This is a genomic window from Streptomyces sp. NPDC104313 (assembly GCF_055583985.1).
On the sequence record NZ_JBVJMW010000002.1, the window covers coordinates 514,944 to 629,100 of the forward strand.

Below are 114,157 nucleotides of genomic sequence, written 5' to 3' on the forward strand. Positions count from 1 at the left end.
CCCTGGTCCTCTCGTCGGGGAGGCCGTCATGACACCCCGACCGCTCCTCATCAGCCCCGACTTCACGCGGCTCTGGATCGGGCAGGCCATCTCGTCCGTCGGGGACATGGTCTTCAGCACCACCCTGATGCTGTGGGTGGCCACCGTGCTGGCGAAGGACGAGAGCTGGGCCCCGGCGGCGGTGAGCGGCGTCCTGGTGGCGGGCGGCACCGCCGTGCTGGTCGTCGGTCCGATCGCGGGCGTCTTCGTCGACCGCTGGGACAAACGCCGCACGATGCTCGGCACCGAAGTGCTGCGCGGCGGTCTGGTGGCCCTGCTGGCCGCCGTCTCCTTCCTGCCGGCCGACGCGCTGCCGGCCGGGGTGTGGCTCACCCTCGTCTACGGCACCGTGCTGCTCCTGCACGCGGCCGCCCGGTTCTTCGCACCGGCCCGCTTCACGATCATCGCGGACCTGGTGACCGGGGAGGCCGACCGCGCCAGGGCGGCCGGCATCACCCAGGCGACCAGTCAGACGGCTCTGATCGTCGGCCCGCCGCTCGCCGCACCGCTGTTCTTCACGCTGGGCGTGCAATGGGCCATGCTCTTCAACGCGCTCTCCTACCTGGTGTCGTACGTCGCCATCCGTTCGGTCCGGGTGGCCCCCGCCGCGAAGGCTCCGGTCGACGGGAGCGGCACGGGGCAGGCCGCCGGTCATCGGTCCGGCGTGCTGCGGGAGTTCGTGGCGGGCCTCCGCTTCTTCGGGCGCAGCAAGTTCCTGGTCGCGCTGCTGGTCTTCGCCGTGATCGGCCAGTTCGGGGTCGGCGCGCTGAACACGCTCAACATCTTCTTCACCACCGAGAACCTGGGCATGTCGGCCCGGCTCTTCGGCTACGTCGGCATGGCCATCGGGGTGGGCGGCATCGTCGGCGCGCTGTGCGCCGGCCGGGTGGTGCAGTGGATCGGGGCACGGCGGACGACCTGGGTCAGCCTGCTGGTGAGCGGCGCCCTGCTGGTCGCCTACTCCCGGCAGACCGGATTCATCGGCGGCATCATCCTGCTCGTCCTGTTCACCATTCCCCTCACCGTGCTGAACACCGCGATGGCCCCGCTGCTGCTCTCGGCGGCGTCCGCCGAGTACCGCGGGCGGGTGGTCTCCGTGTTCCAGCCGATGACACAGCTGGCGGCGATGGTCGCGGCGGCGGTGTCCGGCTGGCTCGCCGGCACCGTGCTGCGGAACTTCGACGGCTCGGTGGCAGGCCTCCGGTTCGGCCCCATCGACACGATCATCGCCGTGGCCGGGCTGTGCATCCTGCTGTCCGGTCTCTACGCCCGCGGCGCCCTGCCCGACACGGAGACCGCCGAGGGCGGCGGGCCCACCGGAGGACCGGCCGGGGAGGAAACGGCCGGGGAGCCCACCGGACCTGCGAAGGAGGCGGCCTCGCGGACCGCCGCTGTCAGAACCCCCGCCCCACCACGACGAGGGAGCACCGAGTGACCTCCGCCGCCCGACCGGCACCGCACACGTACCCCCGCACGGCCCGGCAGGACGTCGTGGACGAGCTGCACGGGGTGCCCGTCCCCGACCCGTACCGCTGGCTGGAGGACGCGAAGACGGACGCGGTGATCGGCTGGGACGCCGAGCAGGAGGCCCTCTACGCGACGGAGCGGGCGGCCTGGGCCGGCCGGGAGCGGTGGGAGGCGGAGGTGGCGGCGCTCACCGCCGTCGATCGCGCGACACCGCCCAGGGTCCGCGGCGGCAAAGTCTTCTGGCTGCGGCAGGACGCGGGCCAGGAGCATCCCGTGCTCATGGTGGCGGAGCCCGGGGCGGATACCGGGGCGGAGCTCGGGGCGGATACCGGGCGGGTGCTGCTGGACCCCCAGGTCCTCGATCCGTCCGGACGCACCGTCCTCGATGCCTGGCAGCCGTCCCTGGAGGGCGATCTGCTGGCCTTTCAGATCTCCCGGGACGGCACCGAGGACTCACGGCTCCAGGTGATCGACGTGGCGACCGGGAAGACCGTCGACGGGCCGGTGGACCGGGTGCGGAGGTCGTCGGTCGCCTGGCTGCCCGGCGGCGAGGCGTTCTTCTACGTCCGGCGGCTGGACCCGCGGCTCAACCCCGGCGAGGAGCAGTACCACCGCCGGGTCTGGCTGCACCGGGTGGGGACCGCGCCCGGCACCGACGCCCTGGTCTTCGGCGAGGGCCGGGACCGGACCCAGTTCTACAGCGTGTCCGTGTCCGCCGACGGCCGCTGGCTCGGGGTCAGGGCCACGCTCGGCACCGGCCGCCGCACCGACCTCTATCTGGCCGACCTGACCGCGGGACCGCTGGAGCGGCCACCGCTGGTGCCGGTCCAGGAGAACACCCCGGCCGCCACCCATCTGCACGTGGCGCCCGGCACCGGTCCGCAGGACCCGGTGTGGCTGCGCACCGACCACGGCGCCGCTCGCGGCCACGTCGTCGCGTGTCCGCCGGACGCGCTCCACCGGGGCCCCGAGGCGTGGCGGGAGGTGGTCGCGGGCCGTCCCGACGCGGTTCTCACCCACTTCGCGGTGGTCTCCGGCCCCGAGCTCGACCACCCGCTCGGCCTGGCCGCCTGGACCCGCCACACGGTGGCGGAAGTGACCGTGCACGACCTGACGGAGGGCAGGCAGGTGGCCTCGGTACCGCTGCCGGGCAGCGGCACCGTCGGAGACTTCGCGGCCGGGCCGGCCGGCGGCCACGAGGCCTGGTTCACGTACACCGACTTCGAGACGCCGACGCGCGTCCTCCGCTTCGACGGGCGGACGTGCCGCGTGACGCGCTGGGAGCACGGCGCCCGGCACGCGCAGGAGGTCGAGGGTGCGGTCACCCGGCAGGTCGCCTTCCCGTCCCGGGACGGGACGACGGTACGGATGTTCGTGATCTCCCCCACCGGCCGCCCGGACGTGCCGCGCCCGGCCCTCCTCACCGGATACGGCGGCTTCGGCCAGATCATGTCGCCCCGGTACCGGCCCCAGATCCTCGCCTGGGTCAGGGCGGGCGGTGTCTTCGCCTGGGCGGGGCTGCGCGGCGGCGGCGAGGAGGGCGAGGAGTGGCACCTCGCCGGCAGCGGGGCGAACAAGCAGAACACGTTCGACGACTTCGCCGCCGCCTCCGACCACCTGCTGGCGGCCGGCTGGGCCGCACCGGGCCGGGTCGCGGTCATGGGCTCCTCCAACGGCGGGCTGCTGGTCGGCGCGGCCCTCACCCAGGAGCCCGAGAAGTACGCCGCCGCGGTGTGCCGGGTCCCGCTCCTGGACATGGTCCGCTTCGAGTCGTCGGGGCTGGGGCCCAGCTGGGTGCCCGAATACGGCAGTGTGCGCGACCCCGCGCAGGCGCGGACGCTGTTGAGCTACTCCCCGTACCACCGCGTCACGCCCGGCGTCAGCTACCCGGCGGTGCTGCTGGCCGCCTCGGACGGCGACACCAGGACCGACCCGCTCCACGCGCGCAAGATGTGCGCCGCCCTTCAGCACGCCACGTCCGGCGCCGGGCCGGTCCTGCTGCGCCTGGAACGCGGCGTCGGGCACGGCGCCCGCGCCGTCTCGCGCGTGGTGACGCTGGAAGCGGAGTGCCTCGCGTTCCTGGCCGGGCAGGTGGGGCTGCGGGCGCCGGGCGGGGTCGCTCCATGAGGAACCGGCCCGGCACGGGCGTCAGCGGCCCTCCTTGGCCATCCGGCTGTGGGAGCGCCCGTACACGAAGTAGATGATCACCCCGAGAGCCATCCAGGCGCCGAAGCGGACCCAGGTCTCCACCGGCAGGTTGAGCATCAGCCAGACCGAGGCGGCCACCGAGACGATCGGGAGCACCGGCACCCACGGGGTACGGAACGCGCGGGGCAGGTCCGGCCGGGTGCGGCGCAGGACCAGGACGCCGAGGGCGACGATGACGAACGCGAAGAGGGTGCCGATGTTCACCAGGGTGGCCAGCTCCTCGATGCTCGTGAACCCGGCGATGATCGCGATCAGCACGCCGAGCAGGATCGTCGGGCGGTAGGGCGTGCGAAAGCGCGGATGCGTCTTGGAGAAGAAGCGCGGAAGCAGGCCGTCGCGGCTCATCGCGAAGAAGACCCGGGTCTGGCCGAGCAGCAGGATCATGCAGACCGTGGTGAGACCGACCGCCGCGCCGAAGCTGATCAGTCCGGCGTAGAAGGGGTGGCCGGTGGCCTTGAAGGCGTCGGCGAGCGGGGCGCTGACGGAGAGTTCGCTGTAGTGCTGCATGCCGGTGACCACGATCGAGACCGCCACGTAGAGCACCGTGCAGATGATGAGCGAGCCGAGGATGCCGCGCGGCATGTCTCGCTGGGGCAGCTTGGTCTCCTCGGCCGCGGTGGCCACCACGTCGAAGCCGATGAAGGCGAAGAAGACGATGGAGGCGGCGGTGAAGATGCCCATCACGCCGAAGTTCGTGGGTTCGTAGCCGAACAGCAGCTGCACGAACGGTGCGTCCCAGCCCGAGCCGGCGGGCTGCTTCTCGGCCGGCGGGATGAACGGCTTGTAGTTCTCGGCCTTGATGAAGAACAGGCCCGCGATGATCACCATGAGGACCACGGCGACCTTGATCGCCACCACGACCGAGGTGACCCGGGCGGACAGCTTCATGCCCACGACGAGGATGACGGTGAGCACGAGCACCAGGGCGAAGGCCAGGATGTCGAAGCCGAAACCTTCCGCCACATCCGTCCCCGAGAGCACTTCGGGCATCGTCCAGCCGGCGTTGTCCATCAGTGAGCGGACGTAGCCGGACCAGCCGACCGCGACCACCGCGGTGCCCAGCGCGAACTCCAGCACCAGGTCCCAGCCGATGATCCAGGCCACCAGCTCGCCCAGCGCGGCGTACGCGAAGGTGTACGCGGAGCCGGCCACCGGGACGGTGGAGGCGAACTCGGCGTAGCAGAGCGCGGCCAGCGCGCACACGACGCCCGCCACGGCGAACGCGATGGCGGTGGCGGGACCCGCCGTCTCCTTGGCGACCTGTCCGGTGAGGACGAAGATGCCGGTGCCGATGATGACGCCGACGCCGAAGACCGTCAGGTCCAGGGCGGAGAGGGACTTCTGGAGCGCGTGTTCCGGCTCCTCGGTGTCAAGGATCGACTGTTCGACGGACTTGGTGCGGAACATGCCGTTCCCGCGGGGTGGTGTGACCTGCGCGCTCACCTGCGATACCTCCACGCATTCGTTGTGAACGCCATGATTGGGAGCGGTTCGGCACGGGATCGCGCCATCTGGCCCGTTTCACGCGAATGGGCCGGGAGAACCACCCGTACAGGGGCGGTTCTCCCGGCCCATCGGCCGTACGGAGGTGAGCGCGTCAGTCGCGGGCGGGCTCCACGGCGCGGCTCTCGAAACGGCCGTCGAGCTTGGCGACCAGGCCGGTGACCTGCCGGGCGATATCCGGCGCGGTCAGTCCGATCTCGGCCATGACCTCGCGGCGCGAGGCGTGGTCGAGGAAGACCGGCGGGATGCCGAAGTCGCGCAGGGGTACGTCGACACCGGCGTCGCGCAGGGCCTGGGCGACGGCGGAGCCGACGCCTCCGGCGCGGCTGTTGTCCTCGACCGTGACGACGACGCGGTGGCGCTCGGCGAGCGGGGCGAGCGCCTCGTCGACGGGCTTGACCCAGCGGGGGTCGACGACGGTGCTGGAGATGCCCTGGGCGTCCAGCAGGCCGGCGATCTCCAGGCACATCGGGGCGAGCGCGCCGACGGAGACGATCAGGACATCCGGGCGTACGGCCTTCGGCTCGAGCAGGATGTCCATTCCGCCGACCCTGCCGACCGCCTTGACCGCGGGGCCGACCGCGCCCTTGGAGAAGCGGACCACGGTGGGCGCGTCGTCGACGGCGACGGCCTCGCGCAGCTGGGCGCGGACCTGGTCGGCGTCGCGCGGGGCGGCGATCCGGAGCGTGGGCACACACTGGAGGATCGACATGTCCCACATGCCGTTGTGCGAGGCGCCGTCCGTGCCGGTGATGCCGGCCCGGTCCAGGACGAAGGTCACGCCGCACTTGTGCAGGGCGACATCCATCAGGACCTGGTCGAAGGCGCGGTTGAGGAAGGTGGCGTAGACCGCGAAGACCGGATGGAGTCCGCCGGTGGCGAGGCCGGCCGCGGAGACGGCACCGTGCTGCTCGGCGATGCCGACGTCGTAGATCCGGTCCGGGAAGGCGGCCTCGAACTTGCCGAGGCCGACGGGCTGGAGCATGGCCGCGGTGATCGCGACGATGTCCTCGCGCTCCTCTCCGAGCTTGACCATCTCCTCGCCGAAGACGGAGGTCCAGTCGAGGCCGGAGGTGGAGATCGGCAGGCCGGTGTCCGGGTGGATCTTGCCCACCGCGTGGAAGCGGTCGGCCTCGTCCTGGAGGGCGGGGGTGTAGCCGCGGCCCTTCTCGGTGAGACAGTGCACGATGACGGGGCCACGGAAGCGTTTGGCGCGCTGGAGCGCGGATTCCAGGGCCTCGATGTCGTGACCGTCGATCGGGCCGACGTACTTCAGGCCGAGGTCCTCGAACATGCCCTGCGGGGCGATGAAGTCCTTGAGGCCCTTCTTGGCGCCGTGCAGGGTCTCGTAGAGCGGGCGGCCGACGACGGGCGTGCGCTCCAGGATGTCCTTGCCGCGGGCCAGGAACCGTTCGTAGCCGTCGGTCGTACGGAGGGTGGCGAGGTGGTTGGCCAGGCCGCCGATGGTCGGGGCGTAGGAGCGCTCGTTGTCGTTGACGACGATGACGAGGGGCCGGTCCTTGGCGGCGGCGATGTTGTTCAGCGCCTCCCAGGCCATACCGCCGGTGAGCGCGCCGTCACCGATGACCGCGACGACGTGGTCGTCCTTCCTCAGGACCTCGTTGGCCTTGGCAAGGCCGTCGGCCCAGCCGAGAACCCCGGAGGCGTGGCTGTTCTCGATGACGTCGTGGTCGGACTCGGCCCGGGAGGGGTAGCCGGAGAGGCCGCCCTTGCTCTTGAGCCGGGAGAAGTCCTGGCGGCCGGTGAGCAGCTTGTGCACGTAGCTCTGGTGGCCGGTGTCCCAGAGGACCTTGTCCCGGGGCGACTCGAAGACCCGGTGCAGGGCGATGGTGAGCTCGACGACGCCCAGGTTGGGGCCGAGGTGTCCGCCGGTCTTGGACACCGCGTCCACGAGGAAGGTGCGGATCTCCTCCGCGAGCTGGTCCAGCTCGCCGAGGCTGAGCCGGTCCAGGTCGCGCGGTCCCTTGATACGGGTCAGCAGATCCACCCGTGCCTCCTTGCGTTTGAGCTGATCGAGCGTGCCGATCCGATGAGTCTAATGTTCCGCTCGCGGCGGCGGGCATCGGGCGGCCCTGTTCGCGGGGGATACCGGACCCACGCGGGCGCCCGACGCCCCTGGGGGCACGGGCGCCCGCACGGTTGTGCGGTCAGGCGCGGCCCGCGGTCTTCTGGGTCTTACGGGTGACGGAGTCGATGACGACCGTGGCGAGAAGCACCGCACCCGTGACCATGTACTGGATCGGGGTGGCGATGCCTTCCAGCGACAGTCCGTACTGGATGGAGACGATCACCATGACGCCGAGCAGCGCGTTCCAGGTGCGGCCGCGACCGCCGAAGAGGCTGGTGCCGCCGATGACGGCTGCCGCGATGACGTTCATCAGGAGGTCGCCGGTGCCGGAGCCCTGGTTGGCCGCCGCGATCTTGGAGGCCCAGAACAGGCCGCCGATCGCCGCGAAGGTCCCCGCGATGGAGAAGACGGAGATCCGGATGGCGGTGACGTTGATGCCGGCACGCCGGGAGGCCTCGACGCTGCCGCCGAGTGCGAAGATCTTCCGCCCGTAGGCCGTACGGCGGAGCAGGAAGTCCGTGCCGACCAGGACGATCAGGAAGAGGACCAGTGCGAGCGGCAGGCCGCGGTACTGGTTGAACATGTACGCGGCGGCGAAGCCGAACACTCCGATGACCGCGGTGCGCACGGCGATGTCGGCGAGCGGGCGGGCCGGGATGCCGGCCGCCTCGCGGCGGCGGGTGTCCAGGAAGGCCGCGGCGAAGTAGCCGATGACGGCGATGGCGGCGAGCCCGTAGGCGGCGGCGACGTCGGTGAAGTAGTACGTGGTCAGCTTGCCGACCACCCCGTCGCCGTCCAGGTTGATCGTGCCGGAGTCGCCGAGCAGCTGGAGCATGAAGCCGAGCCAGAACAGCAGGCCCGCCAGGGTGACGGCGAAGGCGGGCGCACCGATCCGGGCGAAGAAGAAGCCGTGGATCGCGCCCATCACCGCGCCGCCGACGATGGCGACGAGGATCGCCAGCCATTCGTTCATGCCCTGGGTGACGCTGAGCACCGCGACGAGGGCACCGGAGACACCGGAGACAGAGCCGACCGAGAGGTCGATCTCGCCGAGCAGCAGAACGAAGATGATGCCCACGGCCATCATGCCGGTGGCGACCATCGTGGTGGCGATGTCGCTGATGTTCTTCGCGGAGAGGAACTCCGAGTTCATGCTCTGGAAGACGATGGCGATGATCGCGAGGCCGACGATCACCGGGATCGAGCCCAGGTCGCCACCGCTGATCCTGCGCCTGAACTCGGTGACGTAGCCGGCCAGGCCCTGCTCGCGGACGAGCAGGCGGGGGTCGATCACCGTGGCGGCGCCCTCGGCCGCGTCCGGGTTGCCGGCCGGCGGGGCGCCGGCCGTGGCGTCGGCCTTGTCCAGCGAGGTGGTGGATTTGTCGGTGGTCACTGGGAAACCTCCGCGTTGCGCGCCGCACGTCGGGTCACGGCGTTGTCCGTGGCGCCCGTGATGGCGGAGATGATCTCTTCCTGGGAGGTGGTCCTCACATCGAAGACACCGTTGTTCCGGCCCAGCCGGAGCACGGCGACCTTGTCGGCGACGGCCTTCACATCGGCCATGTTGTGGCTGATGAGGATGACCGCGTGGCCGCGCTCGCGCAGCCGCTCGACGAGGTCGAGGACCTGGGCGGTCTGCTCGACGCCGAGGGCCGCGGTCGGCTCGTCGAGGATGACGAGCCGGGGCTCGCCGAGCATCGACCGGGCGATGGCCACGGTCTGGCGCTGGCCGCCGGAGAGCGAGGCGATCGGGATGCGGACGCTCGGGATGCGGATGGAGAGCGTGGACAGCAGCTCGCGGGAGCGGCGCTCCATCTCCACCTCGTCCAGGATGCCGAACCTGCGCAGCTCCCGGCCGAGGTAGAGGTTGCCGACGACATCGATGTTGTCGCACAGCGCGAGGTCTTGGTAGACGGTCGCGACGCCGAGGTTCTGGGCGTCGTGCGGCTTGTTGATCTGCACGGCCCTGCCCTCCCACTCGATGACGCCGTCATCGATGGGGTGCACTCCGGCGATCGTCTTGACCAGCGTTGATTTACCGGCGCCGTTGTCGCCCACCAGGGCGACCACCTCGCCGGCGTGGACCTCAAGCTCTACATCGGTGAGTACCTGGACGGCACCGAAGCGCTTGGAGACCCCTCGCAACGCCAACACGGGCGTAGCGGACACATGAACCATCTCCTTCGCCGCCTGACCGGCGGGGATGCCGCTCCCGGGGGAAGGCGCGGCGGTGTCGAGCACAGCGGGAAAACGGGGGTGAGGCGTTCTGTCCGACGCCCCGCCCGGTAGCGGGGCGGTTGGTGTGCGGGGCGCCGGACAGGCTTCGTGGCGCGCGCGTGGGCCGGGGTCCGGCGGGCGCGGGCGGTTGGGGGCGGTCTGCGCCCCCGCGGGGGCGCGGCGGGCGTCGCGGCGGGCGGGATCCGGCAGCTCGGGGGCGGGCCGGGTCCCGGGGCCTACTTCAGACCGATCTTGTCGCAGGCGGCCTTGTACTTGGCCGAGCAGATCTCGTCCAGCGTCCAGATGCCGTCCTTGATGACGGTGTCCTTGATGTTGTCCTTGGTCAGCGAGACGACCGGGACGAGGACCGTCGGGATGCCCTTCGTGGTGGCGCTGTCGACCTTCGAGGTGGCGATCGGGTCGAGCTTCTCGCCCTTGGCGAGGGCGACGGCCATCTCCGCGGCGATGATGCCCTCGGCGGGGTAGGACTTGTAGACGCTCATGAACTGCTCACCGGAGACGATGCGCTGCACGCCCGCCAGTTCGGCGTCCTGGCCGGTGACCGGCGGGAGCGGCGACAGACCGGCGGCCTTGAGGGCGGTGATGATGCCGCCCGCCATACCGTCGTTGGCGGAGTAGACGCCGTCGATCCTGTCCTTGCCGAGCGCGGTGATCGCCGCTTCCATGTTGGTGTTGGCGTTCTCCGGCTTCCACTCCTTGGTGTCGTACTCCTTGCCGTACTTCACCTTGCCGTCGAGGACCGACTTGGCACCCTTCTTGAAGAGGGCGGCGTTCGGGTCGGTGATCGCGCCGTTCATCATCACGATCGTGCCGCCGTCGGCCTTGTCGCCCAGGGCCTCCAGCAGAGCGGTGCCCTGGGCCCGGCCGACCTCTTCGTTGTCGAAGGAGGTGTAGGCGTCGATGGGACCCTCGGCGAGGCGGTCGAAGGCGACGACCGGGATGCCCTCGTCCTTGGCCTTCTTGATGCTGTTCGCGATCGCCTTGGAGTCCACGGCGCCCACGATGAGCGCGTCGACCTTGTTGGTGATCATCGTGTCGATCTGCTGCGACTGGGTGTTCGCGTCCTGCTTGGCGTTGGCGTAGACGACCTCCGCCTTGCCGTCGGTGAGCTCGCTGATCTTCTTCTCGATGATCGGCCGGTCGAACTTCTCGTAACGGGCCGTCTGGTTCTCGGGGAGGAGCAGACCTATCTTCAGGTCGTCGCCCTTCTTCTCCGAGCTCTGCTCGGCCTTGTCGCCGGACTCCTTGGCGCTCCCGCAAGCGGCCAGCGAGATCGCCATCGTGGCGGCGGCAACGGCAACGGCGGCGCGACGCGTACGCGTGTTCATTCTCGAACCTCCCTGACGAGGCCGCGACGTTGCGGCCGAGGTGGCTGGAAGTCAACTCGGCCCCAGCGTCAGCGTCAAGGAGTAAATCCTTAACGAGATGACAACGGTGCCATTGCTTATCTAAGTGAAGACAGGAGTCGCCGGGGAGAACGTGCTCCCCAAAAGGGTTGAATCCCCCATCTCACTGAGCACCAGGGCAAGTGCGCCCAGCACCTCGGCGCGCGCACCGAGCGCGCCGGGCAGCACCGAGAGCTGCCGGGCCGCGCTGGGGATCGCGTAACGCGACACGGAGTCCCGTATGGGCCCCAGGACCAGCTCCCCGGCCTCCGCCAGCGAGCCGCCGAGCACGACGCGGCTGGGGTTGAGCAGATTGCACAGGTTGGCCACGCCGCTGCCTATGTGGCGGCCCACGTCGCCGATCACCCGGCGGCAGCCCGGATCGCCCTCTCGGGCCAACTGGACCACCCGCTCCATGGTGAGCCCGGGGCCGTGGCTGGGCCGGAGCAGCGGCAGGACGTAGCGGGCGGCGGTGAAGGTCTCCAGGCAGCCGCGGTTGCCGCAACGGCACACCGGGCCCGACTCGTCGAGCGTGATGTGCCCGATCTCGCCGGCCGTGCCGCCGGGACCCCGGTAGATGGTCCCGTCGATCACCAGACCGGCGCCGACGCCGCTGGCCACCTTGATGTACGCGAGGTCCTTGACGCCCCGCCCACTCCCCCAGACCAGCTCGCCCAGCGCCCCGAGATTGGCGTCGTTGTCGACGTACACGGGCACGCCGAGGCGTCCGGAGAGCTCCTCACTGGGGTTGATGCCCGTCCAGCCCGGCAGTATCGAGGTGGAGCCCAGCGTGCCGGACTCGACGTCGATGGGGCCCGGCACGCCGAGACCGATGCCGATCACCTTGTCCGGGCCGATGCCCGTGTCCTCGATCAGCCGCTTGACCAGCGTCTCCGCCCGGTCGAAGCCCTCGGCGGACGAGGCGTCGACGTCCAGCGGCTCGGACTCCTCGGCGAGCACCTGGTGGGCGAGGTTGCCGACGGCGACGCGCAGATGCGTATGGCCGAAGTCGACGCCGATGACGATGCCCGCGTCACCACTGAGCGAGACGCTGCGGGCCCGTCGGCCGCCCGCCGAAGTGGGGGTGACCTCGACCGTTCCGCGGTCCTTCAGCTCCCGGACGATATTGGAGACGGTGGCCGCGGAGAGCCCGGTGCTCCGGGCGATCTCCGCCTGGGTGAGCGATCCCGCCATCCGTACGGCGCGTACGACCCGCTCCAGATTGGCCCTGTGCAGCGATGTCTGCGACCCGGGAGTCTCCATCGGCTCATCCACTCCTGCCCTTGGCGGGCGATCCTGAGGACCGCCCCGGCCGGGGCCGCAGCGATGAGACCCCGGCTTCCTCCAACATGTGAACTCCAAGCTGACCGTTCGGGGGCACCTCCCGTCAAGACCTGAGCACGCGCACACCACTACGGCCCGGTGCCCCGGCGGAGGGATTCCGCCGGGGCACCGGGCCGTGCGCGAGAGGAGAGCTACTTCAGGGCGCCCGCCGTCAGGCCGGAGACGACCTGGCGCTGGAAGATGATGTACGCCGCCAGCACGGGCAGCATCGCGATCACCAGCCCGGCGAAGAGGCCGGAGTAGTCGCCCTTGTAGCCCTGGCTGGAGGCCAGCTCCACCAGGCCCTGGGCCAGTACCCGCTTGTCCGGGTCGGTGTTCAGCACCGTCGGCAGCATGTACTGGTTCCACTGCCCCAGGAAGTTGAAGATGCCGACGCTGATCAGGCCGGGCTTGGCCATCGGCAGCATGACCTGGAAGAACGTGCGGGTGTGCGAGGCCCCGTCGATGATCGACGCCTCCGCCACCGAGGTCGGCAGCGTACGGAAGAACGAGGTCAGGAAGAACACGGTGAACGGCAGCGAGTACGCGATGTACACGAGGATCAGGCCGTGGATCGTGTTCAGCAGCCCCATGTTGTCCAGGACGTAGAACAACGGGACCAGCGCCAGCATGACCGGGAAGCTCATGCCGCCGACGAACAAGAAGTAAATGAACCGGTTGCCCGGGAACTCGAAGCGGGCGAGCACATAGGCGGCCATGGACCCGAGCACCAGGGTGCCGGTGAGCGACCCGCCCACCACGAGGATGGTATTCAGGAAGTACTCGCTCATGTGGGCCTGGCTCCAGGCCCGGCCCCAGCTGTCGAAGTTCAGCGAACTGGGCAGCGACCACGGGGTGTTGAAGATGTCCGCGTCGGTCTTGAACGAGGACATCACCGCCCAGAACAGCGGCAGCACGACCATGATCGCCCACAGGATCAGCATCCCGTGCGAGAAGACGTTGAGGACCTGGCCCTCGCTCTTCTTCGCGGGGGCGGAGGGGCCCTTGTCCACCGGCCCGGTGCGCTGGGCCGGAACCTTCGCCGCTTCGGCGTCGGAGGGGGACCCGGAGGGCCCGGAGGGAGGGGTGTCAGTGGTCTTCATCAGAACTCCAGCCGCTCGCGCCGGCCCACCCGCATGACGATGGCGGCGAACGCCAGCGTCACGATGAGCAGGGCGACACCGATCGTGGTCGCGTAGCCCGCCTGTCCGTCCCGGAACGCCGACTGGTACACGTACAGCGGCAGGACGGTGGTCGAGTAGTCGGGCCCGCCGGGACCGACGCTCATGATGTGGACGATCGCGAAGCCCTCGGCGCCGAGTGCCAGGATGCCCATGTAGACCCATCCGGACTGGACCGTGTCCCACAGGAGAGGCAGCGTGATCCGGAAGAAGGTCGTGAAGCGGCTCGCCCCGTCCAGCAGGGCGGCTTCGTAGAAGTCCTTGGGGATGGAGGCCATGCCCGCGGAGAACAGCACCACGAAGAAGCCGGTCGTACACCAGACGAGGACCGCCATGACGACCCACAGGGCCAGCTGTGGATCGCCCAGCCAGGTCGGCACGTCGTCGAAGCCGACGGCCTTGAGCGTGCCGTTGATCATGCCCTGGGCCGGGTCGAACGCGAACTGGAACAGGATGGCCACGATCGCGATCGAGAGTACCTGCGGGAAGAAGTACGCGATCTTGTAGAAGCCGGAGCCCCGTACGCCGACGATGGCGGCGCCCTTACGGCGCCGCCCGCCCACGTTGAGCATGAAGGCGAAGAAGAGGGCGAGCCCCAGCGTCACCAGCGGCAGCAGAACAGCCAGCGTCACGCTGTGCTGCAGCGATTTCCAGAAGATGTCGTCATTGAGCATCTTGGTGTAGTTGTCGAACCCGACCATCTTGAAGTCGGGACTCAGCCCCGTCCAGTCCGTGAACGAGTAGTAGACGGACTGGATGAAGGGCCAGATGACGAAGATGACGTACAACGCCATCGGGACCACCAAGAACCCGACTATGAACCGGTATTTACCGTGTTGCATCGTTACCGACTCCGACCTTCCCGTGCTGCCCGCCGCTGGTGACGCGTGGTCACTGGTGCTTGAAGTGCTTGATGGACTGGTCCTTGGCGGTCGCGTCGGCGAAGGCCTGGATCTTCTTGATGGTCTCGGCCGGCTTGGCGCGTCCGGCCATCATCTCGCCGATCGCGGCGACACCGATCTGCTCCTTCTGGAGCTTCACGTACCAGTCCTGCATCCGCGGGTTGACCACGTTGGTGCCGGCCTTCTCCAGCGCGGCGACACCGGACTTGAGGCCGTCGGAGAGCTCGATGCCGTCCGTGCCGCCGTTGAAGGCGGAGAGCGACTTGGTGCTCGCGGTGAAGGACTTGGAAGAGGCCTCGCTGAGCATGATGCGCAGCTGCTCCATGCCGCCCTCGGGGTTCTTCGACTTGCTCGGGACGATGAACGGCTCGCCGCCGGACGCCCAGAGGGTGCCGAAGGGGAGCTTGTCCGAGGAGTCGAGGCTGGAGGGAGCGCCCACGGACAGCTTGAAGTCCTTGGGGATGATCGCCGCTTCCTCGTTCTCGACCCAGGAGCCGTTCGGGATGAACAGCGCCTTGCCGCGGGCCCAGGCGCCCTGCGAACCGCGGTGGTCCAGGCCCGGAGTGCCCTCCAGGATGTAGTCCTTGGCGACGAGCTCGTAGTACGCCTCGAAGGCGGCCTTGACCGCGGGGTGCTCCCAGGCCTTCGGCTCCAGGTTGTCGATCGCGTCGAGGACCTCGACGCCGCCGATCTTGCCGATGAAGGGGTACAGCGAGAAGGGGATGTAGTAGGGGTGCTTGCCGGGGTAGGTCCAGCCGGCGATGCCCTCCTTCTTCGCCTTCGCGCAGAGCGCGAGCATGTCGTCCCAGGTCTCCGGGTACGTGGCGTCGAGCTTCTCCAGCGCGGTCTGCGAGTACCAGACGCCGTAGACCGTGTACGCGTAGTACATGATCCAGACCGGGTCGCCGTCGAACTGGCCCATCTCGATGATGCCCGGCCGCAGGGTGTCGCGGACCTTCTTGGCGGGGTCGTCGATGGAGGGGGCGTCGAGCAGCGGGGTCAGGTCGGTGAGCTGCTTCTTGCCGACCAGGACGCCCATGTCCATCTGCTGGGCACCGGAGTTGTCGATCAGGTCCGGCGGGGTACCACCGTTGAACCGCGGCTGAAGAACCGACTGGATCTTCTGCGTCGCGGAGAACTTGACCTTCGACTCGGGATAGGTCTTCTCGTAGACGGTCTTGGCGTCCTCGGCGTACTTGGTGCCGAAGCCACCGTCGAAGATGACGATCTCCAGCGGTGCGCTGCCGTTGACGGCCAGCGGGTTCTTCTCGGTCTTTTCGACCTTTTCGACCTTGTCGTCGCTGCCGCTGTCGCCGCTCGCGCAGGCGGACAGGAAGCTCATCGTCGGAACAGCGATCAGGCCGAGTGCGGCCGAACGCTTGATCAGATCGCGACGGCCAAGGCCCTCATTGTTGTGGGCGGAGGTGGATCCCATGCTCAAGTCCTCGCCTTCTCCAGGACTCAGGCGGTGTACCGGTCACCCGTCGAAAATTCGCCTCATGGGCGAAGGGCCCCGCCACCGCGGTCAGTTGCGCTTGGGTCATGCAGATATGCGGAAATGCAGATGTACCGGACGGACCGGTGCAGTGGGGATGCCGGGAGACCGTACAGCGAGGACACCCCCGGCGTCCTCACAACCGTCCCTGTTTCCCCCGCGTGCACCTCCGCGTGAAGCGGCCGTGCAGATGCCGACAGGTATAGTCCACTTGCCGCCAACTGAGCAAGATCGAACGCAGGTTTGGGCGGCAGTCTTTCCCGAGTTGAGACCTCACGGACACCTCGGCACCCCGCGCCCTCCTCCCGCGGCGGCTATTTCCCCATTCCGGCCGATTCGCCGAGGGGCCTCGCGGCAACACCCTTGACACGTCCCGTCACTGGGATCCCTACTGGACCTTGCATCCCGTTATGACAACGTTGTCCATGTATTTTCCCGGGGAGGAACGGCTCGGCATGCAGCCACCACGCGGCCTCAATCACGGATCAGACCAGGACCCTCACGCTCTCCCCCGCCCGGCCCCCCGCCGGAGACGGACCCCCACAGCAGCCGCCCTGGCGGCGTCACTCGCCCTGGTGGTGATCGCCCCCGCGGTCGCCACCGCCCAACCCTCCTCGCCGGACCGGAAGCCGTCCGGCGACCGCACCTTCAGCACCTCGTTCGAGGCGGATGAGAAGCAGCCCGACTGGCGCGGCACCGTCGAGGAGGGCCCCGACGGCGAGAAACGGTCCTCCGGCGTCGACGGAGGCTTCTCCTCCGGCATACCGGGCAATGTCACCGACCGGGTGACGGAGTTGCGCGCGAGCGCCGAGAACACCGCCGGCGGGGAGGTCAAGGAGAACCTCGTCGACGTCGAGCCGGGCTCCAAGTGGCTGGCGTTCAAGCCCACCGGCTGGGTCGAGTTCGATCTGGACGAACCCATCAAGATCGTGACGTACGCCCTCACTTCGGCCAACGACCACGCCGAGCGCGACCCGAGGGACTGGACGCTCAAGGGCTCGGCGGACGGCAAGGAGTGGACCGACCTCGACACCCGTGCGGGCGAGACCTTCGCCCAACGGCACGAGACGAAGAAGTACGGCTTCTCGGGCGACACCGCCTACCGGCACCTCCGCCTGGAGATCACCGCGAACAACGGCGCGTCGGACGCGCTGCAACTCGCCGACGTTCAGTTCTCGAACGGTGACACCTCCGCGCCGGTGCCCGACGAGATGCGCAGCCAGCCCGACCGCGGTCCCTCCGGATCCCCCACCGCGAAGTCCGGCGCCGGATTCACCGGAAAGAAGGCACTGCGCTACGCGGGCACCCACACCCCCGACGGACGCGCCTACTCGTACAACAAGATCTTCGACGTGAACACGGCCGTCACCAAGGACACCGAGCTGTCCTACCTCGTCTACCCGCAGATGGGCGAGACCGACCTGAACTATCCCGCCACGCACGTCGCGGTGGACCTGGCCTTCACCGACGGCACCTATCTGAGCGAGCTGAAGGCCACCGACAGCCACGGCGGGCCGCTGACCCCGCAGGGCCAGGCGGACGCCAAGCGCCTCTACGTCAACCAGTGGAACAAGGTCGCCGCCCGCCTCGGCGCGGTCGCCGCGGGCAAGACCGTCGACCGGATCCTGGTGGCGTACGACTCCCCCAAGGGGCCGGCGAAGTTCCAGGGCTGGATCGACGACATCACGATCGCCCCGAAGAAGCCCGAGAAGCGCAAGGCACATCTGTCGGACTACGCGCTGACGACCCGCGGCACCAACTCCAGTGGCGGCTTCTCCCGCGGCAACAACATTCCGGCCACGGCCGTACCGCATGGTTTCAACTTCTGGACGCCGGTGACCAACGCCGGTTCGCTGAGCTGGCTGTACGACTACCACCGGGGCAACAACGCGGACAACCTCCCCACACTCCAGGCCTTCGGCGCCAGCCATGAGCCGAGCCCCTGGATGGGCGACCGGCAGACCTTCCAGCTGATGCCGTCGGCCGCGAGCGGTACCCCGGACGCGTCCCGGACGGTCCGCGCGCTGCCGTTCCGGCACGAGAACGAGACGGCGAAGCCGCACTACTACGGCGTCACGTTCGAGAACGGCCTCAAGGCCGAGATGACACCGACCGACCACGCGGCCCGGATGCGGTTCACCTACCCCGGCAAGGACGCGAGTCTGGTCTTCGACAACGTCTCGAACGACGGCGGCATCACGCTGGACCCGAAGACCCGCTCGTTCTCCGGCTACTCGGATGTCAGGAGCGGCCTGTCCACCGGTGCCACCCGGATGTTCGTGTACGGCGTCTTCGACGCGCCGGTCACCGACAGCGGCAGGCTGAAGGGCGGCGGGGGCGACGACGTCACCGGGTTCTTCCGCTTCGACGCGGGCAAGGACCGCACGGTCAACCTGCGCCTGGCCACCTCGCTGATCGGCGTCGACCAGGCGAAGAAGAACCTGGCCATGGAGATCCCGGAGTCCGCCTCCTTCGACCGGGTGCAGCGCAAGGCGCGGGGCGCCTGGGACGACGTCCTCGGGACGGTCGAGGTCGAGGGCGCGAGCGCGGACCAGCTGACGACGCTCTACTCCAGCCTGTACCGGCTCTACCTCTACCCGAACTCCGGCCACGAGAAGGTGAAGGGCAAGAACAGGTACGCCAGCCCCTTCTCCAAGGCGGTTGGCGAGTCCACCCCGACACGGACCGGCGCGAAGATCGTCGACGGCGAGGTGTACGTCAACAACGGATTCTGGGACACCTACCGCACGACGTGGCCCGCCTACTCCTTCTTCTCCCCGAAGAAGGCCGGCGAGCTGGTGGACGGCTTCGTCCAGCACTACAAGGACGGCGGCTGGACCTCACGCTGGTCCTCCCCCGGCGCCGCGGACCTGATGACCGGCACCAGCTCGGACGTGGCGTTCGCGGACGCGTACGTCAAGGGCGTGAGGTTCGACGCCGAGGCGGCGTACGACGCGGCGCTCAAGAACGCCACCGTGGCCCCGCCGTCCCCGGGCGTCGGCCGCAAGGGCCTGGAGACCTCCGTCTTCACCGGCTACGCGGACACCGCCACCCACGAGGGACTGTCCTGGTCGCTGGAGGGTTACGTCAACGACTACGGCATCGCCCGGATGGGCCAGGAGCTGTACGAGAAGACGAGGAAGGCCCGGTACAGGGAAGAGTCCGAGTACTTCATGAACCGGGCGCAGAAGTACGTCAAGCTCTTCGACGACAAGGTCGGCTTCTTCCAGGGCAGGAAGCCGAACGGCGACTGGCGTCTGCCCTCCGGCGCGTACGACCCCCGTGTCTGGGGCTACGACTACACGGAGACCAACGGCTGGGGCTACGCCTTCACCGCCCCGCAGGACAGCCGGGGCCTGGCCAACCTGTACGGCGGCCGGGCGGGCCTGGCCGAGAAGCTGGACACGTACTTCTCGACGCCGGAGACGGCGGGCCCGGAGTTCGTCGGCAGCTACGGCGGCGTCATCCACGAGATGACCGAGGCGCGTGACGTGCGGATGGGCCAGTACGGGCACAGCAACCAGGTGGCCCACCACGCCACGTACATGTACAACGCGGCCTCGCAGCCGTACAAGACGCAGGAGAAGGTCCGCGAGGTGCTGGGCCGGCTGTACGTCGGCAGCGAGATCGGGCAGGGCATCCACGGCGACGAGGACAACGGTGAGCAGTCCGCCTGGTTCCTCTTCTCCTCGCTCGGCTTCTACCCGCTGGTCATGGGCAGCGGGGAGTACGCGATCGGCTCGCCGCTCTTCAGAGAGGTCACCGTCCGCATGGACAACGGCCGCAAGCTGGTCGTGAAGGCCCCGAAGAACAGCGACAGGAACATCTATGTGCAGGGCGTGAAGGTCAACGGAAAGAAGTGGACCTCCACGGCGCTCCCGCACGACGTGCTGGCCAAGGGCGGCACGCTGGAGTTCGACATGGGCCCGAAGCCGTCGGCGTGGGGCACGGGCAAGGACGCGGCCCCGGTCTCCGTGCAGAAGGACGACAAGGTCCCGACGCCCAAGGGCGACGCGCTCCAGGGTGACGGCGCGCTCTTCGACGACACCTCGGCCACCTCGGCGACGGTCGACTCGGTGGAGCTCCCGGTGTCCTCGGCGAGGAAGGGGATCCAGTACACGCTGACGTCGGCGGCGGCCGACAAGGCCCCGAAGGGCTGGACGCTCCAGGGCTCGGCCGACGGCAGGAAGTGGACGGACATCGACCGCCGCTCCGGCCAGTCGTTCGCCTGGGACAAGCAGACCCGGGTGTTCTCGGTGGACCGGCCCGGCGTTTACGCGAAGTACCGGCTGGTGCTGACGGGTTCGGCGACGCTCGCGGAGGTGGAGCTGCTCTCGTGAGCCGTACGCGAGGAACACGGGCGGCCGGCACCCGAGGACGGGGTGCCGGCCGTCGGCGTTCACGTCCGCCGGCGGCTCTCGGGCAGGTCGGGGTTCACTCCGGCTGGAGGCTCTCGGGCAACGCGAGGTTCAGGGCGGCGACGACCGGCCGGCCGTGTTCGGTGCCGAGCCGGGAGAGGGCGCCGGTGGCGAGCTGGAAGAGCCGCCCCTCGGCCGGGGTCAGGCCGAGATAGCGGGCGGTGAGGACACGCAGGAAGTGCGAGTGCGCGACGAGCGCGATGTCCGCGCTCCCGATTCCCTCGGCGGCGGACCGGACGCCCGCGAGGACCTGGTCGGCCCGCTGCCCGATCTGGGCGGGGCTCTCGCCGGGGTGCTCATCGGACCCGGGGTCGACGCCGTCGGTCCACAGGTTCCAGAAGGGCCGGGTACGGCGGATCGCCGGGGTGGTGACGCCCTCGTAGCCGCCGTAGTCCCACTCCCGCAGCTCGGGGGTGACCCGGGGGTCGGGGAGTCCGGCCAGTTCGGCGGTACGGCGGGCCCGGATCATCGGGCTGACGAGGGTGAGCCCGATGTTCCGGTCGACCAGCAGCGGGACGAGCGCGCGGGCCTGGCGCTCCCCGACCTCGGTGAGGGGGAGGTCGGTGTAGCTCGTGTGCTGTCCGGAACGGGACCACTCGGTCTCGCCGTGCCGGATAAGGATCAGCTCGCCCATGGTGGTCCCGTCGCTTTCTCTACAGGTGGTGCCGGTGGGGCGGGTGGTGCCGGTGGGGCGGGTGGGGCGGGTAGTGCTGGTGGGATGGGTGGGGCCACGTACCGTAAGTCCCTCACCTGTTCCTTTTCCCCTGGGGGACCGCATGTCCGACTACTTTCCGCCACCGCCGCCCGAACAGCCGCAGCCGGAGCACCAGGCGCCGGGGGGTACGCCGCGGCCTTCACCGTGGGCCGCCCCCGAGGCGCCGCCGCACAAACAGCGCACGGGGCTGATCGTGACGCTCGCCGTGGGCGGCGGGCTCGTCGTGGTCGGGGTGGTGGTGGCGCTCGTCTACGCGCTGATGAACTCGGTCTCGGACTCCATCGCGCTGCCCCAGCGGTCGGAAGCGCCCTACTCCGACTCCTACGACGAGGAGCCGATGGAGCCCGTCACGCCCGAGCCGGCCGCCGAGGGGGACGTCACGATCACGAAGTGCACGCGCGACTCCCTCATCAGCTGGCCGCACGCCGATCTGAGGATCGTGAACAGGACCGGGGCCCCGGTGGCCTACATCGTCTCCGTCACGTTCGTGGACGGAGACGGCGCCGTGGTGGCCGACGGCATCGCGACCACGGAGGAGGTCGCTCCCGGCGCGTCGGTCGACGTGAGGGCCCAGGGGGCCGGCGAGGTGGCCGCCGGCACGAAGTGCCGGATCGGCGAAGTCGATCGGCACGCGCTGTGACGATCCGGTAGGACGATGCGACGCGGAAGGGCCGCACCCCGGGACTTCCCGGGGCATATATCCGAGTTTCCTCAACGTTGACGCAGCACCTCAACACGCGTGGCACGGGTGAGCCAACGTGCTCCGTTGGCGGTTGTTCCGTGTTCCGCCCGGTGCTACGGCGGCGGGCGCCGAAGCATCTGCCGGCGAGAGGTCGGGGATCGGCGATGAAGGGGCATGACCGACTCCGGCGACCCGATCCGCTTCACACGTCCGTACGTCCTCCTCGACTACGGCGGTCCCGTACGGGCGGGCCGCCGTCGGCAGTTGGCTCCGCAGCTACCGTGCCGGCATGGGCAGTGGTGCTCCGGCGGTGTTGTCGGGGTGTGGTCACCGTGGGGTGGGCCGGGCCTGGACCGGGCGCCAGATCGGCCAGATCGAGGGCCCGTCGGGCAGGCGGATCCCGGGCCCGTGGCGATGGTGGCCCAGCCGTTCGTACAGGGCGAGGTTGCGCGGGGAGCTCGCCTCCTTGTACGTGCCGGCCCCGCTCGCGTCGGCGAGCGCGAAAACGGCCTTCTGCAAGCGGGTCCCCAGGCCACGGCTCTGATGCCCGGGGAGGGCGGCGAGGAAGGTGACGTAGTAGTGCGCGGGCAGGTCGTGGGGGTGATGGGCCTCCAGCAGCGCCATCACAGCCAGCGCCCGACCGGCCTGGTCGCCCAGGCTCCTGGCCAGCCGGTCCCGGAACTCCTGCTGGCCGGACTCAGTGGGCGTCGGCGCGTCGGGCGGGTAGAACATGCTGACCGCGGCGAAGTCGTCGGTCTGCAGCGCGGATCCGCCGCCGGCGAAGGTGGCGGCGGCCACCGTGCCGAAGAACGCCCGCAGCCCCTCCACTCGGCGCGACGGGTCGGGGAAGACCCAGCAGAACACCGGGTCGTCGAAGAACGCCGGGACGTAGACATCGACCAGGGTGTCCAGGTCGCCTGCGTCGGCCGGCTCGCAGCCAGTCACGGAAGCGGTCACTCGAGGAGCCTCTCATCACGAAACGCATCACCAGGTCCGCCGACAGCGGACCCAAGGGATTGACTCATGCCCCGTTCCGCTTCTCCTGACGCCCCTGTCCTGTGTGCCCGCCACGCCAGCCGACCGGAACCCGGCCCAGCAGGAAGCGAACGGGCCCAACCAACGACCAAGCAGGACTGGGGCACGTATCGGGTCGTGATCAATCTGTGGGATTCGCTCTCGTGGCGGGGCCCGATCGGGTGAGTCGTTGTCCGTGACGCGAGTGCAACTGACTGACGTGGAGTGGGAATTCATCGAGCCGTACCTGCCGATCGGGGAGTACGGCCCGCATCCCGAGCGACTGCGGCAGCAGTTCGAGGGCGTGATATGGCGGTTCAAGACGGGCGGGCAATGGCGGGAGATGCCGACGGAGTTCGGCGCCTGGTCGACCCTCTACAACCGCCGCCGTCTTCCGCTCCGAGGGGGCGTATCGGTCTGGCGTGGACGCTCCGCCCATGGCGGGAAGTCGACGATGGCTGGAGTGCCTCGGTGACCACGTGGCTGGAAGCCGTGAGCAGATGGCATCGCCGGCGGCGGACGTCCAGCACTTCCTCACCACGGAATCGGGGCAAGTGAATTGACGTCTCGTCAGGAGTGGGCTCGGAGATGCCCGGAATCTTCAATAAAAATTGAGACACCGTCAGCCATCAGTCGCTGACGGCACGTCCGGCCTCGATACGGGTCGGAAATTGCTGAATCGGGCTCGCCGGCGGGCCGCCCGCCGCGTCCGCGACCTGCCCCCGGGCACCTGGAGCAGGGAAATGCGCGGTTGGCATGCCCATGCGGCCAGTCGCCCGCACAGGGCCACCCCCGGCGGGATTTGCCGATGGGAATGAGTCGTCGATAGCGAATTCATCGAGAACAAGACAAGATCAACATCCTGCTGACCAGGCACTTTACTTGCCTTTGACCCGATGGCAAGCTGACGATCACTTCGGCCCCCGCGGCAACACCCCCAGTTCATCCCACCCTTCTCGACGGGCGGTTGGCGCTGGGCCGATTCCGGACATGTGAGTTCCCAGAAGCGGAGTAGAGAATGAAGCGTCGCGTACGCAGTGCGGGGTTTGCGGTTCTGGTGGCGACGGGTATCGCCCTGACGATGTCGAGCGGCACCGCGCACGCTCAGGAACAGCAGCCGCGCTCCGGCATTCTGTCCGGCGGCCTGATCAACATCAACGGACCGCTGATCTACAACACCGGTGACATCGACCTGGTCGAGGATGTCTTCGAGCACATCAGCATCCCGATCCTGGGCCAGGCCGTGCACCAGATGTACGACCGGGCCACGTTCGACGGCAAGCTCTTCAAGTAGGCAGCGCGCGCGAGCACCTCGCCGCCTGATCACGGGCCTGCCCGGCCGGCCGTACTCCCGTGCGGCCCCCGGCGCCGGGCGGGCCCGGTTCCCGTGCCCCGGCCCGGACGGGCCGGGGCACGCTCAGCGTTCGAGCCGATCGACCCGACCCCGGCGAAACCCGTCCACGCCGTCCGCGCTGGCGGCGACCTTCCCGTTCGTGCCCTTGGAGTTCTTGTCCAGATCCCACCACGGCTCGACGGCGAAGGTGAGCGTGCGGGTGACCTTCGTGCCGGTGCCGCACTTGGCCTCGTCCTCCTCGGCGAAGACGAAGCCGTCTTCCTTGCCGGCCGAACCGTGCCAGAAGTAGGCGTCGGCTGTGGCGAAGCGGATCTCGTACTCGATCTTCTTCGGAGGGTGAGGAACCAGCTCGCCTTTCCTGGCGGCCGCCACGGCTACGGACGCTCCGCGGCCTCATCGTCGTCGAGCCACTACAGACCAGGACTGCCGCTGCTGAGCCCGGCCGTGACAGCGGTGGCCGTCTCCTTCCAGGAGGTCAGCTCCGCGATCGCGAAGTGCGGCCGGCCGGTGGAGAACGACACACGCGCCGCATCGACGAGGTCCTGCGCGCAGGACTCCCGGTCGGCCGACGACAGCGCGAGCATCCAAGGGAAGGCCTTGGACATCCGCTCGGCGAACGAGCCGCGGTCGTCGAGGGTGACCGGTGATGAGCTGCGCGGCAAGGTCCAGCAAGCGGGCACGGCCCTCGGCCTCGCGCTGCGACATCAGGACCAGAGCCTCGCCGTCGCGCCGGTCACCGTCACGGGGTGTTCCTCGGCCTCCGCGAAGACCTCGGCGGAATGCTTGCTCAGCTCCGAGGAGCGCCGAGTCGCCACAGGGAGGCCTGCTGCGATGGTCATGGACCAGAGCATTCGGAACGTATGCGGAAGTGCCAGTGGAGGCCGCGGAGTGCGTGCGCCGGACTCGACCTCCGGATGCCGGGACGACTGGCACGTCCGGTTCCGAGGGGGCCGGGTCACGGCATCGCGACCACGGAGGAGGTCGCTCCCGGCGCGTCGGTCGACGTGAGGGCCCAGGGGTCCGGCGAGGTGGCCGCCGGCACGAAGTGCCGGATCGGCGAAGTCGATCGGCACGCGCTGTGACGATCCGGTAGGACGGTGCGACGCGGAAGGGCCGCACCCCGGGACTTCCCGGGGCGCGGCCCTTACCGCTCTCGCCGGTCCGCCTACTTGCGGATCAGGCTGCGGAGCACGTACTGCAGGATGCCGCCGTTGCGGTAGTAGTCCGCCTCGCCGGGGGTGTCGATGCGAACGACGCCGTCGAACTCCACACCGGTGTCGGTGGTGACCTTGACCGTGCGCGGGGTGGTGCCGTTGTTCAGCTCGGTGACGCCGGTGAAGGAGAAGGTCTCCTCGCCGGTGAGGCCGAGGGTCTCGGCGGTCTGGCCCTCGGGGAACTGGAGCGGAAGGACGCCCATGCCGATGAGGTTCGAGCGGTGGATGCGCTCGTAGGACTCGGCGATGACGGCCTTGACGCCGAGGAGCGCGGTGCCCTTGGCGGCCCAGTCGCGGGACGAACCGGAGCCGTACTCCTTGCCCGCGAGGATCGCGAGAGGGGTGCCGGCGGCCTGGTAGTTCTGCGAGGCGTCGTAGATGAACGACACCGGGCCGTCATCCTTGGTGAAGTCGCGGGTGTAGCCGCCCTCGGTGCCCGGCGCGATCTGGTTGCGCAGGCGGATGTTGGCGAACGTGCCGCGGATCATGACCTCGTGGTTGCCACGGCGCGAGCCATAGGAGTTGAAGTCTCGGCGCTCGATGCTGTGCTCGGTGAGGTACTTGCCGGCCGGGGTGTCCGCCTTGATGGCGCCGGCCGGGGAGATGTGGTCGGTGGTGACCGAGTCGCCGAGCTTGGCGAGCACCCGGGCGCCGGTGATGTCCTCGACCGGGGTCGTCTCCATCGTCATGCCCTCGAAGTACGGGGGCTTGCGCACGTAGGTGGACTCGGAGTCCCACTCGAAGGTGTTGCCGGTCGGGATCGGCAGCGCCTGCCACTGGGCGTCGCCCGCGAAGACGTCCTGGTAGGACTTGTTGAACATGTCCTCGCCGATGGAGTTCGCCACGACGTCGTTGACCTCGGCCTCGGAGGGCCAGATGTCGGTCAGGTAGACCGGCTTGCCGTCCTGGTCGACGCCGAGGGCGTCCTTGGTGATGTCGACCTTCATCGAACCGGCGATGGCGTACGCGACGACCAGCGGCGGGGACGCCAGGTAGTTCATCTTGACGTCGGGGTTGATCCGGCCCTCGAAGTTACGGTTGCCGGAGAGCACCGAGGTGACCGCGAGGTCGTTCTCGTTGACCGCCTTGGAGACCTCCTCCGGCAGCGGGCCGGAGTTGCCGATGCAGGTGGTGCAGCCGTAGCCGACGAGGTTGAAGCCGACCTTGTCGAGGTACGGGGTCAGGCCCGCCTTGTCGAAGTAGTCCGTGACGACCTTCGAGCCCGGGGCGAGGGTGGTCTTGACCCACGGCTTGCGGGTCAGGCCCTTCTCGACCGCCTTCTTCGCCACGAGCGCGGCGGCCACCATGACGTAGGGGTTCGAGGTGTTGGTGCAGGAGGTGATCGCGGCGACGGTGACGGCGCCGTGGTCGATCTCGTACGTCGAGCCGTCGGGGGCCGTGACGGTGGTCGGCTTCGTCGGTACGCCGTTGGAGGCGGCCGGGGAGTCGGAGGCCGGGAAGGACTCCTTGCCCGCCTCCTCGTCGTCGGAGACGTAGTTACGGACGTCGCGGGCGAACTGCTCCTTGGCGTTCGCGAGGACGATGCGGTCCTGCGGGCGCTTCGGGCCGGCGATGGAGGGGACGACCGTGGAGAGGTCGAGCTCCAGCTTCTCGGAGAAGTCCGGCTCGGCCGCCGGGTCCAGCCAGAGGCCCTGCTCCTTGGCGTACGCCTCGACGAGGGCGACCTGCTGCTCGTCGCGGCCGGTCAGACGCAGGTACTTCAGCGTCTCGTCGTCGATCGGGAAGATCGCGGCGGTGGAGCCGAACTCCGGCGACATGTTGCCGATGGTGGCGCGGTTGGCGAGCGAGGTGGCGGCGACGCCCTCACCGTAGAACTCGACGAACTTGCCGACGACGCCGTGCTTGCGGAGCATCTCGGTGATGGTCAGCACGAGGTCGGTGGCGGTGGTGCCGGCCGGAAGCTCGCCGGTCAGCTTGAAGCCGACGACGCGCGGGATGAGCATGGAGACCGGCTGGCCGAGCATCGCGGCCTCGGCCTCGATGCCGCCGACGCCCCAGCCCAGCACACCGAGGCCGTTGACCATGGTGGTGTGCGAGTCGGTGCCGACGAGGGTGTCGGGGTACGCCTGGCCGCCCCGGACCATGACCGTGCGGGCCAGGTGCTCGATGTTCACCTGGTGGACGATGCCGGTGCCCGGGGGGACGACCTTGAACTCGTCGAAGGCGGTCTGGCCCCAGCGCAGGAACTGGTAGCGCTCCCTGTTGCGGCCGTACTCCAGCTCGACGTTCTGGCCGAAGGCTTCCTTGGTGCCGAACTTGTCGGCGATGACGGAGTGGTCGATGACCAGCTCGGCCGGGGCCAGCGGGTTGATCTTCGCCGGGTCTCCGCCGAGCTCCTTGACGGCCTCACGCATGGTGGCGAGGTCCACGACACACGGCACGCCGGTGAAGTCCTGCATGATCACGCGGGCCGGCGTGAACTGGATCTCCTGGCTGGGCTGCGCCTGGGAGTCCCAGCCGCCGATGGCCCGGATGTGGTCGGCGGTGATGTTCGCGCCGTCCTCGGTACGGAGCAGGTTCTCCAGCAGGACCTTCAGGCTGTACGGGAGGCGCGCGGAGCCCTCTACCTTGTCCAGCTTGAAGATCTCGTACGACTCGTCGCCCACGCGCAGCGTGCTGCGGGCGTCGAAGCTGTTCGCCGACACGACAGTCTCCTTCTTCAATGTGCGCGTATCTCCGCGCCGCGCCTCATTGGCAGTCGGCGCCGCGTTTTGCCGTCTACCGCCCCGACCATCCGCTAAGGTAAGGATTAGTTAGGTAACCCTTACCGGGCGGCGGGTGCGGTGCGCCTCGGCAGATATCTCGATGTCGAGATAACTCTAGTACATAGCCGCCGCTCGGTCATGCCCAGGTGCTCCCGACCGCTGTCATCCACGACACCGAGCGCCCTCCTCGCGGCGTTCCGGCGGCCTTCGCCGCGAGCACCCCGATGAAGAACGACACGCCGGGCTCGGACCTCGGTCCCGGGCGAGGCCAGCAGCTCGATGAGTGCCCCACGCCCCCTGCTGATCACCTTCCCCGGCCGGGAACAGCGGGCAGGAGGCTCAGCCCGCGACCCGCACCGGACTGCGACTCCAGGGAACCCGGCCGGTGCTCCCACCGACTTCTTGGAGACGGGGTCGCAGAGAGCGATCCGGACGAGCGAGAGGGCCGAGCAATGAGTGGTGCACACGGACAGGACCGCCGCGGCGTGCTGCGAACGGCGGCGGGGGTGACGCTGGGTGCGGGAATCGCGGCCACCACGGCAGCGGGCCCGGCGGCAGCGGTGGGTGCCGACGTGGGCCGGGACAGGAATCCGGTGGAGGTGGCGGTGCTGCTGTACGAGGGGTTCACGGCCCTGGACGCAGTGGGTCCGTACGAGGCACTCTGCCGGGTGCCCGGGGTGCGGGTGACCATGGTGGCGGCCAGGGCCGGGCTGATCCGGACGGACACCGGTGAGCTGGCGATCGCCGCGACGAAGTCCCTGCGCCAGGTCGTTCGGCCCGACGTGTTGTTGGTGCCGGGGGGTGGCGAGCGCGGCACGACCGCCACCATGGCGGACACCCGGGTGCTCGACTGGATCCGCCGGGTCCACCAGCACACCACCTGGACCACCTCCGTCTGCACCGGTTCACTGATCCTCGGCTCGGCCGGACTGCTGCGCGGCCTCCCTGCCACCACGTACTGGGCTTCCCGCCCCTACCTGAAGGAAGTCGGGGCGATCTACACGCGGGGACGCTTCGTCGAGACCGGCAAGATCATCACTGCGGCCGGAGTCTCCGCCGGAATCGACATGGGCCTGCACCTCGCCGCCCGGCTCTCGGACGAACAGGTCGGCCGGGCCATGGAGCTGGCGATCGAATACCACCCCGAGCCCCCTTTCGGCACCGGTGACCCGGACACGGCGGACGCGGAGACCAGGGCACGGGCGCTGAAACTGCTCGCCGACTCGGCGACCTGACCCTCGGGCCGGGCTCCCGACAGGATCGTGGTCGCCGCCTTCCGGAGCGACCACGACCTCGGCCGCGCCCCGGCCGCGTACGGTGGCGGCTTCGTGCACGGGACACGTTTCGGCGCGGATCTGTGCAGCGCGGCTCGCCGTGCCCCGGGAGGACGCCCGGTGGCCGCCGTCGACCCGCCGGGGCACGGGGAGCGCTCGGCCCGGCCCACGCCGGATCACCGGCGAACAGGTCACCGAAGTCGATCACGCCCGAGAGCGTCCCGTCCGACACGACGACAGGCGCGGGGTGGAGATCGCGACCTCTGGTACCGGAGGATCAGTCGAGGCAGAACTCGTTGCCCTCGACGTCCCGCATCACCAGGCAGGACTCGTTCTCCTCATCGGCGAGCAGCAGTTCTACGCGCACCGCGCCGTGCGGGAGCAGCCGCGCGCATTCGGCCTCCAGCGCGGCGACACGCTCCTCGCCCACAAGGCCGGTGCCGACCCGCACGTCGAGATGCACACGGTTCTTGACGACCTTGCCTTCGGGAACGCGCTGGAAGTACAGCCGCGGGCCCACACCCGAAGGGTCCTGGCAGACGGCTCCCGCATCCCGCTTCTCGGAAGGCAACGAGAGGTCGTACTCGCCCCACGTGGCGAACCCTTCCGGCGCCGGCGGTACGACGTACCCCAACGCCTCGCACCAGAACTGGGCGACGCGCGAGGGCGACGCGCAGTCGAAGGTGATCTGGACCTTCTTGATCGTTGGCATCGGGACACCATAGAGGGCGAGCCGCTCACCGGTCATCCGGATTTCGCCTCCTCCCCGCCGCGACGTGCCTGTTCCGGAAAGCCGGAGGTGCCTCCGTCCCGGCGCGTCCGCAGCCGCCGGCGGGCACCCGAACCGCTGACGCACTTCGCGACGTACTGTCCCGACCCCCGCGAACCGGCCGGGCCGCTTCGGGCGCGCGCCGCCGGAAGGCAGCGGGAGCGGGGCGATGGCCGGGTGGCGGACCGGCCGGGAAAATAGGGAAGCGGGACGCGAGGCGCGCTGGAAGGATGAGTACTTCCAGAGCCGACCCCAGCACCAGGAGACGCACTCACCGTGACCCGCACCACCGCCGTTTCGCTGATCCGTTCCCGCTCCCTGTCCGACGTGGCCGAGTACGCCTACGCGGCCACCGCGCCCGCCGAATCCCGGCTGATCTTCCTCGCCGGTTCGTGTCCGCTCGACGAGCACGGCAATACCGTGGCCGTGGGGGACTACGCGGGCCAGGCGGCGAAGGCTGTGGAGAACCTGCGGACGGCGCTCGCCGACGCGGGCGCTTCGGTCGAGGACGTCATCAGCACCCGGGTCCTCGTGGCATCGGCCCGACAGGAGGATCTCGTGGCCGCCTGGGAAGTGGTCCGGGACTCCTTCGGCGACCACGACGCACCCAGCACCCTGATGGGCGTCACCGTGCTCGGCTACACGGACCAGCTCGTCGAGATCGAAGCCGTGGCCGCCGTCCTCGACGCCCCGGCGACCGGCGGCCCGGCCCGTCCCCCGTCGGCGTAGTGGCGTAGTGAAGCACCATGCCCCCTCACGCCGGGGCGTGTGAGGGGGCGGCAGCGACGGGTATGGCTCCACGCCCCGTACGGACGCGCGGACCGCGCCCTTCGCTCCCTCACAGGCGACGATGGAGGAGAGGCGCATACGCGGAGCCGGGTGCACTCCCGTCACTCGAACGGCACCCCCCCCATCACCCTCATCTCATATCTGAGATAACCTGCCGTCATGTCAGACGACTATCTCGTACGCATCGGTAAGCTCATCCGTGACGCCCGTCAGCACCGGGGCTGGACACAGACGCAGCTGGCCGAGGCGCTCGCCACCAGCCAGAGCGCCGTCAACCGCATCGAGCGCGGCAACCAGAACATCAGCCTTGAGATGATCGCCCGCATCGGTGAGGCCCTCGACAGCGAGATCGTGTCGCTCGGTTACGCCGGGCCCATGCATCTACGGGTCGTCGGCGGCCGCCGGCTCTCCGGGGCCATCGACGTCAAGACCAGCAAGAACGCCTGCGTCGCGCTGCTGTGCGCCTCGCTCCTCAACAAGGGGCGCACGGTCCTTCGCCGGGTGGCCAGGATCGAGGAGGTGTTCCGCCTCCTGGAGGTGCTGAACTCCATCGGGGTGCGCACCCGCTGGGTCAACGACGGCGTGGACCTGGAGATCGTGCCGCCCGCACAGCTGGACCTGGAGGCGATCGACGCCGACGCCGCGCGCCGCACCCGCTCGATCATCATGTTCCTGGGGCCGCTGCTGCACCGGACGGAGCAGTTCACCCTGCCGTACGCGGGCGGCTGCGACCTCGGCACCCGGACCATCGAGCCGCACATGATCGCGCTGCGCCGGTTCGGCCTGGAGATCGCCGCCACGGAGGGCCTGTACCACGCGCAGGTGGACCGCTCCGTCTCCCCCGACCGGCCCATCGTGCTGACCGAGCGCGGCGATACCGTGACCGAGAACGCCCTGCTGGCGGCCGCCCGCCACGACGGTACGACCGTCATCCGCAACGCCTCGTCGAACTACATGGTGCAGGACCTGTGCTTCTTCCTGGAGGCCCTGGGCGTACGGGTCGACGGTGTCGGCACGACGACGCTCACCGTGCACGGGGTTCCGCGGATCGACGTGGACGTGGACTACTCCCCCTCCGAGGACCCGGTCGAGGCGATGAGTCTGCTGGCCGCCGCGGTGGTGACCGAGTCCGAACTCACCATCCGCCGGGTGCCGATCGAGTTCCTGGAGATCGAGCTCGCGGTCCTGGAGGAGATGGGCGTCGACTGCGACCGCACCCCGGAGTACGCGGCCGACAACGCGCGCACCCGCCTGGTGGACCTGACGGTGCGGCCCTCCAAGCTGGAGGCCCCGATCGACAAGATCCACCCGATGCCGTTCCCCGGCCTCAACATCGACAACGTCCCGTTCTTCGCGGCGATCGCCGCCGCCGCGCACGGCCAGACCCTGATCCACGACTGGGTGTACGACAACCGCGCGATCTACCTCACCGACCTCAACCGCCTCGGCGGCCGTCTCCAACTCCTGGACCCCCACCGGGTCCTGGTCGAAGGCCCGACCCGCTGGCGCGCCGCCGAAATGATGTGCCCGCCCGCCCTGCGGCCCGCCGTGGTGGTGCTGCTGGCGATGATGGCGGCGGAAGGCACCTCCGTACTCCGCAACGTCTATGTGATCAACCGCGGTTACGAGGAGCTGGCCGAGCGGCTCAACTCGGTGGGCGCGCAGATCGAGATCTTCCGCGACATTTGATAGGCGGATGCCGCCGCACCCCACCTGAACTGCTGCTTAGCGGGTCAGATCGGGGTGCGGCGGCACCTGTGGGTCTTCTCTGGGACTTTGGGCCCGGGAGCGCTCCCGGGTGCCGAGACATGCCAGAATCGGCAGATGGTGCTTGTAGGAGAGTTCTTCCTTGCTGGAGACGACGAGTCAGCAGTGCGGGTAGGACCGCGCAAGAGTCATGATTTTCCTGCCGTGCCGTGTGACGGCATCTATCCGGATGACGCGGTTCCAAGGTGGGAAGCTCTGTTGACGGGGGCGGAGAGTCCGCTCCGGCACGTGGTGCCCATGGCCAACGACGGCTTCACTGTCTTCGCTGTTCCGCAGAGGCTCTCGACGGCCTTGGCCAGTGCAGAAACGGATCAGCTCAGAACTACCGCTCTCACGTGGGCCGAGACCGTCCCCGCGATGGGCGATGAGATGGGGCCGGGCAGCGCCGTCGACCTCCTTGAGCGTCTGTCAGCCCTGGCCGTGAGTCGTGCGGAGAGAGGCTTGAGCCTGTACTGCTGGTACTTCGCGCCCTGACCTCACCCCGCCGGCATTCCCGTAGTCGTGATCCCAGCCCTCGCTGGGACAGTGCGAGCGGCTTCTCGCGCCGGCGCGCCTGGAGTGATCGGACGGACAGGTCCTAGCCGAAGAGGGCGTCGATGGCGGCGGTGCCGCGGGCACCCGCACGGGGCAGGAAGTGCGCGTACTTCCGCAGGGTGAATCCAGGGTCGGAGCGTTCCGGCCACTGGGCTGGCGAGACGACCGACTTCGCCGGCCTCCAGCTGCTCCGAGGCGTAGACGTGGCGCAGCATGTGGAAGCCGTGTTCGCGGGAGGGTTCCCAGACGCGCTGTCCGTCGGCGCGCTGCTCCAGGACGCCGATCACACCGGCCTTGGTCGGCGCGGGTTTCCAGATGCAGGAGTTGAGGTAGTCCCGGTTGATCGCCTTGCGCTCGCGGCCGGTCACGAGCAGGCCTTATGTCCAGGTCTGCAATGCTTCGCCTCCACCGGTGTCTCCGGTGGGCGGGGTCGTCCCAGGCCATGGTGACCGGCGCGGGCGGGAACGCAGCCGCGTATTGTCGTGCCGCTTCCGCCACGCTGGAGGACAGGGCGCATCCCGGACCTTGCGCCCCTTGGGGAGCGCGAAGCACAGGCTCGCCCGCGCCATCGTGCCCTGACGCCGGATGTGGACGACACCCTCGTCGGACAGCGTGGCCCACACCAGGCGGATGGAGGTGGGGCCGAGGTCCTGCTCCAGCCGCTTCTTCCACCCCTTGCCCGCCATCCGGTAACCCCCGTCGGGGATCTGTGGCCAAGAAGACGGGCAGCCCGGAGACGGGGCGGAGCGGAGAGGGCACTCTGCTGTCCGTCCGACCGCTGGGGCAAGGGGTGTTCGCCGGCGGACAACGAGCATGCACAGGGACGGGCCCGGTGGCCCTCCCCGGTGCGCGGAACCGGTCACCGGGACAACCGAGTGGTCCACCCTGGCTCGGCCCCGTTCCCCTTGAGCCGTTCGGACGGTGCCACGGCCCGGACCCCGGGGACTGGCCGGACGGCCCACGAGGGAGCGACCCGCCACTTGGGTCGGTCAGTCCGTTCGGGGATCCTGAAGATCTGGTGGCAGATGACGCGCTCGAGTCTCCGCAGCCCGGCCCGGAGGCCGGCAGGGGCGGAGAAGATCAGGGCTTTGAGCTGGTTGATCGCGCTGGTGGAGGGGGCGTGGACCGCGCCGTGGCGGGTGGCGGGAAGGGGCACGCGGCGCCTCGCGCTCTCCGCCGGAGGCCGGGGCTGGACGAAGTGCTCGGTGGCCAGGGCTTCCTTCGCGGCCTGGATGGCGTCGAGCGTGCCGGTTCTGCGTCCGCCTCGGTGGGTGGCCCGCTTGGGCCGGCAGACCACGATGACCGGGCGGGTATCGGTGGCAAGCACGAAAACCCAGGTCACAGCTCACAACCACCATGTGAGATCGCTCCGGAATCCGGAACGGTTCACCGTGACCGGCTCATTTTTGTTTGGTCACGGAACGGTCACATGGGAGTGCTTGCATGGTGTGACGTTCTCGAACTCAAGGAGATCAACGAATGGGCAAGCAGATCGCGTCCGTGTGCGCACTGGCTGTACTGGCGACGGGCTTCACTCTGCAGCCGGCGGTGGCGGCCTCGGGCCCGGCGGGGTCCGGGGCGGGCTACGACGTGAGCGGTTACGACGTCAACGTCGCGTACGAACCGAAGACCGAGATGCTGACCGGCGACACGACGGTGAAACTCACCTCCAGGAAGGCTTTGGATGAGCTAACCCTGGACCTGGCGCTCCCTGCCAGCGCGGTGAAGATCAACGGCGAAGCCGCCAAGTCGTTCAGCGCCTCCAACGGGAAGCTGCGTGTGACTCCCGCGCAGCACATCGGCAAGGGGAAGAACGTCAAGGTGCGTATCCACTACGCGGGACAGCCGGGCAAGGACAATCCCGCATGGGCCAAGACCGAGGACGGCGGCGCAGTCACCGTCACCGACACCGCGAGCAGTTGGTTTCCCACCAGTACCGATAAGACCGCCCGCGCACAGTTGGACGTCACCGCCACCGTGCCCGCCGACTGGGTGGCGATCTCGAACGGCCTCGAACTCCCCGCCAAGGACCGGGCCGGGCAGGACTCCTTCCGCTGGCGTACCGCCGCACCCCTGAGGCCGGCGAACGCGACGCTCGGTGTCGGGCCCTGGAAGCTGGAACGCTCCGAACTCGACGACGGCACCCCGGTCGTCAACGCTTTCGGCAAAGGTGCGGAAGACAAGGCCAAGCCCGCCGCGGATCAGTTGCCCACGATGATGAAGCACCTCACCAAGAGCTACGGCACCTACCCCTTCGACTCGGTCGGCGGCATTTTCGTGAACCCGGTCGACCGCGATATGCCCTACTACGCGGGCCAGGGCCGTGCGGTCATGTCAGGGACCGGTATCGACGGATTCGACCCCAGCATCCTGCTGCACGAGTTGGCACACTCGTGGTTCGGCAACTCGGTGGCCCCGGCCACCGGCGACGACGCCGCCATCAGCGAAGGACTGGCCTCGTACGCACAATGGCGATGGGCAGAGGCGGCCGGTGGAACCGACCTGGACGCCAAGTACCGCAAGGAGATCGAGGCGCTGGCAGACGACGCCGACTGGTGGCGGCAGACCATCGTCCCCCCCAGCATGGGCATGTACAACAAGTCGCCGTACGCCCTGCACGCCCTGCGCAAGTCCATCGGAGACACGGTCTTCGACCGGTTGCTCAGGGAATGGACGACGCGTTACGCGAACTCCCACCGCACCTGGAAGGAGTTCGAGCAGCTCGCGGCCGAGATCGCCGGAAGGGATCTCACCGGCTTCTTCGACGCGTGGGCCCGCGGCACCACCATCCCCGAGGACGGCTATCTGTGGCCCTCCGGGATGAAGAAGTGACAGCCCTCGCCCACCCCCTTCGCGCGCGCAGGGGGTGGGTACACGCCAAGGGTTCAGGCAGCTCGTGAGGTTGATCCCCGGTGCCCGCTCCCGGGGATCAACCTCAAGGTGTCGCAACGGCCACTGGAACCCGAGCACGCTCAACGCCCAAGGTCCTGGCACCGGAAGGGGGCCGGTTTCACCCCTGCGCGGGGCGGGCAGAGCCGAGCCGCGTGAGCGGCTGGACGTGGCACAGCGGGAGGTCGTACCAGAGCGCCGTCCTCTGTCCGGCGATGAGCCGGCCGGGCCGTGATCGGACTACTTGAGGCCGACCACGGCCGGCCACGGCAGACGCCCCCTGCCGGAACAGGCATTTGTTCAGCGCGTGCTCACCTGGAACGTGCTGAGTACGGCCTTGTGGTCGGTCGGCCAGGTCCAGGTGGGCTCCCAGAACGTGTCCCTGCCCGATTCCTCCACCCGCTCGTTGCGCACGATGGTGCGGGACGGCCCGACGATAACGCTGTCGAGCAGTCGGATCCGACGGTCGGGGTGGTAGAAGACGAAGTCGATCCGGTCCCGCTCGTCGGCCTTCGGCGCCCAGGTGAGCTCTCCGACGTCGGCGCCCGGGTTGTCACTGGGCCAGGTGAAGCCCGGCGTGCGGACCGGGTCCGGGTTGATCACACGGTAGCTGTCACGGAAACCGGCGTCCTCGATCGCTTGCGTCGTCGACCACTTGACGACGGTGCCGTTGTGGTCGAAGAGGTTCCGGGTCCGGCGGTTCCAGTCGCGGTGCGAGGGCTCGTTGAAGTCGCCGGCCAGCAGCGTGAGCCGCCCCTTGGCCCGCTCCTTCGCAGCGTCCCTGAGTACCGTCCTCGTCACCTTCGTGCGCCCCGAAGCCTCGTTGAGGCGCGTGATCAGGCCGACATCGGTGATCGGGCCGGTCGGTATCTCGTTCCAGCCGTACTCGGAGGTCTCCAGGGGCGCTGGTGTGCCGCCGCCGTAGCCGCGCGGGAGGTAGTTGACGTAATAGCGGTACTCCAGATGCCCGGAGTAGGCCGCGACTTCGGTGCCGTCGACCGAGACGACCGCCTTGGACCAGGAGGGGAAGGACGCGTGCTCGATAATCGGGTAGCGCGAGATCACCCCGGGGTCCGTCGGATTCTCGTTGTCGAAGTACGTCAGTCCCCGTGCTGCGAGATCAGCCAGGAGGTCGGCCACCCGCTTGGGATCCGACTCGCTGAGCATCACCACGTCCGGCTCCACCGCGGCGACGGTGTCGGCGATACCCGCCCGGCCGCCCTCCACTCGGCTGCCACCGAGCCAGATGTTGAACTGCATCACCTTGAGCGTCCGCTTCGAGGGGCGGCGACGGCGGTGCCTATCGTGCGGCTTGGCCTCAGCCGCGCCCACTCCCAGCACTCCGGCTCCGACGGTCGCACCGACTATCCCGAGCAGCTCACGACGCTTGACCATCCATGACCTCCAGTAGTTGCCATACGCCCATGACGCGCACAATTCTGCATGAGCAGGACAAAGTGTCCAGTGTGCTCATGCACGCCGCGTGAATCCGGGGCGAACTCTGGACGTTGAATGCTTAACAGCGTTCGTGGCCCTGCCCGCCCAACCGGGCCCGGCCGCCGCCGGGTCCTCACCGCGCTCGTACCATCTGGAGCGCCGAGCGCCGCCGCCTGCTGTCGACCCGGTGCACGGTGCACTTCGTTCTCGCTTCATGCATGCTCCCGCGGGTCGATCACTCGCAAGCCCGAGGTCCAGCGGCTCTTCCCCGAGGGCGGGTGTCCCGCTCTCGTCGGGACTGTCAAGTCGGCACACCGTACGACCTCTTGAGTAGTTTCGCCACGCCTCGGCCACCCCTTCCCCAGCGCCGAAGCACTGGTCGGACGGGGTGCGCGCGAGCTTGCCCAGCCCCGCCGGGCGGGCTCAAGATCCGTTACTTTGTGCTCACTTGTGAGCGACGTCCGTTCGTATCTGTGCGGTCGTGGCGCAGATTTTTCACGGATTCACCCATCCGTAGGCGCGCACTACGGCATAGGATCATGCCGCGCGGCCCTGGGGCCTCTTCTGCCCCACCAGCATCGTTCCCCCACCAGCACGCCCTCACCGACGCCCCCCACCATCCGTTAACAGGTACAGGTATCTGCGTGTCACCGATACTCGAGCCCGGTTCCGGCGACGGAGCCGCGCAGTGAAAATCAATCGTCGTCTCGTACTCCTCGTCACCGCACCGCTCACCGTGGCCGTCGCCTTCTCGGTCCTGGCACTCGCACCCGCGGCCAACCAGGCACTCCAGGCCGACCGGCTGGCCTCGATGGTCGAAGCCGCCGACGGAGCAGCTGAGTTGACCAACCGACTACAGCGCGAGCGGGCGGCGGCCACCGCCCTGATCTCCGAACAGGGAGACGCGGAAGCGTTCCGGTTGCGCGCGAAGGCGACCGACGAGAGCATCGCCGGATTCCTCAGCCGGACCGAGGGACTCTCCGCCGTACCCGGCAGCGCGCGGGGCGCTCTGGACCGTATCGAGCGCTTCGTCGAGGAGATGCCCGGCCTGCGCGCCCAGGTTCGCTCGGGAAGCAGTACCGTCTCCGCCCTCGCCTTCGGCTACCGGATCGTGATCGCCGACCTGAACAGCTACCGCGACGGCATCGCGCAGGCCGACGGCGTGGACGCCGACATCGCCGACCGGATCCGTGCCGCCGCCGCCCTGTCCGAGGCCGCCGAGCACACGGCCCAGCAGCAGGTCACCGTCATGAGGGCGCAGGCCGCGGGCGGCTTCACCATCGCTTCGCAGCGGACCTTCGACGCCGGCAGGATGGGCTACACCGAGTCGACCGGTGCCATGTTCGACCTGGGGCCGGGCGAATGGCGGACCTGGCTGGAGCGCACCCTCTCCGGAGCGAAGGCGCTGGAGGCCCGACGGCTCGAGGACGAGATCGGGCGGACGGACACCGGCAAGGACATCACGGTCACGCCGAAGGGCTGGCAGAAGGCCGCCAACGACCGCCAGGAGCTCCTGCGTTCGGTGGAGAAGCGGGTCGACTCGGCCGTCCTCGCCCAGGTCTCCGACGTACGCACCACCCTCATCTGGACGGCCGGCGCGCAAGTCGCGCTGGTGGTGCTGACCCTGGTCGGCGTCATCGTCGTCGCGATCCGCCTGGGCCGCGTCATGATCCGGCGACTGCGCGATCTGCGTAACGCCGCGCACGAGGTCGCCCACTCCGGGCTGCCCACCGTGATGAGCGAGCTGTCCCAGCCCGGCGCACTGCGCGGCGCGACGCCCGAGGAGGTGGCCCGGCGGACCGGTGACCCGGTCAGGACCACGGGCGAGGACGAGATCGGCGAGGTCGGTGAGGCGTTCAACGCAGTCCACCACGAGGCCGTCCGCCTTGCCGCCCAACAGGCCTATGTGCACGAGCAGTTGGCTGAGACGCTGGTCGGTGTCGCACGCCGGGGAGCACGGTTGACCGCTGTCATGGTGTCCGAGCTGGACACGGTGCAGCGCGACGAGGCCGACCCCGTGCGGATGAAGACGCTCTTCGCTCTCGACCATCTCGCCGTCCGCATGGAGCGCAACACCAACAACCTCCTGGTGCTGGGCGGTTACGGGAACGCCCGGGTGCGCTCGGCCGATGTGGGCTGCTCCACCGTCATCGTGGCCGCCGCCCAGCAGATCGAGCGGTTCGACCGCGTCTCCCTCGGCGTGATCGAGTCGGGGATCGGGGTCACCGCCCGCGCCGTGCACGACGTGGCGCACATCCTGGCCGAGCTGCTCGACAACGCGACCCGGTACTCGCCCCCGGACAAGCAGGTCGGGGTCGCCGTCTGGCGGCTGTGGGACCGGGCGGTCGTGCAGATCGTCGACGAGGGCGTGGGCATCACGGCGGAACGCCGCACAATCCACAACGCCGCGCTGCTCGAACCGCAGGCCGGCATCGGCGACGTACGGTCCATGGGGCTGCATGTGGTGGCACGGCTCGCCGCGCGCCACGGCATCGTCGTCGAACTGCGCGACTCCTCCGGCCCCGGCACCATAGCCGAGGTCACCCTGCCCGCGAAGGTGCTGGCACTGGACCTGAAGGAAGCCCAGGCGCCGACGCCGGGCACGTTCGGCAACGATGTCGGCTACGAGGCGCCCCGGCCGATCACACCGCCAGGGCCGGGTGGGCGCCGGCAGTCGGCCACGTCGAACGTGCGGCCCGGCCACGGCGGTGCCCCGGTCGGGGCGGACGTCGGGGCGGACGTCGGGGCGGGCGTCGGGGCGGGCGTCGGGGCGGGCGTAGGCGCCGCCGCCGGGGCCGGTACTCCCGTCGGCGGCGAACGGGAAACCCCGCCCGGCCACGAGGGGACCCGCCGCGGCGCGCCGGGCGGCGGCACTCGTGAGCGGGAACACCGCACCACGCCCGCGCCGCACCCCGCACACGACGAGCCGGTGTCACGTGTCGCCGGCGTCAGTTCCTCGGGGCTGCCCCTGCGGCAGCGCAGAGCGCCTCAGCAGTGGCCCGCCACGGGGAAGCGGGAGGGCGCCGACCAGCGCCCCGGAGCCGGCGCTCCGCGGCCGTCGCCCCGCCGCCGGGACTCCCGACAGGTCTCCGACGTGCTGGCGGCCTATGCCCAGGGGATCAACAGGAGCACGAACCACCGGGGGCGTTCCGCCCCGGACGACACCGAACGGACCGAGAAATGACCACCTCCTCCGACCTGAGCTGGATCCTGAGCGATTTCGCCGGGCGTCTCCCGGAAGTCACCCAGGCGGTGGCCGTGTCCGTGGACGGACTCGCGCTGGCGTACACCGGTGTGGAACGCGACGACGCGGAGCGGCTTGCCGCCATCGCGTCCGGCGTCGTCAACCTGCTCTCCGCGGCTGCCCAGTTGACCAACACCGATCCCGTGGAGCACAGCCTCACCGCGATGGAGGGCGGCTACATGTTCTCGATGGCCGTCTCCAGCGGCGCCTCGCTCCTCGTCACCACCACCAGGGACGCGGACATCGGTGAGGTCAGCTACATGATGTCCGAACTGATCAACCAGGTCGGCGACTCGCTGTCTCCCCAGGTCCGCGATCCGGGCCTCCCGCACCTTCGCTGATCGCCGGTCCGGCCGCCTCCCGCCCGCGCACCGCTCGCCGGTCCGGGTTCCCCACGAGCGGCGGCCGACCGCCGCACCCGCCCTGACCGGCACTCCCGACACTCCCGCCCCCGAGACTGTGATGTGAGCCCCCATGTTCCTCTTCGCCCCTTCCCGTCCACACCGCCGCAGATTCCGGCCGGCCGGCGCTGCCGCCCTCGCCCTCGGCCTGGCGGCCGTCACCGGTTGCAGCGGCGACAGCGGCACCGACGACGACACCGTGAAGGTCGGCCTGGTGGCCTCCCTGTCGGGCATCTACGAGCCGGTCGGCACGGAACTGCGGGACGGCTTCAAGCTGTATCTGGAGACCCATGGCAACAAGCTGGGCGGCCGAAAGGTCGAACTGATCGTGGCGGACGAGGGCGACGGCCCGCCGACCGCCGTGCCCGCGGCCACCAAGCTCGTCAAGAAGGACAAGGTCGACGTCCTGACGGGCCTCGTCGGCGGCGGTTCGGTCAACGCGGTCCTGCCGCTGATCCAGCAGGCCAAGATCCCCTTCCTGGGATCGAACGCGCGGCCTCCGGTCAAGGACATCGAGTACGTGTGGACGACCAGCTTCCTGTCCGACGAGCCGGGCCGGGCCATCGCCCCGTACATCAAGGACAAGGTCGACGGACCGGTCTACGCGATCGGCCCCGACTACCAGGGCGGCCACGACGAACTGCGGGGCTTCACCGATGAGTTCAAGCGGGTGAAGGGGAAGCTCGCCAACCCGGACGGCAAGACCACCTGGACTCCGTTCCCGAAGACGACCAACTTCATGCCGTACTTCGCTGAGATCGCCAAGACGGACGCCAAGGCGGTGTACTGCTTCTACGCGGGCAAGGCCGCGATCGACTTCGCGAAGCAGTACGCCCAGTCGGACATCGCCGATCTGCCGCTGTACACGGCCTTCGTGACCGAGGGCAGCGTGCTCCAGGCGCAGGGCGCGGCGGCGAAGGACATCTACTCCGTCCTGAACTACGCGGCCGACCTCGACAACGATGCCAACCGCACGTTCGCCGCCGACTGGACCGCGGAGCACGACACGCAGCCCACCACCTACGCGATGGCGTCCTACGACGCGGCCGCCGTGCTGGACAAGGCGATCGCCGACGCGGCGAAGGACGGCGAGGTGACTCCGGGGACCATCAACAAGGCCATCACGGACCTGGGCCAGATCGACAGTCCGCGCGGCGCCTGGGAGTTCGGCGACAAGGCCCACTCGCCGGTGCAGACGTGGTACCTGCGCCAGGTGAGGCCGGACGGCGCCCAGTTGGCCAACGTCATGGTCCAGGACCTGGCGACGCTCGGCAGCTGACATGGATCTCCTCGATGCCCACCTCATACCGGCGGTGGACGGAGTGGCCTTCGGGCTGCTGCTGTTCGTGGTCGCCGCCGGCCTGAGCCTCGCCTTCGGCACGGCGGGTGTGCTGAATCTGTCGCACGGCACGCTGTACGCGATCGGCGCCTACACGGGGGCCGAGCTGAGCGACGGGACCTGGGGCGGTCTCGCCCTCGGTCTGGCCGCCGGAACCGCCGCGGCGTGCGTCGCCGGGGCGGCGCTGTCCGCCGCGACGGCTCCGCTCGCCCGGCGTGGGCATCTCGCACAGGCACTGCTGACGTTCGGGCTCGCCCTGATCGGCGGTGATCTGCTCATCCAGCTCTTCGGGGCGGACGAACTCCCCGTGCGCGTCCCCGAGGCGCTCGACTCCTCGGTGACGCTGCTGGGGCACCGCTACCCCGCCTACCGGCTCTGCTTCATCGTGATGGCCGTGCTGCTCGCGGCGTTCGGGACCTGGGTGCTGGCCCGGACCCGTATGGGCGCCGCGGTACGGGCCGCCGCCGACGATCCGCAGATGCTCGCGGCCACCGGTCGCAACCCCCGGGCGGTGCACACCGGCGTCCTCGCGGCGGCGGGTGCGCTGGCCGGGGCGGCGGGCGTGCTGGGGGCGCCGATCATCGGCCCCGGCCCCGGTACGTCCGAGACCGTGCTGATGCTCTCCCTCGTGGTGGTCGTACTCGGCGGGCTGCGCTCACTGTGGGCGACCTTCTTCGCGGCGATCGCGGTGGGCGAGGTGCAGACGCTGGGCGTCTCGCTGGCCCCCGATCTGGCGCCGTATCTGCTCTTCGCCGCGATGGCGGCGGTGCTGGTCCTGCGCTCCCGCTTCGCGGAACCGGCCCAGGGGCACGAGGCCGAGGGTCCCGCCCCGGACCCGGTCTCCCGGCTCCGGCGGCACCTGGCCGGCCGTCCGCGACGACGGCCGCGCGGGACGCCGGGCACACCAGGGACGCCAGGTGCCGCGGAGACGCCAGGTGCCGCAGAGATGTCGGGGACTCCGGGAGCAGCGGAAGGGCCGGGGACAACAGAGGCGTCGGGAGTGGGCCGGGCCGCGGAGGGGGCCGGGCCGGACCGGGCCGGGGCATCGCCCCGCGGGTACGGGGGTAGCGTGCCGGCGTGGATCGGCCGGCTGCCGGGCGGGGCCGCGTGGCGGCAGGCGGCCCCGCTGCTCGTCCTGCTCGTGGTGCTGATCTCCCTGCCGGCCCTGCTCGACGCGTACAGCATCTCGCTGGCCGGTTCCGCCCTGGCCCTGGGGTTGCTCGCGGTCAGCGTCACCATCCTCACCGGCTACGCCGGACTGCCCACCCTCGGACAGACCGCGCCGTTCGCCGTGGGCGCGTACGCCACGGCGAACCTCGCCGACGCGGGGTGGACCGTGGGCCCCGTCCAGATCGTCCTCTCGGCGCTCGCCGCCGCCGTCTTCTCCGCGGTGGTGGGGCCGGCGGTGATCCGGGCCCGCGGCACCACCGTCCTGATGATCACGCTCGCCATCGGCGAGCTGACCGGCGCGGTCGTCAACCAGCTCAAGTCCGTCACCGGCGGCGCCGACGGTCTCGTCGGTTTCCCGGCCACGCGGGCGCTGTGGGGCGGGGAGGAGATGCTGAAGGAGAGTCAGCTGTACACCTACGCACTCGTCGTCGCCGTCGTCGCCGTCTCCGTCACCCTGCTCGTCCTGCGCTCCCCGGCGGGGAAGCTGCTGACCGGCACCCGGGGCGCCGAGGCCCGGATGCGTGCCTCCGGGCACCCCGTGGGGCGCTACCTGCTGGTAGCCCATATCTGCGCGGGCGCCCTGGCCGGGGTGGGCGGTTCGCTGATGGTGACCGTCCAGCAGTATCTCGCCCCGGCCGACGTCGGGTTCGAGATCGCCGCGTTCGCCCTGCTGGCGGTGGTCATCGGCGGTACGACGTCCGTGATCGGCGCCCTGCTGGGCGCCGGGCTCATCGTCGCCACCCGGGACTGGGTCGCCGGTTCCTGGCCCGGCCACGGGCCGCTGCTGCTCGGCGTGCTCTTCGTCGCCACCGTGTACCTGCTGCCGCGCGGACTGGCGGGACTGCGCGGCGGCTCCGGCGGCGGGAGCGGGCCACCGTCCGATCCTCCCGGGGACCAGCCCCCGTCAGCGCCCGCTCCGAACCCCGCCGGGAAGGTCTCCTCATGACCCCAGCACCGACCTCGGCGGCGGCTCCGGTCCTCGTCCTCGACCGGCTCACCCGCAGGTACGGCACGCTCACCGCCGTCGACGACGTCAGCCTGGGGCTCCCACCGGGCGCGCGGCACGCCGTCATCGGTCCCAACGGCGCGGGCAAGACCACCCTGCTCAACCTCATCGCGGGCACGGACCGGCCCGACCGCGGCACGATCGCCCTGGACGGCACCGACATCACCCGGACGCCGACGGCCGGGCGCAGCCGTCTCGGCGTCGCCCGCAGCTTTCAACAGCCCTCGGTGATGGCGGAGTTGTCGGTCCTGGACAACATCGTCCTGGCAGGCTGGCGGCACCACCCGGAGCGCCGCGGGGCCTGGCGCAGACCGTCCCGCTACCGGCTGCACAAGGAGTCCGCGGGCCGCCGCCTGGAGACGGTCGGTCTCGCGGACCTCGCCCACCGGCCGGCGTCCACGCTCTCGCACGGGCAGCGCCGCATGCTCGACCTCGCCGCCGCGCTGGCGGGCGACCCCCGGCTGCTGCTCCTGGACGAGCCGGCGGCCGGACTGACCGACGGCGATATCGGCCGGCTGCTCGGCATCCTCGACGGTCTGCCTTCGAGCGTCGCGGTCATCCTGGTCGAGCACCACGTCGAGGTGGTCGCCCAGGTCTGCTCCACCGTCACGGTGCTGGCTGCCGGGAAGGTGCTCGTCACCGGCCCGACCCAGGAGGCTCTGGCGCATCCCGAGGTCCGCGACGCGTACCACGGCAGCGGCGCGACGGCGGGCCCGGCCGCCGCCCCGGGCCGGGAGGCCGGGACCGCCGACCCGTCCGCCGCACCAGCGAGAGGATGACCGACGCCCGATGCTCGAACTCACCGGCCTGACCGCGGGCTACCACGGCGGCACCGTCCTCCACGGGCTCGACCTGTCGGTGCCCGCCGGCACGGTCCACGCCGTCGTCGGCCACAACGGCGCGGGCAAGACCACGCTCGTCCACACCGTCGCCGGACTGATGCGCCCGAGCGCCGGAACCGTACGCCTCGACGGCCGCGAGATGACGGGGCAGCCCGCACACCGGATCGCCCGTGCCGGGATCGGGCTCGTACCGCAGGGCCGCCGGGTGTTCGCCGGGCTCACCGTCGACGAGCACCTGCGGCTGTCGTACCGTCCGCCGCGCCGGGGCGACACGGAGCGGCCCGGCGTGTGGACCCCCGCGCGCGTTCTGGAGTTGCTGCCCCGGCTGGGCGAGCGCCGGGGCAACCGGGGCGCGGACCTGTCCGGCGGCGAACAGCAGATGCTGGCGCTGGCCCGCGCCCTGCTCGGCTCGCCGCGGGTGCTGCTCCTCGACGAGCCGACCGAGGGCCTCGCCCCGGTGCTCGTCCGGCAGGTCCACGAGCTGGTGGCCACACTGGCGGCCGAGGGCATCGCCGTACTGCTGGTGTCCCCCAGCCCCGCCCGGGCCGTCGAGTCCGCGGGGGCGCTCACGGTCCTCACCTCGGGGCGGACGACGCTGCGCATGGACGGTGCGGACGCCCGCGCCGACGGCACCGCACTGCACGCGGCGCTGGAGCTGGCCCCGGCGGCGGGCTGATACGCGAGCGGGAGGGGCGCGGCGCGGGGCCGCCCCCTTCCCGCACCGTAAGGCCTATCCGGCCTTCATGCTGTGGCCGCCGAAGCCGCTGCGCCGGTCGGAGCCCTTGTTCTGGTCCTGCCACCACGCGTCGAACCCGGTCCGGCCCATGGCGGACCAGTCGGGCGTGTTCTCGACCTGCGCGGCGCCCATCCGGCGGGCGAGCGCGACCATGGCCGACCCGACGGACCCGCGAGCGGCGTCGTAGCTCTCCAGTACCTCCTTCCAACTGCCTCCGGCCGTCCAGGCGGCCTCCAGGGCGGTGGCGTCCTGGAGCGCCTTCACGCTGCCGCCGCCGATGTGCGGCCGGGCGACGCTGGCGGCGTCACCGACGAGGACCATCCGTCCCGAGGTGTAGTGCGGCACCTCCAGGTCGTAGATGGGCTGGATGAAAGTGGTCTCGGCGGGGGTGCGGAGCACCCTGGCCGCCCAGTACGGAGGGAAGTTGTCGGCGACCAGGGCCCTCAGGCGCGCGGTGAGCTCGGAGTTGAGCCGGCCCGGCGGCAGGGAGGTGGGGGCCCGCAGATCGGGGTGGAGGCCGTCGGCCTCGGGGGGCGTGGTGTAGAGCACCCAGTTGAGCCGGTGCCCGCCGACGCCGTCCGGGATGCGGTAGATCACGCAGTGACCGCCGGGGAAGACGATGGTGTGCGCGTCGAGGCCGTCCGACGGAAGGTCCGCGACGTCCGGCGACGTCCCGCGCCATCCGAAGTATCCGGCGTACGTGGCCTCCACGCCGGGGAACATGGCCTCGCGGACGACGGAGCGGTATCCGTCCGCCCCGATCACGACGTCGAAGTGCTCCCGGTGCCCGTCCGCGAGCCGCAACGTCACCCCGTCGGCATCCGGTTCCACCCGGGTGACCACCGCGCCGGACCGGTAGGACACCTCCTCGGGTACCCGGCGGCGCAGTTCGCTCCACAGGGAGCCCCAGCTGTAGGCGCGGAAGGGGAACGACTGCTCAGCGACGACCCGGCCGTGGTCGGCCTCGCCGTCCCGCACACTCCACACCCGCCGGGTCAGCGGCGCCCAGGGCATCTCCGGAGCGACGTACCCGGCCTCCCTCAACTCGTCGTACCGTTCGCTGTGGAGGGCAACTCCCACCCCTCGGTCGCGGAGCCGGGCATCGGCGCGTTCCAGGACGGTGATCCGCTCCGCTCCCCCGCGCGACGCGGCCAGGGCCGCGGCACACCCCGCTATGCTGCCGCCGACCACGGCGACGCTGCCTCCACGCATGTCTGGCACTCCACTCACTCGACTCACTCGACGTTCCGGCCTTCCGGTCTGCCCACCCGACGCGATGCCCGTTCAGCGCTTCCGGTAAGCCGCGTCCAGGGTGGGGATCTCGACGGAGGAGTGCAGGGTAACGCCGTCGACCGGCCTGACCCGGGCGGCGATCAGGGCGAGCACGGCGTCCGCGAGACGGATCTTCGTCGCGTCGGTGCGGCCGTGGAGCAGGCCGATCTCGATGTGCAGGACGGCGTGGCCTTCGGTCTGATCGCCGATGACGAAGTCCTCGACCCGGCGGAAGCGGGCCTTGCAGGCCTCCTGGCGGGCATCGGCGGTGGCGGCTACGAGCGGGTGCAGGGCGAGCGCGAAGGCCTGACGGTCGAAGGCCGCGGCGAGCGTGCCGGAGTAGTCGACGGTGATCTGCGGCATGGGGCACCACTCCTCGGAGAACAGCGTGGGCTGGGGGCCTTCGCCCGTACGGATGGATGGATGGATGGAGGGAACGGTAGCCGAACATGCGTCCAGGTCGAGGGCTCATCTGCCGTCCAGGTCAGGGCTCTTCCGCCGCCCAGGGGGCTCGTCCGCCCCTGATGGCGGTCTTCCTGCTCGCGGGGCAGGACTGCTCCGCCGGGGCGCGGCTCCTCGTGCAGGACGAGCCGCACGACCGGTTCACCGACGAGCTGGTGGCGCGGGCCCGCCGGATCAGGCTCGGCGGACCGTTCGACGAGGACGAGCGCGGCGGTCCGCCGATCTCCGCCGCACACCGCGACAAGGGCGAGGCGTACGTGGCCGGGCCGGGCCCCGCGGAGCGAGCCCGGCCCCGGGGGTCACGGCTTGCGGGGTTCGGCCTCCCGTACCTCGTGGAGGTGGATCAGGATGTCGTAGGCGCGGCCGAGCGCCTGATCGTGGAGAGGGTAGTCGTCGCCGAAGAGCGTGCCGATGGAGCGGGTGGGGCGGGCGGTCTCCAGCCAGGTGCGGGCGGCGGGAGCGGCGGCGCGCAGGTCGGCGTAGAAGTCACGGTGGCGGACCTGGTCGAGGGTGTTCTCATTGGAGCCTGCGGGGGCGGCGCCGACGGTGAACTTCTTCCAGTCGCCACCGATGGCGGTGTCCTTGGAGAGGAAGGAACCCTGGTGGAAGGTCATGCCGATGGGGAGGTAGTCGCGGCCCAGTGCGTCGCGGAGGAAGGATCCCTGGGTCTTGGGGTAGGAATCGGGTTCCGAGGCGATGAGGCCGAGGTGCTCGTTGTGCGCGGAGACCAGCATCCTGTGGCCGGTGCGCTTCTGCCACCACAGGATGTTCTGGGCCATGATCCGGTCGCGCAGGAGCATGAAGTCGGGCAGGGTGGCGGGGTTGTCCGGGTCGGCGGTCAGGAATTCGGTGGTGTCCGCGATGGAGCGGGCGTTCTGGACGGCCCAGTCGTGGGCTTCCCGGTCCTCGCCGCCCGCCGCCCTGATCAGGTCGAGGACCTGCCGGGCCTGACCGGCGAAGTGCTGCCGCTCGGCGAGCGGTTTCCTCCAGTAGGCGTATACGTCGTCGACGGGGCGCAGTCCGGTGTAGAGCTCGTCCACGCGGGGCGCCAGCATGGGGTGGTGCCGGTGGACATAGCGGGTGATCCGGCCGAAGAGGTCGTCGGTGATGGCGGGTGCGGAGATGTCGTTGCCGACGAAGTGGACGGTGCGGGTGGGGTTGCGCCGGTTGTGGTCGCGCATCCACTGGATGAGGTGTACGAACTCCTCGCGGTCCCACGGCGAGTTGGCGAGGGTCTCCTTGGCGATCTGCCGGGCGTCGCCCTGGCCTGTCTGGAGGTAGTCGTTGATGCGCAGGCCGGCGGCCCAGCTGAACTCCAGGGAGAAGGCGCGGAATCCCTTCTTCTCGACGAGGTGGCTGAAGACCCGCTCCTTCATGGCGAAGAACTCGTGGGAGCCGTGGGTGGCCTCGCCCAGGCCGACGACCTTGGCGCTGCCGATCATCGCGTCCAGGGCCCGCAGGTCGGAGCTCTTCCCGCCGGGTTCGGTGGAGCGCAGCGGGTGGGCGATCCGGTCCAGCGCGCGGACGACCGGGTCCTGGGCCGAGGCGGCGGCCGACGCCTGCCGGGCGGCCGGGGCCGCCTGCGCCACCACCGGGGTGAGGACCGCTCCCGTCGCGATCACCGCCGTGACGAACAGGGCCCTGCGGCTGAAGCGCTGTCGGTGATGCCTGGTCATACCCGTGGACTCCCTCAGTCGTGCTTCCGGTGACATGAAGAGATCCTCGCCTTTGATGCGCCGGCAGCGCGCTGGGTCTGACCTCCCTGTTCTCAGGGGGATATCCCCCCTGAAGGAGGTGCCGGCAGCCCCTCGAAGGAACGTCCGACACCTGAGCCGCCGCTGCCGTCGTCGGCGGCTCAGAGCCCGGTGGCACATGGCGGAGCGACGGTTTCCCCCCGTCCGCCCCCGCCGTGCCAACGGCCGCCGTCGACCCCGGTCCTCCGGCCCGTATCCGCGCGTCTGCGGGCAGGGACCGGGTGGATTCCGGGGGCATGAACCGAGCCGGTGTCGCGCCGTGAGCGCGGCGGACGACGAGGGCGGGCGCGGACTCTTCATCGCGGCGCAGCCCGTCCAGCGGTGGGGCGCGCGGTACGCCCCGACCGGGAAGACCATCCGGACCGAGCAGGCCGTGCCGTCGACCGGAGCCCTCCGCCCCGTACCGCCCGTGGGCAGCGCCCGCAGGCCGCACCGTTGTTGACAACCCAACGGACTTGGACTTAGGTATGCCTTACCTAAGTCGACTGGGTGTCCGTGGTTCTGGTTACCGATGCCGAGAAAGGTGCTCATCTCATGAGTGCTGTTCCCTCCACCCGTACCATCGCCCGCGCGGGCCTCGCCGCGTTCGCCGCCGCCGCGCTGGCCCTGACCCTCGCCTCCCCCGCCGCCGCGACCGGCACCCGTACGGTCACCGACGGGGGCGCCACCTACAACCTGTCGCTCTCCGGACCCAACACCGCGGCTGCCGCGGGCGCCAACATCACTGTCACCGGCAGCGGTTACAACACCGGCCAGGGCGTCTACGTGAGCCTGTGCGTGGTGAACGGGGCCCAGGGCGCCAACAAGCCCTCTCCGTGTCTCGGCGGCCAGGACCAGTCCGGCACCACCGGCGCCTCGCACTGGGTGTCCGGCCTGGGCGGCGGCCTCCCCAACACCTCGCCCTTCGGCGCGGGCGGGACCTTCAGCGTCCGGATACACGTCAAGGCCGACCTCGGCGGCGGCAACGTCTGCGGCGACACCGTCGAGTGCGCCATCGTGACCCGCGCCGACCACACCGACACCAACGACCGCAAGTACGACGTCCACGCCCCGATCAGCTTCGTGTAGCACCGACCAACCCCGGTCGACGCCCGCCCACTTCGAGCGGCACCACTCACCTCGGCGCATGACAGCTCAACTTCGTATGCACCGCTCAACTCCCATGAGTCATACAGCCATTTGCCCGGTCCCGGCCGCTCGCGCCGGGGCCGGGCTCCCACGCGTCGTGACGAGGAATGACATGACATCCACTCCAGGCACCGCTCCCCGCACCCCTCCGAGCACTCGCCGCGGACTCGGACGCCGGGCGGGTACGGCCGTCGTCGCCGCCCTGCTGCTCGCGGCGATCCCCACGGGCGCGGCGGTCAGTGCCGACGCCGGGACCCCCAAGACCGCCACCGGCCCCCAGGGGCAGAAGCTGACCGTCTCGGCCACCACCGGACTCGATCCGGCCGGCGAGAAGGTCCGGGTCATCGGCGCCGGGTACGGTCCGAGATCCGGCATCTACGTCGCCCTGTGCAAGGACAACGGCGACAACCGGGTGCCCTCCCCCTGTCTCGGCGGCGCGGACATGAGCGGCGGCTCGAAGACCTCGCAGTGGATCGTGCCCCCGGGCGACCCGTACGAGGGTGATCTCGCCCGCGCCTTCGGGCCCGGCGGAACCTTCGACGTGGAGATCGAGATCACGGCGAAGGGCGACGGCCTCGACTGCGCCGAGGTGGCCTGCTCCGTCGTCACCCGGGCCGACCACCGCTCCGGTGGCGACCGGTCGCAGGACGTCCGCATCCCTGTCGCCTTCGCGGGCCAGGCGCCCGGCGAACCGGGCGGCGAGGGCGTCGACGTGCCCGCGGGAACCGTCTCCTACAAGGCCGCCGCCGCATTCACCTCGGCCGGCAAGCCGCTGGACCTGCTGCTGCACCCCGATTCGAAGAAGCTGTACGTCGGCGCGGACAACCTCCCCGACACCGCCGACCTCGACGAGCGCGGGCTGCATGTGCTGAACCCCGAGGACGGGAAGGCCGAGAGCTGGATCAGCCAGGCTCCCGGACCCAACGGGGAGGTGCGCACCTCGGCGGCCGCCCGCATCGCGGGAGCCCTGCCGGGCGACGGCGTCGTCTACAACTACCCGCTCCGGGGCGTCGGGAGCGCCGAGGCAGGTGACGAGGCGGCCTCGGGCGTCTGGCTCACCGGGTCCACCATCACCGACATCGCCCCCGGCACGACTCCGGGCACGGTGCTGGTCGCCCAGGGCGCGAAGCTCTCCGAGATCGAGCGGGCCACCGGCACGGCGACCCGGAGCCTCACCCTCCCGGGCGGCGAGCAGTTCGCCGCGGATCCCGCCCGGGGCGCGCTCTGGTTCAGCGACTTCGCCGCCGGGCGGCTGCACCGGGTGGACCTCGCTTCGTTCGCGGTCACCGCCTCCTTCGCCCTGCCCGGCGCGCAGGGCGTGGCCGGATTCACCGAGACGGACCCGGCCACCGGCGCGGTGTGGGTCGGAGTCAACCGGTCCGTGCTGGTCTTCGACGCCGCGGGCAAGCCGCTCACGACGCTCGTCGGCAAGGACCTGGCCCGCGACGCCGCCTTCGACCTGGCGACGGGCCGGGCCTACGTCGCCTGGCAGGACGGCGGGGACCTCTCCGATCCGGCCGACGACAACAACGGCACGCTGACCGTGTACGACACCGAGGACTTCGCCGTGGCCGCGAAGGACCTGTCGCTGCCCGGCAACCACTCCCAGTCCGGCGCGGCCTCGCTCGCGGTCGGGCCTGGCGGCGCCACCGTCTTCGTGACGAGCCCCGCCGAGGGAAAGATCACCAAGCTGGTCCGGCAGGTCTCGCCCCTGGTGACCCGCGCGCCCGCCGACCTGGCGGCCGAGGACGGGAAGGAAGTCACCCTCACCGCGGAGGCGGAGGGCTCCCCGGCACCCACGGTCCGCTGGCAGGTCAGCACCGACGGCGCGCAGACCTGGAAGGACGTCGAGGGCGCGACCGGGGCGGCCCTCACATTCACCGCGCGGGCGGCGCAGGACGGCTACCGCTACCGCGCCGAGTTCCGCAACGACGTCGGCACCACCCGCACCTCCGCCGTGACGCTCACCGTCACGGCGGCCACCGGCGGCGGGGAGACGGGCGGCGACAGCGGCGGCGGTGACACCTCGAACGGGGCCGGCAGCACAGGTGGTGACGGTTCGGCAGGCGGTGACGGCGGTACGCGGTCGGGCGGCGGCTCCACCACCGGGGGCTCCGGCTCCACCGGTACGGCCGGCGCGTCCGGCTCCACCGGCTCCACGGTCGGCGGTGGCGCCGGTGGCGGCACCGGGGCCGCCACCACGTCCGGCGGCGGGAGCCTGGCCGCCACCGGCATCACTGTGATGTCGGCAACTCTCGCGGCAGCGGCACTCGTTGGCGCCGGGCTGCTGATCCACCGGCGCGCCAGGAGGCGCACGGACGGCGCACTCTGACCCCGTAGTGGCGCCCATCCCTTCGGGGTGGGCGCGCGAATCCGTGAACCCCCCGGCCGGGCACGCCGTCTGCCAGGGGGTTCACGCGTTCCCGCCGGAACGCACCGGAGTCGGAGCCTCCGCCGGCCGCTCCCCGGCGTCGCCCGGCACAAGCGCTTACCCGTCCGTCGCCCCATCAACATCCTTGGGCACCAGGCGACATCAGATGGTTCCAGCCGATCGGAGGTGTCTGGACCGAGCCGTCTGAACTTCACGAGAACTCCAGCGAAATGGCACGTGTGTGGATATCGTGCACCGAGCGAGGGCGCATCCGTCAGTCCATGGGATCGACGGATGCGTCCCGTTTGTGGGGGTGCGACTGTGACTGGGGGGTCCATGGGGCATGTCGAAATACCCGATACCGACCTATCCGGACCGGTGGGGCTCCGGGGCGCGCCGCGCCCCCGCACCGCCGCGTCCCGGAACCGCGCGGCCGCCCTGGAACAGCTGTGGAGGGCCCCGACAGCACAGCGCGACCCGGCCGGCCGGGCGCCGGCCCGGCGGAAGCCGGCGCCCGGCCCCGCCCTGGCCGCGCTGACCGACCTGCTGGGCCTGGCCGGTCCGGCCTGGCTGCTGCTGAGCGCGGGCGACCAGCCTCGGCCGATGGCGGCCGCCGCGGTGGCGGGGCTGGTCTGGGCCGGGCTGCGCACCGCCCGGGGACGCTACACGGACCGGCCGGGGACCGGGCCCGGCGGTGCGCTCGGCCCGGTCGGGGACTGGCTCGTCCTCATCGGCCTGCTGGCCGTCCTGCACACGGCTGCGGGAAGCCCGGTGGACCCGGCCACGGCCGTCATGGCCGTGACGCCGGGGCTGCTGATCACCGCGGCGGTGGCGGGGCTGCGTCGGTGGCAGCGCTCGGGGCGGCGCGGCCGTCGGGTCCGCAGGGTGCTGCTGGTCGGCGAGGCCTCGGGCGTGGTCCGGGCAGCCGAGCTGCTCAACTCCCGTACGGATCACGACTACCGTCCGGTCGCCGCCATTCCGGTGGGCACCGACCGGCTGGAGCTGGACGGTGTGCAGGTGCCGGGGCGCCTCGCGTCCTGCCCGGCCGACGACGACGTGACCACGGTGCTCGGCGGGGTCTACGCCCACGCGGCGGACCTGGTGCTGGTGGCCCCCGGGCCCCAGCTGACCGGCGACCGGCTGCGCCGGCTCGGCTGGGGGCTGCACGACGGGGGCGTCGCCCTGTCCGTGGTCTCGGAGCTGTCCGGGGTGGCTGCCGAGCGGGTGCGGCCCGTCACCGCGGCCGGGCTCACCCTGCTGCACATCGCGCCGCCGCTGCGCGGGGGGCCGCAGGCGATGGCGAAGAACGTGCTGGACCGTACGGGGGCGTTGTTCGGGCTGCTGGCCCTGACACCCTTGCTCCTGACGGTGGCGCTGAGCGTCCGGCTGTCCTCGCGGGGGCCGGTCTTCCACCGGCAGGTCCGGCAGGGGCAGCACAACCGGCCGTTCACCATGTGGAAGTTCCGCACGATGGTGGCCGACGCGGAGAACCTCAAGGCCCGGCTGGCCGCGAACAACGAGGCGGACGGGCCGTTGTTCAAAATGCGCGGCGACCCTCGGGTGACGTCGATCGGGCGGATACTGCGGCGGACGTCGGTGGATGAACTCCCGCAACTGCTCAATGTGTTGTTGGGTCATATGTCACTGGTGGGTCCGAGGCCGCCGCTGCCGGAGGAGGCCTCGCGGTACGACGAGCGGGAGCACCGCCGGCTCGCCGTGAAGCCGGGACTGACGGGGCTGTGGCAGGTGAGCGGCCGTTCCGATCTGACCTGGCAGGAGACCGTCTCGCTCGACCTCTGGTACGTCGACAACTGGTCGGTGGCCGCCGATATGGGACTTCTCGTTCGCACCGTGCGCGCCGTCACCGACGGCCGCGGGGCGTACTGAGGCGGTGGGCGGGCGGATGCGAGGAGCACAGCCGGTACGCCGCCGCGGGGCACCCCCCGGCGGCGGCGAACGGTCACTGTCCGGGCTGGAGTTGCCCGAGCCACCAGGCGTAGGTGCGGGCAATGCCGTCGCGCAGCGGGATCCGCGGCGTGAAGCCGAGGGAGGAGAGGCGGGTGACGTCGAGCAGCTTGCGGGGGGTCCCGTCGGGCTTCGACGTGTCCCAGCCGATGCGCCCCTCGTATCCCGTCACCTCCCGTACGGTCTCGGCGAGTTCGCGGATGGTGAGGTCGTCGCCGCAGCCGATGTTGACGGGTTCGTCGCCGTCGTATGCCTCCAGCAGGGTGACGCAGGCGGCGGCGAGGTCGTCGACGTGGAGGAACTCACGGCGCGGGGAGCCGGAGCCCCAGAGGGTCACCTCGGCCGCCCCGTCCCGCCGCGCCTCGTGGAAGCGGCGGATCAGCGCGGGCAGCACGTGCGAGGTCTCCAGGTCGAAGTTGTCGCCGGATCCGTAGAGATTGGTGGGCATGGCGCTGATGTAGGAGGCGCCGTACTGCCGCCGGTAGGACTGGATCTGGACGATTCCGGCGATCTTGGCGAGGGCGTAGGCCTCGTTGGTGGGCTCCAGCTCCCCGGTGAGCAGCGCCTCCTCGCGGATCGGCTGGGGCGCGAGCCGGGGGTAGATGCACGACGAGCCGAGGAAGAGCAGCCGCTCGGTCCCGGCCGCGTGCGCACCGGCGATCACGCTGAGCTGGATGCGCAGGTTGTCCTCCAGGAACTGCACGGGGTACGTGCTGTTGGCCATGATCCCGCCGACCTTGGCGGCGGCCAGCACCACGGCGTCCGGGCGGATCTCCTTCAGATACGCCCCGGTCCGCGCGGCGTCGCGCAGGTCGAGGAGGTCGCGGCCACGGGTGAGCACCTCATGGCCGTCGTCGGCGAGGCGGCGGGCCACCGCCGAGCCGACCAGGCCGCGGTGTCCCGCGACGAATATGCGGGAGGCGGGCCGCAGGAGGGAGCGGGCGGATTCCTGGGAAGGGGAGGGGAGTTCGGTCGTCATGGCTCGGATTGTGCCAGCAGAAAGGGACTGCGGTGACACTTTGCCGCAGAACGCTTCAATTCCGATATATCGGTGAACGTCGCCGCCGAGGCGATCAGCAGAGAAGGGGGAATCGTGGCGAAGACCGCGCTCATCACCGGAGTGACCGGCCAGGACGGTTCGTATCTGGCCGAGTTGTTGCTCGACAAGGGGTACACGGTGCACGGCCTCATACGCCGCTCCTCGAGCTTCAACACCGAGCGGATCGACCACATCTACCAGGGTCCCGAGGAGCCGGAGCGCTCCTTCGTCCTGCACCACGCGGACCTGTCCGACGGTGTGGCCCTGGTGAACCTGCTGCGCGACATCCAGCCCGACGAGGTCTACAACCTGGGCGCGCAGTCGCATGTGCGGGTGTCCTTCGACGCCCCGCTCTACACCGGTGACGTCACGGGGCTCGGCACCATCCGGCTCCTGGAGGCGGTCCGGGCCAGCGGCATCGAGACCCGGATCTACCAGGCCTCGTCCTCCGAGATGTTCGGAGCCAGTCCGCCCCCGCAGAACGAGAACACCTCGTTCCACCCGCGCAGCCCGTACAGCGTGGCGAAGGTCTACGCGTACTGGGCCACGGTCAACTACCGCGAGGCGTACGGCATGTTCGCGGTGAACGGGATCCTCTTCAACCACGAGTCGCCGCGCCGGGGCGAGACCTTCGTGACCCGGAAGATCACCCGGGGTGTCGCCCGGATCAAGGCCGGTCTCCAGGACCGTCTGCACCTGGGCAATCTGGACGCGGTCCGGGACTGGGGATACGCGCCGGAGTACGTGGACGCCATGTGGCGGATGCTCCAGTGCGAGGCCCCCGACGACTATGTGGTCGCCACCGGTGAGGGCGTCAGCGTCCGGCAGTTCGTCGAGTTCGCCTTCGAGCACGCGGGGCTGGACTGGCGCGAGCACGTGCGTTACGACCCGAAGTACGAACGCCCCAGCGAGGTGGACGCGTTGATCGGGGACGCGTCGAAGGCCGAGGAACTGCTGGGCTGGAAGCCCGAGGTGACGTCGCGCGAGCTGGCCCGCATCATGGTCGACGCCGATATCCGCCGGCTGGACGACCAGCTGACCGGGGCCGCCGTCCGGGTGGACAGGTGAACGGGCCGGGCGGCCCGTTCCCGCACGTCCGCCCGGCGCACCCGATCGGCCCGATCGGCGACACGCTCCCCAGGGGCGGCTCCACCGACAGCCACCACGTGGTTCCGGTCGCCGTCGCCCGGACCGCGTCGTCGCTCACCCACAACTCCCGGCCGGCGCCAGCCGCGCCCGTGCCCGGGACGATCACCGGCGCGACCGCCGTCTCCACCGACTCCTCGGTGGAGCCCTCCGCGCCGGCACCGGGCGGGGCCCTCGGCTCCGCCTACTCACTCGAACCGGCCGGCAGCGGAACGAACAACCCGCGCGCCCGGTCGGGCGAGGCAGGACACGCGGCCTCCCGGCCGCAGCTCGAATCTCACCTTCGGAGCAGAATGATGAACGGAAGTACAGGGCAGAGAACCGGAGGACGCGGCCGTGTGCGGGCCGCTTCCGCCGTTCTCGGCCTGCTGGCCGGAGCCCTGACCGCGACCGCGGCCGGGACCTCTCCGGCGGCGGCGCTGACACCACCGGTCGCCATCACCGCGGACGACCTCACCACCTGGCAGACCAACGGCATCGTCTGGTCGATGGCCGCCGGCGACGGCGTCGTCTACGCGGGCGGCACCTTCTCCACCCTGCGGCCCCCCACCGCCGCTCTCACAACGGACGACCGGCCCGCGGTGAACTTCGCCGCGTTCGACGCGGCGACCGGGGCGCCCACCGACTGCTCGCTGTCCTTCACCATCTCCTCCGGGACCGCGACCGTCCGGGCCCTGGCCCTGTCCCCGGACGGCGGCACCCTCTACGCGGGCGGCCAGTTCGGGGCGGTGAACGGAGTCGGGGTGAGCAACATCGCGGCGATCGACACCGAGACCTGCACCCCCCGCAACGACTTCAAGATCTCCGTGACAGCGACCGTGCGGGCGCTCGCCGTCACGGCCGACACGGTCTATCTGGGCGGGGACTTCAACAGCGTCGGAGGTCAGACGAGGAACAAGTTCGCCGCCGTCACCGCCGCCGGGGCGTCCCTGCTGCCCTTCACGGCCAACGCCGACGAGGTGGCCCGGGCCGTCGAACTGACCCCGGACGGGCGGAACGTGCTGCTGGGCGGCGACTTCTTCCGCGTCAACGGCACCACCAGCCACGCCCTGGCCGTGGTCGACGCGACCACCGGACGACTCACCAAGTCCTACCCGGGGTTCATCCACAACAACTCCACCGTGCAGGACATCACCACCGACGCCACCGGCTTCTACACCGGCAACGAGGGCACCGGCGGCGGAGTGTTCGACGGGCGTATCGCGCTGGATCTCGACGACTTCGACCAGCGCTGGCGGGACACCTGCCTGGGCGCGACCCAGGCGGTGCTGGCGTACTCGGGTGTGCTGTACAGCGGCAGCCACGCCCACGACTGTTCCAGCATGGGGTCCTTCCCCGACCAGCCGCGCAAGCATCTGCTGGCCCAGTCGGTCGACGACCCGAAGCTGCTCCCCTGGTTCCCGGACACCAACGACGGCATCGGCGAACCGGTCGGACCGCGCGTGATGACCCGGGCGAGCAGCGGCGGGAGCCAGTACCTGTGGGTGGGCGGCGAGTTCACCTCCGTCAACAGCAAGCCGCAACAGGGCCTCACCCGGTTCGCGAACGGCCCGGACACGGGCGCGCCCTGGGTGCCCAACGTCAGCCTGTCCACGCTGACCCCGGGGCGGATCGACGTGAACTGGCAGACCAGCTTCGACACCGATGACGGGGAGCTGACCTACCGGATCTACAAGGACGACTCGAGCACCCCGGTCCACACGACGACCGGCTACTCGGTCTTCTGGGACCGGCCCCAGCTGACCTGGACGGACAGCGACGTCGCGCCGGGAGAGACCCACTCGTACCGGATCACCGCGAGCGACGGGACCAACACCAGTTCCAAGTCCCCGGCCCAGAAGGCGACCGTGGCGAGCACGACGGAGGCGTATCCGGCCCGGGTGAGATCCGACGGAGCGAGCCTCTACTGGCGCTACGACGAGGGCGCGTCCACGTTCGCCCATGACAGCAGCGGCAACCTGGACAACGGCTTCCTGCGCAACGGCCCCGCCCACCGCCAGAGCCCGGCGGCGGTCGCCGGGCCCTCGACGGCGATCGGTTTCGACGGCGTCGACGCCTACGCGTACAGCAATCGGCAGGTCGCCGCACCGGCCCGCTTCTCGGTGGAGACCTGGATCAGGACCACCACCACCCGGGGCGGAAAGATCATCGGCTTCGGGAACATGACGCAGCAGAACAGCACCCGCCACGACAAACAGATCTACATGCGCAACGACGGACGGCTCACCTTCGGCGTCCAGAGCGGCGGCATGCGCACCGTGACCACCTCGGGTGCGTACAACGACGGTCAGTGGCACCACGTCGTCGCGACCCAGGGTCCCCTGGGCCGGGGCATGACGCTCTACGTCGACGGGCAGTCGCGCGCGTCGAACATCCTGGTCTCCGGCAACGACACCAATCCGGGGTACTGGCGAATCGGCGGGGACAACCTCGCCAACTGGCCGAACCGTCCGACGAGCGACTTCTTCGCCGGGCAGATCGACGAGACCGCCGTCTACCCGAGCACCCTGAGCGCTTCGCAGGTCAGCGCGCACTACGCACTGAGGAATGGCTGATCCGCATGAGGAACCCGTTCCTGGCCGGCGCCGTCGTGGTCATGACGGCGGCGCTGGCCGCCTGCGGCTCGTCCGCCGACGGGAACGGTCCGGAGGCCGCGGGCGCCCAGCGCCCCGCGGCCTCCGGGCCCGCCGCCCCCGGCCCGTCCTCCGGCCCGCCCGCACCGACCAGCACGTCCTCCGCCGGGAAGCCCGAGGAGCCGGCCGCCGGCCCTTCGGTACCCGCCACCGGCCCGAAGACGCCGTCCGACGAGATCACCCCGGCCACCGGGACCTTCACGAAGGGGCAGAGGGAGTATCTGGAGGACCGGGTGCCGAAGGGCATGGACCCGGCCGCCGTGCTCCAGACCGGCCAGGAGGCGTGCGACAAGCTCCGCTATCTGGTCAAGGCCGACCGGGACACCGCCGTCGGCGCCATCGCGACGGACGAGATCCCGGACGCGGCGGACGCGGTCGCCGGGCTCTGCCCCCAGCACCAGGACCTGGCGGACGAGGCCGCGGACGCCTACCCGGACGGCACACACACCGGGAAGAGGCTCCGGCCGGGCGTCTACAGGTCCGCCTCTCCCTCCACGGCCTGCTCCTGGCAGATCACCGGTGCCGGGGGCGAGGAACTGTCCTCCGGCACCTCCGACACGGGCGTCTCCCGGAAGATCACGATCCCGACGTCCGCCCGCACGTTCACCTCCACAGGCTGCTACGCCTGGCTGCTCGAAGGAGCCAAGGGATGACCGCAGAGACGCCCCCGGGAAGGACCCGGCTGCCGATAGCCGTGGCGATCCCCACGAAGAACGAGGGCCTGAACATCGCGGAGGCGGTGAAATCGGTGCTCGGCCACTTCGAGGCGGTCGTGGTGGTGGACTCCCACAGCACCGACGACACCGTCAAGATCGCCGAGGAGTGCGGGGCCGAGGTGGTCACGTACACCTGGGACGGGGCCCACCCACGGAAGAAGCAGTGGTGCCTGGAGAACGTCCGCACCGATCTGGACTGGATCCTGCTCCTGGACGGCGACGAGCGGCTCAGCCCCGGGCTGCTGGCCGAACTGCGGGAGACCTTCCGGGATCCGACGGCCCCGAAGCCTGCCGCGTACGACATTCCGCTCGGCTACTGGTTCTCGGGGAAGCGGCTGCGCCATGGATACACCATCCGCAAGCGGTCGTTGACCGACCGGACCCGCTCCCACTACCCGGAGGTCGGGGATCTCGACGCCCCGGGAATCGGTGAGGTGGAGGGCCACTACCAGCCGGTCGCGGCGACGGTGGGGACGCTCACCCACCCCATCGAGCACCAGGACCTCGACCCGGTGACCGCCTGGTTCGAGCGGCACAACCGCTACTCGGACTGGGAGGCGTGGCTGGAGAACCACCCCGAGGTGAAGGAACAGGTACGCCAGGTCAAGTCCCGCCAGGGGCAGTTGTTCCACAAGGCGCCGTTCAAGCCGGTGGTGTCGTTCGCGTACATGTATCTCTACCGGCGTGGCTTCCTGGACGGCCGGGCGGGCTTCGACTTCGCGCTGGCGATGAGCTTCTACCGCTGGCAGATCGCCCTGAAGTCCCGTGAGAAGCCGACCCGTTGACCAACCGGCCGGCACCCTGACCAGCCGGCTGACCCGTCGCCCGGCTCGCCGGGCCGGCCGGTCACCCTCGCCTCCGGCGGACCACGTCCTCATAGGTCCGCCGGAGGGTGGTGGTGACGGCCTCGATGGTGAACTGCTCGTTCACCAGCTCCCAGGCGGCCTTGCCCGCCTGTTCGGCGGCCTCCGGCTCCAGCAGTTCCAGGATCGCGTCCGCGACCTTGCGCGCGTTGGCCGCGTCCTCGCCGACCCGACTGTCGATCACCCGGCCCGCCCCCGCCCCCGCGACGTCGGGGGCCTGCCCGCAGGTGCGGGTGATGACGACCGGGGTGCCGACCGACATCGCCTCCAGCACCGAGACCGGGAACGGTTCCTCGATCGCCGGCAGCACATACACATCGGCCTCGCGGTCGGCGGCGAGGACCTGTTCGTGCTCCAACGGGCCCCGATGGTCCAGGGAGTCGGCCACACCCAGCCTCCGTGCGAGTGCGAGGGTGCCGGCCAGCGCGCCGGTGTCCGGCCCGGCCAGCACGAAGCGGGCGTCCGGGTGGCGGGCGAGGACGTGCGGCATCGCGGCGACGAAGTCCTCGGGCCGCTTGCGCTCCTGGATCCGGGCGAGGAAGAGCACGGTGGGCGGCCGGCCGGGGTCGCGGACGGGCTTGCGCTCCTGCGGGCGGACCCCGTTGACCAGCCGTACGGTGCGGGTGAGCGGGACCGGGGCGGCCACGGCGTTCACATCGACCCGCTCCATCTCGGTGAGGTGCAGGACGGCATCGGCCTCACGGAGCACCTTGCGGACCCCGAGCAGGTCGGTGAGCTGGGCGACCTTCTTCTCGGTGGGGTCGATCATGCCGTGGGTCTGGACGACCAGCGGCGTCCGGGACGCGAGCGCGAGGAGCGCTGCGGGCAGGGTCACCAGGTCCCGCATCAGATGGACGTGTACGAGGTCGGCGCCGCGCATCATGCCGCGTGCGGTGCGCAGCAGCGCGGCGGAGGTGATCCCGCTGACCTCGAACATCGGGAGCAGGTGCCGCGCCTGGAAGAGGTGGACCGGAACTCCCTCCACCTGGCGCGGCAGTTCACCGCCGGGGAAGCCGTCGCCGAGGGCCATGACGCGGGCGTCGTCCCCGATGGCCCGCTGGACCTTGGACAGGTTGAACGCCACCCGGGTCGGACCGCCGAAGGCGTGGTCCGGAGTGTGGAGCGTGACAACATGCAGGATTTTCACGAGAGTTCCCCTCGACCTCGGCCAACTGTTCACAGCCTAGTCATCGTGCCACCGCAAGTGGGTTGATTCGTTAGAGTGTTCAGCGGTTCACTGATCGGGGGGAGCATGACGTCGGTGCACACGTCGGCGCGCACGCCGAACCGCGGGAAGCCCTCCGACGCGCCCGCGCGGCCGATCGCCTGGGCCATGCTGTCGCGGGCCCTGTCCGTGCCGCTCATCCTGGGACTGGTCTGCTTCCTGCCCGCGGTGATCGCCGCCCAGCCCGGCAGCGGGGTCCGGGACGCGGCGTACTGGCTCCAGCTCGTGCTGACCTGCTATGCGGGGGCCCGGCTGGCGACGATGATCCTCTCGACCCGGCGGCGGTTGCTCCAGGGCGTCTTCTGGATGTTCGTGTACATCGCGATGGGCGTGGCGCCGTTCGCCCAGGTGGTCATCGGGCAGACGCCGACGCCGATGGTGGGGCCGCGCCAGGATCTGGTGACCGCGATCGCGATGATCCTGGTGGGGTGTGCCGCCTACGATCTGGGGGCACTGCTGGCCTCGCGGCGCCCGCTGCGCCCCCGGACTCCCTCCGCTCGGGGCTCGGGTGGAGGACCGGCCGTGGCGCATCCGCTGCGGCTGCGGCTGCTGGTGCTCCTGGCCTTCGCGGCGAGCGCGTTCTACGTGATGAAGCTGGGCGGGCCCGCGGTCTTCTTCTCCAGTCGGCAGGAGATCAACGAGACCGTCGCGGCGAGCGGGGTCGTGACCGAGGGGTCCAACGTCGGCTCGGCGTTCATCAAGGGCTTCGGCCAGGTCCCGGCGCTGCTGGCGCTGCTCTTCTACACCCGTCGTCTGGCGACCTCCCGGCGGGCCCGGCGCACCCCGTCGACGGTGCTGGTGTGGGTGGCGCTGGCGGCGCTGAACCTGGTGGTGAACAATCCGGTCTCCAACGCCCGTTACTGGTTCCTCACCGTACTGATGGCGTTCGTGTTCACCGCGTTCCCGAGCAGTGCGGCGTTCTACCGCACGGTGCTGACGACGGGGGTGATCGGGGCGCTGGTGGTGTTCCCGTACGCGGACAGATTCCGGTACGAGGAGGGGGGACAGCGGCCCGTGCAGTCGGCGTCCGTCTTCGAGCCGCTGGTGACCAAGGACTACGACCAGATGGTGATGTTCGCCAACACCATCTCGTGGGTCGAGACCCGGGGGCACACCTACGGACGTCAACTGGCCGGCTCCGGACTGTTCTTCGTGCCGCGCGCGGTGTGGAGCGGGAAGCCGGAGGACACCGGTGTCCGGGTCGGGCAGTGGATGGGGCTGCGGATGACCAACCTCTCCGCCCCGCTGTGGACCGAGTTCTGGGTCGACCTCGGTCCGGCCGGTATGGTCGGCGGGCTGGCGCTGATCGGCTACGCGGCGGCCCGCACCGACCGCAGATACGCTCTCGCGGTCACCCGGGCGGGTCCCGGTTCCGGCAGTGTGCTGGCGATCGCGGCGCCGCTGATCGCCGGATACACCTTCATCCTGCTGCGCGGTCCACTGCTCCAGGCGGTGGGGAAGCTCGCCATCGCGGCCCTGTGCCTGGTGCTGATCACCACGTTCAGGGAGCAGCAGGCAGCGCGTCGGCGCTGACGGGCTCCTTGGGCACGGCGGGTCCCCGGCCGCGCAGCAGGGCCACTCGGGTCCAGGTCGCGACGGCCTTGCAGAGCGACCCCAGGGCCAGCCCCCAGGCTGCACCCGGGACGCCCCCGATGGCGTAACCGCCCGCGAGGAACGCCACGGCGGTGAGCGAGAAGACGACCTGGACGCTGAGCGTGGTGCGCGGGTCGAGCATGCGCAGGGCGAGCAGCCCGCAGGTGCCGATGGCCATCGCCGCGTACTGGCTGCCCGTCGCGGGGAGCAGCGCGGCGGCCGTGGGCCAGGTGTCGCCGAGCAGTTCGCGTCCGGCGCGCTCGGGCAGCAGGGCGAGCACGGTGGCCCACAGGACGGCGGTCGCCGCGAGGACGGCGGCGAGGGCGGCGGTGGCCCGGACCCGGCGGCGCTCGTCGCCGATACGGCCGAGCAGTGGGGGACCGAAGGAAGTGGCCGAGGTGTAGAGCACGTTGAGCGGTCCGAACAGGGTGGTCGCCCCGCGCAGCGCGCCGACGAGGAGTGGGTTGCCGACCGCGCCGAGGCCGAGCACGGACAGCTGGCCGGTCGCGTTGCCCACACCGAACTCGACGGTGAAGCGCTGCCCGAGATGGCCGCGCCGCAGCAGCGGGCGCAGTCGCACCGGGGCCCCCGCGGTGGCCCGGTGCAGGAGGGCGAAGGACAGGAGCAGGGCGGGCAGGGCCGACAGGCCCCAGACGGCTGTCAGGCGCGCCGGGGACGCCCCGTAGTCCTGCGCGGAGAGCGCCCCCAGCACGCAGCCGAGCCGCAGCAGGTCCGCGGTCAGCGCGAGATGGGGACGCTGGAGGGTGGCGAAGGCATACCGCCCGGCGTCCTGTCCCAGCACCACGGGGAGCACGAGGCCGAGCATCATCAGGGCGCGGGCGGTGTCGCCGGGGACGAGGGCGCAGACGGCCGCGAGCAGCGCGCCGAGGGCGGCCGACGCGAGGACGGTGAAGGCTACGGCGGAGCGGCAGGCTCCCCGGGTCTCCTGGCCCGCGCCGCGCTTGAGGACCAGCGGCTGCCCGGTGTACGCGCCCGAGACGCCGAGGAGCACCGTGAAGACCAGGTAGACCGCGGAGAAGCGGGCGAAGTCGGTGACGGTGGAGAGCCGGGCGGCGGCCAGAAGCACCAGGATGTTGGTGAGCGCGGCCACGCCCTGGTCCGCGACCGAGCAGAGGACGGCGGTGCGTGCTCTCATCGGCGCGCGGCCGGCAGGGTGAAGGCGCGCAGGCCGAGGGTCTCGGTGGGGTCGCCGGTGATCTCCGGAGCGTCCGGCTCGGCGGTGGGGGCGGGCCCCCCGCCACCGCCCCGGCGTCGGGTCGGTTTCGCCCGTCGCTCCGCGCGGCGCAGCCGCCCCCGGCCCGGGTGGAGCAGCGCGCCGAGTACGGAGCCTCCGGAGGCACCGATGATCTCGCGGATGCGCTCCAGGTCGCTGCGGTGCACCTCGCGCGGGTCGCAGACGATCATGACGCCGTCCACCCGGTCGACCAGGGCGACCGCGTCCGCGTAGGACAGGACGGGCGGGGCGAGGACGATGACGACGTTGCCGGTCCGGTCGGCCTCGGCGACGATGCGGCCGACGGGCGGTGAGGTCAGGGCGCGCGGGACGTTGTCGACGGCGGTTCCGGGGATCAGGGCGAAGGCCCCGGATCCGGGCACGTCCACATTGGTGCGGCCGCCGGCGGGCCAGCCACCGCCGCCCTCCTCGGCGGCCCAGCGTGGCGGGCGCACCTCGTGGGCGGCGGAGCCCAGGTCGCGGGCGAGCGAGGGGGTGCGCAGGTCGGCTTCGACGAGCAGGACGTCGCGGCCCATCTCGGCGAAGGCGGCGGCCAGGTTGGCGGCAGCGGCGGCGGCTGCCGTGTTGTCACCGCGCGGGGCGGTGACCAGCAGCCGGCGGCTCCCGGCGAACGACGGGTCGTAGGCGAGCCGGAAGGCGACGGCGCGGTACTCCTCGGCCAGCCGGGAGTTGCCGCGCCCGATGGCGAGCAGGCGGCCCGCTGCGGCGCGTTCCCGGGGCAGGGTGCCGAGCAGGGGTGCGCCGAGCGAGTGGACGAGCTCGCGGGTGGACCGTACGGCGGGGTCGAAGACGAGGCGCACCCAGGAGAGGAGCAGTCCCAGTGCGAGACCGACGACGCCGCCGAGCCCGAGGAGCAGCGGCAGTCCCGGGCCGGTCGGCGACGTGGGGGCGACGGGCTTCTTGTTGAGGTAGCCGGGGGTGGTGTCCAGGGCCTTCAGCTCGGAGATCTTCCGGCTCAGCTCGGAGATGGAGACGATGATGTTGGCGCGGGCGCTGCTGACGTCGTCCTCCGCGCCCGCGCCTATCTGGTCCTCCAGCAGGTCGCGCTTCTCCTCCAGTGGGCGGAGCTGGGCCCGGTAGCCGTCGGACATGTTCCGGATGCTCTCCTCGGTGCGCGCCCTGCGGTGGGCCAGGTAGGCGTTCGCGAGGGCTTCTGCACGGGCGCGGGCCTGCTCGGGGGCGGTGGCCGTGTAGGAGAAGCGGAGGGCGAGGGTGTTGGGCGGGTTGGTGACCTGGAGCCCGGTGAGCAGCGTGCGGGCGGTGACGTCGTCGCCGGCCTTGAGCAGGGTCCCGGCGGCCAGGGTGCCCACCGTGTCGCTGACGGCGGTCTGGCGCTCGGAGCCGATGTTGATGCCCTTGTCCGCGGTGGCTCCGGCGGCGAAGGGGTCGGAGATCGCGGAGCGGACGAGCACCTCGCCGTTGGCGGTGTAGGTGTCCTCGCCGCCGAGGGCGAGATAGCCGCCGCCGAGCAGGCCGACGACGACTCCGGACGCCAGCAGGGAGCGGTAGCGCAGGAGTTGGCGGAACTGGTCGCGCAGGAGAGCCGGCTCGTCCTGGTCGTCCGGGGCGCGGTGGTGCGGCGTCATCGGCGGGGGCTCCCTTGTGCGTCCGGCAGGACCTCGGCGAGCAGGTCGTCGAAGCGGGCGAGGCCCGCCTCCCGGCTCAGGTGGCGGGCGACGTAGCGCGGGCCCTCGGCCCCGAGGGCGTCGGCGGCGGCCGGGTCGGCGGCCAGCTTCCGCAACGCGTCGATCAGGGCCGCCGGCTCCTCGGGAGCGACGAGGACCCCGGCTCCCGAGCGGCGGACCTCGTCGGCGGTGCCGCCCTCGTCGGCGACGGAGGCGATCACGGGGCGTCCGGAGGTGAAGTAGGAGGTGAGCTTGGAGGGGACGCTCATGTCGAGGACCGAGGCGCGCTGGGTGACCGCGAGGACGTCGGCGGCGGCGAGGACGTCGGTGAACTCCTCGGCCGCCGCGGGCTCGGGGAAGTCCACGTTGGCCAGTCCTGCGGCGCGGGCGCGCAGGGCGTCGCGTTGGTTGCCGTCGCCCATCAGGACGACGCGGACGTCGGGGGCGAGGCGGGCGGCGTCCACCAGGACGTCCAGGCCCTGCTTGAGCCCCATGTTGCCGGAGTGCAGGAGGACCGGGGTGCCCTCGGGCCAGCCGAGCCGGGCGCGGGTGGCGGCCCGGTCGGCGGTGGGGCCCTGCACATGGGTCCAGTTGGGGACGAGGCGGATGCGGCCGGGGTCGACGCCGAGAGCGGTGACGCCGGGGACGAAGCTCTCGTGGATGACGCCGACGAGGGCGGCCCCGCGCAGTGCGTACCGCTCGGCGGCGGCGGCGACGGTGGCGGCCCTGCCCCCGCCCCGTATTCCGCTCTGCGCGGCGGCGGCGCCCATCAGGTCCTGGACGACGGGCAGGTGGGGGACGCGATGGCGTCGGGCGAGGCGGGCTCCGATGACACCGCCCGCGAGGCTGGGCATCTGGGAGATCACGGCGTCGGGGCGTCCCGGCGGTGGGGCGAACAGTCCGGTCGCGAGGACGCTCGCCTCGAACGCGGCACGTCGCAGGGCGCTCTGACGGGGTGGCACGTAGTGCCTGCGCCGGTGCACGCCGACGCCGCCGCGTATCTCCACCGTCCGCCAGACGTCCCGGTACCCCTCCTCCAGCCGCCAGGAGGGGTAGTGCGGCATACCGGTGAGCGCCCGGACCCGGGCGCCGGACGCGGCCCAGTGCTCGGCCAGCTGGGTGGCGTACGGGCCTATGCCCGTGAGTTCCGGTGCGTAGTTGGTCGAAACCACCAGAAGTCGGCGGCCTCGGATCGAACCGGACCTTGACGTTTCGGACATCGGACGATCGCCTTCCCCCCACGACAGCCGCTGCCCCCCACCAGGGAACAGCCCCTGTCGAGCTTATCCGTTCACGGCTTGCACAAGTGTTCTTCACAGTAAGCTCGTTGGAACATCATCGGATCACGTTCACCGTGGGGGGAGAGATACGGATGGTGCAGCACAGGGTGGGTTACGCACCCGGGGTGTACGACCTGTTCCACGTCGGGCACCTCAACATCCTGCGGCACGCCCGCAGCCAGTGCGACTACCTGGTCGCGGGGGTCGTGTCGGACGAGATGGCCGCCCTGGCCAAGGGTCACACGCCGATGATCCCGCTCCGCGAACGACTGGAGATCGTCCGCAGCGTGCGCTTCGTGGACGCCGCGTTCGTGGAGACCGTGCCGGACAAGGTCGAGACCTGGCAGCAGGTCCGGTTCGACGTGATCTTCAAGGGAGACGACTGGCGGGGCACGGACAAGGGGAAGAAGCTGGAACGCGACTTCGCCGAAGTGGGTGTGGAGGTCGTCTACTTCCCGTACACCGTGCACACGTCCAGCACCCAGCTGCGGCGGGCGCTGGACGTGCTCGTCAGCCGGCCCGGAGCGCTTTCAGCTCCCTGAACCACTTGGTGAGGAAGGCCGCCAGAAACAGCGTGTGCACCACCGCGAGCACGGCGTACCCGGCGCGGAAGGCCCCGGGTGCGCCGAGCAGCAGGAACACCAGGCAGAACACCCCGTAGTCGGCGGGCAGCAGCGCCACGGCCCGCACCCGGGAGACGGGCGCCGCGTCCGATGCCGCCCAGGACGGGCCCCGGGCGCTCACCGCCGCCTTGCCGAGATGTTCGCGCAGCAGCCCCGCGCAGAAGGTACCCACAGCCGCCACCTGGAATCCCAGGGGAAGCAACAGCCAGGCTTCCGAGGGTAGTTCGTTGAAGCGGTAGAAGGAGATCAGGACGGCGAGGTGGACGAGCAGCAGCTTCCCGCAGTCCACGACATGGTCCAGCCACTCCCCGTCGGGTCCTCCCCGGCCGGTGAGCCGGGCGAGCTGTCCGTCGGCGGAGTCGAAGGCGAAGCCGACCGCGAGGGCCGCCCAGACCAGGACGCCGAGCGTCCAGGACGGTTCGACGAGCGCGACCGAAGCCACCGCACCGTAGGTGAACAACGCGCTGGTCAGTGTGACGTGATTGGGCGTCATGCCCGCCCGATACGCCCCGGCCGCGAGCACCCGGCCGGCGGGCCTGTTCACGTACCGCGAATAGAGCGAGACGCCCTTGGCGCTCTTCTGTGCGCCGCGCAATTCGCGCAGCACTGTGCCCGTGCTTCCCATACGCCCCCCAGCGTCCGGCATGTGCCCGCATCATGGCATGCGGACACCGGCCCGTGGGCGCTCATGCCGACACCGGTCCGTGGGCACTTCGGCGGGGGCGGGACGGAGTGGGGATCACACGCGTTCCAGCGGGCGGTGCGGGCCCCCGGGGAGTTCGGCGGCGACCGTGTCGCCGGGACGGATCACACCGCCCCGGCGGACCGCGCTCATGGCACCCGCCTTGCGCACGACCCGCTCGACATGCGCGACGCGCGATCTCCCGCGACCCTACGCCCGGCGTCGGAGCGGCACGCGGAGCCCTCTTACCTCCCGGGTAATCGACGCCGCCGGGGCCCCCGGGTCAAGGTGGGGTCACCGCCCCGGACCGCCGGGACGGCCGAGGAGAGGGCACATCATGACCGCGTACGAAGAAGCCGTCCAGCGCTACTTCGCCGCCTGGAACACCACCGGGTCCCAGGAGCGGGCGAGCGCCGTGGCCGCCGCGTTCACCGCCGACGCCCGCTACACCGACCCGCTGGCCGAGGTGCACGGGCACGAGGGACTGGCGGCCGTGATCGGCGGCGTGCACGAGCAGTTCCCCGGCTTCCGGTTCCGGCCCTCCGGGACGCCCGACGGGCACCACGACCTGGTCCGCTTCGCCTGGGAGTTGGTCTCCCCGGCGGACGGCTCCGCACCGGTGGCCGGGTTCGACGTGGTCCGGCTCGCCGAGGACGGCCGGATCAGTTCGGTGAGCGGGTTCCTGGACCGCGTACCGGGGGCGTGAACCCGCCGCCGCGGACGCTCACTTGCCGTCGGTGAGCTGCTCGTCGAGTTCGTCGAAGAGCAGCTCGCCGTGATCGACCTGGCCCGTACGGTACGCGGAACGGGCCACCAGGTGCGAGGCCACCGGGCCGGTGAGCATCTGGAAGAAGGCGATGAGACCGAGGGTCGCGAGGTCCATGCCGCTGCGCAGCCTCAGCGCGACCCCGGCCAGCACCAGGATCATGCCGAGCGTCTGCGGCTTGGTCGCCGCGTGGCTGCGGGAGAGGACGTCGGGCAGCCGGATCATGCCGATCACCCCGAGCAGAGAGATCGCGGCGCCGATGAGGAGCAGCGCGGCGCCGGCCGTATCGACGATCTGGAGCCAGAGACTCACCGCGGGCCCTCCTGGGCGTCGTCGGGGTGCGGGGGACGGGGCCGGTCGCGTACGGCGATGAAGCGGGCGATGCCCACCGACCCGGTGAACCCGAGGAACGCCAGTACCAGCATGATCGGGAAGTAGAACGGGTCCCGGGCGAAAGCCGATTTGGCGGCGAGTCCGGCGATGATCAGGGCGGCGCAGACGTCCAGCGAGATCGCCCGGTCCAGCATGGAGGGGCCCCGCCAGATCCGGGCCAGCAACAGGGCACCGGCGATCAGGAGCAGGACGACGGCGGCGGTCAGCAGGACGCGGTCGACCTGTTCGGGCGCGGTCATGGTGCGGGCCTTTCGGCGGCGGGCCGGTGCGGTGGCGGGGGTTCGGCGACCCGGGCGATCTCGTCGGGGGTGCCGAAGGCCCGTACGGTCAGTTCCTCGATCCGCCACACCTGGCGCCGGGCGGCTTCGAGCTCCTCGGGGCGGTCGGCCTCCAGGACGTGCACGAAGACGGTGGCGGTGGCCCGGCGCACCTCGATGATGGAGCCGCCGGGGACGTTGGAGACGGCGACGGCGGTGGCCGCGAGCATCAGGTCGCTGCGGCAGCGCAGGGGCACCCCGATCACGGCGGCCCGATGCGGCAGGCCGATGAAGATCTGCCGGGTGACCCTCACCCCGGAGGTGTACATGTCGTAGAGGAGATAACCGACCAGGCGCAGGATGCCCCAGAGGTGGAGCCGCAGCCCGAGGTCGACCCGGGGCAGCGGGAAGGCGAGGCAGACGGCGACCGAGACGACCAGACCGGTGATGACGTTGGCCCAGGTCAGCGTCGACCACAGCAGCACCCAGATGAGGGTGAGCCAGGCGATCAGCGGCAGGTCCAGCACTCGTCGGCGCCGGGTGCCGAACTCGCAGCTCAGCGGCGGCAGATCGGCGTTGCGGAAGGAGAAGCGCAGGATGTGTCTCACCGGCCCAGCACCTCCTGGATGTAGGGGGTCCGCTGGAGGAGTTCGACGGCCGTACGGTCGGTGTAGGCGGTGAGCGGGTCGGCGAGCACCGTGAAGGCGAGACCGATCGCGATGGTCGCCGCGGTGGCCGCGACCATCGGGCCGGGCAGCCGGCCGGTGGTGGTGACGGCCCGTCCGTGCAGGGTCGCGGCGACGGCCCCTGCCGCCGGGGGGCGGGCCGGTGCGACGCTCTCGTCGCCGGTGCCGTGGATCCGGTCGGGGCCGGCGTCCGCGTCCTCGTCGCTGTCGTCGCCGGACTCCAGGACCGTTCCGGCGGCGGCCTGGCCGGGCGGGGCGGCCCGCCAGAAGGCCAGGTTCCAGACCTTGGCGACCACGTACAGCGTCAGCAGGCTGGTGGCCGCCGAGCCCGCGACCAGCAGCCAGGCCCAGCCGCCGCCGTCGGCGACACCGGCGCGCATCAGCCCGAGCTTGCCGATGAAGCCGGACAGCGGGGGGATCCCGGCGAGGTTCATCGCCGGGACGAAGAACAGCACGGCGAGCATCGGCGCGGCCCTGGCCAGACCGCCGAGCCGGGTCAGCTCCGTGGTGCCGCCCCGGCGTTCGATGAGCCCGGCGACGAGGAACAGGGTCGTCTGGACGGTGATGTGGTGGGCGACGTACACGATGGCCCCGCCGTACGCCTCCCGGGTGGCGAGGCCGATCCCGAAGACCATGTAGCCGATGTGGCTGATCAGGGTGAAGGAGAGCAGCCGCTTCAGGTCGGTCTGGGCGACCGCGCCGAGGATGCCGACGACCATCGAGGCCAGCGCGATGGCCATCAGGAGGTCGCCGAGGCGGTTGCCGGGGAAGAGCAGGGTCTCGGTGCGCAGCATGCAGTAGACGCCGACCTTGGTGAGCAGCCCGGCGAAGACCGCGGTCACGGGGGCCGGGGCGGTCGGGTAGGAGTCGGGGAGCCAGGCGGCGAGCGGGAAGGCGGCGGCCTTGATCGCGAAGACGGTCAGCAGCAGCGCCTGGATCAGGGTCACTACGCCGACGGGGAGGTCGGCCAGCCGCCCCGAGAGCTGGGCGAAGTTCGCGGTACCGGTGGCCGCGTACGTCATGGCGATGGCGGTGAGGAAGAGCATCGAGGAGAACAGCGAGATGATCACGTAGGTGGAGCCCGCCCGCATCCGGGGTCCGGTGCCGCCGAGGGTGAGCAGGACGAAGCTGGCGACCAGCATGATCTCGAAGCCGACGTAGAGGTTGACGAGGTCGCCGGCGAGGAAGGTGCAGGAGACCCCGGCGACGAGGATCAGATAGGCGGGGTGGAAGACGGCGAGCGGGGTCTCCTTGTCCCGGTCGGTCATGCCCTGGCCGAGGGAGTAGACGAGCACGCAGAGCGTGACGGCCGAGGAGACCGTGAGCATCAGCCCGGACAGCCGGTCGGCGACCAGGGTGACGCCGAGCGGCGGGGCGAAGTCGCCGAGGTGGACGGAGAGCGGGCCCTGCCGGTCGGCGGCGATCATGAGGGTCACCGAGAGCGCGGTGACGGCGGCGAGCACGGCGACGCTGATGAAGCGCTGGAAACGCCCCAGGCGGGTGCCGAAGGCGAGGCTGAGTCCGGTGGCGCACAGGGGCAGCAGCACCGGCAGGGGGACGAGCGCGTTCATCCGTCGGCTCCTCGGTCGCGGGGGTAGCGGTCGTCCGCCTTGGCGTCGCCGTCGTGTGCGTAGTCCTCCGGGTCCGCGCCCAGCACGTCGTTCCACAGGTTGCCGGAGGCGTCGCGGCCCCGGGCCTGGCGGGCGCGGTCGGCGCGGAGCCGGTCGCGGAGCCGGCGGCGCTCCTCCCGGTAGCGTTCGCGCTCCTCGGCGGTGGGTTCGGCTCCCGACCGGAACTGCTCGCGCAACTGGGCGCGTTCGCCGAGCACTTCGGCGCGCAGTGCGATACGGCGGTCCTCCAGGTCGTCGTGGACCTCGTCGGTGCCGGTGATCTGGTGGCTGCGGTAGGCCATGGCCAGCAGGAAGGCGGTGGTGGCCAGGGTGATGACGATGGCGGTCAGCGCGATGGCCTGGGGCAGCGGGTCGGTGACCCGGCTCAGGGACACCCCGTAGAGCAGGGGTGCGGCGCCGGCCCGGCCGGTGGAGGAGAGGACCAGCAGATTGATGCCGTTGCCGAGGATGACGGCGCCGAGCAGGATGCGGGTCAGCGGGCGGGTGAGCATGAGGATGCCGCCGACGGCGCAGAGCACGACGGCGGTGGCGAGGAGCGAGGCGCTGACGGTCATCGGCGGGACCCTCCCGCCTCGGGGCCGCCTTCGGGGGTGAGGACGCCCGCCGCCCGTTCGATCTGCCGGTCGATCTTGGCGCCGAGGGCCCGCACGATGTCCAGGACGACGCCGAGGACCAGCAGGTAGACGCCGAAGTCGAAGAGGACCGAGGTGCTCAGGTGGTACGTGCCGAAGACCGGCAGATCTCCGTAGTACGTGAAGGCGTGCAGGACGGTGCCGTCGGCGAGTCCGACGAGGCCCACTCCGGTGGAGATGAAGAGGCCGAGGCCGGTGAAGAGCCCTGGTTGCAGGGGGGCGGCCTCGGCGAGTTCGAAGCGGCCGCCAGCCAGGTAGCGGGTGATCAGGGCCAGTCCGGCGACGAGTCCGGCGACGAAGCCGCCGCCGGGCAGGCTCTCGGCGCAGAACAGCAGATAGACCGAGAGCACGAGGATCGGGTGGAACAGCAGCCGGGCCACCACCTCGAAGACGATCGAGCGGTGTTCGGGGGCGAGCGTAGCTCCGGCGGCCAGCCAGCCGCGTTCGGGGGCCGCGTCGTGGTCCTGCGGCAGCCTGGAGGAGTGGTGCGCCGACAGGGACCAGGCGGTGCGGCCTCGCAACTCCTCCTGGGCCATGGTGCCCTCGCTGCGGCGGTGCAGGTAGATGAGGCTGGTGACGCCGATCGCGGCGGCGGCGAGCACGGCGGACTCCCCCATCGTGTCCCAGGCCCGCAGGTCGACGAGGATGGCGGCCACGACGTCCTTGAGCCCGTGGTCGGCGACCTCCTGGACCATGGCGGCGCCGGCCGGTTCGGCTGTACGCGCGGCGGCGGCGACCCACATGCCGACGCCGACGGTGGCCGCCGCCGCGAGGGCCATCGGGATGCGGGCGGCCCGCCGCCAGGTGCTGACGGTCTCCTGGAAGTGGACGGGCATCCGGCGCAGCACCAGCACGAAGACGATCATCGAGACGGTCTCGACGCAGAACTGGGTGAGCGCCAGGTCGGGCGCTCCCTGGACGACGAAGAGCAGGGCGGCGCCGTATCCGGTGAGGCCGGCCAGGACGACGGCCTTCATGCGCCGTCGCACCGTCAGGCACAGCAGGGCGGCGGCGCAGGTCAGGGCGGCGACCGCGCCCTGGAGCGGATTGTCCCAGAGCCGGGGGCGCACCGCCCCGTCCCAGGGGGTGTCGACGATGAGGACGGCGAGCTGCCCGCCGAGCATGACGAGGAGGGTGGTGGCGAGGTACACGGAGAGGGAGCCGCGCTGGATGAAACCGGTGACCTGGAGGGCGAGACGTTCCTGCCCGAGCAGCAGGTGGCCGAAGACGCTGTCGGCGGTGGGCCAGGCGATGCGGCGGGAGAGGCGGGTGACGCGTGCGCGGCCGAGGAAGAGCAGGGCGCCCGCGGCCCAGGCGAGGGCCGACAGGAGCAGGACCGTGCCCCATCCGTGCCAGAGGGCGAGGTGGTACGGCTTCCCGTCGGCCGGGAACGTGTCGGCGTAGGCGCCCAGCAGCCGGTCGGTCCAGCCGACGCCGGGGCCGAGGACGAGGCCGAGGACGGCGAGCAGGGCGGGCGGGGCGAGGAAGGCCCACCCGACGCGGTGGACGGGGGTGTCGGGCACACCGGGCTTGCGGGCGAACGCGCCCCAGACGAACCGCAGGCTGTACGCGGTGGTCAGCGCGGACCCCGCGACGACGACGGCCAGCGCCCACCGGTCGGCGGCGGAGCCGTGCAGCAGCGCCTCGAACGCGGCCTCCTTCGCGGCGAAGCCGAGCAGCGGCGGGAGGGCGGCCATGGAGGCGGCGGCGAGTACGGCGACACCGGCGACGTACGGCAGGGAGCGGCCGACCCCGGACAGTTCGCGCAGGTCGCGGGTGCCGGCGGCGTGGTCGACGATGCCGGTGACGAGGAACAGCGGGGCCTTGAAGAGGGCGTGCCCGAGGATCATCGCGGCGGCGGCGAGGGCGGCGTTCCGGTTGCCGGTCCCGGCGAGCAGGGTGAGGAAGCCGAGCTGGCTGACGGTCCCGTAGGCGAGGACGAGCTTGAGGTCGTTCAGGCGCAGCGCCCGCCAGCCGCCGAGCAGCATGGTCGCGCCGCCGAGGACGAGCACGACGGGTTTCCAGACGGGGACGTCGGCGAAGGCGGGGGCGAGCCGGGCGACCAGGTACACACCGGCCTTGACCATCGCGGCGGCGTGCAGATAGGCGCTGACAGGGGTGGGTGCGGCCATGGCGTTCGGCAGCCACATGGAGAACGGCCAGATCGCGGACTTCGACAGGGCCCCGCACAGCACGAGGACGACGGCGACGGACACGGCGAGGGTCGCCTCGGGCGGATCGGCGACGATCGCGGAGATCCGGTAGGTGCCCGCGGCCTGACCGAGGATCAGGAAGCCGACGAGCATGGCGAGGCCGCCGAACGTGGTGACGACGAGGGCCTGGAGGGCGGAGCGGCGGCTGTGCCGGTTCTCGCTGCCGTGGCCGATCAGCAGGTAGGAGAAGACCGTGGTCAGCTCCCAGAACACATAGAGCGTGATCAGGTCGTCGGCGAGGACGAGAGCGAGCATCGCGCCCGCGAAGGCGAGCAGATTCCCGGCGAAGCGGCCCAGTTGCGGGGTGTCGTCGGTGAAGTAGGAGGCGCAGTAGAGCAGGACGAGCGCGCCGACCCCGGCGGCGAGCAGCACCATCAGTTCGGCCAGCGCGTCCAGGCGCAGGTCGAGGGCGACGCCGTAGTCCGGGATCCACTGCCAGGACCAGGTGTCCGCGCCTCCGGAGGCGGCGGTGTTCCAGCGGGTGAAGGCCCAGACGGTGGTGGCCGCCGGGGGCAGGGCCAGTACGACGAAGGCCCGTCGGCCGAGCCGGTGCACCAGCGGGCCCGCACAGGCGGCCAGGGCGAAGTGGGCGGCGATGAGCGCGATCACAGCGGGGTGTCCGGTTCGGGCGGTGGGGCATCCGGAATAAAGGGCACTAAATACAGATATATCCCTCAGACCGATTCACCCGACCGGCGCGCCGCGCACCTCCCGGCCCACCGCGTTCCAGCCCCGGGGCGCCGCGTTCCAGCCCCGGGGCACGGCGGTCCCCGCCGTTTCCGGCGCAGGGGTCGCGGCCCTCACGGCAGGACCGCGACCCCGTCGATCTCGACCATCGCCCGCTCGTCCCAGAGCCGGGCGACACCGATGACGGCCATCGCCGGATAGTCGCGTCCCGCGAGCCGGCGCCAGATCCGGCCCAGCTCGGCGGCGTGGGACCGGTAGTCGGCGATGTCCGTGGCGTGGACGGTGACCCGGGCGAGGTCGGCGGGGGCTCCGCCGGCCGCGTCGAGGGCGGTGAGCAGATTGCCCAGCGCGACGGCGAACTGGACGGGAAGGGTGGCCCCGACGACCTTTCCGTCCGGGTCGAGCGCGGTCTGCCCAGCGAGGAAGACCAGGCGCCCGCCGGTGGCGACGACCGCGTGGCTGAAGCCGGTGGGCGGGGAGAGTTCGGCCGGATTGATCCGGTGGGACGGACTCACGAGGGCGGCTCCTGGGTGAGGCCCGCGGGTTCCACGGACTCCTGGGCGGCGGGCTGTTGGTCACGGCGCTGCTGGTCATGGCGCTGCTGGTCGGGGGGCGGCTGGGCGAGGGGCTCGGACCGCTGGGAGCCGTTCGCGTACAGCTCCTTGGCGATGATGGTGCGCTGCACCTCGCTCGCACCCTCGTAGATCCGCGGCGCGCGGACCTCGCGGTAGAGGTGTTCGAGCAGATGCCCCCGGCGCAGGGCGCGAGCGCCGTGCAGCTGGACGGCGGCGTCGACGACGTACTGCGCGGTCTCAGTGGCGTACAGCTTGGCCATCGCCGCCCGGCGCGGCACCCCGCTCTCCCCCGCGTCGTACGCGGCCGCCGCCGCGTACACCAGGAGGCGGGCGGCCTCGGTGCGGGTGGCCATCTCCGCGACCTGGTGCGAGACGGTCTGGAGGTCGCTCAGCGGGCCGCCGAACGCGGTGCGCCGGGCCGTGTGCTCCAGGGTCGCGTCGAGGGCGGCGCGGGCCATCCCGACGGCGAACGCCCCGACGCTGGGCCGGAAGAGGTTGAGGGTGTTCATCGCGACGCGGAAGCCCCGGTCGGGCTCGCCGAGGACATCGTCGGCGGTGACCGGTACTCCGTCGAACTCCAGGGTGCCGATGGGGTGCGGGGAGAGCATGTCGAGGGGGGAGCCGGTGAGTCCGGGGCGGTCGGACGGGACCAGGAAGGCGGTGATGCCGCGGGATCCCGCGCCGGGGGTCGTCCGGGCGAAGACCACGGCGAAGTCGGCCTCGGGGGCGTTGGAGATCCAGCACTTCTCGCCGGTGAGCGCCCAGCCGGCCGGGGTGTGCTCGGCGGCCAGGCTCAGGGCCGCCGCGTCGGAGCCCGCGCCCGGCTCGCTCAGGGCGAACGCCGCGACGGCCCGCCCCGCCCGGACCTCGGGGAGCCAGCGCTCGCGGTGGGCGGCGGTGCCCGCCTGGACGATCGGGGTGGTGCCGAGGCCCTGGAGGGCAAGGGCGGTCTCGGCCTCGGTGCAGCCCCGGGCCAGGGACTCACGCAGCAGGCACAGGTCCAGCGCCCCGGAGCCCAGCATCCGGGCGAGGAGGCCCCGCTCTCCGAGAGCGGCCAGCAGCGGGCGGTTGACGCGCCCGGGCTCTCCCTTCTCCGCCAGCGGGCGCAGCTCCTGTGCGGCGAGGGTGCGGAGCTCCTCGCACCAGGCGGTTTGTTCCGGTTCGAGGGAGAATGCCGTCATGGCGGCGCCTCTCTTGTCGCGTCGTTTCGCGTGCTCTGTCGCGTGCCCTCTCGCGCCGCTCGGCATCTCCTCGCATCGCATCGCACGCCATGTCTTATCGCGGACCGTTGACTACCGTCACCCAAACGATACGCTCCAGAGGCGACAAGGGGGCGATCCTTCATGGAGCCGAATTCCTCGCCGAACACGCCCACAACCGCCGCCGACGCGTCCGTACGCGTCCCCGGCGCGCATCCCGAGCGGTCCGCAGGCACCGCCGGAGCCCACGCCGACACCTTCACGCGCGACCACCTCCCGCCGCCGGAGCAGTGGCCAAAGCTCCTCCTGGACGATCCCGCGCCGCGTTACCCCGACCGGCTGAACTGCGGGTACGAACTGCTGGACCGCACCGTCGAGGAACGGGGCGCGGACCGCCCGGCGCTGCTTTCCGGCGACGGGAGCGTCTGGAGCTACGGCGAGCTGCGGGAGACGGTGGACCGCATCGCCCAGGTGCTGACGGAGGACCTGGGTGTCGTGCCGGGCAACCGGGTGCTGCTGCGCGGGCCGACGACGCCCTGGCTGGCCGCCTGCTGGCTCGCCGTCATGAAGGCGGGCGCGGTCGCCGTCACCGTACTCGCGCAGGCGCGCGCGGCGGAGCTGGCAGCCATCTGCTCGCTGGCGCGGATCGGCCACGCCCTGTGCGACGCCCGGTCGGTGCGGGACCTGGCGGAGGCGGACGTGGACGGCCTGCGGGTCACCTTGTTCGGCGGGGACGCGCCCGGGGACCTGACCCGGCTGGCCGAGGCCAGGACCGGCCCGTACCGGGCGGTGGACACGGCCGCCGACGAGGTCGCGCTCATCGCGTTCACCTCGGGGACCACCGGGCGGCCCAAGGGCTGCATGCACCTGCACCGGGACCTCCTGGCCATCGCCGACACCTTCTCCCGGCACGTGCTGCGCCCCTCGGCCGACGACGTGTTCGCGGGCAGTCCGCCGCTGGGCTTCACGTTCGGCCTGGGCGGGCTGCTGGTCTTCCCGCTGCGGGCCGGGGCCTCGACACTGCTGCTGGAACAGGCGGGCCCGCGGCAGCTGCTGCCCGCGCTGGCCCGGCACCGGGTCTCGGTACTGTTCACCGCCCCGACGGCCTACCGCGCGATGCTCGGGCAGGTGGGCGGGCACGATCTCTCGGCGCTGCGGCGTTGTGTGTCGGCCGGGGAGAACCTGCCGGCGGCGACCTGGCGGGCCTGGTACGAGGCGACGGGGCTGCGCATCATCAACGGCATCGGGGCCACCGAACTGCTGCACATCTTCATCTCCGCCGCCGACGACGCGATCCGGCCGGGCACGACGGGGGTGCCCGTGCCGGGCTGGCAGGCCCGGGTGGTCGACGAACACGGGGACGAACTGCCCGACGGTGAGGCGGGGCTGCTCGCCGTGCGCGGCCCGGTCGGCTGCCGCTATCTCGCCGACCCCCGGCAGACGGAGTACGTCCAGCACGGCTGGAACATGACCGGCGACACCTTCGTCCGCGAACCGGACGGCTACTTCCGCTACGTGGCCCGCGCCGACGACATGATCATCTCCTCCGGCCACAACATCGCGGGCCCCGAGGTGGAGGACGCCCTGCTGCGCCATCCGGAGGTCGCGGAGGCCGCCGTGGTGGGCCGGGCGGACGAACTGCGCGGCGAGATCGTGGTGGCGCACGTGGTGCTGCGGGAGGGCTCGGAGCAGACCGCGGACGCGCTACGCGCCCATATGAAGGCCAACCTGGCCCCGCACAAGTGCCCGCGGGTCTTCGTGTTCCACGCCTCTCTCCCCCGTACGGCGACCGGCAAGCTCCAGCGTTTCCTGCTCCGGGACCACCGGCTCTAGAGTGATCACGTGGCCGAGCTGCGCACCCCCCGATCCCTGATCATCACGCTCTACGGCGCCTACGGCCGCCCGCCGGACGGCGCCCCGTTCGCGGTGTCGGAGCTGATCCGTCTGCTGCACGCCGTGGGCGTCGACGCCCCCTCGGTACGCTCCTGCGTCTCGCGGCTGAAGCGGCGCGGGCTGCTGGTGGCCGCCCGTGCGGCGGACGGTTCGGCGGGGTACGCGCTGTCGCCGGACGCCCGGCAACTGCTGGACGACGGGGACCGGCGGATCTACGGGCGGCCCGCACCGCGGCTCGCCGACGGCTGGGTGCTCGCGGTGTTCTCCGTGCCCGAGGCCGAGCGCAACAAGCGCCATCTGCTGCGCTCCCGGCTGGCCCGGCTCGGCTTCGGCACGGCCGCGCCCGGGGTGTGGATCGCGCCGGCCGCGCTGTACGAGGAGACCCGGCACACCCTGGAGCGGCTCGGACTCGCCCCGTACGTGGACCTGTTCCGCGGCGAGCACCTCGGTTTCGCCGGCACCCGCGAGGCGGTGGCCCGATGGTGGGACCTGTCGGCGGTGGCGCGTCTGCACCACGAGTTCCTGGAACTGCACGAGCCGGTGCTGCGGGACTGGGAGGCGTCCGGGGACGCCGACGAAGCACCCCGCTCGCAGACCGCCTACCGGGACTACCTGCTGGCCCTGGACTCGTGGCGGCAACTCCCCTACGCCGACCCGGGGCTGCCGTCGGAGCTGCTGCCCGGGGGCTGGCCGGGCGGCCGGTCGGCGGAGGTGTTCGGCCGGCTGCACGAGCGGCTGCGGGACGCCGGGGAGCGCTACGTGCGGCCGTGACCCCCGCCGGGGTGAAATCCAGGTGCCGCCGGCTCCGGCCCACGGGCAGGATGAGGCATGACCTGGACCTTCACGCATGACGCCGGAACGTTCCTCGCCGTGGCCGGCGCCTCGCTCGCCGCGCGGCCCGTCGAGCACACGGTGGCGCTGACGGTCACCGAGCGGCTGAGGCGTGCGGGCCCGCATCACTACGGCGGGGGTGATCCGGTGCTCGGCTGGTGGCGCGGGGCGGACGGGGCGGTGGCGGGGACCCTGGTGCGCACTCCGCCGCATCCGGCGCTGCTGAACGCCGTCCCCGCGGAGGCGGTGGGACCGCTGGCGGAAGCCCTGGGAGCGAGCCCGGATCTGACCGCCGTCAACGCGGACCGGGACACCGCGGCGCTGCTGGCCGCCCGGCTCCCCAGCTACCGGACCGAGCAGGAGCAGCGGCTGTACCGACTGGGCCCGCCGCGGCCGCCCTCCCCCGCGCCGGAGGGCCGGGCCAGGGCGGCGGCGCGGGCGGACAGGGCGCTGCTCGTGGAGTGGGTGCACGGGTTCGCCGACACGACCGGGCAGTCGAAGTCCTCGGCCGAGTGGCTGGTGGACGAGGGCACGGAACGCGGGTCGCTCACCCTCTGGGAGAGCGGAGGGGCCCCAGTGGCTCTCGCGGGGCGCTCCCGGCTGCTGGCGGACACGGTGCGGGTGACGTTGGTGTACACCCCGCCGGAGCTTCGCGGCCGGGGGTACGCGGCCGCCGTGACGGACGAGGCCGGCCGGGCGGCACGGGAGGCGGGAGCTTCGGAGGTCGTGCTGTTCACCGACCTCGCCAACCCGACGAGCAACGGTGTGTATCTGCGCATCGGCTACGAACCGGTGGCGGACCGGCTGCTGTTGAGGAGGAACCCGTGACGGCGGAGCCCGCGACCGAGGGGCCCACGGCCGATGAGGCCGTGACCGATGAGCCCGTGACCGCGGATTCCTCGACCGCGGCGTCCGTGACGGCGGAGCCGCTGTGGCTCGTCGCCGCGAACGTGGTGCGGTGGCGGCGGTACGGGGACGGCGGGCAGGAACTGCGGCCCGGGACCAAGTCGTACCGGGGCGGGTCGAAGGTGCATGTCGTCGACACCTGCCCGGGCATGGGGCACGAGCAGTTGACCATCGTCGGACGCGGCCGGCACACCGGTGCGTACACCACCATCGACATGGCGACCCGCAACCTCCACACCTTCCGGCCCGTCGCGGTGTACAGCCCGGCGGTACTGCGCCGCGTGAGGGCGGTGGGCGTCGACGGTTCATGGGCCACGCGGGAGCACGCCGAGGAGCTGGCCGCCCTGCTCGGGCGCCTGGCGCCGCGGTACCGCGAGGAGCACTGGGGCGGAGCTCCGCACCCGGTCCCCTGCCGGTGCCACGGCTGCCTCAGCCCGGCGTGAGCCGGGGCTTCGGTCCGTCGGTGCGGCCGGTGGGCGGGGGGCGACTGCCCGCGCCGTACGGAAGGGGCCAGGGAGCGCCGGGCCCGCTGTAGCCCTGTTCGGCCGCCGCGTGCAGGGTCCAGTGCGGGTCGTACAGATGGGGGCGGGCCAGGGCACAGAGGTCGGCGCGGCCCGCCAGGAGCAGGGAGTTGACATCGTCCCAGGAGGAGATCGCGCCGACCGCGATGACGGGGACGCCGACGGTGTTGCGGATTCGGTCGGCGTACGGGGTCTGGTAGGAGCGGCCGTACTCGGGGCGCTCCTCGGTCACGACCTGGCCGGTGGAGACGTCGATGGCGTCGGCCCCGTGGTCGGCGAAGGCGCGGGCGATTCTGACGGCGTCCTCGGCTCCGGTGCCACCCTCGGTCCAGTCGGTGGCGGAGATCCGCACGGTCATCGGCCTTCCTCGCGGCCAGACTTCGCGTACGGCGTCGAAGACCTCCAGGGGGAAGCGGAGCCGCCCGGCGAGTGCTCCGCCGTAGGCGTCGGTGCGGCGGTTGGTGAGCGGGGAGAGGAATCCGGAGAGCAGGTAGCCGTGGGCGCAGTGGAGTTCCAGGAGGTCGAAGCCGCAGTCGGCGGCGCGCCGGGCGGCTGCCACGAACTCCTCGCGCACGGCGAGCATTCCGGTCCGGTCCAGCTCCGCCGGGACCTGGCTGACGCCGGGCTCGTACGGGAGCGGAGAGGCAGCCCTCAGCGGCCAGTTTCCGCTGTCCAGGGGCTGGTCGATGCCTTCCCACATCAGCTTCGTGGAGCCCTTGCGGCCGGAGTGGCCAAGCTGCACGCCGATGGCGGCGCCGGGGGCGCAGGTGTGGACGAAGTCGGTGATCCGCCGCCAGGCGGTGGACTGTTCGTCGTTCCACAGGCCGGTGCAGCCGGGGGTGATGCGGCCCTCGGGGCTGACGCAGACCATCTCGGTCATGGTGAGTCCGGCTCCGCCGAGCGCACGGGCCCCGAGGTGGACGAGGTGGAAGTCGGCGGGGAGTCCGTCGACCGCCGAGTACATGTCCATGGGGGAGACGACGACGCGGTTGCGCAGTTCGAGGCCGCGCAGGCGCAGCGGGGTGAACATCGGCGGGGTGTCCGGTGGGCAGCCGAACTCCTCCTCGACCGCGGCGGTGAACGTGGCGTCGCGCAGTCGGAGGTTGCCGTGGGTGACCCGGCGGCTGCGGGTGAGCAGGTTGAACGCGAAGCGCCGGGGCGGCTGGTCGACGTAGGTGGCCAGCTCCTCGAACCAGTGCAGGCTGGCGGCGGCGGCCCGCTGGGCGGAGGCGACGACCGGGCGGCGCTCGGCCTCGTACGCCGCCAGCGCCGCGGGCAGGTTCGGCTGTTCCTCGACGCGGGCGGCCAGTGCCAGGGCGTCCTCGACGGCGAGCTTGGTGCCGGAGCCGATGGAGAAGTGGGCGGTGTGGGCCGCGTCGCCGATGAGCACCGTGTTCCCGTGGGACCAACGGGAGTTGACTACCGTGCGAAAGGCGAGCCAGGAGGACCCGTTGCCGCGCAGGGGGCGGCTGTCCAGCGCCTCGGCGAAGAACGCGGCGCAGCGGTCGGCGGATTCGGCCGCGTCACAGGTGTCGAGCCCGGCGGCGCGCCAGACCTCCTCCCGCATCTCGACGATGACGGTGGAGGCGTCCGCCGCGTACGGGTATCCGTGCAACTGCATGACACCGTGCGGGGTTTCGGCGATCTCGAAGCGGAAGGCGTCGAGCGCGAAGCCGGCGGCGAGCCAGATGTAGCGGTTGCGGTGTTCGGTGACGCTGGGGCCGAAGGTGTCGGCATGGGCCGCGCGGGTGGTGCTGTGCACCCCGTCGGCGGCGATGACCAGGTCGTGCTGGGCGGCGAGCTCGGCGGCGGGCGGGGCCCCGGCACGGAAGCGGAGGTCGACGCCGAGGCCGGCGCAGCGCCCGTGCAGGATCTCCAGGAGCCGGCGGCGGCCGAGGGCGGCGAAGCCGTGGCCGGCGGAGGTGTGCGTCCGGCCGCGATGGACGATGTCGATGGTGTCCCAGCGGACGAACTCGGCTCTCAGCGCCCGGTACACCTCGGGGTCGGCGTGTTCGATGCCGCCCAGGGTTTCGTCGGAGAGGACGACCCCGAAACCGAAGGTGTCGTCGGGGGCGTTGCGCTCGAAGACGGTGACGGCGCGGTCCGGGTCGAGCCGCTTGAGGAGGGCAGCGGCGTAGAGCCCGCCAGGGCCGCCGCCGACGACCGCGACCCGGCGCACGGCCGAGGGGCACCGGCGGGCAGTGGTCGCGGCGTCCGGGCGCGTGGTGGTTCCGGTGGCCGGCGCAGCGGCGCCCGGGCGCCGGGTCGCTCCGGCGGCCGGCACGGCTACCTCCCCCGCCACGTCGGCGGGCGCTTCTCGGTGAAGGCCGCGTGGAACTCGGCGTAGTCCTCGCCGTGCATCAGGAGGGCCTGGGTGTTGGCGTCCAGCTCGACGGAGGCGGCGAGCGGCATATCGAGCTCGGCGGTGAGCAGGGCCTTGGTCTGGGCGAGCGCGAGGGCCGGGCCGTCCGCGAGGCGACGGGCCAGCTCGGCGGCGCGCTCGTCGGCCTTCCCCTCCTCGGCCAGTTCGCTGATCAGCCCGATCCGCTCCGCCTCGGGGGCGCGGACGGCGTCCCCGAGCATCAGGAGCCGGGTGGCGTGGCCGAGGCCGACGATCCGGGGCAGCAGGTAGGCCGCGCCCATGTCGCCGCCGGAGAGGCCGACCCGGGTGAAGAGAAAGGAGAAGCGGGCCGACGCGTCGGCGATCCGGAAGTCCGCCGCCAGGGCCAGCACGGCGCCTGCGCCGGCGGCGACGCCGTGGACGGCGGCGACGACGGGGAAGGGGCACTCCCGCAGGGCCCGGACGACCTGTCCGGTCATCCGGTTGAAGTCGAGGAGTTGCGCGGTGTCCATCGCCAGGGTGGCGCCGATGATCTCGTCGACGTCACCGCCGGAGCAGAAGCCGCGCCCCTCACCGGCCAGGACGAGGGCGCGGACGGAACGTTCCCGGGAGAGCTCGGCGAGGAGGTCGCGCAGATCCGCGTAGGCGCCGAAGGTGAGCGCGTTGAGCTTCTCGGGGCGGGCGAATGTGACGGTGGCCACACCGTCGTCCCGGGTCAGCCGCAGATGACGCCATTCCTCGGCGCTCGGGGCCGAGCTGGGAAACGGGCTCATGGAGGGGTCCCCTTCAGCGATCGGGCTGGTGCCGGCCGTGCGCGGGTCGCGTTCCGCCTCCGAAGTTATCACTCTTACGTGACTTCCGTCACGAGATCGCTATACAGCATCCATGAGACTGTTGTGGCGAAAGTCCCCTTTGCTCCGGCCGACCGCCTCTATGGCCGGAGCGGAGCGGTTCGTAAAGTTGAAACCAGGAAGTCCCGACACGAGTACCGCGTGAACCCCAGAAGTCGAGACCTCCCGCTTCGAGGAAGACCCGCTCCCGAACGGAAACCCCGCCGTGCCGCCCGATGTCCCCCTCCCCCTCCCCCCTTCCTGGCGCATCGCCCTGCCGCACTCCACCGCGGCCGTGCCGATCGCCCGCGCTCTCATCCGTACGGCACTGTCGGACATCGACACCCCGGCCGACAGCGACACCGCCGAGCTGCTGACCGCCGAGCTGGTGGCCAACGCGGTCGAGCACACCCTGGGCGGCGAGCCCATCGAGCTGGTCGTGGAGCTACTGCCCACCGGTTGCCAGGTCGAGGTGCACGACCGCGACCCCGCCCCGCCGGGCGACCTGTCCCGGCCGCAGCCGGGCTATGAGGTCGATCCCTGGCAGGAGCACGGGCGCGGCCTGCTGCTGATCCGGACCCTCAGCTCCGCCTGCGGCCACCGCACCACCGAACAGGGCAAGGCCGTCTGGTTCACGCTTCCGGCGATACCGGCGCAGCCGGGTCCGTCTCCGGGGAGCTGACCAGCCGGGAGCGCCCCCGCCCGTAGCCGACGTACAGCAGCGAGCCGACGGCGAGGAAGACCACGAACTGGACCCAGGTCGTCCAGCCGGTCCCGTACATCAGATACAGGCAGAACACGACGCCCAGCAGCGGGCTCACGGGGTGGAGCGGCACCCGGAACGTCCGCTTCAGCCCGGGGGCGGTCCGCCGGAGCACCACCACCGCGACATTGACGGCGACCATCGTGGCGAGCGTGCCGATGGTCGTCAGGTTCACGACGACGTCGAGCGGGACGAACGCGGCCGGGACCGCGAAGACGCAGGCCACGATCCAGGTGTTGGCCACCGGGGTGTGGGTCCTGGGCGAGACCCGCTCGAAGACGCGCGGGATGAGCCCGTCGCGGGACATCGACATGAGGATGCGGGTCTGCCCGTACATCACGGCGAGCACCACCGAGGCGATGGCGACGACCGCGCCGAAGGCGACGATTCCGCCGCCGACCGTGGAGTCGGTGACCTGGTTGACGGCGATCGAGAGGGCCGCGCTCTTGTTCGCGACGGCGTCCGAGCCGATCGCTCCGATGGCCGAGAGCGCCACCGCGCAGTAGAGCAGGGTGACGAGACCGATGCAGATCAGGATGGCGAGCGGGATGTTCCGCCGGGGGTTCTTGACCTCTTCGCCGGCGGTGGTGATGGCGTCGAAGCCGATGTAGGAGAAGAACGCCAGCGAGGCGCCCGCGGTGATCCCGCCGGGCCCGTGGGTGGCGAACGGCATGAGGTTGTCGTCCTGGAACGCGCTGAACGCCACGGCGCAGAACGCGATGAGGATGCCGATCTTGAGGACGGCCATGGTGGCGGTGGCGGTGGCGCTCTCCCGGACGCCGCGCACCAGCAGGGTGGCGGCCATGGCGATCACGACGACCGCGGGCAGATTGACCACACCGCCGTCGACGGGTCCGGAAGACAGGGCCGCGGGCAGTTCCCAGCCGAACAGGCTGTTCAGCAGTTCGTTGACGTACTGGCTCCAGCCGACCGCGACGGCGGAGACCGACACGCCGTACTCCAGCAGCAGGCACCAGCCGACGAGGAAGGCGGTGCGCTCGCCGAGCGCCGCGTACGCGAAGGAGTACGAGCTTCCGGAGACCGGGATGGCGCTGCCCAGCTCCGCGAAGGCCAGGGCGGTGAGGATGCAGGTGATCGCCGCGAGGACGAACGAGATCACGACGGCGGGGCCGGCCTTGGCGACGCTGTCGGAGAGCCCGACGAAGATGCCGGTGCCGACGATCGCGCCGACCCCGAAGCAGACGAGCTGGAAGAGGCCCATGGTGCGCTTGAGGCCGTGGCCCTCCAGGTCGCCGCCGGACTCGGCGATGAGCTGATCGGGGCTCTTGCGGCGCAGGTCCGGCTTCGAGGGGCCGGGGCCGGCGCGCTGCGGGGTGCCGGAACACGGCAGACCGGTGCTCATGCGGGACGTTCTCATCTCTGGTGGTGCGGTGGGGGGACGTTTCCCGGTGTGCGCGGCGGCCGTGGGGACCGCGGGCGGCACAGGGGAAGGGGGCCGGGCATCGCGGAGCCCGAACCCCACAAGAGGCGACATCGTAGCCACCACCATGCATGTTCACCCAATCGGGCGCATAGGCATGCAAACCCCCCTGCCCTGCGGCCCGTACGCGCCTCCCTCCGTACGACTACCCGGGCTACCCCACCCGGGGCTTCCGGGGCTTCCGGGCTACTTCCCGGCGAGCGTCGCCACCAGTACGGCCTTGATCGTGTGCATCCGGTTCTCCGCCTGGTCGAAGACGACCGAGTGCGGGGACTCGAAGACCTCGTCGCTGACCTCCAGCTCGGTCAGCCCGTACCGGGCGTGGATGTCCCGGCCGACCCGGGTGCCGAGGTCGTGGAAGGCGGGCAGGCAGTGCAGGAACTTCACGTCCGGGTTGCCGGTGGCCCGCAGGACGTCCATCGTCACGGCGTAGGGACCGAGGGCGGCGATGCGCTCGGCCCACACCTCCTTGGGCTCCCCCATCGAGACCCAGACGTCGGTGGCGACGAAGTCGGCGCCCCGGACGCCCTCGGCGACGTCGTCGGTGAGGGTGATCGTCGCGCCGCTGACCTCGGCGAGCGCCCGGGCCCGCGCCACGACGGCCACATCCGGCCAGTACGCCTCGGGGGCGACGATCCTGACGTCCAGGCCGAGCAGGGCGCCGGTGATCAGGTAGGAGTTGCCCATGTTGAAGCGGGCGTCGCCGAGGTAGGCGAAGGCCGTCTCCGCGACGGGCCCCTCGTGGCACTCGGCCATGGTGAGCACGTCGGCGAGCATCTGGGTGGGGTGCCAGTCGTCCGTGAGCCCGTTGAAGACCGGCACCCCACCGTACGCGGCCAGCTCCTCGACGGCCTGCTGGCTGTCGCCCCGGTACTCGATCCCGTCGAACATCCGGCCGAGCACCCGGGCGGTGTCCTTCACCGACTCCTTGTGGCCCATCTGGGAGCCCGACGGGTCGAGGTAGGTGGTGGAGGCGCCCTGGTCGGCGGCGGCGACCTCGAACGCGCAGCGCGTACGGGTGGAGGTCTTCTCGAAGATCAGCGCGATATTCTTCCCGCGCAGCCGCTGGACCTCGACCCCGGCCTTCTTGGCCGCCTTGAGCTCGGCGGCCAGGGAGACCAGGCCGAGGAACTCCTCGGAGGTGAAGTCCAGCTCCTTGAGGAAGTGGCGGCCGGTGAGGTCTATGGCCATGATGACTGCTCCTGGGTCGGACGGGGATCGGCGCACTGCGCGCGGGCAGAATGCGCGCGGACAGAACTGGAAGTCTATACGATCCCTCGCATCTCTATACAGGTTCGGGGTCGCGGTCCGACGCTTCTCACACCACGGGGTCCCGCTCCACCGGGCAGCTCATACAGCGCGGCCCGCCACGTCCCCGGCCCAGCTCGCTGCCCCGGATCTCGATCACCTCGATGCCCTGTGTGCGCAGGTAGGCGTTGGTCGTGGCGTTGCGCTCGTACGCGACGACGACCCCGGGCTCGACGGCGAGCACGTTGCAGCCGTCGTCCCACTGCTCGCGCTCGGCCGCGTGCACGTCCTGGGTGGCGGTGAGCACCCGGATCGAGTCGAGGCCGAGGGCGGCGGCGATGGCGCGGTGCATGTGCTCGGGCGGATGGTCGGTGACCTTCAGCTCGCGGGGGCCGCTGCCGGGCTCGATCGTGTACGAGCGGAGCATGCCGAGACCGGCGTACTGGGTGAACGTGTCACCGTCGATCATCGTCATCACCGTGTCCAGGTGCATGAACGCCCGGGCCTTGGGCATGTCGAGCGCCACGATCATCCGCGCCGAACCGGCGTCGAAGAGGCCCCGGGCCAGCATCTCCACCGCCTGTGGCGTGGTGCGTTCGCTCATCCCGATGAGGACCGCGCCCTGCCCGATGACCAGGACGTCACCGCCCTCGATGGTGGAGGGGTAGTCGTCCTGACCCTCCGACCAGTGGTGGAAGGCGCCGGCCTGCGGGCCGGTGAAGAGGGGATGGTGCCCGTAGATCGCCTCGAAGTGGACGGTCTCGCGCTGCCGCGCGGGCCAGCGCATCGCGTTGATGGACACCCCGTCGTAGATCCATGCCGAGGTGTCCCGGGTGAAGAGGTGGTTCGGCAGCGGGCCGAGCAGGAAGTCGTCCAGGTCCATCACATGGAAACGGACGGAGGTCGGCTCGCTGTGCCGCTCCAGGAACTCCCGCTTGGTCATGCCGCCGACCAGCGCCTCCGCCAGCTCCTGTGAGGACAACTCCTCGAAGGCGGACCGCAGATGCTCGGTGGCGAGCGGCCCGTACTCCTTCTCGTCGAAGACCCGGTCGAGCACGATCCGCCGGGCGACCGGAATGTCGAGGGACTCGCGCAGGAGGTCGCCGAAGAGGTGCACGGCGACCCCCCGCTCGCGCAACACGTCGGCGAACCCGTCGTGCTCCTCCCGGGCACGGCGCACCCACAGGACGTCGTCGAACAGGAGCGAGTCCTTGTTCCTGGGGGTGAGCCGCTTCAGCTCCAGATCGGGGCGGTGCAGTATGACGCGGCGCAGCCGCCCGGCTTCGGAGTCGACCTGGAATCCCATGCCTTCATCCTCACCGCGCGGAGCTCCGTTCACCCGGCGAACCGCCCACCGGTTCGTCAGGGTTGTCCGCGCCCCGGAATCCCGCCGCTCAGTGGCGGGGGTCCCGTCGGTCAGTGGCGGGGGTCCCGTCGGTCAGTGGCGGGGGTCCCGTCGGTCAGAGGCGGGGGTCCACCGGCTCCGACTCCAGGGCCAGCACGGCGAACACCGCCTCATGGACCCGCCAGAGCGGCTCCCCCTCCGCCAGCCGGTCCAGTGCCTCCAGGCCGAGCGCGTACTCCCGCAGCGCCAGCGAGCGCTTGTGGCCGAGGAACCGGGAGCGCAGGCGCTCCAGATTCTCCGGACGGGTGTACTCGGGGCCGTAGATGATGCGGAGATACTCCCGGCCGCGCACCTTGATGCCGGGCTGGACGAGCCGGCCCTTGGCGTCCCGGACAAGGGCGCCGAGCGGCTTGACGACCATGCCCTCGCCACCCCGCCCGGTCATCTCCAGCCACCAGTCCACACCCGCGCGCACGGAGGCCTCGTCCCCGGTGTCGACGACGAGCCGGCGGGTGACCTGGAGCAGCCCGGTCGGGTCGTGTTCCACGAGCCGGTCGAGCCAGGCAAGCTGCTCGTCGTGCGGCACGGCGGCCAGGGAGCGGCCCTGGACGGCGAGGATCTGGAACGGCGCGAGCCGCACCCCTTCCAGCCCGTCGGTGGGCCAGCAGTAGCGCCGGTACGCCTCGGTGAACGCGGCCGCGTCCCGCGCGCGGGCCCGCTGGTGCCCGGCGAGGCCCGCCACCTCGACGCCCCGGGCGACCGCCTGCTCCAGGGCGGCGACGGCCGGCGGGAAGACCGCGCCGGCCGCGGCGCCGACAGCGGCGTACTGCGAGCGCAGCAGTCCGCCGGCCTTGAGCGACCACGGCATCAGTTCGGCGTCCAGGAGCACCCAGTCGGTGTCCCACTCCTGCCAGAGCCCGGCGGCGGCGACAGCGAGGCGGAGCCGGTCCAAAATCGCCTCGGTCATGGCGGTGTCGTCCAGGAAGGGGCGCCCGGTGCGGGTGTACAGCGCACCGGTGGGGCCCGCCGTGCCGAAGCGCGCGGTCGCGGTCGCGGCGTCCTTGCAGACCAGGGCGACGGCCCGGGAGCCCATGTGCTTCTCCTCGCACACGACCCGCTCGACGCCGTCGCCCGCGTACTGCGCGAAGGCCTCGGCCGGGTGCTCCAGGAAGCCGTCCTCGCGGGAGGTGGCGGTGGGCGCCATGGTGGGCGGGAGGTAGGCGAGGAGCTGCGGGTCGACGGCGAACCGGCTCATGACCTCGAGCGCGGCCGCGGCGTTCTCCTCCCGTACGGCGACGCGGCCCGCATGCCGGGTCTCCACGATCCGGCGGCCCTGGACGTCGGCGATGTCCAGCGGCCGGCCCTCCCGGCCCCCGGGTGCCTCGGTGGTCAGCGGCTTGACGGGCTCGTACCAGACCTTCTCGGCGGGTACGTCGACGAGTTCGCGCTCCGGCCAGCGCAGCGCGGTCATCCTCCCGCCGAAGACGGCCCCGGTGTCCAGGCAGATGGTGTTGTTGATCCAGGAGGTGGTGGGCACCGGGGTGTGGCCGTAGACCACGGTGGCGCGGCCCCGGTACTCCTCGGCCCACGGGTAGCGCACGGGCAGGCCGAACTCGTCGGTCTCTCCGTTCGTCTCCCCGTACAGCGCGTGCGAGCGGACCCGGCCGGAGGTGCGGCCGTGGTACTTCTCGGGCAGCCCGGCGTGAGCGACCACCAGCTTGCCGTCGTCCAGGACGTAGTGGCTGACCAGCCCGTCGATGAACTTCCGCACCTCTCCCCGGAACTCGGGGTGTTCGGCGTCCTCGCGCTCCAGCTGCTCGACGGTCTCGGCGAGCCCGTGGGTGAGCTGGACCTTGCGGCCCGCGAGGTAGCGGCCGAGCTTGTTCTCGTGGTTGCCGGGGACACACAGCGCGGTGCCCGCCGACACCATGGACATGACGCGGCGCAGCACGCCGGGGCTGTCGGGGCCCCGGTCGACGAGGTCGCCGACGAACACGGCCGTACGTCCTTCGGGGTGGGCGCCGTCGACATAGCCGAGCTTGCCGAGCAGCGTGTCCAGCTCGGAGCGGCAGCCGTGGATGTCCCCGATGATGTCGAACGGGCCGGTGAGGTGGCGAAGGTCGTTGTAGCGGCGCTCCAGGACCACTTCGGCGCTCTCGGCCTCCGCCTCGGTGCGCAGGACGTGCACCTTGCGGAAGCCCTCGCGCTCCAGGCCGCGCAGGGAGCGCCGCAGCTCGCGGCGGTGCCGCTGGATGACATGGCGCGGCATGGAGGCGCGCTCCGGTCGGGCCGCGTTGCGGGCGGCGCAGACCTCTTCGGGGAGGTCGAGGACGATGGCGATGGGCAGGACGTCGTGCGTGCGGGCCAGCTGGACGAGCTGTTTGCGGCTCTCGGACTGGACGCTGGTGGCGTCGATCACGGTGAGCCGGCCGGCTTCCAGGCGCTTGCCGGCGATGTAGTGCAGCACGTCGAAAGCGTCGCGGCTGGCGCTCTGGTCGTTCTCGTCATCGGCGACCAGGCCCCGGCAGAAGTCCGAGGAGAGGACCTCCGTCGGCTTGAAGTGCCGGTGGGCGAAGGTGGACTTGCCCGATCCGCTGGCGCCGATGAGGACGACGAGGGAGAGGTCGGTCACCGGCAGCTTGCGCGCGGCGTCGCGGTCGTCCGCAGGGGTGGTGCTGATGATGTCGGCGCTTCCCGCGCCGGCGTCGGTGCTGTTCATGCGGCTTCCGCCTCCTTCGTCTTCCCGGTCGTCTTCCCGGTCGTTCCGGTGGTCGTGGTGGCGTCGCTCCGGGTGAACACGGCCATCTGGGTCGGCGGCCCCACCTCGGAGTCGTCCGGCCCGACCGGCACGTACCGCACGGTGTATCCGTGCCGTTCGGCGACCTGCGCGGCCCAGTCCCGGAATTCGGCGCGGGTCCACTCGAAACGGTGGTCCCCGTGCCGGACGTGCCCGGCCGGGAGCGTCTCCCAGCGGACGTTGTACTCGACGTTCGGCGTGGTCACGAGCACCGTCCCCGGCCGCGCCGCGCCGAACACCGCGTACTCCAGGGCGGGCAGCCGGGGCAGGTCCAGGTGCTCGATCACCTCGCTGAGCACGGCGGCGTCGTATCCCGCCAGCCGCTTGTCGGTATAGGTCAGCGACCCCTGTCGCAGGGTGACCCGGTCGGCCTGACGCTCCCCCATCCGGTCCAGCTTCAGCCGCCGCGAGGCGATGGTGAGGGCGCGCATCGAGACGTCGACGCCGACGATCTCGGTGAAGCGCACGTCCTTGAGGAGCGCCTGCACCAACTGGCCCTGGCCGCAGCCGAGGTCGAGCACCCGGCTCGCCCCGGCGGCGCGCAGCGCGTCGAGGATCGCGGTGCGCCGCTGTTCCGCGAGCGGGACCGGCTTCTCCTCGGTGTCGGTGCTCTCGTCCACCGCGTTGTCGACGCATCCGACGTCGAGGTCGTCCGACTCGGCGAGCCGCACCAACTCCAGTGCCTGGTCGGCCTGGCGGGTGAGCCCCCAGCGGTGGGACAGATAGCGCCGGGTGATCAGCGGCCGCTCGGGGTGGTCGGCCAGCCAGCCCTCCCCCGCGCGCAGCAACTTGTCCACCTCGTCGGGCGCGACCCAGTAGTGCTTGGCATCGTCGAGCACCGGGAGCAGGACGTAGAGCTGGCGCAGCGCGTCGGCGAGCCGCAACTCGCCCTCCAGCACCAGGCGTACGTAGCGCGAGTCACCCCACGCGGGGAACTCCTCGTCCAGCGGTACACCCGTGACGTCGACCCGCGACCAGCCGAGCGGCGCGAACAGCTGGTGCACCAGCTCGGCGCCGCCCCTGGCGGGCAGGGCGGGCACCTCGATCCGCAGCGGCAACGGGCTCCCTGCCCGCTCGGGCATGGCCCGGCAGACACCGCCGAGCGCGGACTTGAACACGGCGGCGAGCGCGACCGACAACAGCGAGGACGCCGCGTAGGGGCGGTCGTTGACGTACTGCGCGAGCGCGGCGTCGGGCGCGCCGCCCCGGCCCTTGCCCTTGCCGCGCCGCACCAGCGCCACCGGATCCACCTCCAGCAGGAGTGCGGCCGTGCAGCGCTCGGCGGACGCCTCGGGGTAGAAGACGTGCACGGAGCCGTGCGAGGTGGAGAACGCCTGCGCCTTGGCGGGATGCTTGTGCAGCAGAAAGCCCAGGTCAGTGGCAGGGCGCTCATGGGTGCCGGTCGTACCGATTGTCAGGAACACCTGTCCGAGTATGGTCGCCGCCCCCTGCCCCCACCAGGCATTTTCTCCATGCCCCGAGACTCCCCTAGAGCCTGTCAAGCTCCGTGATGAGGTCCGGCCCCACCCGGCAGCAGCCTCCGACGAGCCTGGCCCCGGCCCGCGTCCAGGCTCGCACCCGCCCCGGGTCGAAGGTGCCGCGCCCGGTCCACCCCCGCGCTCCCGCGTCCCATCCCTCCCCGCTGTTCGGGTAGACCACGGCGGGCCTGCCCGTGACCGCCACCGCCTGCTCCACCGCCCCCTGTGCCTCCTCCGGATCACAGCAGTTGACCCCGACCGCGAGGACGGAGTCCTGCCCCGCCGCCACCGCGAACGCCTCCTCCAGCGGCTGGCCGGCCCTGGTCCGGCCGCCCGCCACGCTGTACGAGAGCCAGTACGGCAGTCCGGTCTCCTCGGCCACCCGGACCAGGGCTTCGGCCTCGTCCAGGTCCGGCACCGTCTCCAGCGCCAGGGCGTCGGGCCCGGCAGCGGCCAGCGCCGCCACCCGGGGGCGGTGGAAGCGTTCCAGCTCCCGGACGCTCAGCCCGTAGCGGCCCCGGTACTCGCTGCCGTCCGCGAGCATCGCCCCGTACGGTCCGACCGATGCGGCGACCCAGGTCTCCCGCCCGGGGTCGGCCCGGCGCGCCGCGTCGGCGGCGCTCCGGGCCAGCTCCACGCTGCGGGCGAGCAGGACCCCGGCCCCGGCCCGGTCCAGCCCGTACCGCCCGAACCCTTCGAAGGTGGCCTGGTAACTGGCCGTGATGAGCACGCGCGCACCCGCCCGGAGATAGGCGAGATGAGCGGCCTCGATCTGTTCCGGCGCGTCGGCCAGCAACCGGGCCGACCACAGCGCGTCGGACAGATCGCAGCCCTGCGCCTCCAGCTGGATGGAGAGCCCGCCGTCCAGCAGGACGGGTCCGGCGTCCAGCGCTTCGGCAAGCGTGCGGACGGTACTCACAGCCGCCTCCTCGTCAGGTCAGGTCAGGTCAGGTCAGACCCTGTTTCCCAGCCCAGGCCGTGCCGATCTCTCCCTCGAGTAACGTTCAGTAAGGGTCGTCAGGTTCCCAGCGGTCGTTTACGACATCGGCAGCCACCGAGGCAATCGCGCCGATCGCAGAGAGCACCATGCCGACGGCTTCCGACACGGACAAAGGGCTGCTTCTGCCGGCGGAGGCCGGCGACGGGGGCGGGCGTCACGGCGACAGCAGGAGCCGCGCGTCTTGATCAATCCATGCCTGTGGATCGCCACCTTGTACGCGGCGCCTCCTGCGGACAGAGGCCCACCAGCCCGCGCAGGAGATGTACTCGTGAACAAAGCCAACATGGGTATGGCTACTCATGTGGTGGGTCCCGGTGGACGGCAATGTTCAGGTTGTCAGCAGATCAGTCACCGCACCGGGCATTCCGACATTTCCAGGAGATCCGACATGGACAAGACTTCCCGTTCGCTGCCCCAGACCTTTCGTCACTACCTGGTCAACCCGCTGGCTCTGGGGTATCTGGGCGTCGTGCTCGCGGTGTGTCTGTGGGTCGCTGTGGACGCCTTCTCCGTTTCCTCCTCCGGAGACGCAAGCTTCGCCGGGGTGTGGGCCCTCGTGTTGACCGCCCCGACCTCGATGCTGGTCCTCTTCGACGGCCCCGCAGGCCTGATAGGGATCCCCATCGGTGCCATCGTCCAGGCCTTCGCGCTCGGCGCCCTGTACCGCTACGTCACCGAGCGGCGCGCCCACGGCACCGAGAGCGGCGTCAGCAACGCCTGAACCCCGGACGGTTCCTCAATTCGGGTGGGTGTGGATCTCGGTCCTGCCCCCGGCCCGCGCACCGCAGCGGGAACGCTCCCGTCCCACTCGTCCCACAGCGCTCTTCCCTGCACCCCTGTCACGGCGTGAAGCTCACGTGCGCATGCCGCCCTCACCACCGCAGAGGGTGAATCGGCGGCCAGGAAGGCTGACGCTTCGCACGACACGCCGCTCCCCCGGGGAGCGGCGTGCCCGCAGTCGGAGCAATTCGCAGTCGATCACGGTCAAGGGGCCAGGGTGAACCCGGTGAGTAACGGCAGCTCTTCACCAGCACGCCCCGACCGTCTGATCACCCTGTCCGATGGCATCTTCGCGATCGCCATGACGCTCCTCTCGCTCGAAGTCCGGGTCGCACCCGACCTGGACTCCGCGCAGTTCCACGACGCACTGCGCGAGACCGTTCCCCAGCTCGCCGCCTACGCGTTGAGCTTCCTCATCCTGGGGATCTTCTGGCGCGACCAGCGTCAGATCCTGCTGATGTCCGCGAAGACGGGCGGTCTCCCCCAGCATCTGGCCCTCGCGGTGCTCGGGATGATCGCGCTGGTTCCGTTCCCCACGTCGATCCTCGCCCAGTACGGGGCCACCGAGCCCTTGGCGGTGGCGATGTACGCCGCGACCATCTGCCTCATCGACCTGTTGCAGCTCGCCATGTTCGCGACGCTGAGAGGCCGGCACGGGGTGCACGCCGTGGGCGAGTGGCGGGACACCGCTGCGGATCTGAGCACGACGATCGCCGTGTTCGGGGCATCCGTACCCATCGCCTTCTTCGCCCCGCAGGCGGCCATGTGGTGCTGGCTCGCCCTCTTCCCCGCGAAGAGATTCCTCGGCAGAAGGGAGCGGCACCGCAGCACCCGCCAGGATGGCTGAACCCATGCGCCTCCCGCACGATTCCCGTACGCGGCTTCGTCGACCGCAAGTGGCTCTGGTTCACCTTTCCGTGGAGGGCTGACTGCCCGTGATGCCGACCTCCTACGACCAGCGGTGAGAGGCTGCGCGAGCCAGTACTACGACTTGGGCGACCGAACCCTGGGGAACCCGTCCAACGGTGCGTCCCGGCTGTTCATGAGCCAGGTCACCGTCTATCGAGCCGAAGTAGGGGCTGCCATCCGGCATCGGCCCCATGGAAGCTGAGGAGTGTCGGATCGACCCCATCGCCTGCGCAGCGGTCGGCGATAGCCGCCCGGTCGAGGTACGGGGTGACGGGGATGCCGGAGACCTATCGCAACGGACCGGCCGAAAGACCGGAACCGCGCTCCGGGCCGACTTCACTCCTCGGAACTGGGGGACTCCGGCTTGGGCCTTGACCCCATGCCGCAACTGCCCGCGACCCTCGGCGCAGGAATCCATGCGGCCCCCGCGCCGCGCCGGCTCCCGGCAACGTCTCACCGACTCTGCGGGCGTGCGATTTCGCCTTCGCGTGCGCCCTGACGCACGGACAGCGGGCGGGCTACGGTGGAAACAGCCACGATCCCCCCGGGATTGGCCGGGACGGTCGCCCGCCGCCGAACCCGATGTCCTCGGGAGAGACCCATGCCACAGGACCGTACCCTCGAGCTCAACGGCGCTGAGCTCGTCTGCGACATCCTCGCCGACGAGGGCGTGACCCACGTTTTCGGCAATCCGGGCACCACCGAGATCCCCTTGGTGCAGGCCCTGGCCCGGCGCGACGACATCGAATACATTCTGGGCCTGCAAGAGGCGACCGTGGTAGCGATGGCTGACGGCATGGCCCGCGTGACCGGACGCCCGGCGTTCGTCAGCCTCCACGCCGCGGCCGGACTCGGCAACGGCATAGGCGCCCTGACCAACGCGGCGGCCGCCCACGTCCCCATGGTGGTCACCGCCGGCCAGCAGGATCTGCGCCATCTGCTGAGCGGTCCGGTCCTGGCCGGGGATCTCGTGGGCCTGGCCGGGGCCACCGTCAAATGGACGCACGAGGTCCAGACACGCGCAGAGCTGGGCGATTCCCTCCGCCGCGCGTTCCGGCTCGCGCTGAGCCCCCCGACCGGCCCGGTATTCCTGTCCCTGCCGATGAACATCTTGGACGAACAGGGCCCCGCCGCCCCCGAACGCACTCCCGCCGGCGTACGCGGCGCGGCCCCGGTCGAAGCCCTGGTTCGCCTCCTCTCCGAAACACCCGCCAACGAGATCACCCTCGTCTACGGCGACGAGGTCGCCCGCCTGGCCCCGGAAGAGGGCGTCGCCCTCGCCGATGCCCTCCAGGCCCCGGTATGGGGGGCGAGTTGGCCGTCCGCCAACCCCTTTCCCACCGTCCACCCGCTGTGGCGCGGATACCTGCCCCCCACCGCACCGGGGATCCGCGACGCCCTGTCGGAGAGCCGACTGGTCCTGGTGCTCGGTGCACGCGCCTTCCTGGTCTACTTCCCCTACGCTCCGGGGCCTGTGACCGATGCGAGCACCCGTGTCGTCCAGATCAGTGATGAGCCCGACGACCCCGGTCGCACCACCCCCGTGGAACTGGTCCTGCACGGGGATCTCCGCGCCACGATCGGGATGCTGCTGACCGCCCTCACCCACCGACCGCAGCCCCCGGCCCAGGCCGCGCCCCCCGCCGCGGAAACGACCGTGCCCGATGCCGTGGACCAGATACTCGACGCGCGCTCCATCGCCCTCGTCCTGGCCGCCACGCTGCCTGACGACGCGATGGTCCTCGACGAGGCTCCTGTGACAAGCCGAGAACTGCGCCACGCCTTGGGCCTGCTCCGGCCCAACCGCTACCACTGGGTCGCCGGCGGTCTGGGCTGGGCCATGCCCGCCGCCGTCGGCGCGGCCATCGCCCACGCCCCCGGCGGGGGCCGCGTGTTATGTGTCGTGGGCGACGGGTCCACCCTGTATTCGCCGCAGGCGCTGTGGACCGCTGCCCGGCACCGACTGCCGATCACCTACGTGGTCGTCAACAACCGTGAATACCGTGTCCTGAAGGACAACTGGCAGATCCATACCCCCGGCGACCACAACTACCTCGCCATGGACCTCGATCACCCCCGCGTAGACTTCGTCACCCTCGCCCGATCCATGGGTATGCGGGCCTCGTCCGTCACCGTCGGCGAGGAACTGCGGCGCGCGCTGACCGACAGCTATGCGCAGGAGGGCCCTTTCCTCCTTGAGATACAGCTCGCGGACCCGCCCGAGGGTCCGCGAAGTTAACCGCTCTGCCTCACATCCGATGATGCCGTGGTGTCGTGCGAGCTGGGCGTAGGTATCACGCACCGCAGGTGGGCCAGGGCCGGCAGTGCCTGCCGTGCTGCGGGAAGCCGCCGCCACCGCGTGCCGGTCTCCTTCCTCCTGGCTGTGAGTTGCCCGGTCAGGAACCGCAGAGTGCGGGTGGACAGACCGATCGACGACGACGGACAAACACGCGAAGCTCTTGGCGGACACGAGTGATCCTGGTCGAGAACCCGTCCACCAGGAGCTTCGTCGTTCCGCAGGGCTGTCCGACTCGCGGCCGGCACCGCCGGCTCGGAAGGAGCTCACTGGCGCGGAAGGCGTTCGGGCCTTGACCGGTCGAGGCCCCTGTTTCAATTTCCCCTGAGCCGGAAGCCCGCATCACTCGCAATGGGGCACGGAAAGACGTGTGGCAAAGGCATGGATCAGGCGCATGCCGAACTGGACGCGTCACGGGCAGGCGTGGGGCTCCGCAGCGGAAGAGGCGGGACCGGACCGCGGCACGCACCATCACGGTGGCTCGCCGGCCACCGATCCGGTTCAGGGGTGAGTGGCTGTGTGGCTGTCGGGGTGAAGGGGGAAGACCTGGTCGAGGCCGACCGTGCGCAGGACACGCAGGGTAGGGGCGGGTACGGCGGCGAGCGCGATGTCGGCGTGGGCGGCGTGGGCGTGATTGCGGGCGACGATCAGAGCGGTGAGGCCGCTGGAGTCACAGAACTCCATGCCTCCGAGGTCCAGGACGAGGCGCTGGCCCGGCTGAAGAGTCAGCGCGGTGAGCACCTCACGTACCTGGGGGGCGGTGGCGTGGTCGAGTTCGCCGATGATCTCCAGGACGGGGCCCGTCGTGGCGTTGCGGGTGGTGATCTTCAGTGGGCTCATGTGGTGGTTCTGGTAGTGGTGCCCGTGTGAGGGACGCCCAGGGCGAGGAGTGCGGTGTCGTCGTCGAGGCCGTCGCCGAAGCTGTCCAGCAGTCCGGTCAAGGCGTCGATGACGGCGTGCGGAGGCTTGCCGCCGTAGTCGGTGCTGAAGGTACGTAGCGCCTCGTCTCCGTACAGGGTGGCGCGGTCCTGTCCGGTGCGGGCTTCGGTGAGGCCGTCGGTGTAGAGGAGCAGGGTGTCGCCGGGGCCGAGGGTGGTGGCGGCGGCGGTGAAGTGGGCTGAGGGCAGAATGCCGATGAGGACCCCGCCGGGGGTGGGCAGGAAGTCTGCTGTGCCGTCCGCGCGCAGGATCAGGGCCGGAGGGTGGCCGCCCGATGCGAGTCGGACGGCGATCCGTCCGGTTGCGGGGTCGGGTTCGAGGATGCCGAAGACGGCGGTGCAGTAGCGCGGGTCTCCGCTGGTGTAGCGCTCGTGGAGCACGGTGTTGAGGGTGGACAGGGCGGAGATGGGGTCGGGGTTGTGCAGGGCGGCCGCGCGCAGGGTGTAGCGGGTCAGGGAGGTGACCGCAGCTGCCTGGGGGCCTTTGCCGCACACGTCGCCGAGGAAGAAGGCGAAGCGTGTGCCGTCGATGGGGAACAGGTCGTAGAAATCGCCGCCGAGCTGGTCGGGTGAGGCGGCGCGGTAGTGAGCGGCGGATTCCACTCCGGGCATCCGGGGAAGGGTGGCGGGCAGCAGCGACTGCTGCAGTACGGCCAGGGCGTCCTGCAGCCGGGCGCGATCCCTCTCGGCCTGTTCGCGAGCTTCCTCGGCCGCTTTCCGTTCCCGGAGGAGCTCCTTCTCGTAGGCGCGCCGGTCCCGGGCGTCGAAGACCGTCGTACGGATCAGCTGCGGCTCACCCGTACTGGCGTTCTTGACGGTGGACGAAGCCAGCACAGGTATCCGGTCCCCATCGGCCTGTTTGATCTCCAGGGCGACGCCGTTGATCTCGCCCCGCATCCTGAGCAGTGGAGCGAAGTGTGTCTCGTGGTACAGCTTGCCGCCCATGGTCAGCAGATCGGCGAACCGCATCCGCCCCACCACGGCCTCCCGCTCCATACCGATCCATCCCAGCAGGGTGCTGTTGATCTTCGCGATGGTGCCGTCCATCAGCGTGGACAGATATCCGCACGGCGCGTTCTCGTAGAGTTCTTCCGCGCTGTCCTCCAGCAGGGAGGCGAACATCGCCGTCGATGTCGTCTCGTCACCCGGCTCCTGCCCGGTGCGGCACATCACCGCAAGCCGGCCAGGAAATCGGTGATCGCCCGGTTCGTGGCTTCGGGCGCGGACAGGTGCGGGCAGTGACCGGTGGCATCGAGAGTCACCAGCCTGGATCCGGGGATCGCCCGGTGGACGAACGCGCCCACCTCACGCGGCGCGATGGTGTCCTGGGTGCAATCCAGCACCAGCGTCGGTACGGTCACGCTCTTCAGATCGTCCCGTGAATCCGACTGGAACGTGGTCCGGGCGAAGACACGGGCCATGTCCGGGTCGGTGGCACAGAAACTGTTCGTCAGTTCGCCCCCGAGCTCGGGCCGGTCCGCGTTCCCCATGATCACAGGGGCTATCGCCGCCGACCAGCCCAGATAGTTCGAATCCAGGGACTCCAGCAGCTCGTCGATGTCCTGGACGCTGAACCCACCCCGGTAGCCCTCGTCGTCGAGGTATCGCGGAGAGGGCGCGAGCATCACCAGCGCCCCGACGCGCTCGGGAGCCATGCCGGCGGCGAGCACGCCGATCATCGCGCTGACCGAGTGCCCGACGAACACCGCATCACGCAGGTCGAGTGCCTCGCACACCTCCACCGCATCACGGGCGTAGCCGTCCAGCGAGGCATAGCGGGCATCTGAGAACGCGGACAGATCCGAACGGCCCGAACCCACGTAGTCGAACAGCACCACCCGGTACTTCTCCGCCAGGGCAGGTACCGTCAGCCGCCACATGTTCTGATCACAGCCGAACCCATGTGCCAGCACCACGGTGGGGCCCTGCGGGTTCCCGGTCACGGTGACGTTGTTTCTACGTTCAATATCCATATGCCCATGCTCCTACCCTCTGAGGCTCCCTTCACCAGCAAAGTGCGTGGGAGGAGCTCAGGTCAGGTCAGGTCAGGTCAGGTCAGCTGGGACTGGATCTGCGAGGAGATCAGTTCCAGATGGTCCAGGTCGTCCAGATCGAGGACCTGGAGGTAGATCCTGGACGAGCCGATCGCCTGGAAGCCGCCGATCTTGTCGACCACCTCGGCGGGCGACCCCGCCAGCCCGTTCGCCTTGAGCTCCTCCACGTCCCGGCCGATGGCCGCCGCGCGTCGGGCGACCTCGGCATCGTCCTTGCCCGTGCAGACGATCAGCGCGTTGGAGTACACGAGGTCGTCCGGAGAGCGCCCGTGCGCCTGCGCGGCGGCCCGGACCCGGCCGAACTGCTTCTCGCTGTCCTCCAGCGAGGCGAACGGGATGTTGAACTCGTCCGCGTACTGCGCGGCGAGCCGCGGGGTGCGCGTCGCACCGTGGCCGCCGATCAGGACGGGCACCTTGGCCTGGGTCGGCTTGGGCAGCGCGGGCGAGTCGGTGAGCTGGTAGTAGGTGCCGTCGTAGCTGAAGGTCCCGCCGACCTCCGTCGCCCACAGGCCCGTGATGATCGCGAGCTGCTCCTCCAGGCGACCGAACTTCTCCTTCGGGAACGGAATACCGTAGGCCTTGTGCTCCTCCTCGAACCAGCCTGCCCCCAGGCCCAGTTCGACCCGGCCGCCGGACATCTGGTCGACCTGGGCCACCTGGATGGCCAGCACTCCCGGCAGCCGGAACGTGCCGGCGGTCATCAGCGTGCCGAGCCGGATCCGCCGGGTCTCGCGCGCCAGTCCGGCCAGGGTGATCCAGGCGTCCGTCGGTCCGGGCAGACCGTCGCCTGAGCCCATGCGGAGATAGTGGTCGGATCGGTAGAAAGCGTCAAAGCCGAGGTCCTCGGCGGCCCTGGCGACGGTGAGCAAGGTGTCGTAGTCGGCCCCTTGCTGGGGCTCGGTGAAGATGCGAAGATCCATGCCCTCCATCCTGCCCCTCCGGCACCCGGTCCCGCCCCATCAGCCAGGCCGGACCTCCCCCCACGCCTCCCTCCCCTCATCTCCCCTCGCCTTCCCCTGCCCACCCTCTCGGGACGGGGCGCCTCCCCTCAGGAATCGGCGTCCCCTCTCGGCGCTCCGCCGATTTTCCCTCAGGGCCCCGCCGCCGATGCCGCAGGACCGCGTATGCCGCCGTAGGGGCCGTCGTGCTCCCTCTCCGCCAGCCGCCTCAGCATCCCGTGCACGCGTTCCAGTGATTCGTCGGCCGCGTCCATGGCCTCGATGCACTGCCAGTACAGACCGTCCTCCCCCGTGTCGCAGGCCACCCCGACCAGGGCGATCCCGGCCTCGCCGAGCAACAGCGCGAGCCCTGCCAGGGCCGCCCGCACATCGGCGATCCCTGACAACTGGGCCGCCCTGGCACCGCCGGAGAGCACCGTCGGGTGATCCAGCGCCGAGCATCCGGCGCCGATCTCCCCCAGCGCCCGCGCCTCGCTCCGTAATTCCACCGGGCCGTACAGCGCCAGCCGACTGCCGACCGCCCGGGCCAACGCCTGTGCCTGCCAGGCCTCCGCCATGACATCCAGCGCACCCCGGCTGCCCGCCAGAGCCCGCCGCCCCGCCTCGATGAGTCGCTCCGCTTCCATGAGTCTCCCCCGTCCGTACGAAAAACCGCTCACCTCATTCATTACCCACAGTGAGGTAGACAGCACCGTAAAGCCAGAGGAAAACGGAAATCTGTGGACAGGAAGTCGACTGTGGATATCTCGCTCACTCCGAAGAGTGACGATCGCGCGGTTCCAGAGCGCCCGGCAGGGGAAAGCGCTTCTCGTTCCGTTCCAACTTGGCCGCCAGCGCCGCCAGCGGATCGATGCCCACGACCTCGCAGAACTGCAGGAGATAGGCGAGCACGTCCGCCACCTCGTCGGCGACCCGGTGGGCCGATTCGGGGCTCTCCATGATCCCCGCCGACTGTTCGGGCGTCAGCCACTGGAAGATCTCCAGCAGTTCGGAGGCCTCGACGCTGAGCGCGGCCGTCAGGTTCTTCGGGGTGTGGTACTGCCCCCAGTCACGCGCCGCCGCGAACGCGGCCAGCCGCCGCTGGAGTTCTGCCACATCGATGTCTGTCACGGCCTCAGGTCTATCATCGGCCACCGACAGCGCCTCTCCGCGCGCCACCCGGCACCGGGGGCGGACCGGCGCGGCGGCGGGGACGGCGCGGCCGGGGGCGGCGGTCCGGTCCGGCTGCCGCCCCGACCGCCTCTTCCTACGACTGGGCGAGACCCGCGGGCGTGACCCCCTCGACCTCCATGCCGACCGGCGCGAGCAGGAAGACATTGCGGTCGACGCGGTGCATGCCGCTGCCGAGGCCGAAGACCACACCACTGCTGAAGTCGAGAATCCGCTTCGCCACGTCCGTCTCCGCCGCCGTCAGGTCGAGCAGCACCGGAACCTGGGCGACCAGGTACTCGGCGACCTCGCGCGCGTCCGCGAAGACCTGCACCCGCAGCACCACGAGGCGCCGCTGTTCCGCCGCACGCTCGTCCGGGACGGTGCGGTGATCGATCCGGGACGGCCACTCGTCACGGCCGCGCAGCGGTACGACCTGTGCGAGCCCCTCCCACTGTTCATCGGTGGCGTCATATCTGTCATACCTGTCGTACCTGCTCACAGGGCCACCCCGTCGTCGAGCCGGTCGGGTTCCCGCCGGCTGCACTCACTGTTCATCGGGCAATCCTCTCGCCCCTCACCCGTTCGGCGTACCAGCGACACGGCGAAGGCTCCGTCCGTATCGCATCCGGTACCCGACGGGCATCGGTTCATGACGACCCGCACCCCTAGGGCGGCGATGAACCCGGCCGCGCCGATCGGACCACGTCGATCAGACCGCGTCGATCAGACCGTGACGACCTGGACCCCCGCCTCGCCGAACCGGTCCTTCGCCTCGGCACTGATATGGGAGTCGGTGACCAGAACGTCGACCAGTCCGAGGTCGCAGACCCGGGCGAACGCCCGCTTGCCGATCTTCGACGAGTCGGCCGCCACCACGACCCGCTGGGCCCGCTCCGCGAGCAACCGGTTGACGCTGGCCTCGCCCTCGTGATGGACGTACGCACCGCGTTCGATGTCGATGGCGTTCACTCCGAGGACGGCGACGTCCAGCGTGATCTCGTTCATCACACCGACGGCGAGCGGGCCCGTCAGCTCGTACGACTGAGGCCTCGCGACCCCGCCCGTCACGACCATCTTGATCTGCGGCCGGATCGCCAGCTCGCTCGCGATGTTGAGGGCGTTGGTCACCACGGTCAGCGTCGGCTGCCCGCCCGCCACCGCCGTCTCGCCCACGATGTCCGGACGTACCGCCAGCGCCCTGGCGACTTCGGTCACGGTCGTCCCACCGGTCAGGCCGACGACCTCACCGACGGCGACCAAGCCGGACACGGCGCGGCCGATGGCCTGCTTCTCCGGCGCGTGACGGCCCGTCTTGTAGCGGAGCGCCAGTTCGTAGGAGACCCCGTGCGCGACCGCGCCGCCCCTGGTACGGGTGAGCAAATGCTGTTCGGCCAGCTGATCCAGGTCGCGGCGGATGGTGGCGGCCGAGACATCGAGCGTCGTGGCCGCCTCCTCGACGTCCACCCTGCCGTGCTTGCCGACCAGCTCCAGCAGCGCGTCCCACCGGGCATCCCTGGACAAGAGCGTCTCCTCCCCGTCCGGCGCGGGCACCGCGTTTCGCGGGAACGCGGTCGCCGGTGGCCGGACCGCCGCAAGCGTCGCACAGGGACCGCCGGAAGCCCTTCACCCACCTACGTCTTGCTTGTTTTTGCTCGATAACTGCATGTAACGTGCAGAATTCTACATGCGGGCTGATCAGTCCCGCTCAGCCCCGTTCCCGTGGTCCACCTCGTTTCCCGTGGAGTGCAGACGTGTCGTATGCCGAGACCGAGACAGCCAGTCAGCCCGCCTGCTGGCGGCGCGCCGCCGCCCTGGCCGGCGGCCCCGAGACCGCCGCCCTGCCCGTCGCGGGCGAGCGGATCGCGGTCGTCGGCTGCGGTACCTCCTTCTACATGGCTCAGGCCTACGCCGGGCTCCGCGAGGGCTCCGGCCAGGGCGAGTCGGACGCCTTCGCCGCCTCCGAGTTCCCCTTCGGCCGCGGCTACGACCGCGTCGTCGCACTGACCCGCTCGGGGACCACCACCGAGGTGCTGGAGCTGCTGGAGCGGCTGCGCGGCACCTCCCGCACGGTGGCCGTCACAGCGGATCCAAAGACCCCGGTCAGGGCGGCGGCCGACGATCTCGTCGTCCTGGACTTCGCCGACGAACGGTCCGTCGTCCAGACGCGCTTCGCCACGACCGCCCTCACCCTGCTGCGCGCCCACCTCGGCCTGCACTCCGAGGCCGTGGTCGCGGACGCGGAGACCGCGCTCGCCGAGCCACTGCCCGACGGGCTGCTGCAGAGCACCCAGTTCTCCTTCCTCGGCCGGGGGTGGACGGTCGGGCTGGCCCATGAGGCGGCGCTGAAGATGAAGGAGGCGTCGCTGTCCTGGACGGAGTCCTATCCCGCGATGGAGTACCGCCACGGCCCCATCAGCATCTCCACCGCGTCCACCGCGACCTGGATGTTCGGCGAGGCCCCCGAGGGCCTGGCGGAGCAGGTGCGCGCGACGGGCGCCCAGTGGGTGGACGGCGCGCTCGACCCGCTGGCCGATCTCGTACGCGTACAGCGCCTCGCCCTCGCCCGTGCGGCCGCGCGGGGACTCGACCCGGACCTGCCGCGCCACCTGAGCCGTTCGGTGGTGCTCGACGGGGCCTGAGGGACGATGGACATATGCACCTGCCCCTGTCAGCCGCCCCGGAACTGCTCGCCGCCTCGGAGCCGCCGGGGGGCATCGTCGGCTGGGCCACCGGGCTGGTCGAGACCTTCGGTGGTCCCGGCGCGGGTGCGGCCATCGCGCTGGAGAACCTGTTCCCGCCGCTGCCCAGCGAGGTCATCCTGCCGCTGACCGGGTTCGCCGCCTCGCAGGGGGTGCTCAGCATCGCCTCGGCCCTGTTCTGGACGACGCTCGGCTCGGTCGTCGGCGCGGTGGTGCTGTACGGGGTCGGAGCCGTTTTCGGTCGGGAGCGGATGCACGCCTGGTGGGCGAAGCTCCCCCTGGTCAAGGCCTCCGACCTGGTGCGGACGGAGGAGTGGTTCGCCCGGCACGGCACCAAGGCGGTGCTGCTGGGCCGCATGGTGCCGGTGTTCCGGAGCCTGATCTCGGTGCCCGCGGGAGTGGAGCGCATGCCGGTGCTGCTGTTCGTCACGCTGACGACAGCGGGCAGCCTGGTATGGAACACCGTGCTCGTGATGGCCGGATACTGGCTCGGCGACCAGTGGGACGTGGTCGGGGCGTACGTCGGCGTCGTGTCCACGATCGTGCTGGCGCTGGCCGTCGTCGCCCTGGTCGGTTACGTCGTGATGCGCGTCCGGAGCCGCAACCGCGAGCGGCCGTGACCGCGGGGACGTCAGGACGCGTCACGAAGCGACGCGGCGCGGTGCCCGCACGGCAGGACACGGCACGGTGCCACGCGGCAGGACGCGGCACCGCACGGCCCAGCCCCGCGCGGCCCGGCCGGAACCGCGCCGTCCGGCCCCCGGCCTCCTCGGCGAAACATCCGTGAGACACCCCGGCGGGGTGTCTCACGGATGTCTTCACGGGTGTCTCACGGCAGGCGGCTCAGGACTCCTCGAAGTAGGCGTCCAGGACGGTGTCCAGCTCGGCCGGCCAGCCCTTGAGCTCGGCGCGGCTCGCCGCCTCGACCTCGGCGTTGAACCAGCGGCGGCTCGACAGATGGACGGTCACCGTGAACCGGCGGCCGAAGCGCGCCGGGGTGGTCTCCACCGCGCCGATCTCGTCCCAGTGGAACTCGGCCTCCTGGTCGTCGAGCGTGAAGCGGACACCCTCCCGGGACACCCGGATCGAACCGCGTCGGTCGCTGACCTCGAAGACGGGGCCCTCCTCGACGGCATCGCCCTCGGCACCGGCCTCGTTCTTCGCATCGGCGTCGCCCGCCGCCGATTCCGGTTCCAGGTCGGCGTCGGCCTCCGCAGCGGCCGCCACGGCCTCGTCGTCGCGTTCCGACTCCGTCTCCGTCTCCGGAGCAGCGTCCTTCGGACCGGCCTCCGATTCCGGTTCGGGTTTCCGGGTCGCGACGGGCGCCGCCAGTCCGGGCAGGGGGATGAACGCCGGGTCGGTACCTGCGGCGAACTCGGGCTTCTTGTTCGAATCTATGCTCTGCTCCACGGCGGGCAGTATGGTCGACGAACCTGTACGTGACCAGTCGTCACCGCCCCGGCTCCGCCCCTTGGCCCCGCTCGACAGGCGAACGCCCTTCCCCGGAACGGCCCGGAGCCCTTTAGGGTGACAGGGAGACCCCGGCCGCTCAGAGCACGCCTTTGCGCCATTCCCGTACCAGCAGATAGCCGAGGTACGCACCGCCGATCGCCATGGTGTAGATCCCGACCGGCAGGTCGTCGAAGAGGGCCAGCTGCTGGGAGCAGAGATCCGCGAGAACCAGCAGCAGGCCGCCGGTGAGGGCGGAGAGCAGCAGGTGCGGGCCGGAGCCGCGGGTGAGACGTTTGGCGATCTGGGGCGCGGTCAGGGCGATGAAGGCGATGGGGCCCGAGACGCTGACCGCGGCGGCCGAGAGGGCGATGGCCAGGACCACGGCGAGGGTCTTGGCCTTCTTCGGCCCGGAGCCGAGCCCCTCGGCGATGTCGTCGCCCATCTCGCCGATGTCGAGCCGCCGGGAGATCAGCGCGGTCAGCGGGGCGGTGGCGAGCAGGACCAGCCAGATGGTGGTGGCGTCGGTCCAGGAGCGGGCCGTCAGGCTGCCGTTGACGTAGGCGGTGAGGACGGAGGCCTTGTCCCGTTCCAGGGCGTAGACGACGTACTGGGTGGCGGCCGCGCCCATCGCGGCGACGCCGATCCCGGCGATGACGAGCCGGGCGGGGTTGCGGAAGCCGGTGCCGGTGGAGACGTACACGAGGGCCATCGCGAGGACCGCGCCGAGGAGCGCTCCCATGGCGACCGGGACCGTGTCGGGGAACATCAGGGCGCAGATCGCGGCGCCCGCGCCGGCTCCGGCGGAGAGCCCGATGACGTCCGGGCTGCCGAGCGGGTTGCGGGTGACGGACTGGAACAGCGCGCCGGAGACGCCGAGCGCCGCACCGACCCCGATGGCGACGGTGAGACGGGGACCGCGCAGCCGGTTGAAGACGAACCGATCCTTGCCCTCGGCGTCCCCGACGAGTGCGGCGGGCAGGTCGGCGAGGTCGATGCCGAGGCGCCCCCAGGCCAGGGTCGTGACGGCGGCCACGAGGAGGAGGACGAAGAGCCCGGCGCCCGCGAGCACGGAGGCCCGGCGCATGGGTATCGCCACGGTGCGGCCGACGACCAGATAGCCCCGGGGGGCCTTGGGAGCCTTGCGTACGGATGTGGTCGGTCGGGTGACGGTCATGAGGTGCCCCGCATCCTGCGTACGGCGATGAGCAGCGCGGGTGCACCGATGAAGGCGGTGACGACGCCGACCATGAGTTCGGTGGGGCGCATGACGACCCGGCCCACCACGTCCGCCAGGAGCAGGAGGGTGGGGCCGAGCAGGGCGGAGAAGAGGATCTGGGCGCGGAAGTCGACGCCGACCAGGGCCCGTACGACGTGCGGGACGGCGAGACCGACGAAGGCGATCGGGCCGACGGCGGCGGTCGCGGCGGCGCTGAGCAGCGTGGCGGCGAGGAGCCCGCCGCCCCGGGTGCGTCCGGGGTGCGAGCCGAGGGCGATGGCGGTGGCGTCGCCCAGGGCCAGGGCGTTGAGGCCGGGTCCGAGGGCGAGGGCGAGCAGGAAGCCGGCGGCGGCGAAGGGCAGGACGGACCAGAAGACGTCGAAGTCGCGGCCTCCGAGCGCTCCGACGACCCAGTAGCGGTAGCTGTCGAAGACCTGCGGTTTGCTGAGGGTCACCGCCTGGATGAACGCCATGAGCACCGCGGTGAGCACGGCTCCGGCGAGCACCAGGCGCACCACGCTCGTTCCCGTACCGGCGGAGCCGATGACATGGACGAGGACACCGGCGACCAGCGCTCCGGGCAGCGCCCACCACATGGTGCCGGTGGCGCCGGAGGCCCCGAACCAGGCGGTCGCGGCGACAATGCTCGCGGAGGCACCGGCGTTGATGCCCAACAGGCCCGGTTCGGCCAGCGGATTGCGCGAGACGCCCTGCATGAGGGTGCCCGCGACCGCGAGGCAGAGTCCGGCGAGGACGCCGAGGACGGTCCGGGGGTAGCGGCTCTCGATGATGACGGTGATGTTGGGGTCGGCGGTGCCGCTGAGGACGTCGACGACATCACCGAGCGAGGTGCTGCGACTGCCGAACATGACGCTCGCGCTGAGCGCGAGGGCCAGCGCGGCCAGGCCGAGGAGCAGGAGGAACGCCAGCCGAGCGGCACCGGTACGGGAGGTACCGGCGCCGCTCGGCGGTGCGACCGTGGTGGTTGCCATGGGAGTGGAGTGTGCCTTGTGGGCTCGGTGGTTCGGATACCGGACCGGGATTACTTGCCGGCGGTCTTGATGGCCTTGTCGATGATCGGCAGGTAGCGCTCGATCGTCCAGGGCACGGTCAGCGGGTTGATGATCGAGGAGGCGGTGACGAAGGAGTTGTCGTTGCTCGCGACGACGGCGCCCTTCTTGATCGCGGGGATCGCGCCGTACAGCTTCTGGCCCTCGATCTCCTTGCGGTTCTTCTCGTCCGTGTAGAACGTGAAGACGAGGTCGCTGTCCTTGAGCTTCTCGGCGTTCTCCAGGCCGATGAGGGCCGAGTCGGTGCCGGGGGTCTCCTTGAAGCCGTTGACGACCGGGTCGACCTTCAGGCCGAGCGAGGAGACCATCTTGACGCGCTGCTCCTCGGGCTTGAAGACGCCGAGGGTGCCGGGGCCGGAGTTGTAGACGTACGAGAAGGTGACGTCCTTGTAGTTCGGCCGGGTGGCCGCGGCGTCGGCGAGCTGCTTCTCGATCGTCGTCTTGAGACCGCTCGTGTCCTCGGTCCGGCCGAGCGCCTTGCCGATGATGTCGATCTGCTCGTCCCAGTCGGTGCTCCACGCCTGGTCGGGGTAGGCGACGGTGGGGGCGATGTCCTTGAGGACGTCGTACTGCTTCTGCGTGATGCCCGACCAGGGGGCGAGGATGACGTCCGGCTCCAGCTCGGTAATCGCCTCGAAGTCGATCTCCTCGCCGCCCGTGAACTGCTTGGGGAGCTTGTCGCCGGACTTCTTGACGGCCTCGTTGATCCACGGGAGGTAGCCGGACTTGTCGCTGCCCCACGGGTAGCTCTCGATGCCGACCGGGGTCTGGCCGAGGGCTATCGCGGTCTCGGCGGAGCCCTGTCCGAGGGTGACGATGCGCTCGGGCTTCTCCTCGATCTTCGCGGTGCCGAGCGAGCTCTTGACAGAGACGGGGAAGGCGCCGCCGCCCTTCGCCGAGTCCTTCGCCCCGTCCTTGTCGCCGTCGCCGTCGGACGAGCAGCCGACCAGGGCGACGGCGAGGGCGACGGTGGTGGCCGTCGCGGCGAGGGTGTGGCGGCGCACGCGGGTGAAGCCGAGCATGAAGGGTCCTCAGGTTGGCCGAGCAGGTGAAGTTAGGTAAGCCTAAGCCAGAGCCGCCCAAGCCTCAACAAGCCCCCCTCACGCGCCACCGGGCACAGGGGCCGCACAGGAGGACGGTCACCCCGGCGGAAGCCGCCGCCGGACGTACGGGAAACCGGTGCGCGACACCATCGCGCACCGTTCCACCCTGCCCCGGATGATGGATCAGCAGACGAGACGCTCGCACCGTCGGTCCTCACGCCGCTCTTCGGCGCATTGCCGCCGGAGTGGAGCGTGATCCCTCGACTGGCCCCGGGGGCAAGGCCGTTGCTCACCTCCGGTGCGCCGACGTCAGCTCTGAAGGCACCCGGTTTCGAGATATCCACGCCCCGCCGGCCGGCGTCGGGACGCCCCCTCCCTCCGGCCCCTCCCGGCGCGGTTCGACCGGGGACGCCCCCTACCGTTCCGGTGACCTCGGCCATCGGCGGACCCCTTCGCCCGCGCGGCGAGACGCGGTCCACCGTGTACTGATCGTTATGGAGTCCGCCTGCTGGGCGAGGCCCTCGACGTGAACCGCGGCCCGCGCGGGCTCAGGGACGGACGGGCCGCGTTCAGTGCCCGTGCTCCGCGGATTCCTCGCTCTCCGGCACGGACTCCCCGGCCGCCGCTCCCCCCGCGTGCACGGTGAAGGCAGCCGTACGGACCTTCCCCTCGTGCCGGAAGTCGAGGAAGAGGCGGTAGGCCCCCTTACTCGGAGCCGTCGCGGTGAAGGAGACCTCCGGCCCCGGCTTCGTCCGCCCGTCACCCGGCTCGCCGTTCGGGTGGACATGGAGGTACGCCAGGTCCCCGGCGCGCAGCGCGACGAGGTGGCCGTACGCGCCGAGGTAGGGCTGAAGGTCGGTGACCGGCTTGCCGTTCTTCTCGACCTCCAGCTTCAGCTCGCTGCCCGCACCGGCGCGCAGGGCGCCGTCGAGCGTCACCTCGTACCCGTCGACGGTCACCGTCCGCTCGGCGTCCGGCAGGGCCTTGGGGCGCGCGTCGCCCGATACGGCGAGGTCCGCGCCCAGGGTGACGCCCTCGGCGTTCTTCACGTCCGGGGTGAAGTCGGCGAAGACCCGGTAGCCGCCGGCCTCGGGGAGCTCGACGGGCGTGGACCAGGTGCCGTCGGCGGCCCGCTCGGGGTGCAGGTGCCGGTAGGTGGTGAGATCGCTCGACGCGACGATCAGGTGCAGCTCCTTGCCGTGCTCGCGGCGGAAGGCCGTCACCTTGCGGGAGGTGTCCTCGTCCACGACGGAGAAACGCAGCTCGGCGGGCTCGCCCGCCCCGACGCGCGGGGTGTTGAGGTCGAGGGCGTAGCCCCCCTGGGAGATCTGCAGGCCGCCGGGGAGCTCCGGGGCCTGACCCACACTCTTCTCG

Annotated in this window: 95 protein-coding genes and 6 pseudogenes (2 of these 101 only partly in view); 42 read left to right on the top strand and 59 right to left on the bottom strand. The window is 71.0% G+C overall.

Annotated elements, in window-relative coordinates:
- The 3 genes in view from ACZ60Q_RS06200 to ACZ60Q_RS06210 are tightly spaced (each overlapping or abutting the next) and all read left to right on the top strand, a layout consistent with a single transcriptional unit that may run on beyond the window.
- Positions 1-32: the end of a DUF6895 family protein gene (locus ACZ60Q_RS06200; RefSeq protein ID WP_469629116.1), read on the top strand. 901 nt of this gene lie to the left of the window's left edge; only the last 32 of its 933 coding nucleotides appear in the window; its start codon lies beyond the left edge, outside the window; the stop codon is at positions 30-32.
- Entirely contained in the window at positions 29-1,474 is a 1,446-nt protein-coding gene (locus tag ACZ60Q_RS06205; RefSeq protein WP_469629119.1) for an MFS transporter, read from the top strand. The genes ACZ60Q_RS06200 and ACZ60Q_RS06205 overlap by 4 nt, the downstream gene beginning before the upstream one ends.
- Positions 1,471-3,633, top strand: a complete 2,163-nt coding sequence (locus ACZ60Q_RS06210) for a prolyl oligopeptidase family serine peptidase (protein WP_469629122.1) — start codon at positions 1,471-1,473, stop codon at positions 3,631-3,633. Before ACZ60Q_RS06205 ends, ACZ60Q_RS06210 begins: the two co-directional genes overlap by 4 nt.
- 21 nt (positions 3,634-3,654) lie before the next feature.
- Here the strand turns inward: ACZ60Q_RS06210 and ACZ60Q_RS06215 are convergent, their stop codons facing one another.
- From ACZ60Q_RS06215 to ngcE, 9 genes are all read right to left on the bottom strand, one after another.
- Positions 3,655-5,121: an amino acid permease gene (locus ACZ60Q_RS06215; RefSeq protein WP_469629547.1), complete on the bottom strand. Its 1,467-nt coding sequence runs from the start codon at positions 5,119-5,121 to the stop codon at positions 3,655-3,657.
- A gap of 190 nt (positions 5,122-5,311) precedes the next feature.
- The gene (gene dxs / locus ACZ60Q_RS06220; protein WP_469629125.1) at positions 5,312-7,225 is read right to left on the bottom strand and encodes a 1-deoxy-D-xylulose-5-phosphate synthase; all 1,914 of its coding nucleotides are present in this window, start codon (positions 7,223-7,225) and stop codon (positions 5,312-5,314) included.
- Positions 7,226-7,385: 160 nt separating this feature from the next.
- The gene (locus ACZ60Q_RS06225; protein ID WP_469629127.1) at positions 7,386-8,699 is read right to left on the bottom strand and encodes a sugar ABC transporter permease; all 1,314 of its coding nucleotides are present in this window, start codon (positions 8,697-8,699) and stop codon (positions 7,386-7,388) included.
- Complete coding sequence (locus ACZ60Q_RS06230; protein ID WP_469629130.1) at positions 8,696-9,484, bottom strand: ATP-binding cassette domain-containing protein; 789 nt, start codon at positions 9,482-9,484, stop codon at positions 8,696-8,698. The genes ACZ60Q_RS06225 and ACZ60Q_RS06230 overlap by 4 nt, the downstream gene beginning before the upstream one ends.
- Positions 9,485-9,759: 275 nt before the next feature.
- Positions 9,760-10,872, bottom strand: coding sequence for a sugar ABC transporter substrate-binding protein (locus ACZ60Q_RS06235; RefSeq protein WP_469629133.1), 1,113 nt, complete (start codon positions 10,870-10,872; stop codon positions 9,760-9,762).
- Positions 10,873-10,992: 120 nt separating this feature from the next.
- Entirely contained in the window at positions 10,993-12,192 is a 1,200-nt protein-coding gene (locus tag ACZ60Q_RS06240) for an ROK family transcriptional regulator (protein ID WP_469629136.1), read from the bottom strand.
- Between the two features lie 212 nt (positions 12,193-12,404).
- Complete coding sequence (locus tag ACZ60Q_RS06245) at positions 12,405-13,355, bottom strand: carbohydrate ABC transporter permease (protein ID WP_469629138.1); 951 nt, start codon at positions 13,353-13,355, stop codon at positions 12,405-12,407.
- Positions 13,355-14,275, bottom strand: coding sequence for a carbohydrate ABC transporter permease (locus tag ACZ60Q_RS06250; RefSeq protein WP_469629140.1), 921 nt, complete (start codon positions 14,273-14,275; stop codon positions 13,355-13,357). Before ACZ60Q_RS06250 ends, ACZ60Q_RS06245 begins: the two co-directional genes overlap by 1 nt.
- 49 nt (positions 14,276-14,324) lie before the next feature.
- Complete coding sequence (gene ngcE / locus ACZ60Q_RS06255) at positions 14,325-15,770, bottom strand: N-acetylglucosamine/diacetylchitobiose ABC transporter substrate-binding protein (RefSeq protein WP_469629142.1); 1,446 nt, start codon at positions 15,768-15,770, stop codon at positions 14,325-14,327.
- Positions 15,771-16,285: 515 nt separating this feature from the next.
- Between ngcE and ACZ60Q_RS06260 the strand changes: the two genes are divergently transcribed.
- Entirely contained in the window at positions 16,286-20,170 is a 3,885-nt protein-coding gene (locus ACZ60Q_RS06260) for a GH92 family glycosyl hydrolase (RefSeq protein ID WP_469629550.1), read from the top strand.
- Between the two features lie 94 nt (positions 20,171-20,264).
- Here ACZ60Q_RS06260 and ACZ60Q_RS06265 read toward each other — a convergent pair whose 3' ends face one another.
- The gene (locus tag ACZ60Q_RS06265) at positions 20,265-20,882 is read right to left on the bottom strand and encodes a histidine phosphatase family protein (protein WP_469629144.1); all 618 of its coding nucleotides are present in this window, start codon (positions 20,880-20,882) and stop codon (positions 20,265-20,267) included.
- Positions 20,883-21,024: 142 nt separating this feature from the next.
- On the opposite strand from ACZ60Q_RS06265, the gene ACZ60Q_RS06270 reads away from it, so the two are divergent.
- Complete coding sequence (locus tag ACZ60Q_RS06270; protein WP_469629146.1) at positions 21,025-21,603, top strand: FxLYD domain-containing protein; 579 nt, start codon at positions 21,025-21,027, stop codon at positions 21,601-21,603.
- Between the two features lie 369 nt (positions 21,604-21,972).
- Here ACZ60Q_RS06270 and ACZ60Q_RS06275 read toward each other — a convergent pair whose 3' ends face one another.
- On the bottom strand, positions 21,973-22,602 hold the full coding sequence (locus tag ACZ60Q_RS06275) for a GNAT family N-acetyltransferase (RefSeq protein WP_469629149.1): 630 nt from the start codon (positions 22,600-22,602) through the stop codon (positions 21,973-21,975).
- Between the two features lie 253 nt (positions 22,603-22,855).
- Between ACZ60Q_RS06275 and ACZ60Q_RS06280 the strand changes: the two are divergent.
- From ACZ60Q_RS06280 to ACZ60Q_RS06290, 3 genes and pseudogenes are all read left to right on the top strand, one after another.
- A pseudogene (locus tag ACZ60Q_RS06280) lies at positions 22,856-23,051 on the top strand (transposase); the annotation flags it as partial.
- Positions 22,993-23,217, top strand: coding sequence for a DUF6228 family protein (locus tag ACZ60Q_RS06285; protein ID WP_469629151.1), 225 nt, complete (start codon positions 22,993-22,995; stop codon positions 23,215-23,217). The pseudogene ACZ60Q_RS06280 and the gene ACZ60Q_RS06285, both read left to right, overlap by 59 nt.
- A 460-nt stretch (positions 23,218-23,677) precedes the next feature.
- Positions 23,678-23,953 carry a hypothetical protein gene (locus ACZ60Q_RS06290; protein WP_469629154.1) on the top strand — a complete coding sequence of 92 codons (276 nt, stop codon included), beginning with the start codon at positions 23,678-23,680 and terminating at the stop codon, positions 23,951-23,953.
- Positions 23,954-24,076: 123 nt separating this feature from the next.
- Here the strand turns inward: ACZ60Q_RS06290 and ACZ60Q_RS06295 are convergent, their stop codons facing one another.
- The 4 genes from ACZ60Q_RS06295 to acnA all read right to left on the bottom strand — a co-directional run bounded on the left by ACZ60Q_RS06295 (position 24,077) and on the right by acnA (position 27,893).
- Complete coding sequence (locus ACZ60Q_RS06295) at positions 24,077-24,385, bottom strand: hypothetical protein (RefSeq protein WP_469629157.1); 309 nt, start codon at positions 24,383-24,385, stop codon at positions 24,077-24,079.
- A 38-nt stretch (positions 24,386-24,423) separates the two neighbouring features.
- The gene (locus ACZ60Q_RS06300; RefSeq protein WP_469629159.1) at positions 24,424-24,693 is read right to left on the bottom strand and encodes a hypothetical protein; all 270 of its coding nucleotides are present in this window, start codon (positions 24,691-24,693) and stop codon (positions 24,424-24,426) included.
- 24 nt (positions 24,694-24,717) lie between these two features.
- Positions 24,718-24,852, bottom strand: a complete 135-nt coding sequence (locus ACZ60Q_RS06305; RefSeq protein ID WP_469629161.1) for a hypothetical protein — start codon at positions 24,850-24,852, stop codon at positions 24,718-24,720.
- Positions 24,853-25,178: 326 nt separating this feature from the next.
- Positions 25,179-27,893: an aconitate hydratase AcnA gene (gene acnA / locus ACZ60Q_RS06310; protein WP_469629163.1), complete on the bottom strand. Its 2,715-nt coding sequence runs from the start codon at positions 27,891-27,893 to the stop codon at positions 25,179-25,181.
- A 512-nt stretch (positions 27,894-28,405) separates the two neighbouring features.
- Here acnA and ACZ60Q_RS06315 point away from each other — a divergent pair.
- Positions 28,406-29,188 (top strand): DJ-1/PfpI family protein, encoded by a 783-nt coding sequence (locus ACZ60Q_RS06315; RefSeq protein WP_469629166.1) that lies wholly within the window; start codon positions 28,406-28,408, stop codon positions 29,186-29,188.
- A 205-nt stretch (positions 29,189-29,393) separates the two neighbouring features.
- Here ACZ60Q_RS06315 and ACZ60Q_RS06320 read toward each other — a convergent pair.
- Together ACZ60Q_RS06320 and ACZ60Q_RS06325 are read right to left on the bottom strand one after the other, a co-directional pair.
- Positions 29,394-29,483: pseudogene (locus ACZ60Q_RS06320) on the bottom strand (phosphotransferase); the annotation flags it as partial.
- Positions 29,484-29,504: 21 nt separating this feature from the next.
- Positions 29,505-29,939 carry a VOC family protein gene (locus ACZ60Q_RS06325; protein ID WP_469629169.1) on the bottom strand — a complete coding sequence of 145 codons (435 nt, stop codon included), beginning with the start codon at positions 29,937-29,939 and terminating at the stop codon, positions 29,505-29,507.
- Positions 29,940-30,272: 333 nt separating this feature from the next.
- Here ACZ60Q_RS06325 and ACZ60Q_RS06330 point away from each other — a divergent pair, with 333 nt between their 5' ends.
- The 3 genes from ACZ60Q_RS06330 to ACZ60Q_RS06340 all read left to right on the top strand — a co-directional run bounded on the left by ACZ60Q_RS06330 (position 30,273) and on the right by ACZ60Q_RS06340 (position 33,026).
- A complete protein-coding gene (locus ACZ60Q_RS06330) occupies positions 30,273-30,725 on the top strand; it encodes a RidA family protein (protein WP_469629171.1) in 453 nt (150 codons plus the stop codon).
- 219 nt (positions 30,726-30,944) lie between these two features.
- Positions 30,945-32,474 (top strand): helix-turn-helix domain-containing protein, encoded by a 1,530-nt coding sequence (locus tag ACZ60Q_RS06335; RefSeq protein WP_469629174.1) that lies wholly within the window; start codon positions 30,945-30,947, stop codon positions 32,472-32,474.
- A gap of 135 nt (positions 32,475-32,609) precedes the next feature.
- Positions 32,610-33,026 carry a hypothetical protein gene (locus ACZ60Q_RS06340; RefSeq protein ID WP_469629177.1) on the top strand — a complete coding sequence of 139 codons (417 nt, stop codon included), beginning with the start codon at positions 32,610-32,612 and terminating at the stop codon, positions 33,024-33,026.
- A 919-nt stretch (positions 33,027-33,945) separates the two neighbouring features.
- Here the strand turns inward: ACZ60Q_RS06340 and ACZ60Q_RS06345 are convergent.
- Positions 33,946-34,413, bottom strand: coding sequence for a hypothetical protein (locus ACZ60Q_RS06345; RefSeq protein WP_469629180.1), 468 nt, complete (start codon positions 34,411-34,413; stop codon positions 33,946-33,948).
- A 152-nt stretch (positions 34,414-34,565) separates the two neighbouring features.
- On the opposite strand from ACZ60Q_RS06345, the gene ACZ60Q_RS06350 reads away from it, so the two are divergent.
- A complete protein-coding gene (locus ACZ60Q_RS06350; RefSeq protein ID WP_469629183.1) occupies positions 34,566-35,918 on the top strand; it encodes a M1 family metallopeptidase in 1,353 nt (450 codons plus the stop codon).
- Positions 35,919-36,275: 357 nt separating this feature from the next.
- On the opposite strand, the gene ACZ60Q_RS06355 is transcribed toward ACZ60Q_RS06350, so the two are convergent.
- On the bottom strand, positions 36,276-37,370 hold the full coding sequence (locus ACZ60Q_RS06355) for an endonuclease/exonuclease/phosphatase family protein (protein WP_469629185.1): 1,095 nt from the start codon (positions 37,368-37,370) through the stop codon (positions 36,276-36,278).
- Positions 37,371-38,100: 730 nt separating this feature from the next.
- Here ACZ60Q_RS06355 and ACZ60Q_RS06360 point away from each other — a divergent pair.
- From ACZ60Q_RS06360 to ACZ60Q_RS06385, 6 genes are all read left to right on the top strand, one after another.
- On the top strand, positions 38,101-40,596 hold the full coding sequence (locus tag ACZ60Q_RS06360; protein ID WP_469629188.1) for a sensor histidine kinase: 2,496 nt from the start codon (positions 38,101-38,103) through the stop codon (positions 40,594-40,596).
- The gene (locus tag ACZ60Q_RS06365; RefSeq protein WP_469629191.1) at positions 40,593-40,997 is read left to right on the top strand and encodes a roadblock/LC7 domain-containing protein; all 405 of its coding nucleotides are present in this window, start codon (positions 40,593-40,595) and stop codon (positions 40,995-40,997) included. Before ACZ60Q_RS06360 ends, ACZ60Q_RS06365 begins: the two co-directional genes overlap by 4 nt.
- 133 nt (positions 40,998-41,130) lie before the next feature.
- Positions 41,131-42,336 carry an ABC transporter substrate-binding protein gene (locus ACZ60Q_RS06370; RefSeq protein ID WP_469629194.1) on the top strand — a complete coding sequence of 402 codons (1,206 nt, stop codon included), beginning with the start codon at positions 41,131-41,133 and terminating at the stop codon, positions 42,334-42,336.
- A 1-nt stretch (position 42,337) separates the two neighbouring features.
- On the top strand, positions 42,338-44,512 hold the full coding sequence (locus tag ACZ60Q_RS06375; RefSeq protein ID WP_469629197.1) for an ABC transporter permease: 2,175 nt from the start codon (positions 42,338-42,340) through the stop codon (positions 44,510-44,512).
- Complete coding sequence (locus ACZ60Q_RS06380) at positions 44,509-45,351, top strand: ABC transporter ATP-binding protein (RefSeq protein ID WP_469629200.1); 843 nt, start codon at positions 44,509-44,511, stop codon at positions 45,349-45,351. Before ACZ60Q_RS06375 ends, ACZ60Q_RS06380 begins: the two co-directional genes overlap by 4 nt.
- Before the next feature lie 10 nt (positions 45,352-45,361).
- The gene (locus ACZ60Q_RS06385; RefSeq protein WP_469629203.1) at positions 45,362-46,090 is read left to right on the top strand and encodes an ABC transporter ATP-binding protein; all 729 of its coding nucleotides are present in this window, start codon (positions 45,362-45,364) and stop codon (positions 46,088-46,090) included.
- 54 nt (positions 46,091-46,144) lie between these two features.
- Here the strand turns inward: ACZ60Q_RS06385 and ACZ60Q_RS06390 are convergent, their stop codons facing one another.
- Together ACZ60Q_RS06390 and ACZ60Q_RS06395 are read right to left on the bottom strand one after the other, a co-directional pair.
- A complete protein-coding gene (locus tag ACZ60Q_RS06390) occupies positions 46,145-47,362 on the bottom strand; it encodes an FAD-dependent monooxygenase (protein ID WP_469629205.1) in 1,218 nt (405 codons plus the stop codon).
- A 72-nt stretch (positions 47,363-47,434) separates the two neighbouring features.
- The gene (locus ACZ60Q_RS06395) at positions 47,435-47,785 is read right to left on the bottom strand and encodes a 5-carboxymethyl-2-hydroxymuconate Delta-isomerase (protein ID WP_469629208.1); all 351 of its coding nucleotides are present in this window, start codon (positions 47,783-47,785) and stop codon (positions 47,435-47,437) included.
- A 158-nt stretch (positions 47,786-47,943) separates the two neighbouring features.
- Between ACZ60Q_RS06395 and ACZ60Q_RS06400 the strand changes: the two are divergent.
- Positions 47,944-48,171, top strand: a pseudogene (locus ACZ60Q_RS06400) (aldehyde dehydrogenase family protein); the annotation flags it as partial.
- A 12-nt stretch (positions 48,172-48,183) separates the two neighbouring features.
- Here ACZ60Q_RS06400 and ACZ60Q_RS06405 read toward each other — a convergent pair.
- Positions 48,184-49,560, bottom strand: a complete 1,377-nt coding sequence (locus tag ACZ60Q_RS06405; protein WP_469629211.1) for an erythromycin esterase family protein — start codon at positions 49,558-49,560, stop codon at positions 48,184-48,186.
- Positions 49,561-49,900: 340 nt separating this feature from the next.
- Here ACZ60Q_RS06405 and ACZ60Q_RS06410 point away from each other — a divergent pair.
- The 4 genes and pseudogenes from ACZ60Q_RS06410 to ACZ60Q_RS06425 all read left to right on the top strand — a co-directional run.
- Positions 49,901-50,080, top strand: a pseudogene (locus ACZ60Q_RS06410) (ATP-binding protein); the annotation flags it as partial.
- A 92-nt stretch (positions 50,081-50,172) separates the two neighbouring features.
- Complete coding sequence (locus ACZ60Q_RS06415; protein ID WP_469629214.1) at positions 50,173-50,706, top strand: hypothetical protein; 534 nt, start codon at positions 50,173-50,175, stop codon at positions 50,704-50,706.
- Positions 50,707-50,878: 172 nt separating this feature from the next.
- Positions 50,879-53,098 (top strand): hypothetical protein, encoded by a 2,220-nt coding sequence (locus tag ACZ60Q_RS06420; protein ID WP_469629216.1) that lies wholly within the window; start codon positions 50,879-50,881, stop codon positions 53,096-53,098.
- Positions 53,099-53,473: 375 nt separating this feature from the next.
- Positions 53,474-55,024, top strand: coding sequence for an exopolysaccharide biosynthesis polyprenyl glycosylphosphotransferase (locus ACZ60Q_RS06425; RefSeq protein WP_469629219.1), 1,551 nt, complete (start codon positions 53,474-53,476; stop codon positions 55,022-55,024).
- Between the two features lie 73 nt (positions 55,025-55,097).
- On the opposite strand, the gene ACZ60Q_RS06430 is transcribed toward ACZ60Q_RS06425, so the two are convergent.
- A complete protein-coding gene (locus tag ACZ60Q_RS06430; RefSeq protein ID WP_469629221.1) occupies positions 55,098-56,081 on the bottom strand; it encodes a GDP-L-fucose synthase family protein in 984 nt (327 codons plus the stop codon).
- Positions 56,082-56,195: 114 nt separating this feature from the next.
- On the opposite strand from ACZ60Q_RS06430, the gene gmd reads away from it, so the two are divergent.
- From gmd to ACZ60Q_RS06450, 4 genes are all read left to right on the top strand, one after another.
- Positions 56,196-57,209 (top strand): GDP-mannose 4,6-dehydratase, encoded by a 1,014-nt coding sequence (gene gmd, locus ACZ60Q_RS06435; RefSeq protein WP_469629553.1) that lies wholly within the window; start codon positions 56,196-56,198, stop codon positions 57,207-57,209.
- Between the two features lie 371 nt (positions 57,210-57,580).
- Positions 57,581-59,842, top strand: coding sequence for a LamG-like jellyroll fold domain-containing protein (locus ACZ60Q_RS06440; RefSeq protein WP_469629556.1), 2,262 nt, complete (start codon positions 57,581-57,583; stop codon positions 59,840-59,842).
- A gap of 5 nt (positions 59,843-59,847) precedes the next feature.
- A complete protein-coding gene (locus ACZ60Q_RS06445; RefSeq protein ID WP_469629223.1) occupies positions 59,848-60,573 on the top strand; it encodes a hypothetical protein in 726 nt (241 codons plus the stop codon).
- Positions 60,570-61,421: a glycosyltransferase family 2 protein gene (locus ACZ60Q_RS06450; RefSeq protein ID WP_469629226.1), complete on the top strand. Its 852-nt coding sequence runs from the start codon at positions 60,570-60,572 to the stop codon at positions 61,419-61,421. The genes ACZ60Q_RS06445 and ACZ60Q_RS06450 overlap by 4 nt, the downstream gene beginning before the upstream one ends.
- A 61-nt stretch (positions 61,422-61,482) precedes the next feature.
- Here the strand turns inward: ACZ60Q_RS06450 and ACZ60Q_RS06455 are convergent, their stop codons facing one another.
- Entirely contained in the window at positions 61,483-62,646 is a 1,164-nt protein-coding gene (locus tag ACZ60Q_RS06455) for a glycosyltransferase (RefSeq protein ID WP_469629229.1), read from the bottom strand.
- Between the two features lie 105 nt (positions 62,647-62,751).
- On the opposite strand from ACZ60Q_RS06455, the gene ACZ60Q_RS06460 reads away from it, so the two are divergent.
- Positions 62,752-64,257, top strand: coding sequence for a hypothetical protein (locus tag ACZ60Q_RS06460; protein ID WP_469629232.1), 1,506 nt, complete (start codon positions 62,752-62,754; stop codon positions 64,255-64,257).
- On the opposite strand, the gene ACZ60Q_RS06465 is transcribed toward ACZ60Q_RS06460, so the two are convergent.
- Genes ACZ60Q_RS06465 through ACZ60Q_RS06475 form a run of 3 tightly spaced genes read right to left on the bottom strand, consistent with a single transcriptional unit; the run spans position 64,226 to position 68,417 of the window.
- A complete protein-coding gene (locus tag ACZ60Q_RS06465; protein ID WP_469629235.1) occupies positions 64,226-65,473 on the bottom strand; it encodes an MATE family efflux transporter in 1,248 nt (415 codons plus the stop codon). The two genes, ACZ60Q_RS06460 and ACZ60Q_RS06465, sit on opposite strands and share 32 nt — an antisense overlap.
- Entirely contained in the window at positions 65,470-67,158 is a 1,689-nt protein-coding gene (locus ACZ60Q_RS06470; RefSeq protein WP_469629238.1) for a P-loop NTPase family protein, read from the bottom strand. The genes ACZ60Q_RS06465 and ACZ60Q_RS06470 overlap by 4 nt, the downstream gene beginning before the upstream one ends.
- Positions 67,155-68,417, bottom strand: a complete 1,263-nt coding sequence (locus ACZ60Q_RS06475) for a glycosyltransferase (RefSeq protein ID WP_469629240.1) — start codon at positions 68,415-68,417, stop codon at positions 67,155-67,157. Before ACZ60Q_RS06475 ends, ACZ60Q_RS06470 begins: the two co-directional genes overlap by 4 nt.
- Before the next feature lie 152 nt (positions 68,418-68,569).
- Here ACZ60Q_RS06475 and ACZ60Q_RS06480 point away from each other — a divergent pair, with 152 nt between their 5' ends.
- Entirely contained in the window at positions 68,570-69,019 is a 450-nt protein-coding gene (locus tag ACZ60Q_RS06480; protein WP_469629243.1) for an FAD synthase family protein, read from the top strand.
- On the opposite strand, the gene ACZ60Q_RS06485 is transcribed toward ACZ60Q_RS06480, so the two are convergent.
- Complete coding sequence (locus ACZ60Q_RS06485) at positions 68,988-69,725, bottom strand: CDP-alcohol phosphatidyltransferase family protein (RefSeq protein WP_469629245.1); 738 nt, start codon at positions 69,723-69,725, stop codon at positions 68,988-68,990. The genes ACZ60Q_RS06480 and ACZ60Q_RS06485 overlap by 32 nt on opposite strands.
- 114 nt (positions 69,726-69,839) lie before the next feature.
- Positions 69,840-69,956: pseudogene (locus tag ACZ60Q_RS06490) on the bottom strand (MOSC domain-containing protein); the annotation flags it as partial.
- Positions 69,957-70,119: 163 nt separating this feature from the next.
- Between ACZ60Q_RS06490 and ACZ60Q_RS06495 the strand changes: the two are divergent.
- On the top strand, positions 70,120-70,488 hold the full coding sequence (locus ACZ60Q_RS06495; RefSeq protein ID WP_469629248.1) for a nuclear transport factor 2 family protein: 369 nt from the start codon (positions 70,120-70,122) through the stop codon (positions 70,486-70,488).
- Between the two features lie 18 nt (positions 70,489-70,506).
- Here the strand turns inward: ACZ60Q_RS06495 and mnhG are convergent, their stop codons facing one another.
- From mnhG to ACZ60Q_RS06535, 8 genes are all read right to left on the bottom strand, one after another.
- Complete coding sequence (gene mnhG / locus ACZ60Q_RS06500) at positions 70,507-70,860, bottom strand: monovalent cation/H(+) antiporter subunit G (RefSeq protein ID WP_469629251.1); 354 nt, start codon at positions 70,858-70,860, stop codon at positions 70,507-70,509.
- Positions 70,857-71,180: an MrpF/PhaF family protein gene (locus tag ACZ60Q_RS06505; protein ID WP_469629254.1), complete on the bottom strand. Its 324-nt coding sequence runs from the start codon at positions 71,178-71,180 to the stop codon at positions 70,857-70,859. The genes mnhG and ACZ60Q_RS06505 overlap by 4 nt, the downstream gene beginning before the upstream one ends.
- Positions 71,177-71,806: a Na+/H+ antiporter subunit E gene (locus tag ACZ60Q_RS06510; protein ID WP_469629257.1), complete on the bottom strand. Its 630-nt coding sequence runs from the start codon at positions 71,804-71,806 to the stop codon at positions 71,177-71,179. The genes ACZ60Q_RS06505 and ACZ60Q_RS06510 overlap by 4 nt, the downstream gene beginning before the upstream one ends.
- Positions 71,803-73,455 (bottom strand): Na+/H+ antiporter subunit D, encoded by a 1,653-nt coding sequence (locus tag ACZ60Q_RS06515; RefSeq protein WP_469629260.1) that lies wholly within the window; start codon positions 73,453-73,455, stop codon positions 71,803-71,805. The genes ACZ60Q_RS06510 and ACZ60Q_RS06515 overlap by 4 nt, the downstream gene beginning before the upstream one ends.
- Positions 73,452-74,069, bottom strand: a complete 618-nt coding sequence (locus ACZ60Q_RS06520; RefSeq protein ID WP_469629262.1) for a Na(+)/H(+) antiporter subunit C — start codon at positions 74,067-74,069, stop codon at positions 73,452-73,454. Before ACZ60Q_RS06520 ends, ACZ60Q_RS06515 begins: the two co-directional genes overlap by 4 nt.
- The gene (locus ACZ60Q_RS06525; protein ID WP_469629265.1) at positions 74,066-76,969 is read right to left on the bottom strand and encodes a Na+/H+ antiporter subunit A; all 2,904 of its coding nucleotides are present in this window, start codon (positions 76,967-76,969) and stop codon (positions 74,066-74,068) included. The genes ACZ60Q_RS06520 and ACZ60Q_RS06525 overlap by 4 nt, the downstream gene beginning before the upstream one ends.
- A gap of 191 nt (positions 76,970-77,160) precedes the next feature.
- Positions 77,161-77,562, bottom strand: a complete 402-nt coding sequence (locus tag ACZ60Q_RS06530; protein ID WP_469629268.1) for a RidA family protein — start codon at positions 77,560-77,562, stop codon at positions 77,161-77,163.
- Positions 77,559-78,803 carry an acyl-CoA dehydrogenase family protein gene (locus tag ACZ60Q_RS06535; RefSeq protein ID WP_469629270.1) on the bottom strand — a complete coding sequence of 415 codons (1,245 nt, stop codon included), beginning with the start codon at positions 78,801-78,803 and terminating at the stop codon, positions 77,559-77,561. Before ACZ60Q_RS06535 ends, ACZ60Q_RS06530 begins: the two co-directional genes overlap by 4 nt.
- Positions 78,804-78,965: 162 nt before the next feature.
- Between ACZ60Q_RS06535 and ACZ60Q_RS06540 the strand changes: the two genes are divergently transcribed.
- The 4 genes from ACZ60Q_RS06540 to ACZ60Q_RS06555 are packed head-to-tail and all read left to right on the top strand — an operon-like array spanning position 78,966 to position 82,894.
- Positions 78,966-80,654 carry an AMP-binding protein gene (locus tag ACZ60Q_RS06540; protein WP_469629272.1) on the top strand — a complete coding sequence of 563 codons (1,689 nt, stop codon included), beginning with the start codon at positions 78,966-78,968 and terminating at the stop codon, positions 80,652-80,654.
- 9 nt (positions 80,655-80,663) lie between these two features.
- The gene (locus ACZ60Q_RS06545; protein WP_469629275.1) at positions 80,664-81,485 is read left to right on the top strand and encodes a PaaX family transcriptional regulator; all 822 of its coding nucleotides are present in this window, start codon (positions 80,664-80,666) and stop codon (positions 81,483-81,485) included.
- 57 nt (positions 81,486-81,542) lie between these two features.
- Positions 81,543-82,373 (top strand): GNAT family N-acetyltransferase, encoded by an 831-nt coding sequence (locus tag ACZ60Q_RS06550; RefSeq protein ID WP_469629278.1) that lies wholly within the window; start codon positions 81,543-81,545, stop codon positions 82,371-82,373.
- A gap of 41 nt (positions 82,374-82,414) precedes the next feature.
- Positions 82,415-82,894: a hypothetical protein gene (locus ACZ60Q_RS06555; RefSeq protein ID WP_469629559.1), complete on the top strand. Its 480-nt coding sequence runs from the start codon at positions 82,415-82,417 to the stop codon at positions 82,892-82,894.
- Here the strand turns inward: ACZ60Q_RS06555 and ACZ60Q_RS06560 are convergent.
- A complete protein-coding gene (locus ACZ60Q_RS06560) occupies positions 82,881-85,151 on the bottom strand; it encodes a bifunctional salicylyl-CoA 5-hydroxylase/oxidoreductase (protein WP_469629561.1) in 2,271 nt (756 codons plus the stop codon). The genes ACZ60Q_RS06555 and ACZ60Q_RS06560 overlap by 14 nt on opposite strands.
- 107 nt (positions 85,152-85,258) lie before the next feature.
- Positions 85,259-86,086 (bottom strand): enoyl-CoA hydratase family protein, encoded by an 828-nt coding sequence (locus ACZ60Q_RS06565; protein WP_469629281.1) that lies wholly within the window; start codon positions 86,084-86,086, stop codon positions 85,259-85,261.
- Between the two features lie 283 nt (positions 86,087-86,369).
- On the opposite strand from ACZ60Q_RS06565, the gene ACZ60Q_RS06570 reads away from it, so the two are divergent.
- The gene (locus ACZ60Q_RS06570; RefSeq protein ID WP_469629284.1) at positions 86,370-86,825 is read left to right on the top strand and encodes an ATP-binding protein; all 456 of its coding nucleotides are present in this window, start codon (positions 86,370-86,372) and stop codon (positions 86,823-86,825) included.
- On the opposite strand, the gene ACZ60Q_RS06575 is transcribed toward ACZ60Q_RS06570, so the two are convergent.
- The 6 genes from ACZ60Q_RS06575 to mmuM form a co-directional block, all read right to left on the bottom strand.
- A complete protein-coding gene (locus tag ACZ60Q_RS06575) occupies positions 86,776-88,269 on the bottom strand; it encodes an amino acid permease (protein WP_469629287.1) in 1,494 nt (497 codons plus the stop codon). The genes ACZ60Q_RS06570 and ACZ60Q_RS06575 overlap by 50 nt on opposite strands.
- 264 nt (positions 88,270-88,533) lie before the next feature.
- Positions 88,534-89,538, bottom strand: a complete 1,005-nt coding sequence (gene argF, locus ACZ60Q_RS06580; protein ID WP_469629290.1) for an ornithine carbamoyltransferase — start codon at positions 89,536-89,538, stop codon at positions 88,534-88,536.
- A 127-nt stretch (positions 89,539-89,665) separates the two neighbouring features.
- The gene (locus tag ACZ60Q_RS06585; protein ID WP_469629293.1) at positions 89,666-90,901 is read right to left on the bottom strand and encodes an arginine deiminase; all 1,236 of its coding nucleotides are present in this window, start codon (positions 90,899-90,901) and stop codon (positions 89,666-89,668) included.
- A gap of 154 nt (positions 90,902-91,055) precedes the next feature.
- The gene (locus tag ACZ60Q_RS06590) at positions 91,056-93,659 is read right to left on the bottom strand and encodes a polynucleotide kinase-phosphatase (protein WP_469629296.1); all 2,604 of its coding nucleotides are present in this window, start codon (positions 93,657-93,659) and stop codon (positions 91,056-91,058) included.
- Entirely contained in the window at positions 93,656-95,161 is a 1,506-nt protein-coding gene (locus ACZ60Q_RS06595) for a 3' terminal RNA ribose 2'-O-methyltransferase Hen1 (protein WP_469629299.1), read from the bottom strand. The genes ACZ60Q_RS06590 and ACZ60Q_RS06595 overlap by 4 nt, the downstream gene beginning before the upstream one ends.
- A 64-nt stretch (positions 95,162-95,225) precedes the next feature.
- Positions 95,226-96,134, bottom strand: coding sequence for a homocysteine S-methyltransferase (gene mmuM, locus ACZ60Q_RS06600; RefSeq protein WP_469629301.1), 909 nt, complete (start codon positions 96,132-96,134; stop codon positions 95,226-95,228).
- 469 nt (positions 96,135-96,603) lie between these two features.
- Here mmuM and ACZ60Q_RS06605 point away from each other — a divergent pair, with 469 nt between their 5' ends.
- From ACZ60Q_RS06605 to ACZ60Q_RS06620, 4 genes are all read left to right on the top strand, one after another.
- Positions 96,604-96,936 (top strand): SCO4225 family membrane protein, encoded by a 333-nt coding sequence (locus ACZ60Q_RS06605; protein WP_469629304.1) that lies wholly within the window; start codon positions 96,604-96,606, stop codon positions 96,934-96,936.
- A gap of 276 nt (positions 96,937-97,212) precedes the next feature.
- Positions 97,213-97,842 carry a TMEM175 family protein gene (locus ACZ60Q_RS06610; RefSeq protein ID WP_469629307.1) on the top strand — a complete coding sequence of 210 codons (630 nt, stop codon included), beginning with the start codon at positions 97,213-97,215 and terminating at the stop codon, positions 97,840-97,842.
- A 114-nt stretch (positions 97,843-97,956) separates the two neighbouring features.
- Positions 97,957-98,106, top strand: coding sequence for a DUF6086 family protein (locus tag ACZ60Q_RS06615; RefSeq protein ID WP_469629309.1), 150 nt, complete (start codon positions 97,957-97,959; stop codon positions 98,104-98,106).
- 399 nt (positions 98,107-98,505) lie between these two features.
- Positions 98,506-100,143 carry a thiamine pyrophosphate-binding protein gene (locus tag ACZ60Q_RS06620; RefSeq protein ID WP_469629311.1) on the top strand — a complete coding sequence of 546 codons (1,638 nt, stop codon included), beginning with the start codon at positions 98,506-98,508 and terminating at the stop codon, positions 100,141-100,143.
- Positions 100,144-100,164: 21 nt separating this feature from the next.
- Here ACZ60Q_RS06620 and ACZ60Q_RS06625 read toward each other — a convergent pair.
- The 9 genes and pseudogenes from ACZ60Q_RS06625 to ACZ60Q_RS06665 all read right to left on the bottom strand — a co-directional run.
- Positions 100,165-100,334, bottom strand: a pseudogene (locus ACZ60Q_RS06625) (IS5/IS1182 family transposase); the annotation flags it as partial.
- Positions 100,335-100,701: 367 nt separating this feature from the next.
- Positions 100,702-101,040 (bottom strand): STAS domain-containing protein, encoded by a 339-nt coding sequence (locus ACZ60Q_RS06630; protein WP_469629314.1) that lies wholly within the window; start codon positions 101,038-101,040, stop codon positions 100,702-100,704.
- Entirely contained in the window at positions 101,037-102,308 is a 1,272-nt protein-coding gene (locus ACZ60Q_RS06635; RefSeq protein ID WP_469629317.1) for a PP2C family protein-serine/threonine phosphatase, read from the bottom strand. Before ACZ60Q_RS06635 ends, ACZ60Q_RS06630 begins: the two co-directional genes overlap by 4 nt.
- A complete protein-coding gene (locus tag ACZ60Q_RS06640) occupies positions 102,308-103,111 on the bottom strand; it encodes an alpha/beta fold hydrolase (protein ID WP_469629320.1) in 804 nt (267 codons plus the stop codon). The genes ACZ60Q_RS06635 and ACZ60Q_RS06640 overlap by 1 nt, the downstream gene beginning before the upstream one ends.
- A 77-nt stretch (positions 103,112-103,188) precedes the next feature.
- Positions 103,189-104,112, bottom strand: a complete 924-nt coding sequence (locus ACZ60Q_RS06645; RefSeq protein WP_469629322.1) for an LLM class F420-dependent oxidoreductase — start codon at positions 104,110-104,112, stop codon at positions 103,189-103,191.
- A 170-nt stretch (positions 104,113-104,282) separates the two neighbouring features.
- Positions 104,283-104,777, bottom strand: coding sequence for a DUF6099 family protein (locus tag ACZ60Q_RS06650; protein WP_469629325.1), 495 nt, complete (start codon positions 104,775-104,777; stop codon positions 104,283-104,285).
- A gap of 124 nt (positions 104,778-104,901) precedes the next feature.
- On the bottom strand, positions 104,902-105,261 hold the full coding sequence (locus ACZ60Q_RS06655) for a nucleotide pyrophosphohydrolase (protein ID WP_469629328.1): 360 nt from the start codon (positions 105,259-105,261) through the stop codon (positions 104,902-104,904).
- Positions 105,262-105,397: 136 nt separating this feature from the next.
- Entirely contained in the window at positions 105,398-105,802 is a 405-nt protein-coding gene (locus ACZ60Q_RS06660; protein ID WP_006128240.1) for a cell division protein SepF, read from the bottom strand.
- A gap of 224 nt (positions 105,803-106,026) precedes the next feature.
- Entirely contained in the window at positions 106,027-106,824 is a 798-nt protein-coding gene (locus ACZ60Q_RS06665; RefSeq protein WP_469629332.1) for a DeoR/GlpR family DNA-binding transcription regulator, read from the bottom strand.
- Positions 106,825-107,054: 230 nt separating this feature from the next.
- Here ACZ60Q_RS06665 and ACZ60Q_RS06670 point away from each other — a divergent pair, with 230 nt between their 5' ends.
- Positions 107,055-107,942, top strand: coding sequence for an SIS domain-containing protein (locus ACZ60Q_RS06670; RefSeq protein ID WP_469629335.1), 888 nt, complete (start codon positions 107,055-107,057; stop codon positions 107,940-107,942).
- 14 nt (positions 107,943-107,956) lie between these two features.
- Positions 107,957-108,622 carry a DedA family protein gene (locus ACZ60Q_RS06675; RefSeq protein ID WP_469629338.1) on the top strand — a complete coding sequence of 222 codons (666 nt, stop codon included), beginning with the start codon at positions 107,957-107,959 and terminating at the stop codon, positions 108,620-108,622.
- A gap of 223 nt (positions 108,623-108,845) precedes the next feature.
- Here the strand turns inward: ACZ60Q_RS06675 and ACZ60Q_RS06680 are convergent, their stop codons facing one another.
- The 5 genes from ACZ60Q_RS06680 to ACZ60Q_RS06700 all read right to left on the bottom strand — a co-directional run.
- Positions 108,846-109,412, bottom strand: a complete 567-nt coding sequence (locus ACZ60Q_RS06680; protein WP_469629341.1) for a hypothetical protein — start codon at positions 109,410-109,412, stop codon at positions 108,846-108,848.
- A gap of 139 nt (positions 109,413-109,551) precedes the next feature.
- The gene (locus ACZ60Q_RS06685) at positions 109,552-110,628 is read right to left on the bottom strand and encodes a FecCD family ABC transporter permease (RefSeq protein ID WP_469629344.1); all 1,077 of its coding nucleotides are present in this window, start codon (positions 110,626-110,628) and stop codon (positions 109,552-109,554) included.
- The gene (locus tag ACZ60Q_RS06690; RefSeq protein ID WP_469629347.1) at positions 110,625-111,662 is read right to left on the bottom strand and encodes a FecCD family ABC transporter permease; all 1,038 of its coding nucleotides are present in this window, start codon (positions 111,660-111,662) and stop codon (positions 110,625-110,627) included. The genes ACZ60Q_RS06685 and ACZ60Q_RS06690 overlap by 4 nt, the downstream gene beginning before the upstream one ends.
- A gap of 50 nt (positions 111,663-111,712) precedes the next feature.
- Positions 111,713-112,762, bottom strand: a complete 1,050-nt coding sequence (locus ACZ60Q_RS06695; protein WP_469629349.1) for an iron-siderophore ABC transporter substrate-binding protein — start codon at positions 112,760-112,762, stop codon at positions 111,713-111,715.
- Between the two features lie 590 nt (positions 112,763-113,352).
- Positions 113,353-114,157, bottom strand: partial view of a hypothetical protein gene (locus tag ACZ60Q_RS06700; RefSeq protein WP_469629352.1) — the 3' portion only. 167 nt of this gene lie beyond the right edge of the window; the window shows 805 of its 972 coding nt (coding positions 168-972); its start codon lies beyond the right edge, outside the window; the stop codon is at positions 113,353-113,355.

Excerpts from the sequence above, each read along its gene's own strand:
- ACZ60Q_RS06690 (WP_469629347.1), bottom strand. The coding sequence starts at position 111,662 with ATGGCAACCACCACGGTCGCACCGCCGAGCGGCGCCGGTACCTCCCGT.
- ACZ60Q_RS06235 (WP_469629133.1), bottom strand. The coding sequence starts at position 10,872 with ATGAACACGCGTACGCGTCGCGCCGCCGTTGCCGTTGCCGCCGCCACG.
- ACZ60Q_RS06405 (WP_469629211.1), bottom strand. The coding sequence starts at position 49,560 with ATGACCAGGCATCACCGACAGCGCTTCAGCCGCAGGGCCCTGTTCGTC.
- ACZ60Q_RS06495 (WP_469629248.1), top strand. The coding sequence starts at position 70,120 with ATGACCGCGTACGAAGAAGCCGTCCAGCGCTACTTCGCCGCCTGGAAC.
- ACZ60Q_RS06535 (WP_469629270.1), bottom strand. The coding sequence starts at position 78,803 with ATGACGGCATTCTCCCTCGAACCGGAACAAACCGCCTGGTGCGAGGAG.
- ACZ60Q_RS06640 (WP_469629320.1), bottom strand. The coding sequence starts at position 103,111 with ATGGATATTGAACGTAGAAACAACGTCACCGTGACCGGGAACCCGCAG.
- ACZ60Q_RS06325 (WP_469629169.1), bottom strand. The coding sequence starts at position 29,939 with ATGCCAACGATCAAGAAGGTCCAGATCACCTTCGACTGCGCGTCGCCC.
- ACZ60Q_RS06355 (WP_469629185.1), bottom strand. The coding sequence starts at position 37,370 with ATGGTCAAGCGTCGTGAGCTGCTCGGGATAGTCGGTGCGACCGTCGGA.
- ACZ60Q_RS06550 (WP_469629278.1), top strand. The coding sequence starts at position 81,543 with ATGACCTGGACCTTCACGCATGACGCCGGAACGTTCCTCGCCGTGGCC.
- ACZ60Q_RS06420 (WP_469629216.1), top strand. The coding sequence starts at position 50,879 with ATGACATCCACTCCAGGCACCGCTCCCCGCACCCCTCCGAGCACTCGC.
- ACZ60Q_RS06475 (WP_469629240.1), bottom strand. The coding sequence starts at position 68,417 with ATGTCCGAAACGTCAAGGTCCGGTTCGATCCGAGGCCGCCGACTTCTG.
- ACZ60Q_RS06575 (WP_469629287.1), bottom strand. The coding sequence starts at position 88,269 with ATGAGCACCGGTCTGCCGTGTTCCGGCACCCCGCAGCGCGCCGGCCCC.
- ACZ60Q_RS06260 (WP_469629550.1), top strand. The coding sequence starts at position 16,286 with ATGCAGCCACCACGCGGCCTCAATCACGGATCAGACCAGGACCCTCAC.
- ACZ60Q_RS06285 (WP_469629151.1), top strand. The coding sequence starts at position 22,993 with ATGGCGGGAGATGCCGACGGAGTTCGGCGCCTGGTCGACCCTCTACAA.
- ACZ60Q_RS06375 (WP_469629197.1), top strand. The coding sequence starts at position 42,338 with ATGGATCTCCTCGATGCCCACCTCATACCGGCGGTGGACGGAGTGGCC.
- ACZ60Q_RS06585 (WP_469629293.1), bottom strand. The coding sequence starts at position 90,901 with ATGGGATTCCAGGTCGACTCCGAAGCCGGGCGGCTGCGCCGCGTCATA.
- ACZ60Q_RS06505 (WP_469629254.1), bottom strand. The coding sequence starts at position 71,180 with ATGACCGCGCCCGAACAGGTCGACCGCGTCCTGCTGACCGCCGCCGTC.
- ACZ60Q_RS06230 (WP_469629130.1), bottom strand. The coding sequence starts at position 9,484 with ATGGTTCATGTGTCCGCTACGCCCGTGTTGGCGTTGCGAGGGGTCTCC.
- ACZ60Q_RS06315 (WP_469629166.1), top strand. The coding sequence starts at position 28,406 with ATGAGTGGTGCACACGGACAGGACCGCCGCGGCGTGCTGCGAACGGCG.
- ACZ60Q_RS06515 (WP_469629260.1), bottom strand. The coding sequence starts at position 73,455 with ATGAACGCGCTCGTCCCCCTGCCGGTGCTGCTGCCCCTGTGCGCCACC.
- ACZ60Q_RS06340 (WP_469629177.1), top strand. The coding sequence starts at position 32,610 with ATGGTGCTTGTAGGAGAGTTCTTCCTTGCTGGAGACGACGAGTCAGCA.
- ACZ60Q_RS06540 (WP_469629272.1), top strand. The coding sequence starts at position 78,966 with ATGGAGCCGAATTCCTCGCCGAACACGCCCACAACCGCCGCCGACGCG.
- ACZ60Q_RS06350 (WP_469629183.1), top strand. The coding sequence starts at position 34,566 with ATGGGCAAGCAGATCGCGTCCGTGTGCGCACTGGCTGTACTGGCGACG.
- ACZ60Q_RS06440 (WP_469629556.1), top strand. The coding sequence starts at position 57,581 with ATGATGAACGGAAGTACAGGGCAGAGAACCGGAGGACGCGGCCGTGTG.
- ACZ60Q_RS06270 (WP_469629146.1), top strand. The coding sequence starts at position 21,025 with ATGTCCGACTACTTTCCGCCACCGCCGCCCGAACAGCCGCAGCCGGAG.
- ACZ60Q_RS06485 (WP_469629245.1), bottom strand. The coding sequence starts at position 69,725 with ATGGGAAGCACGGGCACAGTGCTGCGCGAATTGCGCGGCGCACAGAAG.
- ACZ60Q_RS06365 (WP_469629191.1), top strand. The coding sequence starts at position 40,593 with ATGACCACCTCCTCCGACCTGAGCTGGATCCTGAGCGATTTCGCCGGG.
- ACZ60Q_RS06290 (WP_469629154.1), top strand. The coding sequence starts at position 23,678 with ATGAAGCGTCGCGTACGCAGTGCGGGGTTTGCGGTTCTGGTGGCGACG.
- ACZ60Q_RS06395 (WP_469629208.1), bottom strand. The coding sequence starts at position 47,785 with ATGCCGCAGATCACCGTCGACTACTCCGGCACGCTCGCCGCGGCCTTC.
- ACZ60Q_RS06335 (WP_469629174.1), top strand. The coding sequence starts at position 30,945 with ATGTCAGACGACTATCTCGTACGCATCGGTAAGCTCATCCGTGACGCC.
- ACZ60Q_RS06695 (WP_469629349.1), bottom strand. The coding sequence starts at position 112,762 with ATGCTCGGCTTCACCCGCGTGCGCCGCCACACCCTCGCCGCGACGGCC.
- ACZ60Q_RS06450 (WP_469629226.1), top strand. The coding sequence starts at position 60,570 with ATGACCGCAGAGACGCCCCCGGGAAGGACCCGGCTGCCGATAGCCGTG.
- ACZ60Q_RS06605 (WP_469629304.1), top strand. The coding sequence starts at position 96,604 with ATGGACAAGACTTCCCGTTCGCTGCCCCAGACCTTTCGTCACTACCTG.
- ngcE (WP_469629142.1), bottom strand. The coding sequence starts at position 15,770 with ATGGGATCCACCTCCGCCCACAACAATGAGGGCCTTGGCCGTCGCGAT.
- ACZ60Q_RS06215 (WP_469629547.1), bottom strand. The coding sequence starts at position 5,121 with ATGTTCCGCACCAAGTCCGTCGAACAGTCGATCCTTGACACCGAGGAG.
- ACZ60Q_RS06620 (WP_469629311.1), top strand. The coding sequence starts at position 98,506 with ATGCCACAGGACCGTACCCTCGAGCTCAACGGCGCTGAGCTCGTCTGC.
- ACZ60Q_RS06205 (WP_469629119.1), top strand. The coding sequence starts at position 29 with ATGACACCCCGACCGCTCCTCATCAGCCCCGACTTCACGCGGCTCTGG.
- ACZ60Q_RS06650 (WP_469629325.1), bottom strand. The coding sequence starts at position 104,777 with ATGGAAGCGGAGCGACTCATCGAGGCGGGGCGGCGGGCTCTGGCGGGC.
- ACZ60Q_RS06385 (WP_469629203.1), top strand. The coding sequence starts at position 45,362 with ATGCTCGAACTCACCGGCCTGACCGCGGGCTACCACGGCGGCACCGTC.
- ACZ60Q_RS06240 (WP_469629136.1), bottom strand. The coding sequence starts at position 12,192 with ATGGAGACTCCCGGGTCGCAGACATCGCTGCACAGGGCCAATCTGGAG.
- ACZ60Q_RS06245 (WP_469629138.1), bottom strand. The coding sequence starts at position 13,355 with ATGAAGACCACTGACACCCCTCCCTCCGGGCCCTCCGGGTCCCCCTCC.
- ACZ60Q_RS06250 (WP_469629140.1), bottom strand. The coding sequence starts at position 14,275 with ATGCAACACGGTAAATACCGGTTCATAGTCGGGTTCTTGGTGGTCCCG.
- ACZ60Q_RS06630 (WP_469629314.1), bottom strand. The coding sequence starts at position 101,040 with ATGAGCCCACTGAAGATCACCACCCGCAACGCCACGACGGGCCCCGTC.
- ACZ60Q_RS06520 (WP_469629262.1), bottom strand. The coding sequence starts at position 74,069 with ATGACCGTCAGCGCCTCGCTCCTCGCCACCGCCGTCGTGCTCTGCGCC.
- ACZ60Q_RS06470 (WP_469629238.1), bottom strand. The coding sequence starts at position 67,158 with ATGACGCCGCACCACCGCGCCCCGGACGACCAGGACGAGCCGGCTCTC.
- ACZ60Q_RS06305 (WP_469629161.1), bottom strand. The coding sequence starts at position 24,852 with ATGACCATCGCAGCAGGCCTCCCTGTGGCGACTCGGCGCTCCTCGGAG.
- ACZ60Q_RS06390 (WP_469629205.1), bottom strand. The coding sequence starts at position 47,362 with ATGCGTGGAGGCAGCGTCGCCGTGGTCGGCGGCAGCATAGCGGGGTGT.
- ACZ60Q_RS06425 (WP_469629219.1), top strand. The coding sequence starts at position 53,474 with ATGGGGCATGTCGAAATACCCGATACCGACCTATCCGGACCGGTGGGG.
- ACZ60Q_RS06635 (WP_469629317.1), bottom strand. The coding sequence starts at position 102,308 with ATGTGCCGCACCGGGCAGGAGCCGGGTGACGAGACGACATCGACGGCG.
- ACZ60Q_RS06685 (WP_469629344.1), bottom strand. The coding sequence starts at position 110,628 with ATGACCGTCACCCGACCGACCACATCCGTACGCAAGGCTCCCAAGGCC.
- ACZ60Q_RS06370 (WP_469629194.1), top strand. The coding sequence starts at position 41,131 with ATGTTCCTCTTCGCCCCTTCCCGTCCACACCGCCGCAGATTCCGGCCG.
- ACZ60Q_RS06480 (WP_469629243.1), top strand. The coding sequence starts at position 68,570 with ATGGTGCAGCACAGGGTGGGTTACGCACCCGGGGTGTACGACCTGTTC.
- ACZ60Q_RS06265 (WP_469629144.1), bottom strand. The coding sequence starts at position 20,882 with ATGGGCGAGCTGATCCTTATCCGGCACGGCGAGACCGAGTGGTCCCGT.
- ACZ60Q_RS06460 (WP_469629232.1), top strand. The coding sequence starts at position 62,752 with ATGACGTCGGTGCACACGTCGGCGCGCACGCCGAACCGCGGGAAGCCC.
- ACZ60Q_RS06445 (WP_469629223.1), top strand. The coding sequence starts at position 59,848 with ATGAGGAACCCGTTCCTGGCCGGCGCCGTCGTGGTCATGACGGCGGCG.
- ACZ60Q_RS06645 (WP_469629322.1), bottom strand. The coding sequence starts at position 104,112 with ATGGATCTTCGCATCTTCACCGAGCCCCAGCAAGGGGCCGACTACGAC.
- ACZ60Q_RS06675 (WP_469629338.1), top strand. The coding sequence starts at position 107,957 with ATGCACCTGCCCCTGTCAGCCGCCCCGGAACTGCTCGCCGCCTCGGAG.
- ACZ60Q_RS06590 (WP_469629296.1), bottom strand. The coding sequence starts at position 93,659 with ATGAACAGCACCGACGCCGGCGCGGGAAGCGCCGACATCATCAGCACC.
- argF (WP_469629290.1), bottom strand. The coding sequence starts at position 89,538 with ATGGCCATAGACCTCACCGGCCGCCACTTCCTCAAGGAGCTGGACTTC.
- ACZ60Q_RS06380 (WP_469629200.1), top strand. The coding sequence starts at position 44,509 with ATGACCCCAGCACCGACCTCGGCGGCGGCTCCGGTCCTCGTCCTCGAC.
- ACZ60Q_RS06430 (WP_469629221.1), bottom strand. The coding sequence starts at position 56,081 with ATGACGACCGAACTCCCCTCCCCTTCCCAGGAATCCGCCCGCTCCCTC.
- ACZ60Q_RS06415 (WP_469629214.1), top strand. The coding sequence starts at position 50,173 with ATGAGTGCTGTTCCCTCCACCCGTACCATCGCCCGCGCGGGCCTCGCC.
- ACZ60Q_RS06565 (WP_469629281.1), bottom strand. The coding sequence starts at position 86,086 with ATGAGCCCGTTTCCCAGCTCGGCCCCGAGCGCCGAGGAATGGCGTCAT.
- ACZ60Q_RS06465 (WP_469629235.1), bottom strand. The coding sequence starts at position 65,473 with ATGAGAGCACGCACCGCCGTCCTCTGCTCGGTCGCGGACCAGGGCGTG.